The sequence below is a fragment of the Sphingomonas sp. BL-S-25 genome, assembly GCF_055521555.1.
Genome location: NZ_CM145486.1, coordinates 338,896 through 450,787, shown reverse-complemented (window position 1 = coordinate 450,787; position 111,892 = coordinate 338,896). Strand labels below are relative to the sequence as shown.

Sequence of the window (111,892 nt, the reverse complement as noted above, 5' to 3'; positions counted from 1 at the left end):
CGAGATCGGCGCCGCATCCGCGATCAAGATGATCCGCTCGGTCATGGCCAAGGGGATCGAGGCGCTCAGCGCCGAATGCATCCTCGCCGCCAATCGGGCGGGCGTGGCCGATGCGGTGCTCGCCTCGCTCGACGCCAGCTGGAAGCCACAGGGCTGGGAAGCGCGCATCGACTATAATCTCGACCGGATGCTGGCCCACGGCCTGCGACGCGCCGCCGAGATGGAAGAGGTGGTCAAGACGCTGGAGCAACTCGGCGTCGAGCCCGGAATGACCCGTTATACGGTCGTACAACAACGAAGGATCGGCAGCCTTGGCCTGACCCCGCCCGAGGGCCTCGCCGCCAAGCTGGATGCGATCGAGCGTGGAGCAGGAGAGCACGCAGCGTGACCATGATCATCGATTGCCACGGCCATTATACGGTCCTGCCCAAGGCGCATGACGCCTGGCGCGAGGAACAGAAGGCCGCGTTCAAGGCCGGCGTGCCCGCGCCGCGCTATCCCGAGATCAGCGACGACGAGATCCGCGAGACGATCGAGGCCAACCAGCTTCGCCTGATCCGCGAGCGCGGCGCCGATCTGACGATCTTCTCGCCGCGCGCCTCGGCAATGGCGCCGCATGTCGGCGACGATGCGATGGCGAAGGAATGGGCCTATCGCTGCAACAATCTGATCGCGCGCGTCGTCGGCCTGTTCCCGGAGACGTTCGTCGGGGTCTGTATGTTGCCCCAGTCGCCCAAGGCCGACATGACCAACTCGGTCGCCGAGCTTGAGCGCTGCGTGACCGAGCTCGGCTTTATCGGCTGCAACCTCAACCCCGACCCCGGCGGGGGCCATTTCGCCCATCCGCCGCTGACCGACCGCTATTGGTACCCCTTTTACGAGAAGATGGTCGAGTTGGACGTCCCGGCGATGATCCATGTCTCGGGCAGCTGCAATCCGGCGATGCACGCGACCGGCGGCTATTACATCGCCGCCGACACGATCGCCTTCATGCAGTTGCTGGAGGGCGATCTGTTCGCTGATTTCCCGACGTTGCGCTTCATCATCCCGCATGGCGGCGGTGCGGTGCCCTATCACTGGGGCCGCTATCGCGGGCTGGCCGACATGCTGAAGAAGCCGTCGCTCGACACGCATCTGATGAACAACATCTTCTTCGACACCTGCGTCTATCACCAGCCGGGCATCGACCTGCTGGCCGATGTGATCGAGACCAAGAACATCCTGTTCGGGTCGGAGATGGTCGGCGCGGTGCGCGGGATCGACCCGACCACCGGCCAGTATTTCGACGACACCAAACGCTATGTCGACGCGCTCAATATCGCCGATGCCGACCGCCACGCCATTTTCGAGGGCAATGCCCGCCGGGTCTTTCCGCGCCTCGATGCCAAGTTGAAGGAGCGCGGACGATGAGCAGCCCGCCCGATATCCACAGCTATCTCTCCGAGTTCGAGGATATTCCCGGCACCCGCGTGTTCACCGCATCGCGCGCGCGCCAGGGCTATCATCTCAACCAGTTCGCGATGAGCCTGATGAAGCCGGAGAACCGTGCTGCATGGAAGGCCGACGAGCGCGCCTATCTCGACGGCTGGCCGCTCACCGACGACCAGAAACAGGCGGTGCTCGACCGCGACTATAACCGGCTGCTCGACCTGGGCGGCAATATCTACTTCCTGGCCAAGGTGTTCTCGACCGACGGGCAGAGCTTCGTCCAGGCGGTCAGCACCATGACCGGCATGTCGGTCGAGGAGTATCAGGCGATGATGAATTCGGGCGGCCGATCGGCCGACGGGCATCGCTCGCTGCGCGACAATGCCCGCGCGATCACTGAAAGGGAGCAAGGCTGATGGCACGCATCACTGCAGGCGTGGCGTCCAGCCATGTGCCGCTGCTCGGCGTGGCTCACGACCAGGGCAAGGACCGCGACGCCTATTTCGGGCCGATCTTCGCCGGTTACGACTGGACCCGCGAATGGGAGAAGTCGGAAAAGCCCGACGTCGTGATCCTGGTCTATAACGACCATGCCTCGGCGTTCGACATGAAGATCATCCCGACCTTCGCGATCGGCTGCGGCGAGCGCTATGCGCCGGCGGACGAGGGATGGGGACCGCGCAAGGTGCCCGACGTCATCGGCCATCCCGACCTCGCCTGGCACATCGCCCAGTCGTTGATCCTCGACGAATTCGACATGACCATCATCAACGAGATGGACGTCGACCACGGCCTGACCGTGCCGCTGTCGATGATGTTCGGCGACGTCGATGCCTGGCCGGTCAAGGTGATCCCGCTGGCGGTCAACGTCGTCACCTATCCGCCGCCCTCGGGCAATCGCTGCTGGGCGCTGGGCGAGGCGATCCGCCGCGCGGTCGAAAGCTATGGCGAGGATCTGAACGTCCAGGTCTGGGGCACCGGCGGCATGAGCCACCAGCTTCAGGGGCCGCGCGCCGGGCTGATCAACCGCGAGTGGGACAATCGCTTCCTCGACGGGCTGATCGGCGAGAGCGATCATCTGCGCCGCATCCCGCACATCGAATATCTGCGCGAGACCGGATCCGAGGGGATCGAGATGGTCATGTGGTTGATCATGCGCGGCGCGCTCGGCACGCGAACGCGGGCGCTGCATCGCCATTACCACGTGCCATGCAGCAACACCGCGATCGGCCACCTCGTGCTGCGACCCGACAATGGCGAGGATCTCGACATGACCGGCAGCGATGTCGCGACCGGCATCGCCGCCGAATGATCTCATGCCCGGCCGCACCGGGCGACAGACTGGAGTACACCCATGAAAATCGCACTCGCGGGGGCAGGCGCCTTCGGTGAAAAGCATCTCGACGGCCTGAAGAATATCGACGGGGTCGAGGTGATCTCGGTCGTCGGCCGCCGGCTCGAGCCGACGCAGCAGGTCGCCGACAAATATGGCATACCGCACGCCACCACCGAATTGGCCGAGGCGCTGGAGCAGCCCGGGCTCGACGCGGTCATCCTGTGCACCCCGACCCAGATGCACGCCGCCCAGGCGATCCAGTGCATGGACGCCGGCAAGCATGTCCAGGTCGAGATCCCGCTGTGCGACAGCCTGGCGGACGGCGAGGCGGTGCTGAAGAAGCAGCAGGAAACCGGGCTGACCGCAATGGTTGGCCACACCCGCCGCTTCAACCCGTCGCACCAATATCTGCACGACCGGATCGCGGCCGGCGACCTGTCGATCCAGCAGATGGACGTCCAGACCTATTTCTTCCGCCGCAAGAACATGAACGCCAAGGGCGAGGCGCGGTCCTGGACCGACCATCTTCTGTGGCACCACGCCGCGCACACGGTCGACCTGTTCGCCTATCAGGCCGGCCCGATCGTCGCCGCCAATGCGCTTCAGGGGCCGATCCATCCCGAACTCGGCATCGCGATGGACATGTCGATCCAGCTCAAGGCCGAAAGCGGCGCGATCTGCACGCTCAGCCTGTCGTTCAACAATGACGGGCCGCTGGGGACTTTCTTCCGCTATATCTGCGACAACGGCACCTGGATCGCGCGTTACGACGATCTGGTCACCGGCCGTGAGGAGCCGGTCGACGTATCGCAGGTCGCGGTGTCGATGAACGGCATCGAGCTGCAGGACCGCGAATTCATCGCCGCGATCCGCGAGGGGCGCGAGCCCAATGCCAGCGTCGCGCAGGTCATGCCCTGCTACCGCGTGCTCGACTCGCTCGAAAAGCAGCTCGAGGCCGCCCGGTGAAGACTAGGGTCGCGATCGTCGGGGCGGGGCCGTCCGGGCTGCTGCTCGGCCACCTGCTGACCCAGGCGGGCATCGCCTGCGTCGTGGTCGAGCGCCAGTCGCGCGACTATGTGCTCGGGCGGATCCGCGCGGGCGTGCTCGAGACGGTCACGACCGACCTGATGCGCAAGCTGGGCATCGACGCCCGGATGAATGCGGAGGGGCTGATCGAGGAGGGGTTCAACCTCGCCACCGACGACCGGCTGATCCGCATCGACATCACCGCGCTGACTGGCCGGCACGTCATGGTCTATGGCCAGACCGAGCTGACCCGCGACCTGATGGACGCGGCCCCGGATCGCGGGCTGGAGGTCCTGTTCGAGGCGAAGGACGTCGCGCTCCACGACCTGGAGAGCGACGCGCCTTCGCTGACCTGCACCGTGGGCGGCGAGCCGCGGCGGATCGAGGCCGACTTCATCGCCGGATGCGACGGCTTTCACGGCCCCTCGCGCAAGGCGATCCCGGCATCTGCGGTGCGCGAATATGAGCGCGAATATCCGTTCGGCTGGCTCGGCATCCTGGCCGACGTGCCGCCCTGTCATGACGAGCTGATCTACGCCAATGGTGCGCGGGGTTTCGCGCTGGCGTCGATGCGCTCCGCGACGCGCAGCCGCTATTATATCCAGGTCCCGCTGACCGACCGGGTCGAGGACTGGAGCGAGGACCGGCTGTGGGACGAGCTGGAGGCGCGGTTCAACCCGCTCAGCCAGCATGGCGTGACTCGCGGCCCCGCGCTGGAAATGTCGATCGCGCCGCTACGCTCCTATGTGTTCGAGACGATGCGCCACGGCCGGCTGTTCCTGGCGGGCGATTCGGCACATATCGTGCCACCGACCGGCGCCAAAGGGCTGAACCTGGCCGCGTCCGATGTCGCCTATCTCGCCGACGCACTGATCGCGCATTTCAGGGACGGCGAGGACACCGCACTGGACGGCTACCAGGCACGCGCGCTCGCCCGCATCTGGAAGGCCGAGCGTTTCAGCTGGTATCTGACCAAGCTAATGCACCGCTTTCCCGAGGATGGGGACTTCGAACACCGGATGCAGGCCGCTGAACTCGACTATGTCGCGGGCTCGAAATCGATGCAGACCGCGATTGCGGAGAATTATGTCGGGCTGCCGCTGTAGCCGCCGGTCGCCGCGCCGGATCGTGGCACAGAGTGATCCATTACCCCATTGTCGTGCTGTTTTTCGCCGATAGTTGCCATCCCGATCACTTGTGCGTTCTTCTGGAAGCGGACACGCTCGCTGGCTTCCGGAGACGTTTTCTATGGCGGACGGCTCGATCTCGATCGACGAATTGAATCGTCGCCTGGCTGAGGCCGAAGACCGCGCCTCGAGGGCGGAGCGGGCGCTGGCCGCCAGCGAAGCCAAGTTGCGGCAGGCGCTCGAGGCCGGCGGCATGGAATATTGGGAATGGCGCCCCGATACCGATCGCGTGACCAGGGTCAATACGCTGGCGCTGTTCGGCGACCAGCCCGGCGCCCCGAAAACCCATTCGAGCCGGGATGGGTTCGTCCTCATTCATCCCGAGGATCGGGAGCGGCATCAAGCGATGGTACGCCGCGCCGCTCGATCGGGCGAGGGCTGGCACGCTGAGCTTCGGGTCGTCCGGCAGGACAGTGGCGAGATCGAATGGATCGAGGAACGCGCCTCGCCGACCACCGATCCGGTCACCGGTGAACGCAGCGTCATCGGTTTTATCTGGAACATCACCGAGCGCAAGCGCGCCGAGGCGTCCCTTCGCGAGAACGACGCGCGACATCGGCTGCTGATCGAAAGCTGGGCCCAAGCCGTGTGGGAGACGGACGGTGAGGGCGTCGTTGTCGCCGACAGTCCGAGCTGGCGCGCCTATACCGGCCAGACCCTGGACGAGTGGCTCGGCTATGGCTGGCTCGACGCCATCCATCCCGACGACCGCGCCTATGCCGAACGGCAATGGCGCGAAGCCGTCGCGGCGCGCGATCTCGTCAACGCCGAATTCCGACTTCGTGCCCCAGATGGCGGGTGGCGCTGGACCAATGTCCGCGCCGCGCCTGTGATCGATCACGCGGGAAATATCGAGAAATGGGCCGGGATCAACATCGACATCGATGCGCGCAAGCGGGCCGGGGAGGGGCTTCGCCAGAGTGAGGAGCAGAAGGCCTTCCTGCTCGACCTCAGCGACACGCTGAGTACGATGAGCGACAGTGCCGGGATGGAGCGCACCGCCGTGCGAATGCTCGGCGAGAAGCTTGGTGCGAGTCATGTTTTCTACGCCACCATGGATCCCGACGGGGATGCGTGGAGTATTCAGCAGGACTTTACCGATGGCGTCCCGAGCCTGGCGGGGCGTTATCCGCTCTCCGACTTCCAGCGAAAGCGGCTCCCCGGCTGGCAGGCCGGCCGGATGTCCAGCGTCGCCGACAGCGAAGCCGACGTGTCACTCGATGCCGAGGATCGGGCTGCCTATGCCGCGATCGGCGCGCGCGCGGCCATCGGCGTGCCCTTGGTCAAGGGCGGGCGTTTCAGTGCGCTTCTGGCCGTCAATCAGAACGAACCTCGCGCTTGGACTGATACCGAGCTGGAACTCGTCAAGGAGGTCGCCGATCGCACTTGGGCGGCGATCGAGCGTGCCCGAGCCGAGGCGGCGCTGCGCGAGCGTGAGGCCGATCTCGCGCGGGTTCAACGGATCGGCGAGGTCGGCGGGCTCGACATTGATGTTGCAGAGGGACTGCGCAGCGTTCGCTCGCCCGAATATCTCCGCCTTCACGGACTCCCCCTGGACGGCCGGGAAGAGAGCCACGCAGATTGGCTGGCGCGAGTCCATCCCGACGATCGCGACCATGCGGAGCATGCCCTGTTCGATGCGCTGGAGAGCGACGCGCGCAGCTATGACGCGGAATATCGTATCGTTCGACCGTCGGACGGCGAAGTGCGCTGGGTCCACGCCCGCGCCGATATCGAACGCGATGCGAGCGGCCGGGCGGTGCGGCTGGTGGGCGCGCATACGGATGTGACCGAACAGAAACAATCGACCGAGGCGCTGCGCCAGAGTGAAGCGCGGCTGCGCGGCGTGCTCGACGGCATGGCTGAAGCATTCGGAGTGATCGGACCCGACTTCACGATCCTGGAGCATAATCAAGAGGCCCTGCGAATGGACGGTCGGCCGCGTGACGAGATCGTCGGGCGTTCGCATTGGGAGGCCTTTCCGGGGACCGAGCATTCGGAGGTCGGACGGGTGCTGAAAAAGGCGATGGCAGACCGTCAGCCAATGATCCTGGAGCATCGATATGCCTGGGCGAGCGATCGGGCGCTGTGGCTGGAGATGCGCGTCTATCCGACCGCCGACGGCGCCTTGGCCGTCTTCTGGCGCGATATCACCGAACGCAAGGCAGCCGCCGATGCGTTGCGCGAGAGCGAGGAACGCTATCGCGCGCTGTTCGAGTCGATGGACGAAGCCTATGCCGTCGTCGATGTCCTGAAGGACGACAGCGGCGCCTGGACGGATTTCCGCTTCGTCGAGGTCAACCCGGCTTTTGTCGAGCATACCGGCATGCGCTGGCCGGTCGGCAAGACTGCCACCGAATTGCTGGGGAGACCCAATCCGCGCTGGACCCAGCTCTACGGGAGGGCGCTCGACACCGGCGAGGCGATCCGGGTGGAGGAAGCCGAGCCCAGGCTGAATCGGGTTTTCGATCTCAACATCTTCGCGCTTGACCGGAGCCTTAGCCGTGTCGCGGTGCTGTTCACCAACATCAGCGAGCGCAAGCGTGGCGAGGCCGCATTGCGGGAGAGCGAGGCGCGCTTTCAGCAGTTCGCCTCCGCCTCGGCCGCGGGCCTGTGGATCCGGGATGCCCGGACATTGGAGATGGAGTTTGTCAGCCCGGCGGCCGCGACGATCTACGGCGTCGATGCCAATGCCCTTCTGGGCGACGTGAAGCGCTGGGCGGCGATGATCGTGCCCGAGGACCGCGATGCGGCACTGGGGCATCTGGACCGGGCGTGCCAGGGCCAGGCAACGGTGCATGAGTTCCGCATCCAGCGGCGGTCCGATGGATCGTTCCGCTGGCTCAGAAACACCGACTTTCCCCTGGGGGGCGATGGCGGCGTGCCCCGGATCGGCGGGATCGTCGAGGATATTACCGAGGCGAAGCTGACCGCCGAGCATCAGGGCGTGCTGCTCGCCGAGCTCCAGCACCGGGTGCGCAATATCATGGCGATACTGCGGTCGATCGCGGCCCGGACGGCGATAAGCGCGACAAGCGTCGAGGACTATGCCGAACTGGTTGTCGGGCGGCTCAACACCTTTGCGCGCGTCCAGGCGCTGCTGACCCGCGCCGCCAATGCCGGCGTGGGCATCGCCACGATCGTCGGCGAGGAATTAAGTGCGCTGGCTGCGCATTCGGGCCAGTTCGACATTGGTGGCCCGGACGTCGAACTGTCGCCCAAGGCGGCCGAGACGATGACCCTCGCCGTCCATGAGCTTGCCACCAATGCGCTTAAATATGGCGCGCTTGCCGCTGCGGACGGTATGGTCCGGGTCCGCTGGCAGATTGTCGACCAACAGGACAGGCAGTGGTTGAGCTTCGACTGGAACGAGAGCGGCGCGCCGCCCGATCCTGCATCCGGTGAGCCCCGTCGAGTCGGTTTCGGCAGCGAGCTGATCGAGGGCAGGATACCCTATGAGCTGGGCGGGCGCGGGACGGTGCGGATCGAGGAGGGCGGTGCGCAATGCCACCTCGAATTTCCGTTGAAGGGCGGGGCCAGCATTCTCGACACCGGCGCGCCGCAACGCGCCACCGTGTTCGGAGGAACGATCGACATGACCGGACAAGCCGACCTGCCCGGACAACGCATCCTCGTTGTCGAAGACGATTATTATCTGGCATCGGACATGGCGCGTGTGTTGGGCGGCGCGGGTGCCGAGGTGCTGGGCCCGTGCGCAACCGAGGATGCGGCGCGGGCGGAGATCGGAAATGTCACGCCGACCGCGGCCATCCTGGACATCAACCTTGGCGGCGGCCGCTCCTTCGATCTCGCCGGCGATCTGAAGCGGGACGGCGTGCCGTTCATCTTCATCACCGGTTACGACCAGGAGGTGATCCCGGAGCGGTTCGAAGGCGTCGCCCGCCTGCAGAAGCCGGTGGAGTTTCGTCACGTCGTCGCTGCGCTTGCCGAGAGTCTGGGAATCCTGCCCTGATTGCTGCCTGTGCGCCCTGACGGCACGAGAAGGGCGCCGCCGGGATCTCGACCCCGGCAGCGCCCCTTAGTTCCTTCCACCGGGCGCGTAACGTCGCCCGTAGCCTTTGATCAGAACGACCCCGACACCTGCACGAACCAGTTGCGCGGGCGGGCGAAGATGCGCTCGGCATAGCCCAGCGTGGCAAGCGAGGCGTTGCCCTGGATCAGATAGCGCTCGTCGAAGACGTTGTTGACACCCGCGGTCAGCTCCAACCCATTGTCGAGCTTCAGCGACAGCGAGGCGTTGCCGGTGAAATAGCCATCCTCCTCGATCAGCGGGATGCTGCCGGTGATGAAGGTGATCTTCGACGTATAGCTGCCGTCGATCCGCGGCGTCAGCGTCGTGCCGCCGCCCAGTTCGATCGCGTAGGACAGGCCGAAATTGGCCTGCAGATCGGGGGTGAAGGGCAGGTCGTCGTTCGGCGTCACCGTCGCGGTCGCGCCGGGGATCGGGGTGATGCTCTTGATCTTGTCGTCGAGCACGCTGACGCTGCCGTCGAACATCAGGCCCCAGGGTGCGCGGTAGCTCGCTTCGGCTTCTAGCCCGCGGATGCGCGCCTCGCCGGCGTTGAACAGCAGCGGCACCACGCCCTGGCGGAAGATCAGCTGGATGTCGCTATATTGCGCCTCGAACGCCGCGAGGTTCAGGCGGAGCCGACCGATATTGGTCTTCACGCCGACTTCGTAGCTGGTCACGCTCTCTTCGCCGAACGGCACCGGCAGATTGTCCACGGTCGCGGCATTGTAGCGCGTGTTGAAGCCGCCCGACTTGAAGCTCTTCGCATAGGACGCATAGGTGCTGATCGCCGGCGTCCAGCGATATTGCACGCTGGCCGATCCGGTCAGCGCCGAGAAGCTCTGCTGGAACGGGCGGTTGAAGATGAACAGCGGTCCGCCCTGGGTCGTCGCCAGCGTCGGCAGCGGGTTCGGGTCGGGCAGGGTGGCGGGGAACAGGTTGAACACCGTCCCCTGATAGAATTTGCGATCCGAGGTGTAGCGCAGCCCGCCGCTCAGTTCGAGCCCGTCGACCGGCGCCCAGGTCGCCTCGCCGAACACCGCCAGCGAGTCGGTCTTGAGCCGCGACAGCTGAAGGTCGCGGCTGGTCGGTCCGCCGGCCAGGATCGACGAGATCACCGGGGGCGATGGCGGGAAGGCGAGGAACACCGTCGCACGCTCGTTGGTGGTCTCGTTGAAATAATAGCCGCCCAGGATGCCGCTGACCTTGCCGAAATCAAGCTGGAGCTGGATTTCCTGGCTGAACTGCTGCGACTTCGACCCGACATCGGTGGTGATCATCGTGAAGGGCGTGTTGTCCGCGTCGCGAATGCCGCGCGATTCGGTCTCGCGGTAAGCGGAGATCAGCTTGACCAGCGCCTGGTCGGTCAGGCGGATATTGGCCGTGCCGGCCACGCCCCAGACCTCGGACATGCTCATCACCGGCGCGGTGCCGCCGTTGACGAAGTCGCCGCGCGCCTGGAAGTCGTTGGCGCAGCGGCTGTCGTTGATCAGCGGCACGTTCGGCGCGCCGAAGCGCGGATTGCCGGGGGTGATCGGCGCGAAGGGGATGGTCGCGCCGGGGCAGCCCGCCGCGACGCTGACGATCGCGGCGACCGGCGCCTGTTCGTTGATCCCGGCGAAGACGAAGGGCGCGCCATGTTCGTCGCGCTTCGAATAATCGGCGCGCAGGAACAGGTCGAAATCGCTCGACGGCTCCCATTTCAGCGCGCCGTTGAACGAGTAACCATTCTCGTTACCGAGATCGAGGCCGTCGACCGCACGGATGACATAGCCGTCGCGCTTGCGGAACCCGCCCGAGACGCGCGCGGCCAGCGTGTCGCCGATCGGGATGTTGAGCGAGGCGAAGCCCTCGACCAGATTGTCGTTGCCGACACGCACGCGGCCGCGCGCGCCGAACTTGCCGAGTTCGGGCTGGCGAGTGCGGACCAGGATCGCGCCGCCGATCGTGTTGCGGCCGAACAGCGTGCCCTGCGGCCCGCGCAGCACCTCGACCCCGGCAATGTCGCCGAAATCGATCGCGCCGCCCACGGCGCGGCCGAGATAGACCTCATCCAGATAGATGCCGACGCCCGGATCGACCGCCGCGGTCGGATCGACCTGGCCGACGCCGCGGATGAACACGACCGACGAGGCGCTGTTGCCCGACAGCTGGCCGGCGGGTTTGAACTGGAGGCTGGGCGTGATGCGCTCCAGGTCCTGCGTCTGCAGGATCTGGCGCTGCTCGAGCATCTCGGAACTGAAGGCCGAGATCGCGACCGGTGTGTCCTGGAGGCTTTCCTCGCGCCGCCGGGCGGTGACGATGATCTCGGTCGGATCCGCCTCGCTCGCCTCGGCCGGGCTTTCCTGCACCGGGCTGTCCTGCGCCAATGCGGGCGTCGCGACGCCAGTGAGTGCAAATGCTGCCGCGGCTGCGCCATACATGAAAGCGGCGCGCGTCTTCGATCGAAGCCCGTTCATCGATACCTCCCCTGTCGTGCGGAGGTCTCTGCGCCCCCGATCAACAATGGTCCCGAGTTTAGATCGGCAACGGCTATTGTCAATAACTGTAATGCTACAAAACTAATTCATTCATTGGCCGGATGGCCGCCGATCGATAGTCAACAATGCTGAAATGTAGATGGTTGATACACTCGACTGATACCTCTGGTCGGACGGGAAGGGGTGGCTCCATAGGATTTATAAGATCAAGCTTGCCCCTGCGCGCGAGAAACTTCATCAGGGCCATGGTAGCGCTATCCCCGCCACGCGCGGGCGGTATGCGGACCAGCAAGACGATAAAGGGGAGACGATGATGAGCAGCACGCATGACCGGTCGATGACGGGCCGCAAGGGCAAGTCCTGGCTGCGCCTCGCGTCGATCGCCGCGGGTCTCGCCTTGTCCGCGGTCGCTGCGCTTCCGGCGGCGGCGCAGGAGGTGCCGCGCCTGGTGTCGAAGAATGGCCGTCACGCCCTGATCGTCGACGGCGCGCCGTTCCTGATGCTTGGGGCGCAGGCGAACAATTCGAGCAACTATCCCGACGCGCTGCCCAAGGTCTGGCCGGTAATCTCGGCGATGCATGCCAACACGCTGGAAATGCCGATCGCCTGGGAACAGGTCGAGCCGGAGGAGGGCAAGTTCGACTTCTCGTTCGTCGACACGCTGATCGCGCAGGCGCGCGAGCAAAAGGTGCGGCTGGTGCTGCTGTGGTTCGCGACGTGGAAGAACACCGGCAACAGCTATGTGCCCGAATGGGTCAAGCGCGATGCGAAGCGCTTCCCCCGGATGCGGACCGCAGACGGCAAGCCGCATCACGCGATGAGCCCGCACAGCCGCACCACGCTGGAGGCGGACAAGCGGGCGTTCGTCGCGCTGATGACGCATCTGGCCAAGGTGGACCGCGACAACACCGTCATCATGGTCCAGCCGGAGAATGAGGCGGGCAGCTACACGCTCAAGCGCGACCATGCGCCCGAGGCGGTCCGCCTGTTCAACGGGCCGGTGCCCGCCGAGTTGGTGCGGGCGCTGAAGGTCAAGTCGGGCAACTGGACCGACGTGTTCGGCAAGCGCGCCGAGCAGTTCTTCCATACCTGGTATCTCGCCCGATATATCGACGAGATCGCGGCGGCGGGGAAGGCGGTCAAGCCGCTGCCGATGTACGTCAATGCCGCGCTGGGCAACGCCTTTACCGACGAGAATGGCGATGTCGGACCCTCGGGCGGACCGAACTGGAACGTCATTCCGATCTGGAAGGTGGCGGCGCCGCATATCGATCTGGTGGCGCCCGACATCTATACCCGCGACGCGCCCGCGGTCGCCTCGTTCCTCGACAAATATGCGCGCCCCGACAATGCGCTGATGGTGCCCGAGATCGGCAATGCCAGCGAATATGCCCGCTTCTTCTGGCCGACTCTTGGCCATGGCGGGATCGGCTTCGCGCCGTTCGGCATGGATGCGACGGGCTTCTTCAACTATCCACTGGGCGCCAAGACGTTCGACGACGGCACGCTGGAGGCGTTCGCCGCGCCCTATCGCCTGCTGAAGCCGATGGCGTCCGACTGGGCGCGCATCGCGTTCGAGAATCCGGTCTGGGGCACCGCCAAGGGCTTTCCCGAGGCCGACCAGTCGAGGGTCATGGGCCGGTGGAAGATCAGCGCGCAATATGGCCTGTGGCAGATGGGCGAGCCCGAATGGAACTGGTTCAAGATCGACAAGCATCCCGAGGCGGACAAGGACACCGGCGGCATGGTCGTTGCGCAGATCGCGCCCGACAGCTTCCTGATCACCGGCACCCATGTCCGCATCCGCATCGGCCTTGCCAAGCCCGCGGCCGGCGAGCTGGCGCAGATCCTGCGCACCGAAGAGGGAAGCTTCGTCGACGGCAAATGGGTGGCGACGCGCCGCTGGAACGGCGACCAGACCGATTACGGATTCAACTTCACCGATCGGCCGGTGATGCTGAAGGTCACGATGGGCTCGGTCGGCAACTGAACGCGGGGCGCGGCCCGTTGCCGGTCGCGCCCGTTTTCAGATGGCTCAGGCGCCAGCCAGTGTCCGCCACATTGTGCGCGGCGCTCGGGGATCCGGAACTGAGAGATGGCAGGGGAGCTCGGACTCGAACCGAGGGCCTTCGGTTTTGGAGACCGACGCTCTAACCAACTGAGCTACACCCCTGTGCGGAACGCGGCTTTAGCGGGACCGGGGTGCGGGGGCAAGAGGATGTTGGTCGATTGCCCGCGCTTTCACGCCGGAGAGCAATCCGTCTGTTACGGAACGTTGCTGAGGAAAATTCCGGATTCCCGTTTGTCCCCGAAATGGGCACACAGAGACCTGATGACCTCGATGCCCCGATTCGTTCCGGCGAATGCCGAGGAGTTTCCTGCAATCCGGATCGTCACCCGTCTGCTCGCCGAGATGCAGACCGGAATCGTCGCCTCCGGTGTCCGGGCGCTGGACGGCGGGCTGGAGCGGTTCGCGATCTTCACGCTGATCGTGCGGCAGACCATGCCCGATCTCGAGGGGGACAGCGGTGCAAATATGGGCCGGACGATCTCGGTCTATTCGCTCGCATCGTCCATGTCACAGCCATATGAGACGATGCGCCGGCATGTGAACGCGCTGGTCGACATGGGCCTGTGCGTCCGGCTGGAAGGCGGGGTTGCGGCGACTCCCGACGGATTGCGACTGCCGCATTTCGCCGCGCTGATGATCGAGACGCACGACCGGTTCGTCCGGCTGATCGACGACATGGCTGCGCTCGATATCGCGATGCCGAGATCGCGACCGGGCGTGCCCTATGACCTGCGCGTCGGCGTGCAGATCGCGGTCGACATGATGCTGGCCGCGGCGGACACCAATCGCGGCACGCATGAGGATATCGTCGAACTCGCGCTATTCTCTTCCATCTTGTGCGGCAATCTGGCGCGGGTGGCGAAGGATCGCCCGCTGGCGCTCAAATATCGCGACCAGCGCGAACTGGTGCCCGACGAGTTGCTCGATGCGATGCGGATCAGCGTGCTGGCGCGCGTCATCGGGTTGCCGGACACCACCGTCCGGCGGCGGGTGGGGACGATGGTTTCCGAAGGGAAGTTGATCCGCAAGGGCAGCGGGGTCGTGATCTCGCAGGCGTGGATGAACGACGAGGCCTGCATGGCGACCAGCCTTGCCAGCTATCGCAACACGCGTCGGCTGCTCGAGCGGATGGCGACGACCGGCTTTCCCTTCGAAGCGCCGGCCAGCGCCTATGTGATGGGCCGGCCGGCGGACATGGTCTTCGCCTGACCGCTCAGGCGGCGGCCGCGGTGCCGTCGCTCGACAGGGTCAGGGCATGCGCTTCCGGCGCGGGCAGGGGGCGGCCGAAATAATAGCCCTGGACCTTGGTGCAGCCGAGCCGACGGACCATCAGATGCTCGTCCTCGGTCTCGACGCCTTCCGCGGTCGTCGCCATCCCCAGACTGTCGGCGAGCGCCACCACCGCGCGGATGATCGCGATCGCCTCCTTCGCGCCGCGCGACGCGGCCTGGACGAAGCTACGGTCGATCTTGATCGACGAGAAACGCGTACGGCTGAGATAGCCGAGCGAGGAATAGCCGGTGCCGAAATCGTCGAGACTGAGGCGGATGCCGAGGTCGAGCAGCTTCTCCAGCACCTGCACCGCGACCGTGCCGTGGCGCATGAAAACGCCTTCGGTCACCTCCAGTTCGAGCCGATCGGCTTCGAGGCCCGACTGGTTCAGCGCCTGGGCGACGACCGTGAAGAAATTGGGATTGTACAGTTGTTCGGGGCTGACATTGACCGCGACGCGGACCGGCGTTTCCCACCGCGCCGCCTCGGCGATGGCGGTGCGCAGCACCCATTCGCCGATCGGTCCGATCAGCCGCGCTTCCTCAGCCAGCGGCACGAACTTGGCGGGCGAGATCGGCCCGAGCTTGGGGTGGGTCCAGCGCAGCAGCGCCTCGAACCCGGTCAACCGCCCGGTCTCTGCATCGACCACCGGCTGGTAGTGGAGATGCATCTCGTCATTGGCCACCGCGCCGCGCAGCGCGATTTCCAGCACCCGCCGCTCCTCCGCTGCCAGATGCAACTGGGGCTCATAGGCGTGGAACAGACCGCCGCCGGCATCCTTCGACCGGTAGAGCGCCAGGTCGGCCGAGCGGATCAGCGTCTCCGCGGTCCGGCCGTCGCGCGGGCCGAAGGCAAGGCCGATCGAGGCGCCGATATAGAGGGTATGCTGGTCGACCTCATAGGGGCGGGTGAGCGTCTCGATGATCGTTTGCGCCAGCTGCTCGACGCCATCGCGGTCGGCGGCATCGAGAACCACCACCGCGAACTCATCGCCGCCCAGCCGTCCGATCATCTCGTTCTCGGTCATCAGCAGGCGAAGCCGGTCGGCGACCTTGCCGAGCAGTCGATCGCCGACCGGATGGCCGAGCGTATCGTTGATCGCCTTGAACCGGTCGAGGTCGAGCATCATGAAGGCGCAGCGCGATCCCCATTTCTCCGCCTCGGCCATCGCGCCGCTCAGCGTCTCGTGGATCAGCAGCCGGTTGGGCAGGCCGGTCAGCGTGTCGTAGCGCGCCATGCGGTTGATCCGGGCAGCCGAATGCTGCGCCTCGGTCACGTCGGAGCCGACGCCGCGAAAGCCGATAAAGCCGCCGCGCTCGTCGAAGCGCGGGGTGGCCGACATCTGCCACCAGCGCTGGTCGCTGCCCACCTGGACGGGCAGCAGCAGGTCGCGGAACGGCTCTCTGGCCTTGAGCCGGGTGGCCAGTTCGCGCAGCCCCGGCGCGAAGTCGCCGCTATCCCAGCTCGGGCCGGCTACCAGCTGGAGGAACGGCGTGCCGTTGATCGTCGCGGGGTCGGCTCCGATCGACAGGGCGAAGCCCGGATTCGCGCGGCTCACCCGGCGGTGGGCATCGATCTCCCACAGCCAGTCGGCGCTGGTGTCCTGTGACTCGCGCAGCAACAGGCTGACCGTTTCGTCGCGCTCGGCGATCGCGAGTTCATGGGCACGGATCACGACCAGCGAATGTCCGCGGCGGAAGACCGTCACGATGAGCAGCGTGGTGAAGATCAGCGTGGCGGCGGCCAGGTCCGCAGCGGCGACGAGACAGAGCATCGCCGTCATCGAAAGGCCCAGGATCGTGACGAAGGCGATCGTCGCCAGCGGCAGCGCCGCCATCGCGACCGCGCTGGCGGTCATCAGCAGCGAGAAGATGATCCACAGCGACAACGCCGTCTCGATGGTGCCCAGATGGCCGAAAGCGAGGGGCGGGATCGACCAGACGACCCCCAGTGCGATGCCGTCGAGCGCGGTGTCGCGGACATCGTTCAGCGAGGCGGTAAGACCGTGACGCGCGCGCGCGGCGAGGCGGCGGAAGGCGACACCGCAGCCGATTGCTCCGGTGAGCGCGCCCCATGATGCGAGCGCCCACAAGGGCGCGACGGGCGCGAGGACGAGCGTGACGAGCGCGGCCGCGACGAGATTGGCCGCGAACATGAAGATTGCGAGCTCGCTTCCGGCATTCAACTGGGCAGCGCGGATCGGGCCCCAGTCGGTGGCATCCTGCGGCTCGTGAAGCCCAAGAAGTGCGGGGGCGTCGATGCGCGGCATCGCGAACCGGGAGGTCGGCTGATCGGTCACCCCGCCAGACTAGCGCAAGGTGGTTAGCGAGAGGTTTAGGATCGCTTGCAGCTGCAACTATTTCAGCCGCCGACGAAGCTAGTTCCTGACGAAAAAGGCGCCCCGGCGGCAATGCCGGAGCGCCTTTGATCCTTCGATCGCCTGACCCTCAGGCGGCGAGCGCGTAGGGCTTGATCTCGCCGTTCAGATACAGGTTGCGCGCCTTGGCCCGGCTGAGCTTGCCCGAGCTGGTGCGCGGCAGGGTGCGCGGCGGGACCAGCTCGACGACGCAGTTCATGCCGGTGACCGAGCGAACGCGCTCGCGGATCTCGTCGCGCAGGCGGAGGCGCTCGATCTCGTCCGAGGTGCGGCACTGGACCAGCACCGCCGGCGTCTCTTCGCCGCCGGGGGTGGTGATCGCGAAGGCGGCGATGTCGCCCTGCTTGAAGCCGGGCAGCTGCTCGACCGCCCATTCGATGTCCTGCGGCCAGTGGTTCTTGCCGTTGACGATGATCATGTCCTTGGCGCGGCCGACGATGTAGATATAGCCTTCGCTGATATAGCCCATGTCGCCGGTATCGAGCCAGCCGTCGACCAGGCAGGCGGCGGTCGATTCGGGGTCGCGGAAATAGCCGACCATCACCGACGGACCGCGGCACCAGACCTTGCCGATCGCCTTTTCGGGAAGCGGCGTGCCGTCTTCCTCGCGGATCTGGATCTCCATGTCGCGCGCCGGCTTGCCGCAGTTGACGATGGCGCGGAAGCGCTGCGGCCGGTCGGCGCGGGCGACATCGCCGCCCGACAGCTGGGTTTCCTCGACCAGTTCGACGCGGATGCCTTCGCCCGGGGGCATGATCGAGACTGCCAGCGTAGCCTCGGCCAGGCCGTAGCTGGGCAGGAAGGCGGATGCCTTGAACCCGGCGTCGGCGAAGGCATCGACGAACTTCTGCATCACGTCGGGACGGATCATGTCCGCGCCATTGCCGGCGACGCGCCAGCGCGACAGGTCGAACCGGTCCGAGGCCTTGGTCTGCGACGACATGCGGCGCGCGCAGATGTCATAGCCGAAGGTCGGCGAATAGCTGAGCGTCGTGCCCTCGTTGCGGCTGATCAGGTCGAGCCAGGCGAGGGGGCGGCGGGCGAAATCCTCGGTCTTTAGATAGTCGGTCGATACCTGGTTGGCGACGACCGAGAGCAGGCAGCCGACCAGACCCATGTCGTGATACCAGGGCAGCCAGGACACGCAGCGATCGCCGTCGCCGACATGCATGCCATGGCTGTGCGCGGCGAGATTGTTCAGCAGGGCGTGGTGGGTGATCGCGACGCCGTGGGGGAAGCGGGTCGATCCGCTGGAATATTGCAGATAGGCGATGTCGTCGGTCGTCGCGACGGGCAGCGTTGTCTCGATCGCGGGGCGCTGGTCGAAATCGCTCCAGTCGATCCCCTCGACCCCGCGGGCGCGCGCCGCCTCGGCGCACATCGCACCGATTTCGGGGGGGTAGATCAGCATCGTCGGGTCGCAGCTGGTCAGCTGGACGGTGAGCTGGTCGATATAGGATTGGGCACCGCCGAACGAGGTCGGCAGCGGCAGCGGCACCGGCCAGGCACCGGCATAGATCACGCCGAAGAACAGCGAGGCGAACTCAGGGCCCGTCTCGGCGATCAGGGCGATGCGATCCTCGGGCTTCACACCGGCGGCGATCAGGCGATAGGCCTGCTCCAGCGCGTCGGCGCGCAGTTCCGAGAACGGATAGGGGCGGGCAAGATTGCCGCGCGCGTCGTGAAAATTCAGCCCGCGAACGCCCTGCGCGGCATAGTCCAGCGCCTCGCCAACCGTGGCGAAGTCGGCATAGCGCCGCACAAGCGTGTCGTCCGTCGGCGTCGGAGCCAGCGTTGCCGGCGAGGCCGAATTGTTTTCGGGCGATCCCGTAACGTCCAAAACCATTCCTGTCTCTTTACCCCTGTGTGGCAGCGAACCCAGTGCCCCCACACGCAGAAAATCTACGATCGGTTCTGCTGCGCACTGTCGTTCAAAATCGGTTGCCACTGTGGCACAATCATGGCGCATGACCCAGCAGCGCCGCGTCCTATCCCCTTTGAATCAAGCCGATCTGGAGCGTTTGGCGCTGCGTTACGTCGAGCGATATGCGACGACCCGAGGCCGCCTCGCGACCTATTTGCGCAGGAAAATCCGCGAACGGGGCTGGGATGGCGAGGCTGCGGCGGACCCGGTCGCGCTGGCCGAGCGGATGGCCGAGCTGCGCTATGTCGACGACCGGGCCTTTGCCGAGATGCGCGCCGGATCGATGGGGCGGCGCGGACTGGGCGCGCGACGGATCGAGCAGGCGCTGCGTTTCGACGGGATCGACGAGCAGGACCGCAGCGCCGTGTCGTCGATGCTGGAGGAGGACGCGACGACCAGCGCGCTTGCCTTTGCCCGGCGCAAGCGGATCGGCCCCTGGGCACGCGAGACGGCGGATCAGGCGCTGCGGCAGAAACAGGTGGCAGCGCTGGTCCGGGCGGGTCATGCGCCCGATCTGGCGCGACGAATCGTCCGCATCGAGCCGTCCGACGACCCGGACGAGGCGGTGGCGTTGGCGGGACTTTCCTGAACGCTTCGCAATCAACCTCTCGAACCGAGGGAAACCACCTGATACAAAGCAGTTTCCAGCGCAGAAAAAGATGATAGTGTCATCGACTGGGGGAAGAATGACATGCGTGCGAACCCGCAGCTTATGCAGCCCGGACCGGTCGCGGACGAGTTGCCTGTGACAGAGAGGATGGACGTCGAGGGTGGTCCGGAGGGGCTGCCCTGTTCCGGCGTCGTGAAATGGTTCGACGTGACGCGGGGCTTCGGCTTCGTGGTCGCCGACCAGCCCGAACTCGGCGACATCCTAGTTCATTTCAGCGTATTGCAGGATCATGGCCGGCGCAGCCTGCCCGAAGGCGCCCGCGTCGAATGTTTCGCGGTGAAGCGGCACCGCGGGTTCCAGGCGACGGCGATCACCTCGATCGACATGAGCGGCGCGGTCGAGCTTGTCCGGCCGAAAACGCCCGATCGGGCCGATCGGCTGAAGCTGATCGAATCTGCCGGCGACTGGGAACCCGTCACGGTCAAATGGTTCAACCGAATCAAGGGCTATGGCTTCCTGGTGCGCAACGGAGACAGCAGCGACATTTTCGTGCATATGGAGACGCTGCGGCGCGCCGGCATCGACGAGATCGAGCCCGGCCAGCCGCTGAGCGCCCGGATCGTCGACGGAGAGAAGGGGCCGCTGGCGGTAGCCGTCGAAGGGATTGGCTGAACCCCAATGGTGTACAAGCGTGCGTTGAAGGCGGCGATTGCCGCCGCGATCCTGTCCGGGTCGCAACTGTCGATTGTGGACGTGGCGGCAGCCCAGACCGTCAGGACCGCGGTGCCCATGATCGAGGTCGTGGTGACCAGCGCCTCGGGCAAGGCGCATCGTTTCCAGGTCGAGCATGCCAAGACGTCCGAGGCGCAGTCGCGCGGGCTGATGTACCGCACCGAGCTGCCGCGCGATGGCGGCATGTTGTTCGCGCCCTATCCCGGTGACGGCAGTCCGCCGCGCGAGGCGAGCTTCTGGATGCACAACACGCCCAGTGCGCTCGATATCCTGTTCATCCGGCCCGACGGGGTGATCGCGCGAATCGCGGCGAACGCAGTCCCGTTCGACGAGACGCGGATCCTCTCCGGCGAGCCGGTATCGGCAGTACTCGAACTGAACGGCGGCCGGGCCGCCGAACTGGGAATCTCGACCGGGGACAGGGTCGACTGGCCGGGCCGCAGGCGCGGCAGGGCAAAGTGATCGGTTCGGCGGCAGGAATCGAATTGCCTCCGCACCGGGCGTCGCGCTAAGGGCAGCCGCATGGGTATCCTCAAGAATATTTTCACCTGGTGGGAAGGCGCCACCTTCGGCACCTGGATGGGTCTGCGCGGCAAGACCCGCGTCGGCGAGGATTCGCTGGGCAATGTCTATTGGGAAGGCGGCAGCGACACCGCCGGCAACCCGCGCCGCTGGGTCATTTATTCGGGCCTGAACGACGCCAGCCGCGTCCCGCCCGAATGGTTCAGCTGGCTGCATCACCAGATCGAGGGGGCACCCGACCAGTCGCTTCCGGCGCCGCGCGTCTGGGAAAAGCCGCCCGAGCCCAACCGCACCGGCACGATCGAGGCATGGCGTCCCAAGGGTGCGCTCGAGGAGGGTGGCCGGCGTGTCGCCGCCACCGGCGATTATGAGGCCTGGACTCCCGGCGCATGACCTTGCGTCTCCGTACGGCGACCGCGGCGGCCCTGCTGCTCGGCCTTGGCGCCTGTGGCGGGGACAATGCCGTAAGCGCCGGCAATAATCAGAGCATCGACGACATCGTCACCACCGACGGCGGGGACGTGACCAATGTCGCGCCGTCCGCCGACGTCACCGAGGTGGCGCCCGACGGGACGGAGGCGGCCGCGGCGACGCCGATGAAGGACCGGGTTGCGACGATCGGCCTGCTCAACAAGCGCAACGGCCAGTCGCGCGAATTGAAGCTGAAGCCCGGCCAGTCCGTGCGCGTCGGCGACACGATCGTCCGGCTGCGCGCCTGCGAAAAGACCGCGCCCTGGGAGAATTTCCAGGACGAGGGCGCCTTCGTCCAGCTCGACGTGCGGCAGCCGGATCAGAGCTGGCGTCGCGTCTTCTCGGGCTGGCTCTATGCCGCGCGTCCTGCACTCAACGTCGTGCAGCACCCGATCTATGACGTCTGGGCCAAGAGCTGCACGATGACCTTCCGCGATTCGGGGCCCAATACGGTTTCCGCAGGAGACGCGACCAAGGGGTCGTCCGGCGCGAGCAAGGCGTCGAGCGCGCCGAAATCGCCCGCCGCCGAGCCCGAACCGGCTCCGGCAGCGTCGCCCAGCGCGGCGCCCAGCAACCCGACATAATCGTCGCGCGGAATCTCGATCGCGCCGAGCGATGCGAGATGATCGGTGATGAACTGGCAGTCGAGCAGGGTGAAGCCGCCGACGCGCAGTCGCGCGACCAGCCAGGCGAGAGCGACCTTCGACGCGTCGCGCGCGCGGCTAACCATCGACTCACCGAAAAAGGCACGGCCGAGCGCGAGGCCGTAAAGCCCGCCGACCAGCCGGTCCTCTTCCCAGACTTCGATCGAATGGGCGAAGCCGCGACGGTGCAGTTCGATGAACACCGTCTCGATCGGTCCGCTGATCCAGGTGTCGGGGCGGTCGTCGGCGCTTTCGGCGCACAGCCGGATGATCTCTTCGAAACGTGTGTCGGCGGTGACCCGGAACCGGTCCGACAGGATCGTCTTGCGCAGCGACTTCGACAGGTGGAAGCCGTCCAGAGGCAGGACGCCGCGCAATTTGGGCTCGACCCAATAGACGCTGGCAGCGTCGCGATCGTCGGCCATGGGGAACACGCCCATCGCATAGGCGCGCAGGATGAGATCGGGATCGAGGATTTGGGGGGTGTTCTGGCGGTGGCTCACCGCTTGCTTGTAAGGCGCCGCTCGATCGCTTGCCAGAGGCCGGAAAAAGCCTGGGCGGCGGGCGTCCGCGGGGCATAGTCGCCCAGCGGCGTGCGGCGCGTCGCCATCGCCTCGACGATGCTTGCCATGGGGATGACCGGCCAGTCGGGATGCGCCTGGATCGCCTCGGCATGGAGGCGCCGGCGACCGTCGACCATCGAATGGACCGGCATCAGCGGAACCTTGTTGCCCTTGGCAACCAGATGCGCGGCAACCTCGTCATAAGCGCGCATCGACAATGCCGAGGGGACGACCGGCACGACGATCAAGTCGGCGGCACGCATGACCTGCTCGCTGGTGTCGGTCAGGCCGGGCGGGCAATCGAGCAGGATCCGATCATAGTCGCTCGCGAGTTGCCCGAGCAGCTTGGCGAGCCTCTTCTTCTTGTCGAGCTGATGGAACAGCAGGTCGAGATCGCGCAGCGACGCGTCGGCACCGAGCAGGTCGAGCCGGTCGAACCGGGTGGGTCGGATCAGCCGATCGGCATCGAGATCCCTGGTGAACACCGCCTGGGCGCGGTCGCGCGCGCCAGGGCCATGCTCGAGCAGGAAGGTGGCGGCTGCCTGAGGATCGAGATCCCATAACAGGGTGCGCCGGGAAGACTGGATGGCGGAAGACCAGGCGAGATTGACCGCGAGCGTCGTTTTGCCGACACCGCCCTTCAGGCTGTAGACCGCTACCGTCGCCACCCGCGCATTCTCCGGAGATGCTGCCCGATTGGATCAGGGCATGAAAAAAGGCCGGCGGGAAGCCCGCCAGCCTTTTTCTTGCGAGAGAATGTTACGTTACGAAGACGAGACCGAAGCCTCGCGCTTCAGGTCAGGCCTTGCAGGTCTTGGTGCCTGCGCCCGGTGCTTCGATCGTCGCAGCCTTGGCATCGCCGGTGATCTTGTAGCCACCGTCGGCAACGAAGGGCTGGCCGGCTTCGGGTGCGCGCAGCGTGGTGCCGCCCATCGCGCCCTTTTCGGTCTTCAGGACGGCGATCTTGTCGCCTTTCATGAAGTCGACAAAGGCGAGCGTGTTGCCCGGCTGGCAGCGGAAGCTGACGCTGGACGCGATCGACGGCGGCAGTTCCACCGGCGGAGCGTTCTTCACCTTCTCGGCATTGGGGTCCGCCGGACGGGCGCCGATCACTTCGGGTTCGGGCTTGCAAGCGGACAGCGAAAGGATTGCGACCAGGGCTGTTGCGAGGATGGGGAGGGTTTTCATAGCGGATGCTCTGTTTGCCGATGGTTTCCAGCCCGTCAAGGCTTTCGTGATATAAAGTCACACAATTTTTGTGCGACGCAATGAAATTACGTTCACTCGTGAAATTCCTCGATCTCGGGAATCCGCCCAAAGGCGATCTTGCTTCCCACCGCGTCGAGTCGACCTCCGTTTAACGGTCCGACCGAGACTGCCGTGCGTCCGAAACGTTCATTGATCCGATCCATGGCACGGCTCAGCGCAAGCGTGCGCGTTTCGCGAGCCAGTGGGTTGTCCGGATCGAGCGACGCGAACAGCGAGTGCTGGTCGCCATCCGCCGCCTCGATCTCGCACAGCGTCACGCCGATCATCCGGAGTCGGAAGCCGCCAGGCCGCTTTCTTCCCGCATCCGCGAGCCGTGGAAACAGGTGATCAAGTGCGTGAAGAATCACGAAACTGTCCTGCGTCCGCGGCAATTTGATCGAGGCCCGCCAGTTGGACTTGTCGTCCTCGAACTTGCCGTGAAGCACGAGCAGCCGCGTCCGATAGCCCTTGCGGCGCAGGCGGCTGGCCGCCTTCAATGTGAGCCGGCGCGCGGTCAGCCGGGTCGGCTCCATCCCGCGCTTCGATGGCGAGAGGACATGGCTGTGCCCGATCGTGCGGCTCTGCCTCGGCTTGTCGGGCAGGTCGACGCCGTGAAGCAGAAACCACAGCCGGTCGCCGTTCAGGCTGCCCCAGGCTGTGCCTGCGTCGCGCGGGCGCCGCTCGCAATATTGGCGGATGTCGAGGATGCCGTCCTGCGCCAGCCGACGCTCCATCTTTGCCCCGATCCCGGCGATGTCGCGCAGCTTCAGGTCGTAGAGCCGCTCGGGCAATTCATGCTCCTGCAGCATCACGAGCCCGTCGGGCTTCTGCATGTCGCTAGCCAGTTTCGCGAGCAGGCGGTTGGGCGCGATCCCGACCGACGAGGTCAGGCATTCGCCGACATTGGCAAGGATCGCTGTCTTGATCCGGCGGGCAAGCGCGAGCGCCGCCTCGGGCGAATTCTCGTTATCGAGCAGGCGGCAGGCGACCTCGTCGATCGAGCAGACCATCGTGACCGGGATATGCTTCCAGATCTCGTCGACGATGCGGTGATGATATTCGACATATTTCTGGTGCTGCGCCGGGGCGATGACCAGGTCGCGGCACTTGCGCTTGGCCTCCCATACCGGCGTCAGCGTGGTGATGCCGTAGCGCTTCGCCTCGACCGAGGCGGCGATCGCGACGGTGGTGTCGCTGTCGACCGGGGCGACGATCAGCGGCCGCCCGCGCCACGCCGGATTCAGCTGTTGCTCGACGCTGGCGAAATAGGAGTTGAGGTCGAGGAACAGCCAGCGCAGCGGCCGCGGCGGAAAGGCGAGCACGGCCTCGGGCGCGGTGATGGGTTCGAGGCGAGTCGGTTGTGGCATCTGGTGCGGAACAATAGTGGAACATAGCCACCGCGCCAATCGAGGGATGGGGCGTCGCGGCCCGACCCGGCGGAGAGCCGGGCAGCGACGGGCCGGCGGCGTCCGGAGCGCCGCCGGCGATCGGGCGAGATCATACAGGCTCACTCCGCGCCCCGCAGCGCCCTATCGCTGCGCGGGGAAGCTGCCTCGGCACGATCGATCAGCCCGAGATATTCGCGGCGCCAGAGGCCGCTCTGGCTGCCGGCGAGCGTGCGCGCATCCTGCCAGCTCCAGCGCCCGAGCAGGGGATCGCCGCGCAGCAACTGGGCGAAGCCGGCGACCGACACGGCGAAGGCCAGGTCGCCTTGCGGTGCCGATGCCTGGGTCAGCAGCGATGCCGCGACGGGGCGCTGGATCAGCCGCGAGCTGCTGCCCTCGGGCAGCTTGTAGCGCAGCTTCACGAAGGCGAACTCGCCGCCGTCGCCGGTCCAGCCGGCAGCCGGGGTCTCGCCCCCACGGTCCGACCGGTTGGCGGCGTAGCGCCGTTCGCCGGTCCAGCCCTTTGCGCCGCGGGGGACGACTTCATAGAGTGCGGTGACCTGATGCCCGGCGCCGATATCGCCGGCATCGACCTTGTCATTGGCGAAATCCTGTTCGCGCAGCGCGCGGTTCTCATAGCCGATCAGCCGATATTCGCTGACTTGGGCCGGATTGAACTCGACCTGGACCTTCACGTCCTTGGCGATGGTGAACAGGGTAGAGCTCAGCTCCTCGTCGAGGACCTTTCGCGCCTCCATCGCGCTGTCGATATAGGCATAGTTGCCATTCCCCTTGTCGGCGATTCCCTCCATCATCGCGTCGTTGAGATTGCCCTGGCCGAAGCCGAGCGTGGTGAGGGTGATGCCGTCGTCGCGGTTGCGCTCGATCAGCTGTTCGAGCTGCGACGGATCGGTCATCCCGACGTTGAAATCGCCATCGGTCGCCAGGATGACGCGGTTGATGCCGTCGCGCCGCATGTTTGCGCGGGCGGTTTCATAGGCGAGTTCGATCCCTTCGCCGCCAGCGGTCGATCCGCCCGCGCTCAACCGGTCGAGCGCATCGCGGATCTCGTCGGGATCGCTGCTGGCGTCGAGGATCAGTCCGGCGGCGCCGGCATAGACGACGATCGAGACGCAATCCTGCGGGCGCAAATTGTCGGCCAGCATCGTCAGCGACTGTTTCACCAGCGGCAGCTTGTCCGTATCCTCCATCGATCCCGAGACATCAATGAGGAACACCAGATTGGCGGGCGGCCGCTGGCGATAGCTTAGGTCATAGCCGCGCAGGCCGATGCGCAGCAGCCGCGTATCCGGGTTCCACGGCGTGCGCGCGACATCGGTCGTCACGCTGAACGGCTCGCTGCGGTCGGCGGGCAGGGGGTAGTCATAGCGGAAATAGTTGACCAGTTCCTCGGTGCGGACCGCATCCTTCGGCACCGGCTGGCCGCTGGTGAGGAAGCGGCGGACGTTGGAATAGGCGGCGGTGTCGACATCGACCGCGAAGGTCGAGACCGGCGCCGTCGCGGTGCTTTGCACGGGCGAGATGTCGTTCGCCTTGTAGCGCTCGCGCATCTCGGGCGGCAGGGTGGAGACGTCGACGATCTCGGGGCTGACGCCGCCCTGATAGTCGGAGCCGCCTGGGCCGCCGCATCCCGAAAGCAGTGCCGCACAGATCGTCGTGGTCGCCAGATAGCTTAACCGCATTGCATCCCTCCTTGCCTTGATCTTGCCTTAAATGTGGCATGATTGTGGCGAGACAGGCAAGGGGATTTGCGTGGCATCCCATTGCGCGGAAATTGGCGTTTAATTCAAGCGAGATAGGAGGAGAGCGCCGACCAGTTCGGCAGCTTGGCATCAAGCCCGATGGTGTGCAGCGGGCTGCTCGAAGGCAGCGAAATCAAGGCAATCGAATCACATTTATGCCTTAATTGGGCGGTGCCGTGGCGCCATGCGGTCCCGCCGTTGAACGCGATCGCCCGCAGGTCCGGCAGTGACGCGGCGAGCGCGGCGATGTCGCGAACCTCCGGCTCGCGGATCGCGGCGTCGGTGCTTCCCTTGCGCTGCGCACTAGCGACGACGTCCCACAGGCCGACATGCGCGTCGAGCAAGGCGTCGAGGCGCGCGCCATAGTCGAGTGCGGTCAGGTCGCGACCGATGGCTGCCGACATCAGTCGCCAGAACTGATTCTGGGGATGGGCATAATAGCGCCCTGCCGCAAGCGACCGCTCGCCCGGCAGGCTGCCGAGCACGAGCAGACGGACGCGCGGATCGACGACGGGCGGAAAGGCGTGCTTGCGGGGGTCCATCAGGCCCGGACTAGCATGGCGGGTGGGGCGGAGGGGAGTGGGTCGATAGGTCGAGCGCCGCGACTGTCGGCTGCAGCGCGCCTTGCACCATCCCATCACATTGCCAGTGCCGGATCGCCTGCCTAAGCATTGGGGCATGTGCGGAAATGCTTCCTTTGCGACGGCGCCGATCGGGCGGCTGCGGCATGGCAGCAGGGAGCAACTCGCGCGGCATTGCCATGATATCGCCTTCGCCGCGCTGGTGCTGAGCGGCGAGTATCAGGAGGCGGGCGACGAGGGGCGGTCGCTGGTGCGTGCCGGCGACGTGCTGATCCACCATGCCTATGAATCGCATCTCGATCGCGTGTCCGCCGCGGGGGCGGAGGTGCTGGTGATGCCGGTGCCGGCGGCGCTGGCAGATGCCGAGCGGGTTCGGGGGCGGGTGGGCGATCCCGACCGGATCGTCCGCGCGGCCGAGTGCGATCCGCGGGTGGCGGCGGCGATGCTGGCCGATGCCTTTATGCCGGTCGAGGTGGCGGCACTGGACTGGCCCGACCTGCTGGCGGATGAGTTGCGCATCGCAGGCAGCATCGCGCTGGCGGAATGGGCGGATCGCCACCGGCTGCGGCCCGATACGGTCAGCCGCGGCTTTCGCCAGGCCTATGGCTGTGCCCCGCGCCAGTATCGCGCCGCCGTTCGTACCCGGCTGGCGCTGCGCGCGATCACCGGGACGCGCGAGCCGCTGGCGGAGATCGCGCTGAACACGGGATTTGCCGACCAGGCGCATATGACGCGGGCGATCGGCGCGATGACCGGCCGGACGCCGCGTGCGTGGCGCGCCGCCAACTGGGTTCAAGACGGTGTCGCTCGCGGCTGATAGACCCGTCGGCGGACAGAAGGAGTTTCAGGTTCATGCATATTCGACGCCGCGAGTTTCTTGCCTCGATTCCCCCGGTCGTGGCAGCCGCCACGCTGCCGGCGACGGCGCGCGCGCAGGCCGCGACCGCCGCTCCCGGCTCGGAAGCGGAGAAGCTGAACCAGGCGCTCGACTGGGCCTATGACGCGCTGATCCGCGAGGACCCCGAATTCGCCACCGCGCTGGGCCTGGACAAGGGTGACAATATCGCCGCCAAGTCGCGGCTCGCCGACCGGTCGCCCGCCGGGATCAAGCGCCAGCAGAGCCTGTACCGCGAGGGGCTGAAGAAGCTGAAGGCGATCGATGCCGACAAGCTGACGGGCATGGACCGGATCAATTACGACACGTTCCGCGGGCCGTGGGAAACCTATGTCCAGGCCTATGACCGGTTCAGCTATGGCACGCACAGCTGGCCCGAGCCGCATCCGGTGACGCAGCTGAGCGGGACCTATCGGTCGATCCCCGATTTCCTGATCAACCAGCATTCGATCGCCGGCCAGGCGGATGCCGATGCCTATATGGCGCGCTGCGCCGATTTCGCCGCGCAGATCGACAACGAGACCGGCCGGATGCAGGCCGATCATGCCGCCGGCGTGATCCCGCCCGATTTCGTGATCGACCGCACGCTGCAGCAATATGAGCGGATCGTGGCGCCGCGGCCCGAGGCCAACGGCCTGACGACCAACCTGGCCGAGAAGACGGCGAAGGCCGGCATCGCCGGCGACTGGACCGCGCGGGGCACGGCGGTAGTGCGCGACCGCATCTATCCGGCGATGCAGCGCCAGATCGCCGAACTGCGCAAGGTGCGTGCGCGGGCGACGCATGACGGCGGCGTGTGGCGGCTGCCCGACGGCGCGGCCTATTACGACTATGCGCTTGCCTATGCGACGACGACGACGATGTCGGCGGACGAGATCCACAAGCTGGGGCTGGAGCGCATCGCCGAGCTGACCGCGCGGGCCGATGCGATCTTCCGCGAACAGGGCATGACCAAGGGCACGGTCGCCCAGCGGCTGCTCGCGCTGGGCAAAGACCCGCGCTACATCTATCCCAATACCGATGCCGGCAAGGCGAAGCTGATCGCCGAGCTGAACCTGCAGATGATCGAGATGCAGAAGCGGCTGCCCGAGATGTTCGGGCGGCTGCCCAAGGCGATGGTCGAGATCCGCCGCGTGCCGCCGGAGATCGAGGCGGGCGCGACCGGCGGCTATTACCAGAGCCCGGCGCTGGATGGGTCGCGCCCCGGTGCCTATTACATTAACCTGCGCGACACAGCGGAGAATCCGCGCTGGTCGCTGCCGACGCTGACCTATCACGAGGCGACGCCGGGGCATCACCACCAGATCGCGCTCGCTCAGGAAGCGACCGGCATTCCGCCGCTGCGCCGCCTGCCGGCCTATTCGGTCTATACCGAGGGCTGGGGGCTCTATGCCGAGCAGCTGGCCGACGAGATGGGCGCCTATGCCAAGGATCCACTGGGGCGGCTGGGCTATCTCCAATCCTATCTGTTCCGCGCGGCGCGGCTGGTGGTCGATACCGGGCTGCACCATCAGCGCTGGAGTCGGGAAAAGGCGATCGCCTATATGAACGACACGCTGGGCACGCCCGAGCCGAGCAACGTCACCGAGGTCGAGCGCTATTGCGTGTGGCCGGGGCAGGCGACCAGCTACATGGTGGGGCAGACGCGCTGGGTTGCGCTGCGCGAAAAGGCGCGCGCGGCGCTGGGCGAGCGGTTCGACATTCGCGGCTTCCACGACACCGCGCTGGCTGCGGGCGCGATGCCGGTGTCGGTGCTGGAGACGGTGATCGACCGCTGGGTCGAGACGCGCAAACAGGCCTGACGCGCAGGGCGTTGATGCGGGCGCGGGCGCGCAATAGGATCACCGTCAATCAAGATTGACGAGAGGATGCCTGCCCATGTCCGCATCGCCGTCCGCGCCCATGCGCCGCTATGCCGAGTTCTGGCCGCATTATCTGCGCGAACATGCGCGGTCGGAAACGCGAGTGCTTCACTATGTCGGGACGGCGCTGACCCTGGTGTTCGCGGCGGTCGCGATCCGCTGGGGCGGGTGGTGGTGGGCGCTGGTCCCGGTCGCCGGCTATGGCTTTGCCTGGGCGGCGCATTTCGCGGTCGAGAGGAACCGGCCGGCGACCTTCAGCCACCCCCTATGGTCGCTGGTCAGCGACTATCGCATGTTCTTCCTGTGGATCAGCGGCCGGCTGGGGCCGCATCTCGATCGCGCCGGGGTGTCACGCTGATCTCCGGGATCGGGCGGTCGGCGTCCTCGATCGATACTTCGTCGACCGCTGCCCAGAAACAGTCGAGCGAGACCGGATTCGTCTCGCGCCGATCGGGGGCGAGGAGGAAGGGTGCGGGATCGCTGTCGCGGAACATTGCGGGCTCTTGCAGATTTTGATGTCGTGCCAGGCTGGCGTCCGTGAAATGAATCGCGGGCGGATTTTGTTGCACGGTTCGTCGCAAACGCGATCGATCGCGTGCGCCAAATCCCCGCTTTCGCCGCGATTACCAGCGCTTGCTTGCCGATCGCAGGGTGGCGACCCTATCTAGCGGCGATGCAAGTGATATCGGACACGCTCTCGCTGATCGGAAACACCCCGCTGGTCCGGCTGAAGGGGCCGAGCGAAGCCGCGGGCTGCGACATTTTCGGCAAGTGCGAATTCGCCAATCCCGGCGCATCGGTGAAGGACCGCGCGGCGCTGTTCATCGTGCGCGACGCCGAGGAGCGCGGGCTGATCCAGCCGGGCGGGACGATCGTCGAGGGAACCGCGGGCAACACCGGCATCGGCCTGGCGCTGGTCGCCAATGCCAAGGGGTACAAGACGATCATCGTCATGCCCGAGACGCAGAGCCGCGAGAAGATGGACACGCTGCGCGCTCTGGGCGCCGAGCTGGTGCTGGTGCCGGCCGCGCCCTATTCGAACCCCGGGCATTTCGTACACACCTCGCGCCGCATCGCGGAGGAGACGCCGAACGCGATCTGGGCGAACCAGTTCGACAATATCGCGAACCGCAAAGCGCATATCATCGGCACCGCCGAGGAGATCTGGGAGCAGATGGAGGGTCGGATCGACGGCTTCACCTGCGCCGCGGGCACCGGCGGGACGATCGCCGGCGTCGGGCTGGGGCTGAAGGCGCGCGACGAGAATGTGTGCATCGCGCTGAGCGATCCGCACGGGGCGGCGCTCTACAATTACTACGCCCATGGCGAGCTGAAGGCCGAGGGCAATTCGGTCGCCGAGGGGATCGGGCAGGGGCGTATCACCGCCAATCTGGAAGGTGCGCCGATCGACACCCAGTTCCGCATCTCCGACGCGGAGGGGATGGAATGGGTCCGCCGCCTGCTGGCGGAGGAGGGGCTGTGCCTGGGCCTGTCGTCGGGAATCAACGTGGCGGGGGCGGTGCAGCTCGGCCGTCAGCTGGGGCCGGGCAAGCGGATCGCGACGATCCTGTGCGATACCGGTTTTCGCTATCTGTCGACCCTGTATAACCGCGAGTGGCTGGAGGCGAAGGGCCTCCAGGTACCGGAGTGGCTGGCGACGACCTGAGCGATATCCTCGACAAGAGGATGTTCATGCGTTACATTTATGCCACAGCTATGATGAAATCGGGATCGCATCAGGACTCCGCCCAGGCGATGCAGCGCGTGCGCGTCGGGCTTACCGGGCTTGCCATGGTGCTCGTCCTGATCGGGCTGATGAGCGCGATCTTCAGCTCCGCCAGCCGCGACGGACCCGCGACCGCCGTCGGTGCGTCGAACGTGTCCGTGATCGCCAACATGACCGAGGGCAATGCCAGCGTCGCCGCCGCGACCGGCAAGGACGAGCCGCTGGCCGAACTGGGCGCGGCGCCAAGCACCGGGTCGAGCGAGCAGGCCAACAGCTCGGCCACCCGCAAGCTCATCGATCAGCCCCAGCAGTAACGCGGCACGATCAACCGCGCGCGCGTCCGGCCGTTCGGGCGGGATGGCACGGGAAAATCCGGGGACGGAGCCCCACTTGCCCGAATCCACCTTGCCCCCGATCTGCGGTGACTCGCAGCATTTATGCGATTCATGGAAGGCTTCGGTCTGTCGCACCCTGCCACGATCGGTTAAGCCAATCCTCGGTAATATCAGGGGAATTCGTCGCAGCATGCGTCGGTCCCGGTGCCATGTCGACGGCGAAAGGCCGCCGGATCCCGCAACCCAGGTTAATTTCGTGCCCCGAACAAAATTAGGAATACATAGATCGAACAAAGCCTGACTCTATCGTGAAACTCAGCTGAAATAGGGGCTAAGTGGGGCAAAATCCCGCTCCATCCCGTGTTTTCCCGTTGCCTCCCCGGCCGCTTCTTGGTAACCAGAATGCGGTTAAGGGTCGGGGCACGACCAGCTTCATCGTCGAAAGGATTTGGGCCGGGCCGCGGCGAATGCTGCGCGTCCGGAGATGGTGAAGTGCGTGCCCGAACTTTGGGAACTGGGTTTTGGCGGGACGCGAGCACTTCGAAGGCTTTGCGCTTCAGGCGGTGGACCTGAAGGGTCGCGTCGCGATTCCCGCAGACCTGCGCGGCGTCGTCGAGCGTAACTCCGACGTCCGCCAGATCGTGATCGGCCGCCACCCGATCGATCCTTGCCTCTCCGCCCATGATCTGTCCTGGTCGCGCGAGAAATACGAGCGGCTGGACCGTGCCGAGCAGAATGCGACCGATGCCGGCCGCCCCGCCGACCTGCGCGCCAAGCGCCGCGCCTTCGGCCTCGTCGAAAAAGTGCCCTTCGACGACAGTGGCCGCTTCGTGATCCCGCCCTTCTTCAAGGCGAAGGCGCAGATCAGCAGCTGGGCGTTCTTCAACGCCGCCGGCGAGAGCTTCGACATCTGGGCGCCCGAGGTGCTGCTGAAGTCGGAGGAGATCGACGAGGATCTTCGCGAGATCTGCGAATTCCTGTGCCAGCAGAAGGGGGTGAAGCTGTGAGCTCCGCCACCCAGCCGCATGTTTCCGTCCTGCTCGACGAAGTGATCGACGCGCTCGCCATCGTGCCCGGCGAGCGTCATGTCGACGCGACCTTCGGAGCGGGGGGGTATACCCAAGCCTTCCTCGAGCGGGGTGCCGAGGTGGCCGCTTTCGACCGCGATCCTACCGCGATCGAAAGCGGCCTACGGCGTTTCGCCGGCAATGACCGGCTGGTGCTGATCGAGGCGCCCTTCTCCGCGCTGGACGGCGAACTGGAGCGCCGCGACCTGGCGCCGGTGGACGGCGTCACGCTGGATATCGGCGTGTCGAGCATGCAGCTCGACCAGGCCGAGCGCGGCTTCTCGTTCCAGCAGGACGGGCCGCTCGACATGCGCATGTCGGGCGAGGGGATGAGCGCGGCCGACTTCCTCAACGAGGCGGACGAGGCCGAGATCGCCGATGTCCTGTATAATTATGGCGACGAGCCGCGGTCGCGCCGGGTGGCGCGCGCGATCGTCGCCGCGCGCCCGCTTTCGACCACCGGCGAGCTTGCCGCGATCGTGCGCAAGGCGCTGGGCTACAAGCCGCACGACAAGAAGGACCCGGCGACCCGGACCTTCCAGGCGGTGCGCATCCATGTAAACCGCGAGCTCGACGAGCTGGCGGAAGGACTTGCCGCAGCCGAGCGCGTTCTGAAGCCCGGCGGCCGGCTGGCCGTGGTCACCTTTCATTCCCTCGAAGACCGCCTGGTGAAGCGCTTCTTGCGCGAGCGGTCGGGCAGCGAGCCTGCGGGTTCGCGCCATCGTCCGGCGATGACCGCCAGGGCGGCACCCAGTTTCGATTCCCCGGCAAAGGCAGTGCGCCCGAGCGAGGCGGAAATCGCCCGTAATCCCCGAGCCCGTTCGGCGACGTTGCGCGTGGCGCACCGCACCGATGCGGCACCGTGGGGCGTGTAAGGAGTAATGTTATGGTTCAGGGCTTTGGAGCGATAGCGTGGTTGGCAGCCAGCGTTTCGGTTGCCGTGGGCGGATACATGACGACAACTTACGGGGCGGCCGAACGCGCACGCCTGAGGTCGGTCGAGACCCAGATCATCGACGCGAAGAGGGACATTCGTAGCCTCGAGACCGAGTTCAGCGCGCGGGCGAGCATGGCGCAGCTGCAGACCTGGAGCGCGAGCGGCGAGGCAGTCGCCTATGGCGCGCCCGACGCGGCGCGCTATCTGGCGAGCGAGACGCAGCTGGCCAGCCTGGACGTCCACGAGCAGGCGCCGGATGCGAAGATCCAGAACGCCTCGATCACCAGCCCGGCGGCGGTCGTCCAGCCGGCGGTGGTGCAGACCGCACAGGTCGATGTGCCGGCGCCGACGGTGAAGGCTGCGGCGGTGTCGACCGGTGTGGCGGCGGCGGCCAAGCCGCGGCTCCAGGCGGCGCCCGCAGTTGCGGCGGCAGTGGCCAAGGTCGATCGCGCACGCGTCGCCGCCGCTACAGGCCCGGCGCCGACCCCGCGCGTCACCCGGGTCGCGATGCTGAGCAGCGCAACGCTGGCGGATCTCGACCGCGGCGCCGTGTCCGAGAAGCGGGCACTGCGTTGACCGTCATCCTTGCGCCGTCCGCGCGTGCGCGCGGGTCGGGCGAGGCCCGGCAATCGGTCGTCGCGGTCGCCCAGGTGCGCCTGGTCATATTGGCGTTGATCTTCAGCGCGGCGGTGCTGTTCGTCGTCGGCCGGCTGGCATGGCTTGCCTTCGCCGCATCGCCGGCGATCGCCGCGAACACCGCCGACCGGCTGCTGCCCGCGCGCGGCGACATCGTCGATCGCAATGGCGAGCCGCTGGCGCGCACGATCGACGGCTGGTCGATCGCGATTCATCCCAATCAGGTGATCGGCAACAAGGCCGACCTGGCGAAGCAGCTTGCGACGCTGATCCCCGAGCGCAGCGAGGGACAATATTATGCGCTGCTGAATTCCGGCGGAAGCTTCGCCTGGCTGCGCCGCCGCGCGCGCCCGGAACTGGTGAAGACGGTGAACGCGCTGGGCGAGCCGGGCATCGAGATGATGCGCGAGCCCGATCGGCTGTATCCGCAGGGCCAGCTGGCGGCGCATGTGCTGGGCTATGTGAAGTCCGACGGCCATGGCGGCATCGGCATGGAGAAGACACTCGACGCCCGGCTGAACAGTCATGAGGGGCGCGCGGTGCCGACTGCGCTCGCGCTCGACCTGCGCGTGCAGGCGGCGCTGGAGAACGAGCTGGGCGCGGCGATGGTCAGCCTTCAGGCCAAGGGTGCCGCGGGCGTGATCATGGACGTCGATACCGGCGAGATCGTCGCGATGGTGTCGCTGCCCAGCTTCAACCCCAACGCCATCGGCACCGCCGCGCCGGCGAACAACGTCACCCAGAGCCGGTACGAGCTGGGGTCGGCGTTCAAGCCGATCGCGATGGCCGCGGCGATCGAGAGCGGGACCGTCACCTCGATGGCGCGCAGGTTCGATGCGACCGAACCCGTGCGGATCGGCCGGTTCAGCATTAAGGACGATCACCCTCAGCGCCGCTTCCTCAACATCCCCGAGACGCTGATCTATTCGTCGAACATCGCCACCGCGCGGATCGCCGACCTGATGGGCCGCGAGCCGCTGGAGAAGATTTTCCGCGACATGCAGTTCGACAAGCCGCTCGACATCGGCATCGAGCGCTGGGGCACGCTGTGGCCGCGCGACTGGGGGCGCTCGACCACGCTGACCACCGCGTTCGGCCACGGCATCGCGGTGACGCCGATGCATCTGGCCTGTGCCTATGCGACGCTGGTCAATGGCGGGGTCTGGCATGACCCGACCCTGATGAAGGTCGATCCTGCCAAGCGTGGCCCGGGCCGCCGCGTCATTTCCGAGGCGACGAGCAAGCAGATGCGCGAGTTGCTGCGCCTGATCGTCACCAACGGCACCGGGCGCAATGCCGACGCACCGGGCTTCCGCGTCGGCGGCAAGACCGGCACCGCCGAGAAGCCGGGTGCCTCGGGTTATTCGCGCAGCGAGAATGTGTCGACCTTCGCGGCGGCTTTCCCGATGGACAAGCCGCGCTATGTGGTGCTGACCATGCTCGACTCACCCATCGGAAATGCCCAGACCTTCGGGCAGCGAACCGCCGGCTTCACCGCTGCCCCCGTAGTCAAGCGCGTCGTCGCGCGCACCGGCGCGCTGCTGGGGGTCGCCCCCGACGCCAATCGTGACGTCGATCTGTCGCAGCTGGTGCCGCTGATCTGGAAGAACCCGAAGGAGCATGGCGGCCAATGAGGCTGGAACAGCTGATCGACGGGGGCGGTGAGACGGTCGTCACGGGGTTTGCCATCGATCATCGCAAGGTCGCGCCCGGCACCATCTTCGGCGCGTTCGAGGGTGCGCGGGTCAATGGCGAGTCGTTCATTCCCGCCGCGATCGAGGCAGGGGCGGCGGCGATCGTCGCCCGGCCGGGGCTGGACGTGACCGGCGCGGCCTATGTCGCCGACGACAATCCGCGCGAGCGCTTCGCCCGGCTGGCCGCATCCTTCTTCGCGCCGTTTCCGGCCACCGCGGTCGCGGTGACCGGCACCAACGGCAAAACCTCCACCGTCGAGATGACGCGTCAGCTGTGGCGGATGAGCGGCTATCATGCCGCGTCGATCGGGACGCTGGGCGTCACGACGGCCGACGACACGGTCACCACCGGGCTGACCACGCCCGACATCGTCACCTTCCTGTCGAACGTCGCCGGCCTGGCGCGCGAGGGCGTGAGCCATGTCGCCTTCGAGGCGAGCTCGCACGGCCTGTCGCAATATCGCACCGAGGGCCTGCCGGTCCGGGCCGCCGCCTTCACCAACCTCAGCCGCGACCATCTCGACTATCATGGCGACATGGCCGCCTATCTGTGCGCCAAACTGCGGCTGTTCGCCGACGTGCTCGATGCCGACGGGACCGCGGTGGTGTGGGTCGACGATCCGCATTCGGAGCGGGTGATCGACATTGCCCGGGTGCGTGGCAACCGCATGATCACGGTCGGCGAGCATGGCGACACGCTGCGCCTGGTCGGGCGCGATCCGACCTTGCTGGGGCAGGGGCTGACGATCGAGGCGGAGGGGCGCAGCTTCAGCGTGAACCTGCCGCTGATCGGTGCCTATCAGGCGGCGAATGCGCTGATGGCCGCGGGACTGGTTATCGCGACCGGCGGCGACGTCGCCGCGACGCTGTCGAACCTCGGCAGGCTGCAGCCGGTGCGCGGGCGGCTGGAGCGCGCGGTCATCACCCAGAAGGGCGCACCGGTCTATGTCGACTATGCGCACACCCCGGACGCGCTGGAGGCGGCGATCGCCGCGTTGAAGCCGCATACCAGCGGGCGGTTGATCCTCGTGTTCGGCGCCGGCGGCGACCGCGATCCCGGCAAGCGCGAGCTGATGGGCCGCGAGGCGGCCGCGGGGGCGGACGTGGTCATCGTCACCGACGACAATCCGCGCACCGAGGATCCGGCGGCGATCCGCCAGGAGATATTGAAGGGTGCGCCCGGCGCGATCGAGATCGGCGGCCGCCGCGAGGCGATCGCCGCGGCGATCGAGATGGCCGAGGCGGAGGATATCGTGCTGCTGGCCGGCAAAGGGCATGAGCAGGGCCAGATCGTCGGCGACCGCGTGCTGCCGTTCGACGACGTTACGGTGGCGCGGGAGTGCGCCGCGTGACCTTGTGGACCTCCGCGGAGGTCGCCGCCGCCACGGGGGGCACGGCAAGTGCGGCGTTCGAAGTCTCGGGAGTGACATTCGACTCGCGTGAAGTCGGCCCCGGCGACCTGTTCCTGGCGATGGTCGGCGAGACGACCGACGGCCACCGCTATCTCGATCAGGCCTTCGGGGCCGGTGCCGCGGGGGCGGTCGTGTCGGTCCCGACGCAGCACCCGCATGTGCTGGTGCCCGATACGATGAAGGCGCTGGAAGCGCTGGGTATCGCGGCGCGGGCGCGGATGCAGGGCAAGGTGATCGGCGTGACCGGATCGGTCGGCAAGACCGGCACCAAGGAAGCGCTGTTCGCGGCACTCGACCGGCTGGAGCCCGACCGCGCGCATCGGTCGGTGAAGTCGTACAACAATCATACCGGCGTGCCTTTGAGTCTGGCGCGTATGCCGCGCGACGCGCGCTTCGGCGTGTTCGAGATGGGCATGAACCATGCCGGCGAGCTCGCCGTGCTCACGCGGTTCGTCCGGCCGCATGTCGCGATGGTCACGACGATTGCGCCGGCGCATATGGGCTTCTTCGACAGCGAAGAGGGCATCGCCGATGCCAAGGGCGAGATTTTCCAGGGACTCGAACCCGGCGGCACCGCGGTCATCCCCTATGACAGCCCGCATCGCGATCGGCTGATCGAGGCGGCCACCGGCCATGCCGGGCGGATCGTCACCTTCGGCATGGGCGAGGGCGCCGATGTCCGCGCGATCGAGGCGATGCGCACGCGCACCGGCGGCACGTTCGTGACCGCGAAGCTCGACCGGCGAGAACTGAGCTTCACCGTTGCGCCGCCGGGCGCGCACTGGGTGTCGAACGCACTGGGCCTGCTCGCTGTGATCGACGCGCTGGGCGGCGATCTGGAGCGGGCGGGACTGGCGCTGGCCGAGCTGGGCGGACTGCCCGGGCGGGGGCAGCGGTTCCTGACCGCGGTCGATGGCGGCGAAGCATTGGTGATCGACGAAAGCTATAACGCCAATCCCGCGTCGATGCGCGCGACGCTGGAGGTGCTGAGTCAGGAAAAGGGCCGCAAGCTGGCCGTGCTCGGCGAAATGCGGGAACTTGGCGACCATTCGGACGCGTTCCACGCAGAGCTTGCCGAGCCGATAGCGGCAGCCGGTGTCGAATTTGCGATCCTTGTCGGCCCGCTGATGAAACCGCTCGCGAATGCCCTTGAGGGCCATATCGATTTCGTCCATGTGCCCGACGCGGCGTTTGCCCGCGATCGCCTGTTCGAAAGGCTCGCGGCGGATGACGCTGTTCTCGTAAAGGGGTCTAACGGCGTGCGGCTGTCGAGCGTGGTCGCAGCGCTGTCGGAAAGGCAAACATGCTCTATCTGATCGCGGAGTGGCTCGGGTTTCCGGGCATCCTCAACCTGTTCCGCTATCTGTCCTTCCGGACTGGCGGGTCGGTTGCGACTGCGCTGGTGCTGGGGCTGATCCTGGGGCCCAAGTTCATCGGCTGGCTGCGCGTGCGCCAGGGCAAGGGACAGCCAATCCGCGACGACGGTCCGCAGAGCCATCTGGCGAAGCGTGGCACGCCGACGATGGGCGGGCTGATGATCCTGACCAGCCTGATGCTGGCGATCCTGCTGTGGATGGACCTGCGCAATCCCTATGTCTGGGCCTGCATGTTCGTGACCTTCGGGTTCGGGATGATCGGGTTCCTCGACGATTACGACAAGGTTCGGAAGCAGAAGACGGCCGGCGTTTCGGGCAAGGTCCGCCTGCTGGGCGAGTTCCTGATCGCGGGCGTCGCCAGCTGGATCATCGTGTCGCTGAACGGGACGCAGCTCTATGTGCCGTTCTTCAGCTGGATCCACCCGGACCTGGGCTATTTCTACATCCTGTTCGCCGCCTTCACGATCGTCGCCTTCGGCAATGCCGTCAACCTGACCGACGGGCTGGACGGGCTGGCGACGATGCCGGTGGTGATCGCCAGCATGGCGTTCATGCTGATCGCCTATCTGGCAGGCAACAAGGTGTTCGCGACCTATCTGGGCATTCCCCACGTTCCCGGCGCGGGCGACCTGGCGCTGTTCTGTGGCGCGATGGTCGGGGCGGGGCTGGCATTCCTGTGGTTCAATGCGCCGCCGGCCGCGGTGTTCATGGGCGATACCGGCAGCCTGGCGCTGGGCGGCGCGATCGGCACGATCGCGGTGGTCACGCACCATGAGCTGGTGCTGGGCATCATCGGCGGCCTGTTCGTTATGGAGGCGCTGAGCGTCATCATCCAGGTCTTCTTCTTCAAGCGGACCGGCAAGCGGATCTTCCGCATGGCGCCGATTCATCATCATTTCGAGCAACTCGGCTGGTCGGAGCCGACCGTGGTGATCCGTTTCTGGATCATCTCGTTCGTGCTCGCACTGGCGGGACTCGCGACGCTGAAGCTGCGGTGATCACGAGCCCGTTCTTTCGCGGAAAGCGGTATGCGGTGCTCGGCCTGGCGCGATCCGGTGTCGCGACCGTCGATGCGCTGCGCGCGAGCGGCGCCGAGGTGGTCGCCTGGGACTCGAACGAGGCGGCGCGCGGCGCACTGAGCGGCGTCGCGCTCGCCGATCCGCTGGAGATCGACCTGGTGGGGTTCGACGCGGTCGTGGTGTCGCCCGGCATTCCGCTGAACCGCCATCCGATCGCCGATCGCGCGCGTGCCGCGGGCGTGCCGGTGATCGGCGATATCGAACTGTTTGCCCAGGCGCGTACCGCGCTGCCCGCGCACCGGGTCGTCGGCATCACCGGCACCAACGGCAAGTCGACCACGACCGCGCTGATCGACCATATCTGTCGCACCGCCGGGCTGCCGTCGCTGGCGGGCGGCAATATCGGCATTCCGATCCTGGCGCAGGAGCCGCTGGCGGAAGGCGGCGTCTATGTGCTGGAGCTGTCCAGCTATCAGATCGACCTGACCGTCACGCTCGATTGCGATGTCGCGCTGTTGCTGAACATCACCCCGGACCATCTCGACCGCTATAACGGTTTCGCGGGCTATGCCGCATCCAAGGCGCGGCTGTTCGCGATGCAGTCGCCCGGCCATCCCGCGGTGATCGGCAGCGATGCCGCGTCGACGGCGATCGCTGCGGGCCTGGGTGAGGATCGGGCAGGGGACGTGATCGCGCTTCCTGCGCGGCCGGAGATCGACCAGTCGGACTGGCCGGCGCTGCAGGGGCCGCACAATGCGCAGAATGCGCTGGCGGCGATCGCGGCGTGCGAGGCGCTGGGCATCGACCGCGCCGCGATCGACCGCGGACTGGCGAGCTTCCCCGGCCTGCCGCACCGCATGGAGCGGGTGGCGACGCGCGACGGCGTGCTGTTCGTGAACGACAGCAAGGCGACCAACCCGGAGTCGACCGCGCCTGCGCTGGCTGCCTATCCGCGGATCCACTGGATCCTGGGCGGCAAGGCGAAGACCGACGATCTAGACGCGTGCCGGCCGGGCTTCGGCCATGTCGTGCGCGCCTATACGATCGGCGACGCCGCGACGATGTTCGCCGACCTTCTGTCCGGCGAGATGCCCGTCGAAGTCGCTGGCACGCTGGACGTCGCGGTGCGCAGCGCCGCGGCGCATGCGCAGCCGGGCGATACGGTGCTGCTGTCGCCGGCCTGCGCCTCGTTCGACCAGTTCCGCGATTATGAGGCGCGCGGGCAGGCGTTTCGCGACGCGGTGGAGTCACTGGCGTGAGCGAGGACAGGGTCGAGGTTCCCGAGGCACCGCGCGTCCGCCGCCGGGTCGGCACCCAACTGGGCCGCGCCAGCCAGACGCGGGCGGGCATGTGGTTCTGGGAAGTCGACCGGGTGCTGATGCTGCTGGTCTTCCTGCTGATCGCGATCGGGCTGGTCGCGGTCGCCGCCGCCTCGCCGGCGACGGCGCGGCGCTATTCGGACGGCGCGCATGTCGTCGCGCCGATGTTCTATTTCTGGCGGCAGCTGATCTGGGTCGCGCTGTCGGTGCCGGTGATGATCCTGGTGTCGATGGTGCCGCTGACGCTTGCCAGGCGCGGGGCGCTGATCGGCGCGGCCATCTGCATCGTGCTGCTGGCGCTGCTGCCGTTCGTCGGCAGCGAGGTGAACGGTGCGCGGCGCTGGATCAGCCTGGGCTTTTCCGACTTGCAGCCATCCGAATTCCTGAAGCCCCTGTTCATCGTGTCGACGGCATGGATCCTGTCGCTGCGCGCGCGTGACAGCGAATTGCCGATGACGCTGATGCTGGGCATTACCGGCGCGCTGACCGCGGTGGTTGCCGTCCTGTTGATGATCCAGCCCGATTTCGGACAGACGATGGTGTTCGGCATCGTCTGGATCATCCTGCTGACCGTCGCCGGCATCTCGCCCGCGATCATCGCCGCGCTGGGCGGGCTGGCGCTGGCCGGGGTGGTCTCCGCCTATTTCTTCTATTCGACCGCCCGCATTCGCATCGACAGCTTCCTGTGGCCGACCAAGGAAAAGGCGCTGGCCGAGCATTACCAGACCAACATGGCCGAGCAGACGCTGACCTCGGGCGGGCTGTTCGGGACCGGTCCGGGCAGCGGCCAGGTAAAGTTCAAGTTGCCCGAGGCGCATACCGACTATATCTTTTCGGTCATCGGCGAGGAATTCGGCCTGCTGGCATGCGGGGCGATCGCGATCCTCTATGTGGCGATCATCCTGCGCGTGCTGCTGAAGCTGATCGACGAGGAGGATGCGTTCAAGCTGCTGGCGGCGACCGGGCTGGTCGCGCAGTTCGGGGTGCAGGCGTTCATCAACATGGCGGTCAATACCGGGCTGGCGCCGTCCAAGGGCATGACGCTGCCGTTCATCAGCTATGGCGGCTCGTCGATGGTGGCGCTTTCCATCGGCATGGGGCTTCTGCTCGCTTTCACGCGGCGGAACCCGTATCTGAAGCGCTCTCCTTATACTGTCCGGTGGAGCGGCACATGACGAAGACGCGTACCTATGTTCTGGCGGCGGGCGGCACCGGGGGGCACATGGTGCCCGCGGCAGCGCTTGCGGCCGAACTGATGGGGCGCGGTCACCGGGTCGCGCTGATCAGCGACGATCGCGGCGTGCGCTTTCCGGGGCTGTTCGAGGAAGTCGAGACGCATGTCCTGCCGGCCGGTCGGCTGGGCGGCGGACCGCTGGGCTGGTTCAAGGCCGCCGGCAAGATGATGGCCGGGCGGGCGATGGCGAAGAAGCTGTACCGCGACCTGTCACCCAGCTGCGTGATCGGCTTTGGCGGCTATCCCGCGCTGCCGGCGCTGCTGGCCGCCTTTTCGCGGCGCGTGCCGACGATCGTCCATGAACAGAATGCGGTGCTGGGTCGGGTCAACCGGCTGGTCGCCGGCCGGGTGAGCGCGATCGCCACCAGCTATGGCGAGGTCGAACGGCTCAAACAGGGGTGGCAGGCCAAGACTCACCTGACGGGCAATCCGGTGCGCGAGGAGGTGCTGGCGCTGCGCGACCGGCCCTATCCGCCGCTGGAGGCGCAGGACAGCTTTCGCGTGCTCGTCACCGGGGGCAGCCAGGGCGCGTCGGTGCTGAGCAAGGTCGTACCCGATGGACTTGCGCTGCTCGCGTCGGAGATTCGCGGCCGGATGCAGGTGACGCACCAGGCGCGGCTCGAAGACGTCGACGCGGTGCGCGCCAGCTATCAGTCGCATGGGATCCCGGCGCAGATTGCGACCTATCTGCCCGATTTGCCCGAACACCTGGCGCGGGCGCATCTCGTGATCGCCCGCGCCGGCGCGTCGACCATCGCCGAACTGACCGCCGCCGGGCGTCCGGCGATCCTGGTCCCGCTGCCCAGCGCGACCGACGATCACCAGACGGTCAATGCGCGCGAGATCACCAATGCCGGCGGCGCGCGCACCATCGCGCAGCCCAGCTTCACCGCGGTCGAACTGGCCAGGCAGATCCAGGCGCTTGGCCTGGACCCCGCTGCGCTACAGGGCGCTGCGGCCGGCGCCAGGAGCTGCGGTCGACCGACCGCGGCGCGCGACCTGGCCGACCTGGTCGAATCGATCGGCGCACCCGCGGCCGGCGCACGCACCGCATCCACCCAGACAGAGGCCGAGACGGCCAGCAAGGAATTCGCCGCATGAAGGGCGTTGCCACCGATATCGGCACCATCCATTTCGTCGGGATCGGCGGTATCGGCATGTCGGGCATTGCCGAGGTGATGCACAATCTCGGCTATCAGGTTCAGGGTTCGGATGTGTCCGAAGGCTATGTGATCGAGGGGCTGCGCAAGCGCGGCATCGCGATCGCGATCGGCCATGCGGCCGAGAATCTGGGCGAGGCGGCGGTCGTCGTCACCTCGACCGCGATCAAGCGCGGCAATCCCGAGGTCGAGGCCGCCTATGAGCGTCGCATCCCGGTGGTGCGCCGGGCGGAGATGCTGGCCGAGCTGATGCGGCTGAAGTCGACCGTCGCGGTCGCCGGCACGCACGGCAAGACCACGACCACCTCGATGGTCGCGGCGCTGCTGGATGCGGGCGGCGTCGACCCGACCGTCATCAATGGCGGCATCATCAACCAGTACGGCTCGAACGCGCGACTGGGCGACAGCGACTGGATGGTGGTCGAGGCCGACGAGAGTGACGGCAGCTTCCTGCGTCTCGACGGGACGATCGCGGTCGTCACCAACATCGATCCCGAGCATCTGGATCACTATGGCTCGTTCGACAAGGTGAAGGACTGTTTCGTCGAGTTCGTCGAGAATGTCCCTTTCTATGGCGCGGCGTTGCTGTGCCTCGACCATCCCGAGGTCCAGGCGATCATCCCGCGCGTGCGCGACCGCCGCATCGTCACCTATGGCTTTGCCGCCAGCGCCGATGTGCGCGGGGTGAACGTCACGCCGCATGCGGGCGGCAACCGGTTCGAGGCGATCATCCGCCACCGCGACGGCACGACCCGTTCGATCGAGGGGATCGATCTGCCGATGCCCGGCCGCCACAATGTCCAGAACGCGCTGGCCGCGATCGGCGTGGCGCTGGAGCTCGGCATTCCCGACGCGACGATCCAGAAAGGGTTTGCTCGGTTCGACGGGGTCAAGCGGCGCTTTACCAAGGTCGGCGAGACCGGCGGGGCGACGATCATCGACGATTACGGCCATCACCCGGTCGAGATCCGCGCCGTGCTGGCCGCGGCCCGCGAGAGTGCGCAGGGCAGGGTGATCGCGGTGATGCAGCCGCATCGCTTCTCGCGGCTCGGCAATCTGATGGACGAGTTCGCCCAGGCGTTCAACGATGCCGACATGGTCTATGTCACCCCGGTCTATGCCGCGGGCGAGCAGCCTGTCGAGGGTGTCGATGCCGAGGCATTGGTCGAGGGCGTCAAGCGCCGCGGCCACCGCGCCGCATCGACCGTCGCCGACCTGCCGGCACTGGCCGAGGCGCTGGCGGAGGTGATCCAGCCCGGCGACATGGTCGTGTGCCTGGGCGCGGGCGACATCACGAAATGGGCGGCCAGCCTGGCCGGCGCGATCGAGACGGCAAAGGTGGCAGCATGAGCGACTTTTTCACGACCGCAATCGAGATGCAGCGCGAGATGCTGCGCGCACAGCATGCCCAGATGGACGTCGCTCAGAAGTTCCTCGATGCCGGGCGCCAGATGACGGCGTTCCAGGAGGCCGGGCAGAAGGCTGCCGAGGCGAACATGGCGGCGTGGAAGCAATGGGCCGGGCTGTGGGGGATGAAGTGACGCAGACCGTCGATCTTCCCCAGGTTCGCGGCAGGCTGACGCGCAACGCGCCGCTGGCGCCGCTCGTCTGGTTCAAGAGCGGCGGTGCGGCGGAGTGGCTGTTCGAGCCGGCCGATGTCGAGGATCTGCGCGCGTTTCTGCGTGACCTGGACCCGGCAGTCGAGGTGTGGCCGCTGGGGCTGGGCTCCAATCTGATCGTGCGGGACGGCGGCAAGCCGGGCGTCACCATCCGGCTGGGCAAGGCGTTCGCCCAGATCGGCGTACGCGACAACGGCATCCGCGCCGGCGCCGGCGCGCCCGGCATCTCGGTCGCGAGCAAGGCGCGCGATCATGCGCTGGCCGGGCTCGAGTTCCTGCGCGGCATTCCCGGCACCGTGGGCGGCGCGGTGCGCATGAACGCAGGCGCCTATGGCCGCGAGGTGGCTGATGTGCTGTCGATGTTCGAGGTGGTGGACCGCCAGGGCGAGCTGCGCACCCTGCCGGCAAGCGCGCTGAACTTCAGCTATCGCCATTCCGAGCTGCCGGCGGATTCGGTGATCGTCGCGGCGCATTTCATCGGGACCCATGGCGACGCCGAGGCGATCGCGGCGGAGATGGACCGGATCGCTGCCGCGCGGGAGGAGTCTCAGCCGCTTCGGTCGCGCACCGGTGGGTCGACCTTCAAGAATCCCGAAGGTCACAAAGCCTGGGCGCTGGTCGATGCCGCGGGGTGCCGCGGGCTGCGGCGCGGGGACGCGCAAGTCAGCGAGAAACATTGCAATTTCCTGCTCAATCTGGGCGAAGCGACCAGTGCGGACATCGAGGCGCTGGGCGAGGAGGTTCGCGACCGGGTGAAGGCGCAATCGGGCGTCGAGCTCGAATGGGAAATCCAGCGGGTCGGCAAGCGCGCCGACGAGAACAGTGAGAGGGTCGGTTCTTGAGCAAGCTCCATGTCGCAGTGTTGATGGGCGGCTGGTCGAACGAGCGCGAGGTGTCGCTGATGTCGGGCAACGGCGTGGCCGATGCCCTGGAGTCGCTCGGTCATGAGGTGAGCCGGGTCGACATGGATCGCGACGTCGCGCTGAAGCTGGCGGAGCTGAAGCCCGATGTGGTGTTCAACGCGCTGCACGGCACGCCGGGCGAGGACGGCACGGTACAGGGCATGCTCGACCTGATGGGGCTGACCTATACCCATTCGGGGCTGGTCACCTCGGTCATCGCGATCGACAAGCAGCTGACCAAGCAGGCGCTGGTGCCGCATGGCATCCCGATGCCCGGCGGGCGGATGGTGCGCACCGAGGAGCTGCACCAGCGCGATCCGCTGCCGCGCCCCTACGTCCTGAAGCCGGTGAACGAGGGTTCGTCGGTCGGCGTGGCGATCGTGACCGAGGAAAGCAATTACTCGAATCCGATCAGCGCCGATGCGCGGGGGCCGTGGCAGGAGTTCGACGAGCTGCTGGCCGAGCCCTTCATTCGCGGACGCGAGCTGACCTGCGCGGTGCTGGGCGATCGCGCGCTGGGGGTGACCGAGCTGAAGCCGCGGAGCGGTTTCTACGATTATGACGCGAAGTACACCGACGGGCTGACCGAGCACGTCTTCCCGGCGCAGATCCCCGACGAGATCACCGATGCGTGCATGCGGTTGTCGGTCGAGGCGCACCGGCTGCTCGGCTGCAGGGGCGCGTCTCGGTCGGACTTCCGATGGGACGACAGCCAGGGCGCGGACGGGCTGTTCCTGCTGGAGGTGAACACCCAGCCGGGCATGACCCCGCTCAGCCTGGTGCCCGAACAGGCGCGCCACTGCGGCATCAGCTATCCCGAGCTGGTCCAGTGGATCGTCGACGAGGCGCTGGCGTCGGAGGGCGCCCGGGCGTGACGAAGCGGACGGTCCGCCGTTCCTCTTCCCGCCCACCGGCGAAGAAACGCGCGCAGATTGCCAAGAAGAAGGGGCCCGGTCTGATCGATCAGACCATGGCCGCGTTGCCGGTCAGCCATGACACGCTGCAGAAGGTGGCGACCTGGGGCATCGTCGGCGTGACAGCCGCGGTGGCGCTTGCCGTCGCGAGCTTCTTCGGCGTGCCGGGGATGATCGGGGTCGCTGCGTCCGAGGTCGTCGGCGAGGCCGGGCTGCGCGTCGAGCAGGTCGATATCAACGGCATGCGCCGGATGGACCGCGACACGATCCTGACCCAGGCGCTCGACCAACGATCGCGTGCGATGCCGCTGGTCGACCTGGAGCTGGTCCGCGAGCGGCTGCTGCAATATCCCTGGATCGAGGATGCGCGCGTGTCGCGCCGGCTGCCCAACACGCTGGTGGTCAATGTCGTCGAGCGCGAGCCGGCGGCGGTGTGGCAGCACAAGGGCGTGCTGATGCTGGTCGACGAGAAGGGCGTGTCGCTGGAATCGGTCTCTCGCGACGCGATCCCCGACCTGCCGCTGCTCGTGGGTGAGGGCGCCAACGGCCAGGAACTGGCGCGGCGCAAGCTGATGGACGCGGCGCCGGCGCTGAAGCCGCTGGTCAAGGCGTCGACCTGGGTCGGCAATCGCCGCTGGGACCTGACCTTCGACACGGGCGAGCGGTTGCTGCTGCCCGAAGGGGAAAAGGAATCCGTGGACGCGCTGAAGCGTTTCGCGGCAATGGACAGGACTCAGCGGCTGCTGGGTCGGGGCTTTGTCCGGTTCGACATGCGCGTGGGCGACACGATGTATGTCCAGCGACGCGAGGCGCCGCCCAAGGCGATTCCGACGCCGTCGCTGGAACCGCAGGCGGTCACGCCGGTTCAGACTGACGAGGGGGAGTGACAGGGGATGGCAAAGACGACACCTGAGGGGTTGATCACTGCGCTCGACGTCGGCACGTCGAAGGTCTCTGCGCTGATCGCCCAGCGGACCGACGACGGCCAGATGGTCGTGCTCGGCACCGGCCAGCGCGAGAGCCGCGGCGTGACCCGCGGCTATGTCGCCGACATGCATGCGACCGAGCTGGCGATCCGCGAGGCGGTGGAGCAGGCGGAGCGCATCGCCGGCACCAATATCGAGGATGTCTGGGTCAGCTTCTCCGCGGGCGGCCTGATCTCCGACATCGTCAAGCTGGAGGCGGATCTGGGCGGCCACCGGGTCGAGCAATCGGATATCGACGAACTGCTGAAGGCCGGGCGCGAGGCGATCAACCCGCATGGCAAGATGGTGCTGCACGCTCAGCCGACGCGCTATTCGGTCGATGGCCTCGCGGGCGTGAAGCGGCCGATCGGGTTGCATGCCGACCGGCTGGGCGTCGACATCCATGTCGTCGCGACCGAAGGCTCGCCGGTGCGCAATCTCGATCTGTGCGTGCGCTCTGCGCATCTCGAAGTGCGCTCGATCATCGCGGCACCGGTCGCGACCGGGCTTGCCTGCCTGACCGATGAGGAGCGCGAGCTGGGCGTCGCGTTGGTCGAGATCGGTGCCGGCGTGACCAATGTGTCGGTATTCCAGGGCGGCGTGCTGTCCGGGCTGGCGTCGATCGGCATGGGCTCGGCGGACATTACCGACGATATCGCCACCGCCTTCGGCACCGCGCGCGCCTGGGCCGAGCGGACCAAGTGCTTCTACGGCTCGGCGAATATCAGCCCGCGCGACAATCACGACATGATCGACGTCGTTCATGCCAACCCGACCGAGGGCGCGGAGACGACGCGCATCACCAAGGCGCAGTTGATCGCGGTGATCCGCCAGCGGCTCGAACGGCTGGTGCCGCTGATCCAGGCCGAGCTGACCAAGCTGGGCATGGGGGATCCGGTCGGCCGCCAGGTGGTGCTGACCGGTGGCGGCGCCGAGCTGCCCGGGATCGCCGATTACATGCAGCAGGTGCTGGGCAGCATGGTGCGCGTGGGCCGGGCCAAGGGTCTGGTCGCGCTGCCCGAGGCGCATAGCGGTCCGGCCTTCGCGACGCTGGCAGGGCTTGCCTGTTTCGCCGCCGCCGATCCGCTGGACCTGCGCACCCTGGAGCCCAAGCACCAGCTGGTCACCCGGGCCAGTCCGCGCGCCGTGTTTTCGCGCCTGTTGGCCGCGTTCCGCGCCAACTATTAAAGAAATGCGAACAGGGTAGCGCGATTCCGCTAGAGTCGTCGCGACGAGTGGTGCATCAAAGTTACAGAATTAATCGCGCAGGCCCGAACGGTCGGGAGCGCGAAGGGAGATCAAGGCGATGAGTATCGAATTCCTGCCGCCCGATGAAGATGAACTGACGCCGAAGATCACCGTCATCGGTGTCGGCGGGGCGGGCGGCAACGCGATCGCAAACATGATCCGCGCCGACGTCCAGGGGGTCGAGTTCCTCGTCGCCAATACCGACGCGCAGGCGCTGAAGACCTCGGCCGCCGGGCATCGCATCCAGCTGGGCGCGAAGATCACCCAGGGTCTGGGCGCAGGCTCGCGTCCCGAGATCGGCCGCGCGGCCGCCGAAGAGACGATCGACGTCGTGCAAAAGGCGCTGCAGGGATCGCATATGTGCTTCCTGGCGGCCGGCATGGGCGGCGGCACCGGCACAGGTGCGGCTCCGGTCATCGCCAAGGCGGCGCGCGACATGGGCATCCTGACCGTCGGTGTCGTGACGAAGCCGTTCGCCTTCGAGGGCAAGCGCCGTGCGGCTTCGGCCGAGGCGGGCATCGAGGAGCTTCAGAAGTACGTCGACACGCTGATCGTCATTCCGAACCAGAATCTCTTCCTGATCGCCAACGCGAACACGACCTTCAAGGAAGCGTTCGAGATGGCCGACGAGGTGCTGCAGCAGGGTGTGCGCGGCATCACCGACCTGATGGTCATGCCGGGCCTCATCAACCTCGACTTTGCCGACGTGCGTTCGGTGATGCAGGAGATGGGCAAGGCGATGATGGGCACGGGTGAAGCCGATGGCGACGACCGCGCACTGGTCGCCGCGCAGAAGGCGATCGCCAATCCGCTGCTCGACGGCGTCAGCATGAACGGCGCCAAGGGCGTGATCGTGTCGATCACCGGCGGCGAGGACATGCGCCTGCTCGAGGTGGACGAGGCCGCGAACCATATCCGCGAGCTGGTCGATCCCGACGCGAACATCATCTGGGGTTCGGCGTTCAACCCCGACTTGGAAGGCCGCATCCGCGTCTCAGTCGTCGCGACCGGCATCGAGGCCGACGCCCAGGCGGCGGCACGTCCGGCGGCACCGGCAGTCGAGCAGCCGCGCGTGTTCAGCTTCGCCGCACCGCGCCGTCCGGCAATGGACGCAGCGCCGACCGCACCGGCAGCCGCACCCGAGCCCGAACCGGTCGCAGCGCCCGTCGTCGAGCCGGTCGCACAGACCAGCGAGCCCAAGCCCGCGCCGCTGACCTTTGGCGACGAGCCCGACTTCCCGGCAGCGGCTCCGACCGCTCCGGCCGGCTTCGAGCCCGCCGCCCCGGCAGCGGCGCAGCCCGTGGCAGCCGATGACGGCGACGAACTGCTGCTAGGCTCCGAGAGCGCGGTTGGCGGCTTCGACAGCCGCAGCGACTTCGCGGCGGCGCCTGCGCCGGCCGCGCAGCCCGCGTCGGACTTTGGCAGCCGTCGCCGCTGGCTGACCTCGGAAGAGGATGACGCGGCGGCAGCGGCGCCTGCGCCCCGTACGGAGCGTCGCTCGGGCGGCACGCTGTTCGAGCGCATGGCGTCGGCAGCACGTGGCGGCAACAAGCCGGCCGACGACGATGACAAGGATCCGCTGGACATTCCGCGCTTCCTGCGCGGCCAGAACAACCAGTAATCAGATATTGGTCGCCCCCGCGGCTCGCTTCGGCGAACCGCGGGGGCGTCGTTATTCTTGGTTCAGCGATAAGGGCTTAGGGTGGGGGACCCATGAACCGGATTCGCATCACATCGGTGTCTGCACTTGCACTTGCCCTGGCGGCGGGGTGTTCATGCGCGCCGGCCTTCGCCCAGAACGAGATCGTCGCAAGACCCAATCCCGACGCCGATCTGCTGGCGTCGGAGATGCGGGTGCTGGCGCAGAACCCGCGCGACCTGCGCGCGCTGCTCTCCGCCGCGGCGATCAGCACGCGGTTGAACGACACGTCCGCCGCGCTGGCTTTCTATGCGCGCGCCGAGCAGGTCGAGCCCGACAATCCGCGGATTTCCGCGGGGCGCGCCGCTGTGCTCGTCAGGATGGAGCGGCCGGGCGAGGCATTGCGCCTGTTCGATACTGCCGAGCGGCTGGGCCTGCCGATGGCCGAATATGCTGCCGATCGCGGGCTAGCCTATGATCTGATGGGGGCGCCGCACCTCGCCCAGCGCGAATATCAGCAGGCGCTTCGCCGCGAGAAGGATGACGAGACGGTGCGGCGCTATGCGCTGTCGCTCGGAATCACAGGCAAGAGCGACGAGGCGATGCGGCTGCTCGAGCCGTTGCTGCGTCGCAGCGATCGAGCGGCGTGGCGCGCGCGCGCCTTCATCCTGGCGATGAACGGCGACGTGCCCGCCGCCGACCGTATCGCGCAGAGCATGATGCCCGCGAACATGGGCGCCGCGCTGGCGCCGTCCTTCCGGCGGCTGCAGGGCATGTCGCCCGGCGATCGTGCCTTCGCGGTCCATTATGGCCAGATGGGGCGGACCACGGCGCGTCTGGCGGACGCTCAGATGGCGCCGCGCCTGACACCCTATGTTCCCGATCAGCGACCGGTGCAGATGGCATCGGTCGCTACGCCTGCACCATCCGCAACTCAGCCGGTACGTACAGCGCGGCGTGAGGCGGAGCAGCCCAGCTCGGTCGAGGCGGTGCGGCCGGCGCGGGGGCGCGAGCGCGTGTCACGGCGCGGTCGCGCCCAGCGCGATGTCGCGGTGGCCCCGCTGACGCCTGCTCCCGCCCCCGTTCAGGTGGCGGCGGCGGAGCCGCCGCTTCCGGCACCGCCGCGCTATGTCGAGCCTGTAGAGATCGTCCAGCCGATCCCGACGCCGACACCGTCTCCTGCTCCGGTGGCAGTCGCCTCTCGGCCTTCGCATCGCGCGCCGGGCTGGTCCGCCGGCCGCGAGGTGGTTCAGCCGACGCAATCCGCAGGCCGCGAGCCGGTGCGGCTGGCGTCCTCGACGATAGTGCCGACCCCCGCTCCGGGTCGGAGCACCTCCGCGGCACCGGTGCGACGCGTCGGGTCGGAGGACAATCTGCTGGCCAACATCGTCGACGGCATCGCCATTCCGGAGAATGAGCGCGCCGCAATCGACCTGCCCGCGCCGGCGCCGACACGGACGACGGCTCCCGCACCCGCCGCATCGAGGTCGAAGCCTGCGGCTCCGGCGGTTACGCCCAAACCCAAGCCTGCTGAGACCAAGGGAAAGCCTGGGGCGCGGTCAGCCGAGCCGACGGATGAACCTGCGACGACCGCCAAGGGCCGCAAGAAGGAACCGGTCAAGCCGAAGCCTAAGGTCGAACCCGAGCCGAAGCGGATCTGGGTCCAGGTCGCGGGCGGCGCCAATGAGGACATGCTGCCGGGTGCGTGGCGGCAACTTGCCAAGAAAGCACCGGCGGCGTTTCGCGGGCGCAGCGCCTGGTCGGCGCCGCTGCGTGCGACCAATCGCCTGCTGGCGGGACCGTTCAAGACCGCCTCCGAGGCGCAGTCCTTCGTCAATCAGCTGAAGAAGGAAGGCATGTCCGCCTTCGTCTTCACCAGCGAGGCGGGGCAGAAGATCACGAAGCTCGCCCTCTAGTGACCGAACGGGCCCCCTGGGCATGCACCCCCGATCGTAGCCGCGGTCGCCTTCATCCCGAAGGCGACGCCAGGGACGTGCGCGGTCCGCGCGACGCGTTCCAGCGCGACCGGGACCGTATCATCCACTCGATCAGCTTTCGCAGGCTGCGCCACAAGACCCAGGTCTTCATGGCGCCCGACGGCGATCATTTTCGCGTCCGCCTGACGCACAGCCTGGAAGTCGCGCAGATCGGCCGGACGATCGCGCGGACGCTGGGCCTGAACGAGGACCTGACCGAGGCGCTGTGCCTGGCGCATGATATCGGCCACCCGCCGTTCGGCCATGCCGGGGAGGATGCGCTGGAGCATGCGCTGGCCGCGCATGGCGGGTTCGATCATAACGGCAATACGCTGCGGCTGCTGACCGAGCTGGAGCGTCCCTATCCCGCGTGGAACGGCCTCAACCTCACTTGGGACACGCTGGAGGGGCTGGCCAAGCACAACGGGCCGATTATCGAACTGCAATGGGCGCTGGCCCAGGCCGATGCCGACTTCGACCTGGAACTGAACAGCTGGCCCTCGCTGGAGGCGCAGGTCGCCGCGCTGGCTGACGACATAGCCTATGACAATCACGACATCGACGACGGGCTTCGGTCGGGCCTGCTGAGCTTCGACCAGCTGCTGGCCGTGCCGATGATCGAGGCGGGATGGCGCCGGGTCGAGGCGCGCTTCCCGGGTGTGTCGCCCAAGCGGCTGGTCGGCGAGCTGATTCGTTCGCAGATTGGCGAGATGGTCAACGACCTGATCGCATCGACGCGCGACAGGGTGGCCGCGTCGGGCGTCGAGACGGTCGATGATGTGCGCGCGGCAGGGCGAGCGCTTGGCCAGTTTTCCGACGAGATGCGGGACGCCGAGCGCGGGTTGAAGCGCTTCATGTACGCCAACCTCTATCATCACCCCAGCCAGATTGCGGCGGGGGAGGCGGCGCATGCGGTCGTCGCGGGGCTGTTCGAGGCTTATGCCGCGGATCCCCGCCTGATGCCGGCGGAGTGGCGTGATGCGCTCCCGGCCGACGAGCCCGATCGCAGCCGGCACATCGCCGACTTCATCGCCGGCATGACCGATCGATATGCCATTCGCCGCTTCAAGGAGATCGGCGGTACGGTGGATCTGCCGGACGCCTTCTGAGTGCAGCCATCGGGCCGGTCGGCTCGTCGATGACAGGATGGCGACCGCCATCGACGAGCCTGGGGTAAAATCAGCGTGCGGCGAGTTGGCCGTTTCCGCCCTTGCGTGCCGGCACGTCGAACGCGACGCGCGTGCTGTTGATGACGCCCTTCACGCGATTGCCGCGGACTTCGAGATAGATGCGGCCGCCCGGGGCGCTGGTGCCCTCGATCACGGTCAGGTCGCCGACCTTCTTGGTCGAATAGGTGTAGCTGACGCCGTCGTTGACGAAGGTGACGGGATCGCTGGAAGCAAGCGCCGGGCTGGCGAAAGCGAGCGTGGCAGCGGCAGCGGCGAACAGGAACTTGGTCATGATCTTCTCCCTCTTTTCGATGAGAGCCAGACCTGCATCCTCTTCTGCTCCGGATATTGTTGCGGTGCAGCATTTGCGACAATCGCAAAGCGCGTGGCGAGCAGATGCAGTTTTTGCAATCGGCGGGACGAGGCAGGTCCGCGCCGGAACGCGGGCTCGGCATACTTTCGCGACAATCTTGCTGTACGCTGTGACCATAGCGAGGAAATGGCCATGTCCGACGCCAGTATCGCCTTGAACCGGTTTGGCCTCGGGGGCCGCGGCGGCGACGCGCCACCTGAGGAACCGAAGCCTTGGCTGCTCGACCAGCTATCGTCGTTCGATCCCAACCCGCCCGCAATCGCAGCCTTGCCGTCGACGCGTGAAATTGCGTCGAGGATGATCGAATACCAGGCGGAGCTTCGCGACGCTCGTCAGGCGCAAAGGGCGGCGACCCCGACCCCGCCAGAGGCCGCTGCTCCGCCCGTTGCCAGCCGCTCGGCAGGCTACACACCGCCCGGACCCGACACGATGATGGCCGCTGGCCGCTCAGTGCAACAGCAGGTCGCCAACGCGGCGGATCCGGTCCGGGAGGTCCGCGACCGCGGCCTCAAACAGGCGAGAGAAACGCTGATCGGCGCCGTGGGGGCCAGGTGCGCCGCCGCGCTGGACACGCCGTCCCCCTTTGTCGAGCGGATGGTTCATTTCTGGGCCAATCACTTCGCGGTTTCGGCGGAAGGCTATGAGGGGATCTCCCTGTCGGGTCAGCTCGAGTTCGATGCGATCCGTCCCCATGTGCTCGGCAAGTTTCGCGACATGCTGTTCGCGGTCGAGCGGCATCCGGCGATGCTGCTCTATCTCGACCAGGCGCAGTCGATCGGTCCCAACTCCCCCGCGGCGCAGCGCGCGGCGGGTCGGGGCAATGGCCGTCGGTCTGGACTGAACGAGAATCTCGCCCGCGAGATCATGGAACTGCACACGCTGGGCGTGCGCACCATCTATACCCAGGCCGATGTGACCGAGTTCGCTCGCGCAATGACCGGGTGGACTGTGGTTGGGCTGGGCCGCGCGCGTGACGTCGACGGCGTCGGCGCGCCGGGTGACTTCCGGTTCCTGCCGCGGTTTCACGAGCCGGGGACGCGCACGCTCCTGCGCCTACAATGGCCGCAGCAGGGGGAGGATCAGGCGGCGGCAATCCTGGATTTCCTGGCGACGCATCCGGCGACCGCGAAACATGTCGCGACCAAGGTGGCACGGCATTTCGCCGGGGACGACCCGCCCGCCAGCCTGGTTGCCAAGCTGGAACGCAGCTTCCTGACGAGCGGCGGCGACCTGCCGCACCTCTATCGCACGTTGATCGAGGCGCCGGAGGCCTGGACGCCCCGACCGGTGAAGTTCCGCACCCCGTGGGAATGGTCGATCTCGGCCTGGCGGGCATTGGGCATGTCGCAGGTCCCGCCGCAGCAGGTGCAGAATATGCTGACCCAACTGGGTCAGCCGGTCTGGAAGCCCGGTTCGCCTGCGGGCTGGGACGATATCGCGGCAAGCTGGGAGGCGCCAGATGCGGTCATGCGGCGCGTCGAGGCGGCGGAACGGTTCGCGCAGCGCACGCGCGATACGCTCGACGCACGGAGCCGCGTCGCCGAGCTGTTTCCCGATGCGGTCAGTCCGACCACGGCGCAGGCGATCGCGCGTGCCGAGAGCCCGGCGCAGGGTGTCGCGCTGATGCTCGTGTCGCCCGAATTCATGCGGAGATGACCATGACCGCCCTGTTGAATCGTCGCAGTTTCGTCACCGCCGCGGGAACCCTGGTTCTGGCGTCGGGCATGGGCGGGACGATGGCCTTTGCCCAGGCGCCGACCGAGCGGCGCTTCGTCTTCATCATCCAGCGCGGCGCGGCGGACGGCCTCGGCACGCTTGCGCCGGTCGGGGATCCGGCCTTCGTCCCGCAGCGCGGGGTGCTGGCGCAGGATTTCGCCGATGCGCCGAAGCTGGACGGCATGTTCGCGCTGCATCCGGCGATGACGCAGGTCGCCGGGCTATACGCGGCGAAGGAAGCGCTGTTCCTCCACGCGATCGCCTCGCCCTATCGCGACCGATCGCATTTCGATGGGCAGAATATCCTCGAGACCGGCGGCGCCAGTGCCTATCAATTCAAGGATGGCTGGCTGAACCGGATGCTGTCGCTGATCCCGCGTGACGAGGCGAGAGCGATCGCGCTGGCGGCTACGGTCCCGATGGCATTGAGAGGCGCCGTCGAAGTGGCCAGCTATGCACCCAGCTCGCTGCCCGACGCGTCCGATGACCTGATGGGGCGAGTGTCGGCCATGTATCAGGGCGATCCGAAGCTGCACGAGATCTGGGAACAGGCCATCGCCACCCGGATGCTGACGGGCGACACGAGCGGCGACAAGGGCCGCAACGCGATCGCGACCGGGACGCTGGCGGCGAAGATGCTCATGTCCGACACCGGATCGCGGGTGGCCATGATCGAGACCGGCGGGTGGGATACCCATGCCGGGCAGCGCGGCCGGCTGACCAGCCAGCTGAAAGGCCTGGACGGGATGATCGGCGCACTGAAGGCGGGGCTGGGATCGCAATGGGCGAACACCATGGTGGTGGTCGCCACCGAGTTCGGCCGGACGGTGAAGGTTAATGGTACCCAGGGGACCGATCACGGTACCGGATCTGTCGCGATGCTGCTGGGCGGGGCGGTCAATGGCGGGCGGATCGTCGCCGACTGGCCCGGCCTGTCCGACGCGGCACTGTACGAGGGCCGCGACCTGAAGCCGACGATGGACCTGGACCGGGTGATCGCCAGCGCGATCGCCGGCCATTACCGGATCGACGGCGCGAAGGCTGCGACGACGCTGTTTCCAGAGATGCAGCGCGTGGCGCTGATCGAGGGGCTGGCCCGGGCATAGGGCGATCGGCATGGCGGGGTGACGCGGTGGCGAGGTTGGGCTAAGGGCGCGACTTCCTTCCGACCACTGGATCCGCAATGACGCTTTATACCCGTTTCGCTGCCCATCTCGACGCTGCCCTCGATGCGCTGGTCGCATCGGGCGACCTGCCGGCGGGACTGGAGCGACGCAGCGTCACCGTGGAGCCGCCGCGGGACGCCAGCCATGGCGATCTCGCGACCAACGCCGCGATGGTGCTGGCCAAGCCGGCGGGCACCAATCCGCGCGCGCTGGCGGAGAAGATCGTCGCTGAGCTGAACAGGATCGACGAGGTGACCGCGGTCTCGGTGGCCGGGCCCGGCTTCATCAACCTGACGCTGGCCGAGGACGCCTGGCGCGGCGAGCTGGAAGCGATCACCGCGCTGGGCGACGGCTATGGCCGTTCGGACGCCGGCAAGGGCGTGACGGTCAATGTCGAATATGTCTCGGCCAACCCGACCGGCCCGATGCATATGGGCCATTGCCGCGGCGCGGTGGTGGGCGATGCGCTGGCCAGCCTGCTCGAGTTCATCGGGCATGAGGTTGTGCGCGAATATTATGTCAACGACGCGGGCGGGCAGGTCGACGTCCTCGCCCGTTCGGCGCACCTGCGCTACCGCGAGGCGCTGGGCGAGGCGATCGGCGACATTCCCGAGGGCCTGTATCCCGGCGACTATCTGAAGCCCGTCGGCGAGGCGCTCGCCGCGCGCTATGGCGACAAATATGTCGGCCAGCCCGAGAGCGAGTGGCTGGTGCTGTTCCGCGAGGAAGCGGTCGCGGCGATGATGGAGCTGATCAAGGCCGATCTCGCGCTGCTGGGCATCCACCACAATCTGTTCTCGTCGGAGGCCGAGCTTCAGGCCGCGGGCAAGCCCGAGGCGGCGGAAACCTGGCTGCGCGAGCAGGGGCTGGTCTATGACGGCGTGCTGGAAGCGCCCAAGGGCGAGACGCCGGAGGATTGGGAGCCGGTGCAGCTGCCGCTGTTCCGCGCGACGCAGTTCGGCGACGACCAGGATCGCCCGATCAAGAAGTCGAACGGCAGCTGGACCTATTTCGGTGCCGATCTCGCCTATCATTTCCAGAAGGCGCAGTCGGCCGACCAGCTGATCGACATCTGGGGCGCCGACCATGCCGGCACGGTCAAGCGGATCGTCGCCGCGGTTCAGGCGATGACCGGCGGCAAGACCCGGTTCGACGTGAAGCTGGTCCAGATGGTCCGCCTGCTGCGCGCCGGCGAGCCTGTGAAGATGTCGAAGCGGGCGGGCAATTTCGTCACGCTGGCCGATGTCGTGCGCGAGGTGGGCAAGGACGTGGTCCGCTTTACCATGCTGACGCGCAAGGCCGATGCGCAGATGGATTTCGACTTCGCCAAGGTGCTGGAAACCTCGAAGGAAAATCCGGTCTTCTACGTCCAGTACGCGAATGCCCGCGTCCATTCGATGCATCGCAAGGCGGCGGAGGCAGGCATCACCTGCGCCGATGCCGACCTGTCGCTGCTCGACACGCGCGAGCTGCAGGTCGCCAAGCTGGCCGCGCAGTTCCCGCGCGTGGTCGAGGGTGCGGCGAGCGCGCGCGAACCGCATCGCATCGCCTTCTACCTCTATGACCTCGCGGCCGAGTTCCACTCGCTCTACAATCTTGGCAACGACAATCCCGAGCGGCGCTTCGTCCTGGCGGATCAGCCGGATCTGACCTGCGCGCGGCTTTATCTGGCGCGCGCGATCGGGCAGATCATTCAGAACGGACTTGGCGTCATGGGCGTCGAAGCCGTCGAGGAAATGTAAGGGAGACACGCGATGCGCTCGGAGGCCGGGGTCCGCGACGACAACCGTCTTCCCTGGCTGGAAACGGTCGAGGAAGAGTATCGCGAGAAGCCCGCCTTCGGACGGGTCCTCCTGCTCGCCCTGATGGGCATCGCCGTGATCGGCGCGGTCATCGGCGCGGTGTGGTGGATCCAGAATAGCGGCGGACAGCAGGGCGACGGCCAGCTGATCGAGGCGCCCCCCGGCGATTACAAGGTCAAGCCCGACGATGCCGGCGGGATGAAGGTCGACGGGGAGGGCGGGACCGCCTTTGCCACCGGCGAGGGCGCGATCGTCAACGCCAGCATCGATCCCGGTCGCGCCCCGGAGGCGCCGATCGAGGTGCAGAAGGCACAGGCGCCCAAGGCCGGCCCTGCGCCCGAGGCGCGCAAGGCCACCGTCGCTGTCCCCGCCGATGCCGCCGAGCTGAAGGCGCGCGCGCCCGGGGTTCGTGCGGCGCCCGTGGCGACCGCCTCCAGCGGCAGTTCGGTGGTGCAGCTTGGCGCCTTCCCCGACGCGCAGGGTGCGGAGACGGCGTGGAAAACACTGTCGGGCAAATTCCCGATGCTCGCGAAGCTGGGCAAGTCGGTCGAGCGCGCTGAAAAGGACGGCAAGCCGATCTTCCGGCTTCGCGTCAATGGCGGCAGCAATACGCAGGCGCGTGAGATCTGCGCGAAGCTGCAGGCCGCCCAGACCAGCTGTTATGTGGTGAATTGAGCGTCAGGCCGCGACGCAACGCCTCCCCCTGACGCCGAGGATTTGATAGAGCCCGGTCATGAAGCCCGTCATTTTCGGCGTTTCCGGCCTGGCGCTTACGGCCGACGAACGCGATTTCTTCCGTGATGCCGACCCGCTCGGTTACATCCTGTTCAAGCGGAACTGCGGCGATCGCGCGCAGATGAAGGCGCTGACGGACAGCCTGCGCGACCTGTCCGGCCGCGACGACGTGCCGATCCTGATCGACCAGGAGGGGGGACGGGTCAGCCGGATGGTGCCGCCCGAATGGCCCGATTTCCCCGCCGGCGAGATTTTCGGCCGGCTTTATGACGTCGCGCCGATCTCGGCGATCGAGGCGGCGCGCGCCAATTACCATGCGCTGGGCCTGATGCTGGCCGAGGTCGGGGTGAATGTCGACTGCGCGCCGTTGCTCGACGTGGTCCAGCCCGAGGTGACGAAGGCAATCGGCGACCGAGCGTTCGGCGGCGAGCCGATGCGGGTCGCGGCGCTCGGCCAGGCGACCGTCGAGGGGCTGCGCCGCGGCGGCGTGGTCGGCGTGGTCAAGCATATGCCGGGTCATGGCCGGGCACTGGTCGACAGCCATCTCGAACTGCCGCGCGTCAGGGCGGATGCGAGCGCACTGGAGAGCGACATCGAGCCGTTCGCGCGGGTCAATGGCGCGCCGATGGGCATGACCTGCCATGTCGTGTTCGACGCCTGGGATGCGGAGCGCCCGGCAACCCTGTCACCCAAGGTCATCGCCGAGATCATCCGCGGCCGGATCGGATTCGACGGGCTGCTGATGACCGACGATATCGACATGAAGGCGCTCTCCGGAACGCCGGGGGAGAAGGCCGGTCAGGCATTGGCCGCAGGATGCGACGTCGTGCTCGATTGCTGGGCGCGGATGAACGAGATGATCGAGATCGCCGGCCTGCTGCCCGATGCGAGCGCGGCGTGCCTGACGCGGCTGGAGCGGGCGATGGCCACGGTTGCTGGGCCGCGCGACCCGGCGGAATTTGCCGAGCTGATCGCTAAGCGGGACGCGCTGCTGGCGCTTGCCTGACGGACCTGCTTAACAGGGACGATGACAGGGGAAGCGTCGGACACGCTCAAGATCGATATCGACGGCTGGGAAGGGCCGCTCGACCTGTTGCTGACGCTGGCGCGTAACCAGAAGGTCGATCTGCGCCAGATCTCGATCCTCGACCTGGTCGAACAATATCTGAGCTTCGTGAACGAGGCGCGGGCGCTGAAGCTGGAACTGGCCGCCGACTATCTCGTGATGGCGGCGTGGCTGGCCTATCTCAAATCGGCGCTGCTGCTGCCGCGCAATCCCGAGGAAACGCCGAGTCCGGAGGAACTGGCGCTGCGCCTGCAATTGCGGCTGGAGCGGCTGAACGCGATGCGCGAGGCGGGCGCGCGGCTGGTGGCGCGCGATCGCACCGGGCGCGACGTGTTCCTGCGCGGCGCGCCGGAGGGACTGCGAGTGCTGCGCAAGGCGCGCTGGGAGGTCGAGATCTTCGACCTGATTGCAGCCTATGGCCGGATCAGCGCGCGGACCCGCCCCGTGATGCACATCGTCGCGCAGCGCGACGTGATGACGCTGGACGAGGCGATCGAGCGGGTCGGGCGGCTGGTGGGCAGCCGGATCGACTGGAGCAGCATCGAGACGTTCCTGCCGGAGGGGGCAAGCGGCACCTATCGCAAGTCGGCGCTGGCATCGTCCTTCGTCGCGGCACTCGAGCTGGCGCGGCAGGGAAAGCTCGAATTGCGCCAGAAATCGCCCTTTGCGCCGCTGTATCTGAGGGGGCGTGAGGCATGACGCCGCCCGATGACCTCGTCCGCGCCGTCGAGGCGGTGCTGTTCGCCTCCGAGCATCCGATGACGCTGGACGAAATTCGCGCGCATGTCGGCGCGGAGGCCGATGTCCGCCGCGGGGTGAGCGAGGTCGAGCGGCTCTATGCCGGGCGCGGGATCGAGCTGGTCCGCCGCGGCGATCGCTGGCATTTCCAGACCGCGGCCGACCTGGCGCATCTGCTGCGCCGCAATCGTGAGGAAAATCGCAAGCTGAGCCGCGCCGGCATCGAGACGCTGGCGATCATCGCCTATCACGAGCCGGTGACGCGGGCGGAAATCGAATCGATCCGCGGCGTCCAGATCTCGAAGGGCACGATCGACGTGCTGATGGAGTCGGGATGGGTGCGTCCGGCCGGCCGCCGCGAAGTGCCCGGGCGGCCGCTGACCTATGCCACGACCTCGGGTTTCCTCACGCATTTCGGGCTGACGAGCCGCCGCGACCTGCCGGGAATCGACGACCTGCGGGCCGCCGGCCTGCTGGATCCGGTCGACCTGGCATTCGAATCGCTGGACCTTGCAGAAGGCGACCAGAACGAGTCCGAAAGCGAAATTGTAACAGAGGACGAATAGGGCCCGCCCGTTCCGGGGGCGGTGCGCAATCATACCGCCATTGCTGGATCGGGGGCAGGGGCCTAAATAGGCCTTGAATCGAGGAGAATTCCCATGGGCAGTATGAGCCTCATGCACTGGTTGATCGTTGGCGTCCTCGTGATCCTGCTGTTCGGCGGATCGCGTTTCTCCAACATGATGGGTGACGTCGCCAAGGGCATCAAGCAGTTCAAGAAGGGCATGGCCGAGGACGACGACAAGCCGGTCGCGCCGACCCAGATCGAAGGCAAGGCTGCTCCGGCACCGGGTGTCGAGCAGGAATCCGTGCGGACTGCCGAGAAGCAGTAAGCGTTTTCCGCCGAGCGGGGCATGACCGGCGCGGCGTTGTTTTTCAGTTGATCGGATAGCAGCCCTCGATGTTGGACGTCGCGCCTACCGAATTGCTGTTGGTGGCCGTCGTGGCGCTCGTGGTGATTGGCCCCAAGGATCTTCCAAAGGCGATGCGTGTCGCCGGCAAGTGGATCGGTCGCGCGCGCGGCGTCGCGCGCCAGTTCCGCAGCGGCATCGACACGATGATCCGCGAATCGGAGCTGGAAGAGCTGCAGAAGCAATGGGCAGCCGAGAATGAGCGGATCATGCGCGAGCATCCGCCCGAACCCGCGCTGCCGCAGCCCTATCTCGCACCCGAGCAGCAGGCGCTGAACGATCAGTCGGCCGAGCCGGTGCTGGTCGAACAGCCCGAGTTCAGGGACGAGCCCGCGCCGACGGCGGAGCCCAAGGCGATCGTCGCGGCGCCCGAGCCTGAACCGGCGCCTGCGCCGATCGCGCTCGACAAGGGTGTGTCGCTGGAGGACAGCATTCCGCACAACGTCCTCGACACCGCGCAATCCGAAGCCGATCCGGATGCACCCAAGGCAAAGGCGCAGTCGTGAAGGAACTCGACGATACCCAGGCGCCGCTGCTCGATCATCTGATCGAACTGCGCCGCCGGTTGCTCTGGTCGGTCGCGGCGATCGTGATCGCTTTTGCCGGCTGCCTGTATTTCGCGCGCGGGATCCTGAGCGTGCTCGTTGCTCCGCTGAAGGCGGCGGGGCAGCTGACGATCATCAATACCGAGGTGTTCGGTGGCTTCCTCGTCGAGATCAAGGTGGCGTTCTTCGCCGCGCTGATGATCGCCTTTCCGGTCATTGCCAACCAGTTGTGGCAGTTCGTCGCGCCGGGCCTTTACCGCAAGGAAAAGCGGGCGCTGTTCCCGTTCCTGCTTGCGACGCCGGTGCTGTTCATCGGGGGCGCGTCGATGGCCTATTTCATCGCCATTCCGGTGGCGCTGAAGTTCCTGCTGGCGTTCCAGGGCGACCTGGGCGGCGTGACGCAGCAGGCGCTGCCCGATGTGAACAGCTATCTGAAGTTCGTGATGCAGTTCATCTTCGGCTTCGGGCTGTCGTTCCTGCTGCCGGTGCTGCTGATGCTGCTCGAGAGGGCCGGGATCGTGACCTATGAGCAGCTGAAGGGCGCTTGGCGCTATGCCGTGGTGGGTGCCTTCGCGCTGTCCGCGGTGCTGACCCCGCCCGATGTCGGCTCGCAACTGCTGCTCGCCGTGCCGCTGTGCGCGCTGTATTTCCTGGCGCTGTTCGCGATCTGGTTCACGCGGCGGCGCGAGGCGAAGCAGGCCGAGAAGGAAGCGGCCCAGTCCTGACATGAAAAACCCCTCCGTCGCCGGAGGGGTTTCTGTTTTCATCGATGGCGACTGCCTTACTTGGCGTCTGCCGCAGTGTTGGCGACCGTGTCGCCCGCCGACGAGACATCGCGGCCGACGCCTTCGATGGTGTTGCAGGCCGAGATCGCGAGCGCGCAGCCGAGCGCGGCGAGGGTGAGGATCTTGCGCATTTCCAGTCTCCATTGAGCCGTACCGAAACGGTCCTCGGAAAAAAGCCCGGCACGCGGAATCGTTCCGCAGCCGATCGTAATCCAGATGGCTCGTCGATGTTGTGGGGGTCTGAAAAAGTGTAGGCCCGGAAGCGCCACCGGGGGGGGGAGGGTTGACGCTTCCGGGCCCATGTCTTGGATAGCGAGAGCGGGGGGGCAAAAGGTCGCTATCCGAAGATCAAAACGGGCAAACCGGATCGGGGTTCCAAGGCTGGCGAAGAATCTTCAAAAATTATCGAGCATCCCGACGCTGGGAAAATCACGGCTTCCCAGTCACGGCGATGCTGGTCTCATATGCGCCCGATAGCGGATCATGGTGAAGCTGGGTCCGCAGCTGTCGGGCGAGGCCGGTCATGACGCGCGAGTAGCGGTTTTCGAGCAGCAGCGCGAGCTCGGGGCTGTCGACGAGCGCGGGTGACACGACACGCAGCGTCGCGCGATTGCCCTCGGGCAGGCCTTTCATCGAGATGCGGATCTGGGCGGCGGGATTGCAGCTCATCGCCAGTTCGATCAATTCGGTCAGCAGGAAGGACACCGCGACGGCGGTGTCCTGGGTCACCAGGAACGGCTCAACCTCGAGAGTGATGCCGAGCGGCGCCGTCCGGTCGGGCGCAGTCGCGCGAATGTTCGACGCGAGTTCGCCGATCACCGACCGCAGTTCCAGCCCGCGTGTTTCCTCCATCTCGGCATAATGGTGGCGGTGGACCACGGCCAGCGCGTCAACCCGGCGCTGGATCGACGCATAGGCCTGGGTCGCCTCGACGCTCTTGGCCCCGCGGGCGTGGAAGTTGATCAGGCTGGCGATCACCTGGAGGTTGTTCTTCACCCGGTGGTGCACTTCGCGGGTCAGGCGGGTCTGGCGGACCAGCCCCTCTGCCAGGTCGGCCTCGTGCGCCTGGACGGTGCGGCTGATGTCGCGGAAGGTGTCGCCCAGTTCGCGGATTTCCGCGGCCGGGAACTGGCCGTAGATGGTCGGGTCGATCACCTCGCCCGGCTGATAGTCGCGAACGATGCGGCGCAGCCGGCGGAGCGGGCGGATCAGCAGCCGATCGACGACGAACCAGCCGATCGCGGCGGCGGCCAGCCACATCATGATCAGGAGCGCGGTCGCGACGAGCAGGGGGACGGTGATCGGCGCGCCTGGCATCGTCATCTGAAGGTACAGGCCCTCGATGCCGAGTTCGGTGCGCGCAGTCTCGTGGCGCACCACCCGGTTGTCCTTGGACAGAGCGCGCAGCGTGAGCCGCTCCCCGTCTTCCAGGACCAGCGCAGAGCCATAATCGGGGACGAAGCCGCTGGGCTGCGCCAGCTGCGCAAGCGCTACTGCGGGATAGAAGACCGTTGCGTTTGTCCCGGATGCGCCGCCGACGCGCAGCGCCAGACCGTCGCCGGTGACCGTCGGACGGACTTCGCCTGGGCGAGGCTGGGCGAACGAGCCGAGATTCAGCCGTCGTCCGCACAGGACGGTGCCGGTCGCATCGACGATGGAAAAGCGGGTCCCGGTCTCGGAATAGGCGGCAAGCGCACCGGCGACGCGGGTGCAACTCGGCGCGTCATTCGGGTTGCGCTCTAGCGCGCCAAGTCCCTCGCGAAGTTCGACGACATGGTTGGCCAGTGTCGTCGCGAGCGCGCTGGAGCTCTCCTGGGCGGCGGCGCCGAGCCTGGCCTGTGCCTCGGCATCGGCGAACCGGGTGGTGCGCAGGTTGGTGAGCATCGCGATCACCGCAAGCGGCAGGAGCGATGCGACCAGGATCAGGAAAACCTTGGCCCCGGTCGGAAATCTGGAGAGGAGTTGAGGTTGCGAAGGCGCGTCCGCCGGCGCGGTGCCCAGCGGCTTCTGATCGGCGCCTGTCATTGGTCGATGCTAGTCGAGCTGCTTGAGCAGTTCCAGCATTTCGGCCGGGATCGCCTCGCCGATCGCTTCGTCATAGGCTTCGCGCAGCGCATCGCCGACCACCTTGCCGGTACGATTGCCGTCCGCTCCGCCTTTTTTTCCGTCTGGCGTCTTCGTCATTGGATCATTTGCGGAACGCACCATTCCCCCGGACAAAATTTGTTCGACCACCGCACTCAGGCGGGCGGAAAATATAAATAATGCCGCAGGAAGCAAGAGCCCTGCGGTTGCGACGCCGCACATTGCGGTACTGCCCATGAAACCAAAGAGCGGTTCGTTTGTTCCACAGGCGATGCGATTTCCGGGGGGCAGGATCTTTCGGCGCGCAGGAACCATTGCAAAAGCGGGACGCCGGCGCGAAATACCGGAACGTTCCGAGGGAGAAACGATCGATTATGTCGCTTGGTCAGCAACTCGCGCCGCACCTTCCATTCCTTCGCCGCTATGCGCGCGCACTCACGGGCAGCCAGGTCGAGGGCGATCGTTATGTTCGGGCGTCGCTCGAGGCGATCGTCGCCGCCCCCGATCAATTCCCGCGCGATATCGAACCGCGTCTGGGCCTCTACCGCACGTTCCAGGCGATCTGGCAGACCACCCATCTCGAAGAACAGGATTCGGGCAGCGAGAGCCCGACCGAGCCCGAGGCGATCGCGCGCAAGCGTCTCGCCCGGCTGGCGCCGCTGTCGCGTCAGGCGCTGTTGCTGACCGCGATGGAGGGGTTCAGCATCGAGGATACCGGATTCCTGATCGGTACCGATGCCGGCGATGTGAACGGCCTGGTCGCCGACGCGATTGCGGAGATCGAGTCGCAGACGCGCACCCGCGTACTGGTGATCGAGGACGAGCCGCTGATCGCGATGGACCTGGAGACCATCGTTCGCGACATGGGTCATGAGGTTACCGGCGTCGCCGTGACCCGCGATGAAGCCGTCGCGCTGGCGATGGAAGAGCGTCCGGGCCTGGTGCTGGCGGACATCCAGCTTGCCGACGACAGTTCGGGTATCGATGCGGTCAAGGACATCCTGGCGGAATTCTCGGTGCCGGTGATCTTCATCACTGCCTTCCCCGAGCGTCTGCTGACCGGCGAGCGTCCTGAGCCGACCTTCCTGATCACCAAGCCGTTCCAGCGCGAGACGGTGAAGACGACCATAGCCCAGGCGCTGTTCTTCGATCAGGCAACCGTGCCGGTAAACGGCTGAGCGTAGACCCCACGAAAAATCGAGGCGGGTTCCATATGGTACGGACCCAAAACGGTTTTCGTGGGTTTACCGTGCATGGCTGAGAACGAAAAACCGATCCATGTAGAGACCGACGAAGCCCGGGCAGGGGCCACCCCGCACGTGACACGTTACGTGCTGGGCATCGGTCTGTTGCTGGTCATCATCGCCTACATCATCATCCTTTACGTCTGAATCAGGGCAGGGGGGACTGATCGATGCAATTGGCAAGCGCGGCACCGCGCCCTATCTTTACCGATGACCGCATTCCGGTACGCACAACTGAACGGGAACGAATGACCGAAACTGACAGCCCGGACGATTCGGGCGAGAACACGCTTCCGGTCGAGCATGTCTCGCTCTCGGATCCCGAGTTCAAGAAGCAGCTGGCGGTCGTCATCCCCCATCTGCGCGCGTTCGGACGTTCCTTGTCCGGCAATCGCGATACTGCCGACGATCTGGTGCAGGAAACGCTGCTGAAGGCATGGGCGGCGCGCAAGCGCTTCCAGGCCGGAACAAACATGCGCGCCTGGACCTTCATCATCCTTCGCAACCTGTATCTCTCACAGATGCGCCGCGCGCGCTTCAAGGGTGAGTGGGACGACCTGGTCGCCGACAAGATCCTGGCGGCACCCGCCAGCCAGGACCGGCACGTCGAGCTTTCCGACATGCAGCGCGCCTTGCTGCACCTGCCGCAGCCGCAGCGCGAGGCGCTGATCCTGGTTGGCGCAGGCGGGTTCGCCTATGAGGAAGCTGCCGAGATTTGCGGCGTGGCGGTCGGCACGATCAAGAGCCGGGTTGCCCGTGGACGCGTGGCGCTGGAGCAGTTGCTGAGCGAAGGCCAGCTTCCCTCGCGGGCGGCGCATCCGGCCAATCCGCAGGGGAAGAGCGCGCTCGACACGATCATGGGCGAAGTCGACGACCTCAGCCGCGAGCGCTAAGCTCCCGTTCCTGGATATGAAAATGCCCCGGTGATCGCCGGGGCATTTTTCGTTTGGGATGCTCTTCGTCGAAGGTGGCCGCGAATACGACCGATAGCGTCACTGCAGCGTGGTCGCTCCATTCAGCCGCATCAGCAGTCGAGCCATATCGTCGGGCAGCACATTGTCCCGATCATACAGGTTGCGCAGCGCCTTGCCGATGGCATCGCCCTCACGCGGTGCCTCGACCCGGTAGACGGGCAGCGATTCTTCGCGGTTGGACGGGTGCTGTGTCATGCAGCTAAAAACGGGTGATGTTCGCTTTTGTTTCTCGGGCAATGTTAAATCGGAGTAACGCGTTGGACAGGATCGATCGGCCGGAGGCGACGTCGCTGGAGGACGCGATCCAACGCGCGCGCGATCATGCGCCGTTCCTGGCGCATCTGATCGACCGCGAGCCCGAACTGGTTTCCGGGCTGGAGCGCGCGCTGGCCGACCCTGTCGCTGCCGCGCGCGTCGACGGCGATCTGCCCATGGGGAAGATGCTGCGCCTGGAACGCCGCCGGCTCGCGCTGCTGGTCGCGCTGGGAGATCTGTCCGGGCGCTACGACCTGACCCGGGTGACTCGGTTGCTTACCGACTTCGCGGACGAGGCGGTCGATCGGGCGATCCGCACTGCGATCGCCGAGCGGACGCCCGATGCAGAGCCGCGCGGTTTCGCGGCAATTGCGCTCGGCAAACAGGGCAGCCGCGAACTCAACTATTCGTCCGACATCGATCCTATCCTGATCTTCGATCCCGCGACCCTGCCGATTCGTCCGCGCGAGGAGCCGGGGGAGGCGGCAGTGCGGATCGGCCGACGTGTGGTCGAACTGCTTCAAGCGCGTGACGCCGATGGTTATGTGCTGCGCGTCGATCTGCGACTGCGGCCCTCGCCCGAAGTCACGCCGATCGTGCTGCCGGTCGAGGCTGCAATCTCCTATTATGAATCGCAGGCGCTGCCCTGGGAACGCGCGGCGTTCATTCGCGCCCGCGCCGCGAGCGGCGACCTTTCGCTGGGCCGCGAGTTTCTGGCAGCGATCCGCCCTTTCGTGTGGCGCCGGGCGCTCGATTTCGGGACGATCCGCGAGATTCGCGACATTTCCCGCCGCATCCGCGACCATCATGCGCAAGGACAGCAATTCGGCCCCGGCTATGACCTGAAACGCGGTCGCGGCGGGATCCGCGAGGTCGAGTTCTTCGCCCAGATTCATCAGCTGATTCATGGTGGCCGCGACGCCGCCTTGCGCGCGCCAGCGACCCGCGACGCGCTGACCGCCCTGTCCGACGCCGGCTGGATCGCGGACGACGAGGCGGAGGCGCTCGGCGGCGCCTATTGCCTGCTGCGCACCGTCGAGCACCGGTTGCAGATGGTCGACGATCGGCAGACGCACAGCCTGCCCTCGGACGGTGATGCGCTGGCCAACGTCGCCGCGCTGCACGGCCTGGAAAATGCCCAGGCGCTGATCGACCTGCTGCAGCCGCAGGTGGAGCGGGTCGGGCGGATCTATGACGGGCTGGCCGACGAGGGGGGCGAGCGGCTGTCGGGCGATACCGATACGCTCGAGGCGAAACTGAGCGGTGCGGGGTTTCACGATCCGGCCAATGCCATGCGCCTGATCGAAGGCTGGCGCAGCGGCAACTATCCGGCGTTGCGGACGACCGCTGCGCGCGAAGCGCTGGAGGCAGTGCTGCCTGGACTGGTCGCCGCGTTCGGAGAGGCGCCGGATCCCGCGCATGCGATTGCGCGGTTCGACGCGATGCTGGCGCGGCTGCCCAGCGCGATCAACTTCTTCCGCCTGCTCGAAGCGCAGCCGGCGCTGGCGCGATTGCTCGGTTCGATCCTGTGCCATGCGCCCGCACTGGCGGATCAGCTCGGCCGCCGCGCGGAGCTGCTCGATGGTCTGATCGATGCGACCGCGCTCAAGCCGGTCGCTGGCATCGCCGAGCTTGCCTTCGACATGGAAGCACGCGAGCGGGGCGGCGATTATCAGTGGCAGCTCGATCATGTTCGGCGACTGGTCAACGAGAAACGTTTCGCACTGGGAACGCAGATCATTGCGGGCACCAGCGATCCGCTGGTGGTGTCGGCCGGTTATGCGCGCGTGGCGGAAGCGGCAATCGACGTGCTGGCGCGTGCCGCGATCGCCGAGTTTCGGGCAGCGCACGGCGTGGTTCCGCAGAGCGAGCTGGTCATTCTGGCGCTCGGCCGGCTGGGTGGCGAGGCGCTGACGCATGCCTCCGACCTCGACCTCATCTATCTGTTTACCGGCGACTATATGGCCGAAAGCGACGGGCCGAAGCCGCTCGGCGCGGTGACCTATTACAACCGGCTGAGCCAGCGCGTCACGGCGGCGCTATCGGTCCCGACCGCCTCCGGCCCGCTCTACGATGTCGATACCCGGCTGCGGCCGTCGGGGGCGCAAGGGCCATTGTCGGTCTCGCTCGAGGCGTTCCGGCGATACCAGCAGGAAGACGCCTGGACCTGGGAGCATATGGCGCTGACCCGTGCCCGGCCGGTGTTCGGATCGCCCGAGGCGCGATCCGCGGTCGAGGCCGTCATCGCCGACGTGCTTGGCGGGCGCCGTCCGCAACGCGACGTGATCGCAGATGCCGCGGGCATGCGCGCCGAGATGGCGTCGCACAAGCCCGCCAAGGGGCCGCTCGATGCGAAGCTGCTCGATGGTGGCCTGGTCGATCTGGAATTTGCGGTGCACGCCCTTCAGCTTGCCCATCGTCGTGGGTTCGACACGCAGCTGCGGCGGGCGATCGACGCGCTGGTCGGGGAGGGGTTGTTGCCTGCGCCGATGGGCGAGGCGCATGACTTTCTCTCGCGCCTGCTGGTCACGCTGCGCCTGGTCGCGCCCGACAGTCAGCCACCGGCGCCGGCGACACGACCGTTGGTCGCGCGGGCGGTGGGCGTGGCGGACTGGGACGCGGTTATTGCGGAACTCGATCGCGTGCGGCAGGAGGTCGGCGCATGCTGGAGCGCGATCCGCGCGCGTGAAAAGGGTTAGACATGGCGATTGAGGAAGGCGACCGGATTCCGGCAGTCACGCTGCAGGACAGCGAGGGCGGGACGATCGCGCTTGCCGATTATGTCGGGCGCCCGCTCGTGCTGTATTTCTATCCCAAGGACGATACGAGCGGCTGCACCCGCGAGGCACAGGATTTCTCGGCGCTGATGCCCGAATTCGCGGCGCTCGACGCGCGGGTGCTCGGCGTGTCGAAGGATTCGCCGGCGCGGCACCAGAAGTTCATCGCCAAGTACGAACTGGCTGTGCCGCTGGCGACCGATATTGACGATCAGGCGTTGGCCGCGTTCGGCGTCTGGGTCGAGAAGCAGTTGTACGGCAAGCGCTATATGGGGATCGACCGGTCGACCTTCCTGTTCGACGCGTCGGGCGTGCTGGTCCGTGCATGGCGCAAGGTGCGTGTCCCCGGTCATGCCGAAGCCGTGCTGGAGGCTGCGCGCGCGCTTCCGGCGGCGTGAGGCAGGGCGTCGCTTGACCAGTCTGGCCGAAGCCTGTCGAACGGTCTTGTTGACGGCCGAGCCTCGCGAGAAGGTCAAGGCCGCGCGCGCTGCGGCGCGCGACTGGCGGCTGGGACGCCTCGAACACCGGTTCGACGTGGCGATGCCCGATCGTCCGGCGCGACCAGACGTACCCGAGCTCCTGCCGCCGAACCGCATGCCGCGGCGCGGGAAGGGCGGGTCCGAGCGCGGCAGGATCGCGCTGATCCATGCACTGGCGCATATCGAGTTTGCCGCCATCGACCTGGCATTCGATCTGGCGGGGCGGTTCGGAGCCGGCTTCCCACGCGCGTTTGCCGATGACTGGGTGCGCGTCGGCGGGGACGAGGCGATCCATTTCGCGCTGCTCGACCGGCGATTGCGGCAGTTCGGGACGCGGTACGGCGACCTTCCCGCGCATGACGGATTGTGGGACGCTGCGGCCGCGACGCGGGAGGATGTATTGGGCCGGCTGGCCGTGGTCCCGATGGTACTGGAGGCGCGCGGGCTGGATGTGACACCGGTCACTATCGAGCGGTTCTCGGCCGTCGGCGATGCCGCAACGGCGAGCATCCTGACCCGAATCCTGAACGACGAAATCCACCATGTGCGGGCCGGAACACGCTGGTTCGAATCAGCGTGCAAGTCCGCGAATCTGCACCCAAAATCTACGTGGAAAGCCCTAGTCGGCCGCTACTTCGCCGGTGCCATTAAGCCGCCGTTCAACGACTCAGCGCGCGACTCTGCCGGTTTGACGCGGGATTACTATCTCAGCCTTGCGGACGGATGACCGAATAAAGCACATGATCGTCGTCGCGAGGCGGTGGGGCTGCAGCGAGACGATGAACTAGAGGTCGAGCGTCGGATTTCCTGTCCGGCGAAACGCCTTTTCGGGTTGCCGGGGAATCATTTTGAACGCTTCTATCATCAAGAACGCGACGCTGGGTTCCCGGTTCCGCAGCTTCTTCACGACCAGGGACTTCATCTTTCACGACGGCCGCGACCTTCGTCGCTTCTCGATCGCAGGCCGGACCCAGGCCATGCTGGCTGGCGCTGCCGGTGTCGCGCTGATCTTCTCCTCTTACGGCGTAGCCCAGGCGATGGTCGGCGTCGCGTCGATGAGCGGCATCGGGGCCGAAGCGGGCTCCGCCGAGGCGCAGGTCGAGCAGATGCGCCTGAAGGTCGAGGCGATGCAGGCCGATGTGGAAGCGGCAAAGCAGGCCGCCAAGGCCTATGCTGCCCGGGTCGAGCAGCGTCAGGAAATGATCAAGGCGGTCGCCACCGGAACGGCCGATCGCAACAAGCTGTCCCAGGCGGTTGCGCCGTTCAGCTTCAAGACCAGCGCGCTGACCGAGGAAGTGCTCGCGCCGCTGCGCGAACTCGAGGCGCGCCAGGTCGCGCTGGCAGTCCAGGCCCGCGCCATGGGTGAAGCCCGCTACGCCAAGACCGCCGCGCAGATGGAGCGCCTCGGCCTCGACCCCGATCGCTATACCGTCAAGCTGGTCCCCGGCGGCATGGGTGGTCCGCTGGAGGCCTCGGACGGTGACGAAGCCAGTGTTTCGGCCGAAGCCGACGCCCAGTTCCGCGCGCTGTTCCAGACCTGGCGCCGTCTCGACTCGCTCGAGCAGACGGTGATCTCGATCCCGTCGATGCAGCCGGTCGAGAATGTCCAGTTCACCAGCACCTTCGGCGTCCGCTCCGATCCGTTCGTCGGTACCGCAAAGATGCATGCCGGCGTCGACATTCCGGGCGCCGTGGGAACGCCGATCTATGCGACTGCCGATGGCGTCATCGGCCGCTCGGGTCGCTATGGTGGCTATGGCAATCTGGTCGAGGTCAATCACGGTCGCGGCATCCAGACCCGCTACGGCCACCTGTCGAAGATCCTGGTCGAGCCGAACACGCGCGTCCGTCGTGGCCAGATGATCGGCCTGATGGGCTCGACCGGTCGTTCGACCGGCAGCCACCTTCATTACGAAGTCCGCGTGGACGGCAAGGCGGTCAACCCGATCCCCTTCCTCCAGAATGGCGAGTATCTGATGGCGATCCAGGATCGTCGGACCGCCGGTGCCATGGGCGGTCCGTCCGGCGCCAAGTAACCGCTTCCGCTTGCGGAGAGGATAGAAGGGGCCGCCCACCGAGGCGGCCCCTTTTATTTTGGCCTCCATGGACGATGGTCCACGCGGCATCGCTCCATTGCCTCGGCGGGCTTGCCCCACTATCTCGGCGGCATGACGACGATCGACCAGTCCGAGATCGGGCTTACCCCGGCCGCCGCGGCGCGGGTCGCGGCCATTTCGGCACGAGCCGGCAAGCCTGCGATCCTTCGGCTTTCCGTCGAGGGCGGCGGCTGTTCCGGATTTCAATACAAGTTCGGTCTCGCGGACGGCATCGAGGGTGACGACAGCGTGGTGGAGACCGATGGCGTGAAACTCGTCGTCGACTCGATCAGCCTCGACCTGGTGCGAGGTGCCAGTGTCGACTTCATCGACAATCTGGGCGGCGCGCATTTCGCGGTGCAGAACCCCAACGCAGCCTCGGGTTGCGGGTGCGGCACCAGTTTCTCGATCTGAAGGAACCGCCTTGCCTCGCATCGTCACCTACAATGTCAACGGCATCAAGGCGCGTCTCGAGCGTCTGGTGGAATATCTGAACGAAGAAAAGCCTGACATTGTCTGCCTTCAGGAGCTGAAGAGCTCGGACGAGACGCTGCCGATCAAGGAGATCGAAGCGGCGGGCTATCGCGGTGTCTGGCACGGCCAGAAGGGGTTCAATGGCGTCGCCGTGCTCTCGCGCGGCGAGCCTCCGGTCGAGCGCCAGCGCGGCCTTGCCGGCGACCCGGAAGACGCGCACAGCCGTTATATCGAGGTGGAGATCGGCGATCTGGTGGTCGCGTCCATCTACCTGCCCAACGGCAATCCGCAGCCGGGGCCCAAGTTCGATTACAAGCTGAAATGGATGGAGCGGCTGGCCGAGCGCGCGGGTGCGCTGCTGGCCGAAGAGCGTCCGGTGGTGTTGGCCGGCGATTACAACGTCATCCCCAATGACGACGACACCTTCTCCGTTCGTGCGATGATCGAGGATGCGCTGATGCAGCCCGAATCCCGTCAACGCTATCGGACGTTGCTGGCGGAGGGATGGACCGACAGCCTGCGGACCCGCTTCCCTGCCGGCGGCGTCTGGACCTTCTGGGATTATCAGGCGGGCGCATGGCAGCGTGACGCGGGCTTCCGCATCGATCATCTGCTGCTGAGCCCGATCGCGGCCGACCGGATGACGGGAGCGGGCGTCGACAAGGCATATCGCGGTCGTGAGAAGGCAAGCGATCACGCACCGACCTGGGTCGTGCTGCGCTGAATTTCGTCGCGTGACGGCGCGCAAAATCGACCAGTGTCCGCTTCCGCTCGACCTGAATGCCCGATGAAAGGTGACTCGCGCCATCTTGTGGCGTGATTTACTGTGTTATGGCGATAGTACTGTTTCGCTACCGATCTTAACTCCCTGAAATCATTGATGAACCGATTTTGGCACGGCTGATGCAACGCAGATTGTACAGGCCAAGACGGTCTGCCGAGGTTCAAAACGTAGGGAGTATGTCATGAGCAAAGGCCATCTGATCGGGCGGGTTTCCTTCGTTGGCGCCGCCGCCGCACTCATGCTGGGTTCGGTCGCGCCGGTTGCAGCGCAAGAGACCGGTCGCAGCTACAACAAGCAGGCGGTCGAGAAAAAGGAGACGCGTTACTGCGTCATGTCCGAGCTGACCGGCTCGCGGATCCGCTCGAAGCTCTGCAAGACCCGTGAGGCGTGGATCAAGGAAGATGGGTTCGACCCGGTCACCGACGAACAGCAGCAGCGCTGAGATTTCGCCTGACGCCGCAGCCCATGAACATGGGTTGCGGCGTCTTGTGAAAGGCGGTGCCGGACCTTCGTGCCCCGAGGGCCGGCACCGTTACTTTCACCGAGGGTCACCGCGCGTCACAGCGGCTTGCGATAGATCACATATTCCTTGTTGACGTGACTATCGATTGCGTCGGCAATCGCGACCATGCCCTGATTATCTTCCAGCACCCAGCCGATCTCGCCCCGACTTGCGCCGTAATTGGCGACGGCGGCGCGGCGGATATATTCGATCATCATGAAGGCCAGCTGGCTCGCCATGCGCGAGCTTTGCAGGCGCTTCACCACGCCCATCAGCGGCACGCGCGCGGTGCGCGCCTTGGGCTTGCGAAGCCATAGCAGCAGTTTGGCCCAGCCGAACGGGAACAGTGACCCGTTCAGCGGCTTCAGCGGCTCGTTCAGGTCTGGCAGGGTGACCATGAAGGCAACCGGCTCTCCATCCAGCTCGGCGATGCGGATCAGATCCCCGAACACCAGCGGCTTCAGCTTCTTGCCGACATCGTCGACTTCGGGCTGGGTCAGGGGGACGAAGCCCCAATTGTCCGACCAGGCATCGTTCAGGATTGCCAGGATGACTTCCGCTTCCTCGTCGAAGCGCGACTTGTCGACCTCGCGGATGCGGATCCGCGGGTTCTTCTCGCCCGACGCGACGATGCGCTGGATCAGCGGCGGGAACTGGCGGGTGACGTCGAGCTCGTAGGTGAGCAGCGACTTGGCCTTTGCGTAGCCCAAACCCTCGATCCAACCCTGATAATGGGCGGGGTGGTGGCCCATCAGCACCGCCGGCGGATGGTCGTGCCCGCGCACCAGCAGTCCCGGCTCTTCCCAGATCGACAGGCTGACCGGGCCGAGCGCCTGGGTCATGCCCTTGCCGCGCAGCCAAGTTTCGGCGGTCTCGATCAGCGCCTTGGCGATGGTCTCGTCCTCGGCGTCGAACATGCCCCAGAAGCCGGTGCCCGGCCCGAAACCCTGTTCCGCCGGCATTTCCAGCGCGAGTTGGTCGATATGCGCGGAGATCCGCCCGACGACGTGACCGTTGCGGCGCGCAATAAACAACTGTGCCTCGGCATGGCTGAACCAGCCATTCTTCTTCGGATCGATCGTGCCGGCGACATCGCTGCGCAGCGGCGGGACCCAGTTGGGATCCTTGGCGTGGAGCCGATAGGGGAGTTCGATAAAGGCCTTGCGATCGGCCTTGGCGGTTACCGGGATGATGGAGAGCGACGTGTCGGCCATGAGGGTGACCCTGAAGGAGGAGGGCGTGAAGTCGATCCTGGGCCGGTTGCTGTCAAGCGGTTTGATCCGGAACAATGCGGACCCGGGCCCCCCTGTTATCGCCACGCTCTAGCCACTATCTCGGGTCAATGAGCATTGTCATGAACCAATCGATCGCTCTCGACCGGCGAAGCGCCGGGGTTGCACCTGCAAAGGCAGCGACGTCGCGCATCGCCGACGATCGGACGCTGCTGCGTACCGCAGCAGAGATCAGCCGCGACCTCAATACGCCGCGGCCTGCCATCTACTGGACCGACCTGCTGTTGTCCGCCGCAATCGGCTATGGCGCGCTGTTCGCGGCGATGACGCTGCCGTCGGTCGGCCTGGCGGTGCTGGCCGGCGTGATCTCGGCGCTGGCACTCTATCGCGCCGGTAGCTTCATCCATGAGCTGACCCATGTGAAGTCCTCGGCGCTGCCCGGCTTTCGCGTCGCGTGGAATGCGCTGATCGGCGTGCCGCTGATGGTGCCGAGCTTCATGTATGAAGGCGTGCACAATCTCCACCATGCCCGTACCCGCTATGGGACGGTCGACGACCCCGAATATCTGCCGCTGGCGTTGATGAAGCCCTGGACGCTGCCGGTGTTCGTGATCGTGTCGATCCTGGCGCCGGTCGCGCTGCTGTTCCGCTATGCGGTTCTGGCGCCGCTGTCGGTCGTCATCCCGTCGCTGCGCAAGAAGGTGGTTGAGGAATATTCGGGGCTGGTCATCAATCCCGCCTTCCGCCGCCGCCATCCCGAAGGCGCATTCCGCCGCGAATGGCATGTGATGGAAGCGGCGACGAGCGTGTGGGCGATCACGCTGCTGACGCTGGTCGCGACCGGAATCATCCCGCTCAAGGCATTCCTGATCTTCCTGGCGGTTGCCGCGGGCACGACGCTGATCAACCAGGTCCGCACGCTGGTCGCGCATCTGTGGGAAAATGACGGGGAGGCGATGACGGTGACCGCCCAGTATCTGGACTCGGTCAACGTGCCGCCGCCGGCGCTGCTGCCGATGCTGTGGGCACCGGTGGGCCTGCGCTATCACGCGCTGCACCATCTGCTGCCGGGTGTGCCCTATCATGGCCTGGCCGAGGCACATCGCCGCCTGGTCAAGACGCTCGATGCGGACTCGCCCTATCACAAGGGCAATTATCCGGGGCTGCCGGGGCTGGTCGGCAAGATCGTCCGCAGCACGATGATCGACCGCCGCTGATCCACATCGACGTCATCGCAACTTCGGACGGGGCTGCACCGCTGTCGGTGCGGCCCCTTCTGTCATGGGAGGCGTCCCGTTAGGCGGTACCTGTTCGTCTGCAGCCAGAACCGCCTGCGCAGCCCGACGGCCGAGCAGATCTTCTCGCTGCGCGACGATATCGAGGTCATGTCGGCCGGCACGAACCAGGGCGCCGATTATCCTGTCACGCCCGAGGATCTCGAATGGGCGGACATGATCGTGGTGATGGAGCGCCAGCACCGGCGCAAACTCCAGCGGGCATTCGGGCGTCACCTGCGGGGAAAGCACCTGGTCTGCCTCGACATCCCGGACGACTATGACTTCATGGATCCGGCGCTGATCGACCTGCTCCACGCGCGAATGGCGCGGCACCTTCCATCGCTTCCGCCGGCGGCGGAGGCTGCGGACCCTATTCCTCTGTCCTGAGCAGCACCGCTTCGCCGATCGCCAGGAACAGGAAGAATGGTGCCCAGGCTGCCAGGAACGGCGGATAGGCGCCGAGATTGCCCATCGCCAGCGCGAAATTGTCCGAGACGAAGTAGAGGAAGCCGAGCGCCATCCCCATCACCGCGCGGACGAACAGCTTGCCCGACCGTGCAATGCCGAACGCGGCGACTGCGCCGAGCAGCGGCATCAGCACCGCCGAGAGCGGGCCGGACAGCTTGTGCCACAGCGAGCCTTCCAGCGACGCGGTCGGGCGGCCGGCCTCCTTCAGATCGTCGATCGCCGCCGAAAGGGCGGAGAAGGACAGGCCGTCGGCATTGACGCTCGACAGGGTGAACTGATCGGTGCGAACCCCGCGGCCGACAATCGTCGTGCCGATATCGGTAAACTTGCCCGTCGCGATGTCGAACCGACGGGCATTGTCGATGCGCCAGCCATCGCCGTCGCGTACGCCGTGCGTGCCGGTAGTGATTCCGATCAGCCGCTGCTTGTCGTCGCGCTCATGGACCGTGACGCCGGTAAGCTTGGCCGCATCGCCACGTCCGCGGATATCGTCGACCTCGATCAGGCTGTCGCCGGAGCGGACCCAGACATTCTGACGATCGCCGCGATCGACGGGCAGGGGGCCGTACTCCACCCGCTTCCAGGCGTCGAGCGTGGCCGTGGCTGGCGCAACGATCCGGTCGTTGAAGGTGAAGGACAGGGCGGCGACGCCAAGGCCTGCCAGGATCAGCGGTGCCAGCACCTGATGCGCCGAGAGGCCGGCCGCCTTCATCGCGATGACTTCGCTGTTCTGGTTGAGCTGCGACAGGGTGAGGATCGTGCCCAGCAGGACCGAGAAGGGGAGGAAGGTGGAGATGATCTGCGGCGCGCGCAGCCCGACATACCACCAGACTTCGGAGTCGGTATTGCCCGGCACTGCGAGGATCTTGCCGGATTCGCTCAGCAGATCGAGCGACTGGAGGATCAGCACCAGCCCTGCCATGATCGCGAACGTCCGGATGACGAACATCTTTCCCATGTAGAGCGACAGGGTGCGCGACGGGAAAAAGTTGAACAGGTTGGTCATGCCGATGCCTCACCCGGCTTGCGACGGCGGATCGGAATGATCTTCGCAACCAGCTTGATCAGCTTGGCGAACATCTTCTCCAGCGCGCCGATCGGTTGCCCGCCGGGCACATAGGCAAGCTGATAATAGAGCCAGAACACGAGTCCCGCGAAGATCGCGAACGGCCCCCACAGCGCGATGATCGGATCGATCCGGCCTAAGCTGCCGAATGCCTGGGCATATTCGCTGACCTTGAAATAGGTCACGATCATCACGATCGACAGGAACACGCCGAGCGCCGAGGTCGAGCGCTTGGGCGGGATGCCGAGCGCGGCCGCGAGGAAGGGCAGCAGGAACATCGACAGCACTTCGGTGACGCGGAAATGGAATGCCGAGCGGCTGGAGTCGCGCAGGGGCTCCGCCGCCGAACGGTCGCTGCCGATGCGCGCAAGCTCGGGCAGGGTGAGTTCCAGGTTGCGCTCGCCACGCTGTCGGAACGCCTCATATTTGGGAAGCGCGATCGGAAGATTGTGCGTGGTGAAGGTCAGGACGCGCGGGACCGGCGAATCCTTCGTCTTCTGGACCAGCGTCCCATTGGTCAGCTGAAACACGATCTCGTCCGGATTGTCGGTGCGCAGGAACTTGCCGCGTTCGGCCGAGACCGAATACCAGCCATTATCCTTGGTCTTCATGTGGACGAAGATGCCCGACAGGTCGCGCCCTTCGTTCTTGCTGTCCTCGATCCGCAGCGTCATCCGGCTGCCGAAATTGGTGAACTCGCCGACCTTGATCGAGGCGCCCAGCGCGCCGGTGCGAAGCTCGAAGCGCAGCCCCTCGTAATTATAGCGCGCGACGGGCTGGATATAGCCGATGATCGTCAGGTTCAGCGCGGCCAGCGCGAAGGCATACATGAACGGGACACGGAGCATCCGGTTGTAGCTGATGCCGACCGCGCGCAGCACGTCGAGCTCCGATGAAGTCGCGAGGCGCCGGAAGGCCAGCAGGATGCCGAGCAGCAACCCGATCGGGATGCCCAGGCCGAGATATTCGGGCAGCAGGTTGGCGAGCATGCGCCAGACCACGCTCACCGGACCGCCCTCGGTCGCGACGAAGTCGAACAGCCTCAGCATGCGGTCGAGGACCAGCAGCATCGCCGCGATGATCAGCGTCGAGATCAGCGGCACCGCGATCAGCCGCGCCATATAGCGATCGATCAAACTCATGCGCTTGGGCGGGGGCCTTTAATCGGGTTGCAGCCGGCGGAGCAGCCGACGGGTGTAAGCGCAAAGGCTATACCCACGGTTCCATTGGGCGTCAGCACGAAAGTTGCGCTGCCGTTCAGATGCGTTGGACCGCGGCGACCACCGCCTTTGCCAGGGCTGCCATGGTAAAGGGTTTGCGCAGTACCGAATGGCCGCCAAAGGCTTCGCCGTCCGCTTCGCCGGCAAAGCCCGTCACGTACAGCACGGCAATCCCGTCGACGCGCGAGCTCAGCGCGGCGATCATTTCCGGACCGGTGCGGCCGGGCATCAGCACGTCGGTCAGGATCAGGTCGACATGATGCATGCGGTCGAGGCAGGCTTCCGCCTCCAGCGGGTCCTCGCACGCGACCGGCCGATGACCAAGCGCGGTGAGCGCGCTCATCGTCGCGGACAGGACGCGGGGATCATCCTCCACGACCATGATGTCGAGCGCGATGTCGACCTCTTCGGCATCGACCGTCTCGGTCTCTTGCGTCTCCTGGACTACCTCGCCCTCGTGGCGCGGCAGGTAAAGCGTGACGGTGGTGCCTTCGCCGAGTGTCGTGTCGATTGCGATCTCGCCGCCCGACTGGCGCACGAACCCGAAGATCTGGCTGAGACCCAGGCCGGTACCCTTGCCGACTGGCTTGGTGGTGAAGAAGGGCTCGAAGACACGTTCCAGCACCTGGGGAGTCATGCCGCCGCCGGTGTCGGTGACCGAGATGCTGGCATAGTCGCCCGCCGCACACTCGCCCACCTCATTCTCCGCTAGCCGGCGACCATCGGTGTGAAAGCGAAGCGCGCCGCGGCCATTCATCGCATCCCTTGCATTGACCGCAAGGTTGAGCAGGGCGTTTTCAAGCTGGTGCTTGTCGACGAAGATCCGCCAGCCGCGTCCCGAGTCGCTGGTCGTCACCTCGATCGCGTCCCCCAGCGTCCGGTCGAGCAGTTCGGACATGCCGGCGATCACCACCTTGGGTTCGATCGCGGCTGGCAGAAGCACTTCCTCGCGGGAGAAGGCGAGCAGCCGGCGCGTCAGTGCCGCGGCACGGTTGGCACCCTCCATCGCATTCTCGATATGCTTGTTGGCGTCGTTGCCGCCGGTGTGCAGGTGGCGCTTGGCGAGTTCCAGCCCACCCAGCACGACCGCCAGCATATTGTTGAAATCATGGGCGATGCCGCCCGTCAGCTGGCCAACCGCTTCCATCTTCTGTGCCTGGCGAAGCTGAGCCTCGGTCTGCTCGCGCTCCCGCATTTCCTGACGGAGCTGCGCCGTCGCCTCATCCACCGCCTGTTGCAGCTCGGCGGCGCGAATACGCTCGGCATCGGCATCGGTCTCCGCCTCGTCGCGTCCGGCGGCCGCCTGCACCGTCAGCCATCCGAGCAGGATCGCCCCCGCCACGACCAACAGGCCGAACAGGCCGAGGATATTGGTGGCCAGGTGTGAGCGCGCGAGCAGCGCCGCCGATTGGTCCTTGCGCGCGAGCAACCGCTGGCGTTCGGTCGTGACGATTTCGTCGAGCAGCCGCTCGATGCTGGCGCGCGCTTGGGTTGCGCTGAACTGGTAATAGCTGCCCAGCGCGTCGCGGCCGCGATCATGCACGATATAGCCGACCGTCTGGGCAAGCTCGTTGCTGCGCGCTTGAAACGCGGTTCTGAGGCGCGCGGCGCGGGCAGCCTGTTCGGGCTCGTCGCGAAGCTGAGCCTCCAGCCGGCTCAGCCGGTCGCTCGCTCGCGACCACCGATCCGAGAATTGCCGCCCGACCGATGCCTCGCCACTGGTCACGTAGCGGCCGAGCAGTGCCTCCGCCTCGGCCGAGGCGATCGAGACCTGGCCGGCCCGGATGATCACCTCATAGGTGTGCGCCTGGCGATCCAGCGCTGCGTCGCGCTCCCGATCGGTGGTGGTCTGGAGGTTGAGCAAAAGCACCAGCAGGCCCATGCCGGCCAGCGCCATGACGGCAAGCAGCACCATGCGCCAGTCGGTCTTCTGGACCACTGCCTCAGGAACTGCACTGACATCGCTCATCCTGTCGATCCGGCCGGACGACCTGTCCGTTCTAGGAGATCACGCCCACTGCCTGGCCGGCCGCCTTGAACATGCCGAGCACGCGCTGGATTTGCTCCGACGTGTGCTCGGCACACAGCGAACAGCGCAGCAGATAGGTCCCGGCCGGGGTCGCCGGCGGGCGCGCCATATTGACGTACAGACCGTTTTCGAGAAGTCCCTGCCACATGCGAACCGCCTGTTCCTGATCCTCCAGGATCACCGCGATGATCGCGCTGTCGGGGGTCTCGGTGCCGAGCTTGAACCCCATGTCCTTGAGGCCAGCGTGCAGCGTGCGGGCATTTTCCCACAGATGCGCGCGCTTGTTGTGGGCGTGCATCAGCTTGCGGATCGAGGTCGCTGCAGTCGCGACCACCGAGGGCGGCAGCGAGGCAGTGAAGATATAGGGGCGGCAGGCGAGGCGGATCGCCTCGAACTTCGGGTGGTTCGACACGCAAAACCCACCGACGGTGCCGACCGATTTCGAGAAGGTGCCGACGATGAAGTCGACATCGCCCTCGCAGCCCTGAGCCTCGTACACGCCGCGGCCATTGGGGCCGAAAAAGCCCATCGAATGCGCTTCGTCGGACAGGACCATCGCGCCATGTTTCTTGGCGACCGCGACCATCTCGTTCAGCGGGGCGATATCGCCCAGCATCGAATAGACACCCTCCAGGACGACGAGCTTCCCCGCCTCGGCGGGCAGGCGCCCCAACCGCTTGTCGAGATCCTCGACCGAGTTGTGGCGGAAGCGGACGATCTCGGCATAGCCCTGCTTGCAGCCGTCATAGATCGAGGCGTGGCTGTCGGCGTCGAGGATGACATAGTCGCCCTTGCCGGCCAGGGTCGAGATCATTCCCAGATTGGCCATATAGCCGGTCGAGAACACGATCGCGCCGGTCGTGCCGTAGAATTCGCGCAGCGCCTGTTCGACGTCCATATGGTCGCGGAAGGTGCCGTTCAGCATCCGGCTGCCATTGGTGCCCGATCCGAAGGTGTCGAGCGCGTCCTTGCCTGCCTGCACCACGTCCGGATCGAACGTCATGCCCATATAATTATAGGTGCCGAGCAGGATCGTGTCACGGCCCTTGATCACCGCCTCGGTCGGCGACTTGACCTGCTCCATCACGATCGCGAACGGATCGATAACGCCACTGTCGAGCAGTGCCTGGCGCTCGGCGATCAGGCCGTCGAACTTGCTCATCAGGTCCGGCTTGGCACCCGTCAGCGGGGCGGGGGCGTCGGGCGTCTGGATGCTCTCGCTCATGACGTGGCTCAGCCCTTCAGCTTGGCGACCGCGTCGACCAGCTGACCGATATTCTCGATCTCGGCCTGCATGTTCATCGTGATGATGATATCGAACTCGTCCTCGATCGCCGCGACGAAATCCATCACCGTCAGGCTGTCCCATTCGAGATCGCCGGCGAACGTAGTAGTCTCGGTCAGCGCCACGCCCTTCTTGTTGAACGGCTCGATCTGGGCGGCGACGGTATCGAAGATTTCGGAGCGATCGGTCACGGGTTCGTCCCTGTTGTTCTTGGGTGCAGCGGCCGCCCTGCCAAGCAAATGCGGCGTCTTATGGGCGCGTCTATAGCAGCCCTTGCGCGCGATACCATGCCGCGGTCGCGGCAAGACCATCGGGCGTCGGTACCTGGGGGCGCCACAGATCGGCGGGGGGGCGGCGGGTCGAGTCGATCACCCAGTCCTGATGGCAGAAATAGGCGACGCGGTCCGGGGTCAGCTTGGCGCCCTTGCCGCGGACCAGCCGGTCGAGATGCGCGCCCGCCATCAGCAGCACGCGGGGCAGCGCGAGCGCCGCGACCCGCTTGCCCAATGCCGTCCCGATGGCGAGGCCGAATGCCTTGTGGCTCCAGCCGCCTTCCGTCCCGTCATCGGCGTCGAGGCTCAATCCCGGCGCATCGGTCACGGCGAGCGCCAGCAACAGCCGGGCAAGGTCGCCGACCTCGATCACCGACAGCCGCCCGCCGGGCGGGAGCAGTGCGAGACCGTGCTTCGCCAGCTTGAACAGCTCGAGCATTTCCATGTCGCCCGCACCGTAGATTGCTGGCGGGCGCACGACGCTCCAGTCGAGCGACGACGCCTCGACCAGCTTCTCGCCCTCCGCCTTGGACCAGCCATAGGTGGACAGCTCAGGCTCGCGTGCCGCGAGCGACGAGACATGGACGAAGCGTCCGGCGCCTGTCTGACCGGCTGCGTCGAGCATGTTGCGGGTGCCGTCGATATTGCCCGCGGCGAAGCCGGCCTTGTCCGGCGCATTGACCACGCCGGCGACGTGAATGACCGCAGCGGCGCCCTCGCACAGCCGCGCGAGCGCCGGAAGGTCGTGCAGGTCGCCCTTGACCCAGATCACGCCGTCGCGCTCGGCCTGCGCGCGCCGCGTGAGGGCGCGGACCTGGTGCCCGGCCGCCAGCGCCTCGGCGATCAGGCGCGACCCGACGAAGCCGGTTCCCCCGGTGATGGCCAGCACGCTCACCTGGATCCCTCCGTCACAGCAGCGCCATATGGCTGCGATGGACCAGTGCCGATCGCGGCGCATAGCCAAGGATGGTCCCCAGTTCCTCGCTGCGTCGCCCGGTTATGCGATGTGCGTCGACATGATCATATTCGGCAAGGCCGCGGGCCAGCTGTGTTCCGTCCGGTCCGGCGATCACGACCAGGTCGCCGCGCGCGAACCGCCCCTCGACGCGAGTCGCGCCTGCGGACAAGAGGCTGCGGCCCTGGCGCAGCGCCTCGACCGCGCCCGCATCGATATGAATCGTGCCCTTGGCGGTCAGGCCGCCGCGAAGCCAGGCCTTGCGCGCGCGGGCGCCCTGGCTGGCGACGAAGATCGTACCGTGGCCGCTCTCGGCAAGCGCCTCCAGCGGATGGTCGATTCGTCCCGTCGCGATGGCCAGATGGGCGCCGGCGCTCGTCGCGATTCTGGCCGCCTCGATCTTCGAGACCATGCCACCCGAGCCCATGCCGGATGCCGATCCGCGATCGGCCATCGATTCGATCCGCGCGTCCAGCTTCTCCACGACCGGGATCATCGTGGCGTGGGGGTTGGTCGTCGGGTTGCGGTCATACAGCCCGTCGACATCGGACAGCAGGATGACGCCATCGGCGCCCGCCGCGCTCGCGACGCGTGCGGCCAGCCGGTCATTGTCGCCGAACCGGATTTCCTCGGTCGCAACCGAGTCATTCTCGTTGATCACCGGCAGCACGCCCAGCTTCAGCAGCCGGTCGAGCGTCGCGGAGACGTTGAGGTAGCGGCGGCGATCCTCCAGATCGTCGAGCGTCACCAGGATCTGTGCCGCGGTCAGACCTTCGCCATGCAGCAACTCGGCCCACACACCGGACAGCGCGATCTGCCCCGTCGCGGCCGCCGCCTGCGCATCCTCCAGGCTGGCGCGTCCGCCCTTGGGCAGCTTGAGCCGGCGGGCGCCCAGCGCGATTGCGCCCGAGGAAACCACCGCGACCTGCTGTCCGGCGCGGACGCGTTCGGCAATGTCCGATACCAGGCCGGTCAGCCAGTCGCGGCGGACCTGCCCGACCGGGTCGACCAGCAAGGCCGAGCCGACCTTCACGATCAGGCGTGCACAACGACCGGGCGCGAACGCGGTCATGTCGGCAGGGGCGAGGCGGGCGCTCATGGCGTCGCTCTTAGCGGGCAGGGAGAACGGACCCAAGCCCTAGACGAGCGACTCCCTCTTGAGGCTTGTATAGGGCTGCTTGGCCAGCCCCTCCGCCAGTGTCACGCGCGTGGTCTGGTCGCCGGCACGGACCTCGCCCAGTTCGGCCGCGGTCAGCAGGACGATGGGCACGATCCGGACCGGCGCGATCGGCATGTCCTCGATCACGGTCGGGAAGTCCGGCGAAGGCCCCCCGATCAGCACGCCCAGCGCGTCGTCTCCGGTGAAGAAGCGGGCAGGCACCTGCGACGCGATCGGGTGCGATTGCGACACCCCCGGCAGTTCCATCGACAGCAGGCCGTCATATCGGTCGAGCATCGGCACGATGCCGCCATTCCGGGCGACGATCCCCGCAATATGGCTGAGAAGCGCGAACATCCATCCGCCCCTGAGCGCGGCGATATCGCCAGGTCCGCCCGCCTGTTCGGGCGGCAGATCGGCGCACTGGATGAAGATCTCCATGCCATAGCCATTGGTGTCGGCGCTCTCGCCATCGAAGGGGTCGGAGAGGCCATCGGTTGCCAGCAGGACGGTCCCGTCAGGCCGGCGAACGACACGATAGGCCTGTCGCGTGGTCGGCCAGGCGGGGCCGCCCATGAACTGCGGGCTGATCAGATGGGTGATGACGTCCGATTCGACGGTGCCGACGCGCGACCAATAGCGGGTCCGCGCGTCGAACGAGGCGTCGAGCGCGGCATCCTCTGGCGCGTCGGCCGCCGATGGCGGGGGCGGGGCGGGGGCTTCGTCCTGTGAGGACATGCCGAACCATCGTCGCAACTGCTCTCCCAACCCCATCGGCGTTTCCTTTCCGCGAATCGCTGTTCAGGGAGTCAGGGTCGCCGCGAAATGCTTCAAATCGGCGACCATTCGAGCGTATCTTCGCCCTGATCCCCTTCGGGCACCTCGATCGTGCTGACCGCAGGGCCGATCTTGTCGAGCAACTCGTCAAGAACCCAGTCGATGCCGGTGCCTGCCGCGCCCGAGATCGGGATCACCTTGGCGCCGCTGGCATCCTCGAGCTCGGCCGACAGGGCGGCGATCAACTCGTCGTCCAGCGTATCGATCTTGTTGAGCGCGATGACGACTTCCTTGTCGTCAAGGCCGGCACCATAGGCCGCGAGTTCGTCGCGAACGATGCGATAGCTTTCGGCGACATCGACGTCATTGGCATCGACCAGATGCAGCAGCACCCGGCAGCGTTCGATATGACCGAGGAACCGGTCTCCCACGCCGGCGCCTTCGGCTGCGCCCGCGATCAGGCCGGGGATGTCCGCGACCACGAATTCGCGCTGCCTGTGACGTACCACGCCCAGCTGGGGACGGGTGGTCGTGAACGCGTAGGCGCCGACCTTCGCCTGGGCATTGGTGACCGCGTTGATGAAGGTCGACTTGCCGGCATTGGGCAGTCCGACAAGCCCGGCATCGGCGAGCAGCTTCAGCCGGAGCCACACCCAGGCCTCTTCACTCGGCCATCCGGTACCGTGCTGGCGGGGGGCGCGATTGGTCGAGGTCTTGTAGCTGGCATTCCCGCGTCCGCCATCGCCACCGCGCAGGAAGACCACCCGCTGCCCGACCCTGGTCAGATCGACGAGCAGGCTGCGCTCTTCGTCGTCGGCCAGCACCTGGGTGCCCACCGGAACCTTGATCACGAGATCGTCACCGCCCGCACCGGTGCGGTTCGATCCCGATCCGCCATGCCCGCGAGGTGCCCGGAAATGCTGGGTATAGCGAAAATCGATCAGCGTATTGAGGCCCGCAACGGCTTCGAAGATGATGTCGCCACCCTTGCCGCCATTGCCGCCGTCCGGGCCGCCATATTCGATATATTTCTCACGCCGGAAGCTGACGGCTCCCGGACCGCCCGCGCCGGAGCGGACGAAAATCTTTGCCTGGTCGAGAAAATGCATCCCGCGCCCTTAGAGCAAGCGCGCCGGAAAGAGAACCTGCCGGCTTATGCGAAGATGCGCGGGATTCAGGCTTCCGAATGAAGATGCGCGGTCATCATCGCCTTCGTTGCCAGATCTCGCGCGGTTTCCCGGGGCAGACCCAGCGCCTTGGCCATCGGCGCGCCGAGCAGGGCGTCGCCCATCGCGGTCAGGACCAGTTGCAGCGTCTCTTCCTGCAACGACAGGCCCTCGTGACCATGATCCTTGGCGATCATGTCGACCAGCTTCTGGATTGCCTCGAGAATCGGGTCGAGCACGTCCTGGTTGCCGTTGAGGATCATCCAGCTTGCCAGTGCGCCGGCTCCGCCCTTGTCGAACGCGTCGAAGGTCAGATCGACGACCTCGCGGGGATTATGGTCGGCACCCCGCGCGCGCAGGATCGCCTCGCCGATCCGCGCCGTCACGCCTTCGGCCAGTCGCGCCACCAGCGCCTTTTGCAATCCCGCTGCCGATCCGAAATGATGCAGTAGATTGGCATGGGTACGGCCGATCTTCGCGGCGACCGCCTTCAGCGTCACGGCCTGGGGCCCGTCGTCGAGCAGGATCTGGCGCGCGGCATCGAGCGCGGCGTCGCGGGACTCCTCGGGGGACAGGCGGCGGCGTGGCGTTATTGACATTGTTGTAAGTAAAATCTAGGCCCCAGTGTCATACGGACTTACTGGAGATTTCCCGTGGGGAAAGCAAAAACGCCAGCGGACCTGTCCATCACGCCACGCGACCGTCGTTTCGGACGCCAGTCGAGGCAGAACCGCTGGTGGCTGGGCGGCGACCCGATCGCCACCGCCTTCTACAATGCCCTGTCGGTCACCTTTCCCAAGGGCGAGGCCTTCTTCATCGACTCGGTGAAGGCGTTTCGCGACGGCACGCCGGAGCGCCTGAGCCGTGAGATCCGCGCCTTCACCCAGCAGGAGGTGATGCACAGCCGTGAGCATGTCGCTTTCAACCGTCGGGTCGTCGATGCGGGCTATGACGTGTCGCGGCTTGAGGCTCGGGTCGATCAGGTGCTGGCGCTGGCCGCGGCACGCCCGCCGATCGTCAGCCTGGCGGCGACGATGGCGCTGGAACATTATACCGCGATCTTCGCGGGCGAGATCCTGCGCGATCCGCGCCAGCTGAAGGGAGCGGATGCCGAGAGCGCCGCAATGTGGCGCTGGCACGCGATCGAGGAAATCGAGCACAAGGGCGTCGCCTATGACACCTGGATGCATGCGACGCGGAACTGGTCGCGGTGGAAGCGGTGGAAGGTCAAGTCGCTGCTGATGCTGGTGATCACCGGCGATTTCTGGAAGCATCGGATCGAAGGGGCGCTCGACCTGCTGGCGCAGGACGGCATCCGCGGGCCGAGGGCGTGGGCGGCGCTGTTCTGGTATCTGACCGTGCAGCCGGGCCTGTTGCGCAGGATCGTCCCAGGCTGGATCGCCTATTTCCTGCCGGGATTTCATCCCTGGAATCACGACCAGCGCGCGCTGATCGACAAGGCGGAAAGCGACTATGAGGCCGCCCGTCTGGCGACGGCGGCATGAGCCGATGACGTGATACGATCCTCACGCCCCGTGGAGAGACGGGACGTGAGGATCTATTGCGACTCAGGCCGCCATTCGCGGTCGCGGGTCGCCGTCGGCCGCGTCGCCGCACAGGTCCAGCTCGAACAGCGCGCAGGCGGTCTTCGCGCCGCGCGCCCGCGAGTCGCGCTGGACAATTCGGCCGGTGGGACGGAAGCCCAGCTTGCGCAGCACCCGGCCCGATGCGGGGTTGTCGAGGAAGTGGCCGGACACGAGTCGCTTCATCCGCAACGTGTCGCGCGCGAGGCTGACCACGCCCTGCGCCGCCTCGGTCGCATAGCCCCGGCCCCAGGCATCCGGGGTCAGCCAATAGCCGAGCTCGGTCTCGCCATCCTCGTCGGTGCCGAGCCCGACGCCGCCGACCAGCCGGGTTGCCCCGCGATCATGCGCGAAGATCAGGAAGATGGCATCGGCCTGGTCGCGCGGCATGCCGAGGAACTCCTCGGCATCCAGCTCCGAATAGGGCCAGGGGGCGGTGGCGAGCTTCGAGCACACCTCCCAGTGATTGATCGCGCGCGCCAGCTCGGGCGCGTCTTCGATCCAGCCGGGGCGTAACGTCAGTCTTTCCGTACGCGCGAACATGACCACTCTCCTCAATTCGGTGCCCATGCCGCGATCACATGACGCGGTTGAGACACGCAGGGGAGGGAGCACGAAAAAAGGGAGCCGGGGCGACCCGTCTCCCTTGTTCGTCTGGTCCGCATCGGACCCGGGTCACCCTGGTGGGCAACCCGGCTGGTTACCCGATGTTATTCGGCAGCTTCCGCAATCATGTCTACCGAGCAGAACTTGCGACCAAGCTTGCCCTGCTTGAACGACACGCGGCCGTCGGTAAGCGCGAAGAGGGTATGGTCCTTGCCCATGCCCACGTTCACGCCCGGATACACCTTGGTACCGCGCTGACGGACGATGATGTTGCCTGCGACGACGGCTTCGCCGCCGAACTTCTTGACGCCGAGGCGGCGGCCTGCGGAGTCGCGGCCGTTGCGCGAAGAGCCGCCTGCTTTCTTATGTGCCATTGCCTATGCTCCTCGTATCTCGATTACGCTTCCGCAGCCGGGGTCGTGCCCTCGGCGGCAGCGGCCTTCGCCTTCGGCGCGGCCTTCTTCTTCTCTTCCCGAGCGCCGATCGCGGTGATCTTCAGGATGGTGTGCTGCTGGCGATGGCCGTTGCGGCGGCGATAGTTATGCCGGCGGCGCTTCTTGAAGACGATGACCTTCTCGCCCTTCGCCTGCGCGATGATCTCGGCCGATACCGTCAGACCATCGGTCGGCTTCAGGTCCGAACCTTCGCCAGCGAGCAGCACGTCGCCCAGAGTGACCGTCGAACCGGCCTCTCCGTCGAGCTTCTCGACAACAATCTTGTCTCCCGCGGCAACGCGATACTGCTTGCCGCCCGTGCGCACGATAGCGAACATGGCTCTCTTCTCTAACCAAATGCATGTGCCCGCCAGGAACTTGTCCCGGCAGGAGGAAGGGCGCAGCTATGCCAAGCCCCCGGCGAAGTCAACTAAAAGGTGAACGTTTCACGCATAAATCGAAGCGATGAAGCCGTTGGCGGTTCCGGGGCACGGCCTTAGTGGCGATGCCCCGGTTTCAGGCGATAGCGACCCTGTTCATAGGCATCGAACATGCCGTCGATCGCGGGATGGTCGATCGGCTCCTCGCTGTCGTCCGCCTCCAGATTCTGCTGGCTGACATAGGCGACGTAGCTCGAGTCGTCATTCTCGGCGAGCAGGTGATAGAAGGGCTGGTCCTTGCGCGGACGGATGTCCTCGGGAATCGCCTCGTACCATTCGTCGCTGTTGGCAAAGACCGGATCGACATCGAAGATGACGCCCCGGAAATCGAAATGCCGGTGGCGCACCACATCGCCCAGCGCGAAACGTGCGACGGCGACCTGGGGCATCACGACCCCGACATCGACGGGGCTCTGGGGGATTGCGCGTGTGTTCATGACCTCAATCTAGGAAGTCGGCAGCAACGCGCAAGGAGGGGCTTGCGGCCGCCGAACGACTCGTCTAGAGGCCGCCCCTCACAGCGACCGGTGCGCTGCTCCAACCAGGTTGGAACAGGGTGCTGCGCCTCAGCGGAGAGGTGCCGGAGTGGTCGATCGGGGCGGTTTCGAAAACCGTTGTGGGTGCAAGCTCACCGTGGGTTCGAATCCCACCCTCTCCGCCAAGTTCCATTGATTTTGTTGATATTTTTTCGATTCATCGGCCCAGTTCCCATAACCGCTCCCCGATAGAGCGGGCGCTAGGCGCTTAGGCTCACAATGCCGCCGGAACGGGTTTGCAGATCGGGCAGGCCAGATCAGGGTAATTTCCCGGCTGGTGCAGGTGCAGTTTGATACACACCCTACGCGACAAATCGCGGCTGGAAATGGCGGGGATCCGCGCCTTTGCGGCAATGGCAGTTTCCCCGTCAAAAATGACTGACAACGTGCAATCGACCGAAAGCGCCGAAATGCGCGGGAGGCGAGCCAATCAGATTCAGGTCATGGCGTATCGCGCACCAGCCGGGCAATTTCCCTCACGTAGCGGGCCGCTGCCTTTGCCTTGGCAGAATAGCCGCCATGCTTTCGGGCGTTGCGGTTGCCCCTAGGTGCGCCGGGATTCGTGCCGCCGTGCATCCGGCAGCGGCGCTTGCCCTTCACCGCCGGGGACTGGCACTCCGTTCCCAAACGGGTCCGGGCTAGGCAGCGCGGCGATTGCCCCAGCCGGGCCGGTTGCATCGGATTGTTTGACTGATTTTCCATTTTCCCGGTCCCCCGTATGCTGGTGGAAGTGATCGGCAACCACGGCCTGCCCGCCTTCATTCACATGCACATGCTTGACGGTTTGCTCGCGCGGCTGGTGGAGCCTTGCCAAAGCCTCCAGCGTGGAACGGCAGGCAGCTTGGGCCTTGAGCGCCAGCCGCATGTATCTGTCCGCCGCGTCGGGATAGTGACCCATGTTGTTACCTGAGCGCCGGGCCATGTCGGTAAAGAGCGCGTCCAGCGAGATCGCTTGCGATGTGAATATGCGACTGGCCAGCGACAGGTCGCCCTTCATGGCCCGCTGAATTTTCTCAGCCAGCACGGCGCTGCTTTCGGCAATATCGGGCTTGAGCTGATCGCCAAACATTTGCGAGCCGAACGACATTGCCAGATTGGCATTGCGGGTTTGCGGGTCCAGCGTGATCCGGGCCAGCGTCCGCCCGATTTTTTCGTCTGTCCGCTTTTCGACTTCGAGCTTGCCGGTTTCGCCCGGCGCCACCAGTCCATCGGCGGGATTGGGCTTCGCCTTTTTCGCCATTGTCAGTCCTTTGCGTTTCGCGCCTTCGCGCCGATGTTTTGAGAGGTGCCGCAACGCTTGCCGATCACTCGCCCGCCCGGTTCCAGCCGCTCCAGGCCGAATTGTGACGCGGCCTCAGGGCTTGCCCCTTTCAGGACATAGGCAAGCGCCGCCTCCAGATTGACGGCGTGGAGATCGGGATTACCTGCCTCCAGCCCCAGCCGCCCGCCAATCGGCTTGCTGTGGATCACGCGCGCCCGGTAATGCTGCCCGGTGATGCGGCGAAGCCAGCCCCGTTGCAGCGCCGTAACAACGGGCACCAGATCGGCAGGCACATGGGCGAGCAAGTGACAGTGCCCGCCCTTGTCATGGCCGTTGCCGGGGACGTTTTCATGCGTCCAGAGCCATGCCGTGCCGCTGCCATGCCGCGCCAGCGCCTTTGTCAGCAGGTCGGTAAAGCGATAGGTCGCCTTCGCCATGCCCGCCAATGGCACTCCAGCCGCCTGCCAGTGAATCGAGATCATGCGGGTAAAGGGCAGCCCGATTTTTTCGGCATGGCTCTCAGCGGCCTTGAGACTGCAAATCTGAGCGGCTGTCAGTGCATGGCTCTCCCGGTCGGCACGGTTGCGCGCGCCGCCCCTGCCGGTGCCTCCAGCGGAAAGGGCTGCCACACCAGAGGTAAGGTAATTAATCGCAAGCGCCGTGCCAGTTGGGGCAATCGGCGGATTTGCGGGCGATTGCGACAGGAGCGGTGCAATTGAAACTCCACCGAAACCGCAATCCCGGTGGAGTTTCAAAGCGCCACCATGCCGGGCGCTAATGTGCGGCTTGCGCATGGCGGCAGCGATCATGCGGCAATCCAGACAATGGCCAGCTTGCCGGTGCTATTCGGCCTGCGCTGCCCGCTGTCACGGATAAGCCCCTTGCGCTTCAATTCGCTGGTGCGCGGCTGGATTGACCAGCGGTCCAAATCAAGCTGCGCCGCCAGTTCATCGGCAGTCAGGCCATGCGCTCCAGCATCGCGGATTGCGCCCTCTGCCATGCGCTGGAGCCGCCCCAGCTTGGGCGCAAGGGCATCGGCAGCGGCAATCGAGGTTTCCACGTTCCGGTGCCCCGGTGCATCGGGATAGGTGCCCATTATGCGCCTCCCCCTGCCATCGGCGGCAAGCCCGCGCGGTCCAGTAGCTTCGCCAGCCAATCGGCCTGCGCTTCGCTCATGGGCGTGGAATCGACGGCAAGCTGGCCAAGGAATTGCCCGGCCTTGCGGCTGAGCCGGTGATTGCCGTTAAGTAGGGCAAGCGCCGCTGCCCGGTGATCGGTAAAAGGCCGCTCAGTCATTGCAGCCCTCCCCAAAGCAGAGCCGCGCCATATCCCGCGCCATCCAAGGCGACAGGCAGAAACGGGAGGAAAGCGTTTGAGCCTGCCAGTCCGATGCGGTAGAGGGGGAATGCAACCAGCCGCGAAGTTGATTGCGTGAGACGCCGGGCTGCACCCCGGCGTTTCGCATATGTGCTGCCATCGCTCATGCTCCCGCCTGATAGGTCGGGAGGCTGGCCAGATAGGCTTCGAGATCGGCAAACGAGATCAACGTGCGCCGCCCGGCCTTGCGGGCGGTGATCTTGTTTTGCTGGAGCAGTTCATAAAGCCGCGTGCGCGACATGCCCGTGAATTGCTGAGCTTCGGGCAAAGTGCCGTATGCTTTCATGGTGAAGTATCCCGCAAGTCCGTGCGGGATTGCCCGAACGTTGCGGGACACCATCTATTTGCTGAGGGGGTTGCCCCTCTAGGAAGCTACTCGCTGGAATTTTCGGGGAGAGTAGCTTCCTGCCCGTCCAGCCATTGCTTCATCGCCTCCACGTGCGGCAGTTGACGCGCCGCCTCTTGCAGCACTTCGGGAAGATTTAGCCGCTCTTCGCCGGGAAACAGCTCGACATAGATGCGTTGGTAAAATTCGGGCCACGGGTGTTTGTCGCCATATTCCGCGCCCCAATTGTTCGCACGCGCTGGCGTGTCGAATGCGCTCTGGAATACCGGGATTAGGGCAATGGCGAATCCTATCCGCCGCTCTTGGCGGTGCTTTTCCTGCCAGCGGGGCGCTTGCTTTGGTCGCGTGCCAGTCTGCGAGGCAGCACGCGCAAGAATGTTGGCAATCGTCTCCAGCGGCTGGAGCATCAAGGGTTTGTAATCGTCGTCATAGTCAATTCGGTCGGCATTGTGGCTCTCCCCCAAATGCCGGAATGCTTCCCAAAACGCGGCAATCGCGGCGGTTTTGCCCATGCGAGAGATTGCCCGGTGCAGTGCCTTCGCTTTATCTGCCAACTTTGCCAGTTCCGCTATCGCGTCGGCATCGCTTTGCGGTGGATCGCCCCGCGCGACATTTGCCGTATCTTGAATCGACCTGGCCAGTCGCGCCAAATCCCATCCCGCAGCCAGCGGCAACGGAAACTCCTTTAACGCGGTTGCGATACGCTCGGGCGTGATCGCAGCAATCCAAGGGTCGGTGCGGTGAAGCTCGCTTAGGAAGTCGTCGCCGTCGCTCATTCCCGCCCCCGAAACGGAATGATTGTTGCGGTGCGGCTGGCACCCGCCTCGGCCACAAGGCGTCTGGAAATTGCGAACCTGAGCGTTGCGTAAACCGCGCGCCGGGCAGCAGCGTAAGCCGTCGTCCCGTCATTGGCAGCCTCCAGTAAAATCCGAACGGTATCGTCCAGTTCAGCCAATTCCAGCGGGCTGTAAGCTGCCAATTCTAGTTCTAGCGGAGAAAGCGCCTCACTCATGCCGCCGCTCCCCGGATTGGCGAAACCTTGGCACCAGCCGCGCCGCCGCTGGCGCAATAGGTTGCCCAATCGGCCATGAGCCGCCGTCGCTTGTCGAATAGATCGCCGCGCCGGTAAGCCGCTTCGGACTTGTTGCCGATCACATGGGCCAGCGCCATTTCGCAAACTTCATGGGCATAGCCGGTGCATTCGGCAGCCCAATCGCGGAAGCCAGAGCGGAAGCCATGAACGGTGCAATCCAGCTTCATGCGGCGCAGCAGCATCGACATTGCCATAGTGGACAGCTTGCCGCCCTTGTCGGCTGGAAACAGGCTCGCCTTGCCCAGCGGCTTCACGGCCTCCAGAATCTCGACAGCGCGCGGGGACAGGGGAATGCGATGTTCCTTGCCCGCCTTCATGCGGGACGCTGGCACGGTCCAGATTGCCTTGTCCAAATCGACTTCGGCCCAAGTTGCCCCCAGCACTTCGCTGGTGCGCGTAGCCGTGAGAATGACAAACTCCAGCGCCAGCGCCGCCATTGCGTCACGTTCCCGCAGCTTGGCCATAAACGCCGGGATTGCCTCATAAGGCATCGCCTTGTGGTGCCCGCGCGTGAGCCGGGAACGGGCAGGCAGGATTTGCGCGATATGGCCGCGCCAACGGGCAGGGTTTTCGCCCTCCCGATACCCGCGCGCCTTGGCGGCATCGAGCACGGTTTCAATCCGGCCACGGATGCGGCTGGCGGTTTCGGGCTTGTCCTGCCAGATCGGTTCAAGGATTTTCAGCACATGCGCCGTGGCAATGTCGGCAACCGGCAATTCGCCCATGACGGGATAGACATAGCCGGCCAGCGTATTGCGCCATTGCTGCCGGTGCTTGTCATTGCGCCAGCTTGCCTCATTCGCGCCGATATAAGCCTCTGCCACGGCCTTGAACGTCATTCCGGCAATGGCAGCCGCCTGAGCCGCCGCAAGCGCCTCTGTGGCCTCTCGCTGGCGTTCCTCCAGTGGATCAATCCCGGCTTTCACCTTGAGCCGCAGAGCATCGCGCGCCGTGCGAGCATCGGCAAGGGAAATGCCGCCTTGTCCAGCCGCGCCCAAGCCAATGTCACGCGACTTGCCCTTGAGCATGAAGCGATAGACCCATGACCGCGCGCCGGTTTCCTTCACCAGCAAATGCAGCCCGCCCCCGTCCGCGTGGCGTCCGGGCCTCGCGTTCTTGACCGCCAAGGGCGTTAGGGCGTTGCTGAGCTTGCGGGGCATGGCTGGCGTCTCCGTTCCCAAATCCGTTCCCCGATAATAGGCCGGTTTTATGGGAACGCAACCGGATAGAACGGGACGGGAACGGAGTTGGTTTGGCCAGAATATCGCCTATTTTACTCGACTATTTTAATGCTGGCGGATGCATCGGGACGCTAGTTTCGGGGACACCCTCTCCGCCAGCGGCCTTTGATGCCGTGCTCCATTTCGAGCCAAACTTCCCGTGGATTTCTCCAGTCCCGGCTGCACGGTGCGCGAGCCTTTCGCCTCACATTGAGCGCAATCGGAACGGTCCCCGTTCAGCAAGGCGAGAGTTTCTCGACGCGATGGCGATCAGCAGCGGTTGAGCGTCATCCCGGCGACTCACGTGCCGCCTGGCTGCCAATCATTGTCCCGTCCGGGGCTAGTGGCCGCTATGGTGGTCTAGCATGGCCTTGGCGGCGGACGCGAAGGCGGTGCAATCATCGCGGGCGGACGGGATCGCCTGGCGGAACGTGATGAAGCCGTGAATCATGCCATTGGCTTGCAACTGACTGACCGGGATGTGCTTCGCTCGGACACGGTCCGCATAGGCGCTGGCCGCGTCACGCAGGGGATCCCGCCCCGCGATATGGATCAGCAGGGGGACGGGCGGGATCGAGCCGTACAGACAATCATGCCGCGGATCGCCCGCCGGCGCGCGATACTGGGCATCGAACCAGGCCATCTCCTCCGTGCCGAGAAAATATCCGGTGCCGAAGGTGCGATAGGAGGGCCAGTCGGTGCCGCCGCCGACATAGGGGTAGAGGGCCCAGCAGGCCTGAACGGGGATTGGTGCCGGCCGCTGCGCGAGCTGCTGCGTGGTGACGATTGCCAGATTGCCGCCCGCGCTGTCGCCGCAGGGGATCAGGCCGGTCACGCGAAAGCCGAAGGCGTCCGGCGCTTGGGCGACCCAGCGTGCGGCAGCCTCGGCGTCGTCGGGCGCGGCCGGGAAAGGGTGTTCGGGCGCACGCCTGTAATCGACGGCGAGCAGCGGCAGGTCGAGCGTATCGGCCAGCCAGGTGCAGAAGCTGTGATGCGTTTCCAGGTCGCCGATCACGAAACCACCACCGTGAAAGAACAGGATCAGCGGGCTCTCGCTGCGATCGGTGCGGCGATCATAGAGGCGCGCGGGAAGTGCGCCGGCTGGGCCGGGGACGACAATATCCTCGATCCGCGCGAGCGGGACCGGCGGCGCATCGGCAAGCGTGCAGTTTGCCCGCATCACCAGCCGCGCGGCTTCGATCGACAGTGCCGAAATCGGCGGCGCTGCGCTTTCCGCCAGATAGGCAAGGAACGCGGCAACATCCTCGCGCACGGTGGCTTCGCTCATATATCCTGGTCTATCAGCAGCACCGGCTTGATCACGTCACCGCTTTCGGAGTCATGAACCGCCTGGTCGATCGCGGCAAAGGGATAGGTGCGCACCAGCTTCTCCATCGGCAGCCGCCCCGCGCGATAATGGTCGATCAGGTCGGGGACGAAGCGCTGCGGATCTATGCCGCCCTCCACCACGCCGACGATGCGGCGCCCCATGCTCATGATCGCCGACGCGTCGATCGACAGCCTTGGGTCGGATGGATAGGCACCGACCAGCGCCAACGTCCCGCGTGCGCCTAGCAGGTCGACCGCCGCACCGAGCAAGGTGGGCACCCCGGTCGTATCGACGATATGGTCGAACGGTCCGATCAGCATGTCCGGACCTGTTGCGCTTTCGGTCGCTCCAAGCTCGCGCCCGAGGTCGAGCCTGTGCTGGTGTCGATCGAGCAAAGCGATGCGCCCTGCGCCGGCGATGACCGCAGCCATCACCGCCGCCAGGCCGACGGCGCCGGCACCCAGGATCGCGATCGACTGGCCGGCCTCCAGCTTGAGCGTTTCCAGCACGGTCCCGGCGCCGGTCTGTATCCCGCAACCGAGCGGCGCGAGCAGCTCGAGCGGCAGGTCGGGATCGACCTTTATGACGTTGCGCGGATGCGCCAGCGCATGGGTGGCGAAGGACGACTGGCCAAAGATATTGCTGCCGATCCGCTGATCGCCGCGCCGCAGGCCGCCCTGGTGTGGTTGCAACATGCCGAGAAAATTGCGCGGGAAGAATTCGGGGCAGTAGCCGGGCTGGTGATCATGGCAGGCCGAGCACTGGCCACAGCTGTCGAAACTGAGCAGCACATGATCGCCGGGAGAGAGGCCGGTGACGCCGGGCCCGACCATCTCGACGATGCCCGCACCTTCATGCCCGAACACCGCGGGGAAGGGCACCGGCAGCGCCCCGTCGCGCATCACCATGTCGGTATGGCAGACGCCGCAGGCGACGATCCGCACCAGTACTTGGTCGGGGCCAGGCGCTTCGATCGTCAGTTGCTCGATCCGGAAGGCGCCCCCTGCCGTCTCGGTGACGGCTGCTTGAATCTCCATGTAGCGCCGTCCTAGAATTTGAAGCCGAAGCGCGCATACCATTCGCGCGGGCGGCTATAGGTGCCGAAGAAGGTCCCATCGGCGATGTTCGAGCCGCCGGAGGTGAGGTAGCGGTCATTGGTCAGGTTGGTCGCGCCGACCCCCAGCGTCCAGTGACCGCCCGGTTCCTGATAGGAAATGCTGGCATTGACCAGATCGACGGGGTCGCGCCGCAGGATATAAGTGCGCTGCGTGTCGTTCCACACGCTGCTGGCGTGACTCCAGTCGGCGAGGAAGATGAGCGATCCGCCATTGCCGATCCGCGTTTCATAACGGGGCGAGACGTTGATCTTCCAGTTGGGGGTCTTTGGCAGCGGCGCGCCGACAATAGTCCCGGCCTGAAACGCATTGGGGCCGCCGACCGCCGCCGCCGCGGCCGAGACACTGGTATAGGTCGCGTCGATGTAGCCGAGCGAGGCGTTGACGGTCAGCCCGCGTACCGGCGCCACGATCGCTTCCAGTTCGAAACCGCGGATCCGCGCGTCGCCCGCATTGGCGATCGTGGGCGAGGTGCCGATCTGGATATTGAGCTGAATGTCCTGATAGTCGGTGGTGAACGCCGCCGCGTTCAGCTGCAGCTTGCGGTCGAGCAGCGTCGACTTGACGCCGACCTCGATCGTGGTCGCCTGCTCCTCGTTGAAATCGGGTGCGACATTGCCCTGCGGGTTGGTCAGGCGCGTGGTCCAGCCGCCGGTCTTGTAGCCGCGCGACCAACTGCCATAGACCATCACCGCATCGGTCGGATGGAGCTGGATGCCGAATTTGGGGGAGAAATTGCTGAAGCTCTTGCGGTTCGTGCCCGGCACATAGACGCGCACCGGATTGCTCGGATCGGGATAGCTGAGCCCGGTCTGGCAGGTCACCGGCGCGAGCGGGAAGGGGCCGTTGGGGGTGATGTTGCCGTTCGCGTCGGAACAGCCGAACAGCTTGTAGTTGAACCCGTTCAGTTCCTGCTGGCCGCCCTCGAACCGCTTCTTCTCGTTGGTATAACGGCCGCCGACCGTCAGGCCGAGCCACTCGGTCGGGCGATAGTCGATCTGGCCGAACGCGGCATAGTTGGCGGTCTCCAGCCGGTTCGGACCATCGACCTGCACCTGGCCTTCGGCGAAGGTCACATAGTCGTGGAGGTTGCCAGCTTCCTTGAAATAATAGCCGCCCAGCACATAGTTCAGCTTGTTGTCGAGCGCCTTGCCGAGCAGCTGCACTTCCTGGCTGAACTGCCACTGGTTCATGGTGAAGCTGAGCTGGAGGAAATTGAGCGGCGAGCCGTCGGCGTCGAGGCCCGCCGCCCAGTCGAGCTGGCGGTAGGCGGTGATCGACTTGAGCGACACCGCGTCGCTCAGGTCGAAATCGACCACGCCCGAAAAGCCCCAGTTTTTGAGGTCGGAGAAGCTGTTGCCGGTGGCATAGCTCCGGTCCGGATCAGCAATCAGATAGCGGCTGTCCCAGGGCAGGCGGTCATTGGCTGGATTGCCGTCGACATTGACGCCGGCATAGCTCGGAATCTGGAAACGCGGATTAAACTGCGTCCCGGACGTCCCGCACAGCGCCTGGGCATTGCGCGCGGCGATCTGGCCCGGGGTCGCGCCGATGCAGAAATTATAGAGGCCGGCGAAATTGAACCCGGTGGTGCCCGTGGGATCGAACGCCGTGCCGGGAAGGTTGGCGGTGCCGGCGAAATTGCCCGGAACGGTTTCCGCCGTGCCCAGCAGCTTGTTGGCGCTGGTCCCCTTGTCGCGGCTATAGTCGCCGGAGAGGGTCAGGCTGACCGGACCTCCGTTGGACCATTTCAGCTTGCCGCGCAGGTTCCAGTTGTCGTTGCCGCCTTCGCGGTCGCCATTGCCATAGCCGGCTGAGGAGAAAGCGGTGTAGGACGGTGTATTGTTGGCGCGCTGGTCGGGATAGGGCACGCGCTTCAGATAGCCGTCGCGCGACTTGACGCCGAAGCTCAGGATCGCGCCCAGGCCGTCGGTGATCGGAATGTCGACCGATCCGCGTGCGCTCAGCAGATTATAGCTGCCCGTCGTCACGTCGCCCTGAAAGCCGAACTCCTTGCCCGGATCGCGCGTGACGATCGAGATCGCGCCGCCGATCGTATTGCGGCCGAACAGCGTTCCCTGCGGCCCCTTCAGCACTTCGACGCGCGCGACGTCCATCAGGTCCTGGTTCGCGCCGACCGTGCGGGCGAGGTAGACGCCGTCCAGATACAGGCCGACGCCGGGATCGATGTTGAAGGCGAAATCGTCCGAACCGATTGCGCGGATATAGGCCGACAGGACGGCCGGTGATCCCGAAAAGGGCGTGCCGGCATCCAGATTGACGTTGGGTGCGATCGCCGAAAGCTGGGCGACGCTGTTGACCGCGCGCTCCTGAAGCGTGACCGATTCGAAGGCGGAGATGGCGATCGGGACGTTCTGGACATTCTCCGCGCGCTTCTGTGCGGTGACGACGATCTCGGCGATGCCGCTGTCCTGCTTGCTATCCGCCTGAGCGTCAGGCTGGGCAGGCGGTTCGGCGGTCTGGGCCCAGGCTGGGGCGACCCATGCCGCCGACGCGAGCAGGGCCGTGGCGAGACCAATGCGCATTCTTCCTCTCCCGATGACACGCCCATCCTGGCGTTTGTCAACAGAGGCTAGCGCGCACCGTCCGACCCGTCTTGGACGGGTGCGCACCGCGATCAGGACGGACGCGCACCCGAAATCCGCCAGTCGCGCGGCGTGGTCCCGAAGCGGCGACGGAAGCAGCGGCTGAAGAAAGCCGCGTCGTTGAAACCGAGCGAAAAGGCGATGTCGGTCACGCTGCGGCCGGACTCCGCCACCAGCAGTTCCGCGGCGCGGGTCAGGCGACGCTCGGTCACGAAGGCGGTGGGCGTCAGGCCGGTTTCGCGCAGGAATGCCTTTTGCACCGCGCGCGGGCTCAGGCCGGTGGCGGCGCACAGGCTCGCAGTTCCCAGCTCGGGATCGTTCAGATGGCGCAGCGCATATGCGACCGGAGTCTCTGCCCCAGCCGCTACGAAGCCGGCGCGTGAGCGCTGGCGGCAGACCAGCCGCGTCGCATCGACCAGCAACTCGCCCACGCCCTCGTCAACATCGCCCAGCACCGCGCGCTGATCCCATAGGCCGAGCAGCATGTGATTGAGGAAGGCGACATGCGGATCCTGTCCGGGCAGCAGCCGGCCGTGCAGCGTGCCCAGCCCGATATCATCGCCCAGCAACGACGCCGGCACCTGGAGGATCAGGCACTCGTTCGCGTCGGATATGTCGATCGCATAGGGCCGGCTATCATCCGCGATCAGGATGTCGCCCATGCCGCCAGACACCGCCAGATCGCCGTGCAGCATCGTCAGGCGGCCGCGCCGCTGCAGGTGGAGCAGCAGATTATGCCCGTCGCGATTGCCCTCGCGCCGGACCTGCGCCCGGGCGCTGCGGGCGCGGGCAAGGCCGACCGATCCGATGCGCCAGCGGGCCAGCTCGGCGCGGATCCCCTCGGGTGCGATCGCGGTCATGCCGGGGAACGCCTGGGCGACGACCTCGCGCCAGAACAGGTGCCGCCGCGGGGGCGGCACCGCCTGGGTGGTGAAATGTTCGACCGTGCTCAGGCAGCCGGCTCCAGTTCCACGGCGTTGACGATATGCGCCTGGGTATATTCATGCAGGCCCGACTGGCCCAGCTCGCCGCCAAGACCCGATTGTTTCGATCCACGGAAGGGGATGGTCGGATCGATGGCGAGATGCTGGTTCACCCATACCGTGCCGGAGTCGATCTTCATCGCCACCTCGGTCGCGCGCGCAACGTCGCGGCCCCAGATCGTCCCGCCCAGGCCATAGGCGGAGTCGTTGGCACGGGCGATCACCTCGTCGATGTCGCGATATTTGAGCACCGGCAGCACCGGACCGAACTGCTCCTCGCGCACCAGCGGCGCGTCGTCGTCCAGGTCGCGGACGATCGTCGGCGGGATGAAATAGCCGGGCCGATCGAGCGGCGCCCCGCCGGCCAGAACCTTGCCGCGCTGCCCGGCATCCTCGATCAGCGCCTTCACCTTCTCGAACTGCATCGCATTCTGGACCGGGCCGACCTTCGCGCCCTGCTTGGCGCCGTCGTCGACCACCGTCTCGCGGGCAAGCCGGGCGATCTCCTCGCAGAACTCCTCGTACATCCCCTCGGGCACATAAGCGCGCTTCACCGCGACGCAGATCTGTCCCGCATTGTACATCGCGCCCTGGAAGACCTTCTGCGCGGCCAGCGCCGGCTCGACATCGTCCAGCACGATCGCCGCGTCGTTGCCGCCCAGCTCCAGCGTGACGCGCTTCACGCCATCTGCAGCGCTCGCCATCACTTTCCTGCCGGTCGCGGTCGATCCGGTGAATGCGACCTTGGCGACATCGGGGTGTGCGGTGAGCAGCGGCCCGAGATCGTTCTGATCGCAGATAATGTTGACCACGCCCGGCGGCAGCAACTCGGCGAAGATCTCGCCCATCAGCAAGGTGGTCAGCGGTGTGGTGGGCGCCGGCTTCAGCACCATGGTGTTGCCGGCGACTAGCGCCGGGCCAATCTTGTTCGCCGCCAGGATCATCGGGAAGTTCCACGGCGTGATCGCCGCCACCACGCCCAGCGGGGTGCGGTGCTCGACCACGCGATTGCCGCCATCGTCGCGCAACACCTTGGTCTGCGGACGCATCTGGGCGAAGGCGCGCAGCGTGAAGACGGTTCCCATCACTTCGCCCGCCGCCTGATCGAGTGGCTTGCCCTGTTCGCTGGTCAACAGGCTGGCGAACTCGCTCATCCGCTCCTGCAGCCGCGCCGCGACAGCATCAACCAGCGCCGCGCGTTCATCGACGGGCGTCGCGGCCCAGGCGGGGAAGGCTGCCTTGGCTGCGGCGACGGCGAGGTTCAACTGACCCGCATCGGCCTTGGGACAGCGGGCAAAGGGTTGGGCGGTGGCGGGGTTGATGACGTCGAACTCCGACGCTCCGCTTACAGCTTCACCATCGATCAATAGCGTAAAAGTCCGTTCCAAGGCCACTCTCCCAACCCCGCCGCGACTCATCACGACGGATTATTCTTGTTCGGGAAAATGTATCCCAAGGATACCGAATCGGCAAGATGGGCTAAGTCATTCTACGGGCTGGATATGCGGATTGCCGCCATCCTTCTGCATCGCGCATTCGGACTGGTGGCATCGGCATCCCACCCTGCTAAGGCACGCGACGAAACACGGTCATGCGAGGGGCGTCGCGATGATGAAGGAAGGTCAGGATCTGCTCGAGATCGTCGGGTACCAGATCCAGCGCGCCGAATTGCTGATGGACCGCGACGCGCGTGCGACGCTGTCCCCCTATGACATCACGCCGACCAAGATGACGGCGCTGATCCTGATCCGCGACAATCCGGGCAGCGACCAGTCGGCACTTGGCAAGGCGTTGCGGGTCAATCGGTCGAGCGCGATGAAACTGGTCAACCTGCTGGTCGATCGCGGATTGATCGAACGGCGGCCCGGCCGCGACCTGCGCACCAACGCGCTGCACCTCACCGCCGAAGGGGAAGAGCAGGTGGCAGCGATGCTTTCGGAACTCCGCGCCTCCGATGCGCGGATGACCGCATCGCTGACGGGCGAGGAGATCAAGACGCTGGTTCGACTGCTCCGCAAGCTGGGCCGTCCGGCGCCGAAGCCCCGCGCGCGCAACTGAGCGGCCATGATCCCGCTTGCGTGAATGTATCCTTGGGATACACTGTCTGCGTTCAACGGCAGCGCAGGAGCAGGAACAAATGGCGGAAGAAGCGGTGATCGAGACCCGGACCGCGCTGCCAAGGACGCCGAGCGATCCGCCGGCGCTCGACGCTCTGCTCAACCCGTCGTCGATCACAATCATCGGTGCGTCGGACAAGCCGGGCTCGCTCGGCGCGTCGGTGCTCGCCAATCTGGACCGGCAAGGATTCGGCGGCGCGATCCACCTGGTCAACCCGAAGCGGGCGCACATCGGAGCGCGAGCGTGCGTGCCGACGGTCGACGATCTCCCCGAGGGTGTCGACGCTGCGGTGCTCGCAATTCCGCGCGACGGAGTCATCGCCGCCCTTCGCGGCCTCGCGCGCCGCAAGGTGCGCGCGGTCGTCATCTATGCCGCCGGCTTCGCCGAGGATGGTCCGCACGGGAAAGCCGATCAGGAGGAAATCGCCCGGATCGCCGCGGAAAGCGGGATGGTGATCGAGGGACCGAATTGCCTGGGCCATGTCAATTTTCGCGACAGGGTGTCGCTGACCTTCATCGACACGCCCGACGCGACCGCCGAGGGCCCGCGCCGGGTGGGGATCGTCTCGCAATCGGGTGCGATGGCGGCGGTGCTGGCGACGACGATGATCCACCGGGCGGTTCCGCTCGACGGCTACATTTCGACCGGCAACGAGGCCGCGACCGGGATCGAGGACTATCTGGCGCATCTGGTCGATAGGCCCGGCGTCGCGGTGATCGCGCTGATCGCCGAGCATATCCGCAGCCCGTCGCGGTTCCTCGCCGCCGCGCGTGCCGCCCGGGCAGCCGGCAAGCATATCGTGCTGCTCCATCCCGGGCGTAGCGCCGCGGGCGCGGCCAGTGCGGCCACCCACACCGGCGCGATGGCCGGCGAGCACGCGGTCATGGCGGTGCATGTCCGGCAGGCGGGGGTGGTGCTGGTCGACACGCTGGAGGAACTGGGCGATGTGGTCGAGATCCTCGTTCGCTGTCCGGATCTGGCATCGGGGGGTGTCGGCGTCATTGCAGAATCGGGTGCCTTCAAGGCGATGATGCTGGACCTGTCGGAAGACGTCGCGCTCGACCTGCCGCAGCTTCACGACGATGACAGCCCGGCGCTCCGCGCTGCATTGCCCGCCTTCGTGCCGGTGACCAATCCGATCGACATCACCGCGCAGGGGCTGGTCGATCCCGGCCTGTACGGACGGGTGCTTGGCGCATTGAACGGCGAAGACCGGATCGCGACGATCCTGCTGACCTTGATCCAGACCGAGACGCGGACGTCGCACGTCAAGATCGCCGCGGTTCTGGAGGCGCTTTCGCGTGGCCAGAGCAAGCCGGTGATCATCGGCGGCGTCGATGAGGGCGGCGGCGTCGCGCCGGAAGATGTTGCGCAGTTGCGGCGCATCGGCGTGACCTATCTGCCAACGGCCGAACGCGCCCTGCGGGCGATCGCGCGCCTCGCCGATGCGCTGGGGCGCGACCGGCAAACGGAAATGTTGGACGACATGCACCGCGTCGATCTGGGGGCAGGCGGCAGCGTCATCCCCGAATATCGTTCCAAGGCGATCATGGCCGCGTATGGCGCTAGCTTCCCCGAGTTCGAGCTGGTGCAGACCCTGGACGCGGCAGTCGTGGCGGCCGAGCGGCTGGGCTATCCGGTGGTGCTCAAGGCGCAGTCGCCGCAGCTGCCGCACAAGAGTGACGCAGGCGGCGTGATCGTGGGGCTGGGTGACCAGGATGCGCTTATGGCCGGCTGGCATCGGCTCAGCGCCAATCTGGCCGCATCCTGCCCCGGGCTGGAGCTTGATGGCGTCTTGGTCGAACGCATGGCCGACAAGGGCGTCGAGCTGATCGTTGGCGCGCGCAACGATCCGCAATGGGGCGCGACATTGCTGGTCGGTTTCGGCGGCGTGGCGGCCGAATTGCTCCGCGACGTGCGGCTGCTTCCGCCCGATCTGTCCCGTGAAGCGATCATGGCGGAGATCCAGAAATTGCGCATGGCGCCGCTGCTCGACGGCTTTCGCGGGGCATCCAGGGCCGATATTGCCGCGGTCGCAACGCTGGTCCAGCAACTGGGGCGGATGATGATCGCCAATCCGGCGATCCGGGAAGTCGATCTCAATCCGGTCGTAGTCGCGCCTGTGGGACAGGGCGCCGTCGCGCTGGACGCCTTGATCACGCTCTAGCGGCGGAACCCGATCTTACTGGTCGTCGCGCGTCACCTCGACGGTGACGCCGGCGACCCCGCGGGTAAGCGCGAACGGCTTTTCGATGCTGACCTGCGCCCGCCGTACCGACGGAAACGCCAGGCAACATTCGCCAAGACGTCGGGCGAAGGTCTCGATCAGCGGAATATGGACCAGCGCCAGATCCTCCGCCGCCTGCGCGACCCGGCGATAATCGACGGTATCGCCGATTGCGTCGATCGGTCCCGCTGCCAATGTCAGCTCCACCGACACCACCAGCGGCTGACGGCGGCCAATCTCGTCGGGATTGATCCCGATATCGGCGAGCAACGGCAGGTCGCGGACGCGGACCCGGGTCGAAGTGCGCAGCTCAGCCACCGCGCGCGCGTTCCGCTGCGGTCACCGTGTTCTCCAGCAGGCAGGCGATCGTCATCGGCCCGACCCCGCCCGGAACCGGCGTGACGGCGCGGGCGTGGCCCAGCTCTTGCGTGGCGCAATCGCCGATCAGACGGGTCGTGCCATCCTCGCCGGTCATCCGGGTGATACCGACATCGATGACCACCGCGCCGGGCTTCACCCAGCTGCCGCGCACCAGATGCGGCGCGCCTGCCGCCGCGACGATGATGTCCGCCTTGCGCGCAAGGTCGGGCAGCGCGCGGGTTTCGATATGAGTGACGGTTACCGTCGCCTCCCGCTCGAGTAACAGCATGGCGACCGGCTTGCCGACGATGTTCGACTTGCCGATCACCACCACGTCGAGGCCGCGATAATCGTCGATCACGCTGTCCAACAGCTTCATCACACCCAGCGGTGTGCACGGTACGAGCCCGCCCGTTCCGGTCGACAGGCGTCCGACATTGACGGGATGAAAGCCGTCCACATCCTTGGCCGGGTCGATCCGGTCGAGGACCCGGCCGGCATCGATATGGCCGGGCAGGGGCAGCTGGATCAGGATGCCATTGACGCCGTCGTCGCGGTTCATCGTGTCGATCAGTGCCAGCAATGCCGCGTCGGTCGTGTCGTCGGGCAGGCGATGCTCGATCGAGACGATCTGGGCCTTTTGGCATTCGGCGACCTTGCGCCGGACATAGATGTCGCTCGCCGGATCACTACCGACGAGCACCACCGCCAGCGCGGGCGGACGGCCGGTCCGGGCCTGCAGTGCCGCAACGCGAACGGCGACATCGGCGCTGAGCGTGCGGGCCATGGCGCGCCCGTCGATGAGATGCACCGCGGCGTCAGGCCTTGAAGACGACAGTGCGCGCGCCATTCAGGAAGACCCGGCCCTGGAGATGATGTTGCACGGCGGTCGCGAGCACGCGCCGTTCGATGTCGCGGCCCTTGCGGACCAAGTCGTCGGGCGTGTCGGCGTGATTGATCGCCTCGACGTCCTGATGGATGATCGGCCCCTCGTCGAGATCCGCTGTCACATAATGCGCGGTCGCGCCGATCATCTTGACCCCGCGCTCATGCGCCTGGTGATAGGGTTTCGCGCCCTTGAAGCCCGGCAGGAAGCTGTGGTGGATGTTGATGCAGCGGCCGGACAGGAAGGCGGCAAGATCGTCCGACAGGATCTGCATGTACCTCGCCAGCACGACCAGGTCCGCGCCGGTCTGCTCGACCAGTGCCTTGATCTGCGCTTCCTGCTGCGGCTTGGTGTCCCGGGTGATCGGCAGATGGTGATAGGGCAGGGTGCCGATCAGCGATGTGGTCAGAACCTCCCGGGGGTGATTGCCGATGATGCCGACGACATCCATTCGCAGCTCGCCCAGCCGCCAGCGATAGAGCAGGTCACCCAGGCAGTGGTCGAACTTGCTGACCAGCAGCAGGACCTTCTGCCGCTCGCTATGGCGACGGAGCTTCCAGCCCATGGCGTGCGTCGACGCCAGCGGCGCGAAGGCCGCCTCGAAACCGTAGACACCTTCCGCCGCGATCTCGAATTCGACCCGCATGAAGAAGCGGTTGTTGAGCTGATCGTTGAACTGCTGCGCGTCGACGATGTTGCCACCCTGGCGCGACAGCAAGGTCGCCACGTCCGCGACCAGTCCCGGGCGGTCCTCGCATTGCAGGGTCAGCGTGCACAATTCGGTCACCGGACTTCTCTCCCCAGTCGCCGGGCTCAATGCCGCGCGCTATAGTCGTTGATCCATCCGACAGTGGCTTCGAGGCCGCCGAACGGATAGAAATGCAGCCGCACCTTGCCGTGCTGCGACCCCAGGCCACGCGCGAGCGCGTCGACCAGCTTGTCGGGCCCGGCGCTGCCGATCAGCTTGCCGATCGAAATGCCATATTTGCCCAGCACCGATGCCGATGCCCCGACGCCGCATCGGGCGGCGAAGCGCATCAACGTCTTGATGCCCGCGGGCCCCGGAACGCCGATCCGCACGGGCGCATCGATGCCGCGCGCGCGCAGTTCGGCCAGCCAGCTCAGGATCGGAGCGGCGTCGAAACCGAACTGGGTCACGACCAGCGGCGCCATCCCGCGCCGTGCGATCTCGTCGCATTTGGCAACGAGGACCCCGAACGTCTCCTCAGCGGTCATGTTCGGATGCCCTTCCGGGTGTCCGCCGACACCGATCGCCTTGATCCCGGCCCGCTCGAACGCGCCCGACCGGATCAGCGCCATGCTGTCTTCATAAGGGCCGGCCGCCTCAGGCGGATCGCCTGCGATCACGAAGCAGCGACGGACGCCGGCTTCCGCCACGACTGAAGCAAGATAGCGCTCGAAATCGCTATCCGAGGTCAGGCGCCGTGCGGAGAAATGCGGCATCGGTTCGAACCCGAGCGCGCGTACCTGCTTGGCGGCGGCGATGCGCGATTCGAGCGACTCGCCGGGCAGGAAGGTGATGGCGACCGGCGTTTCCGGCGCGATGTCGGGTGCCGCTCGGGTCAGCGCGTCGATGTCCTTCGCAGTCATCTCGAGCGAATAACCGTCGGTCATGCGCTCGAACGGCAGGTCCCAGTTCGGGTGGATCGACGGCAGGCTCATCGCGCTCTCTCCAGCCTTGGCGCCGCCGTCGCCATTTCGATCGATGGCGACCGTGATCGAGCGGCGCCGATCATCTCACCTTTTGTCTCTAGCCCCGTTAAGAAGATTCGTATAGATGAAATTTCATGGATACGAAATTCGTCATCCCTGATCAGAGCTCGCTCGCTGTCCTTCCGGGTCTGCTGTGCGACTCGCGCATGTTCGACCTGGCGAGTTTTCCGAACGCTCAGGTCATCGACGGCTTCTACGGACGCGCGGACCGGATCGAGGCGATGGCGGACCATGCGCTGGCTCGTCTTCCTGCCTCGTTCGCGCTGGTCGGCCATTCGATGGGCGCACGTGTCGCGCTGGAGATCTGGCGCAAGGCGCCCGAGCGTGTCGCGCGGCTGGCGCTGGTTGACACCGGCGTCCACCCGGTGCGCGACGGGGAACGTGAAGGCCGTTATCGGCTGCGCGATCTG

At 66.3% G+C, this 111,892-nt stretch carries 110 protein-coding genes, 2 tRNA genes and 1 pseudogene (2 of these 113 running past the window's edge); 65 read left to right on the top strand and 48 right to left on the bottom strand.

Annotated features, from left to right (window positions below; translation table 11 throughout):
* From ACZ1H8_RS02240 to ACZ1H8_RS02210, 7 genes are all read left to right on the top strand, one after another.
* On the top strand, nucleotides 1-388 hold the 3' end of the coding sequence (locus ACZ1H8_RS02240; RefSeq protein ID WP_465179792.1) for a DUF1932 domain-containing protein. It extends 476 nt beyond the left edge of the window; 388 of the gene's 864 nt are visible here — the last part of the coding sequence; its start codon lies off the left edge, out of view; the stop codon is at nucleotides 386-388.
* Nucleotides 385-1,410 carry an amidohydrolase family protein gene (locus tag ACZ1H8_RS02235; RefSeq protein WP_465179791.1) on the top strand — a complete coding sequence of 342 codons (1,026 nt, stop codon included), beginning with the start codon at nucleotides 385-387 and terminating at the stop codon, nucleotides 1,408-1,410. Before ACZ1H8_RS02240 ends, ACZ1H8_RS02235 begins: the two co-directional genes overlap by 4 nt.
* The gene (gene ligA / locus ACZ1H8_RS02230) at nucleotides 1,407-1,844 is read left to right on the top strand and encodes a protocatechuate 4,5-dioxygenase subunit alpha (RefSeq protein WP_465179790.1); all 438 of its coding nucleotides are present in this window, start codon (nucleotides 1,407-1,409) and stop codon (nucleotides 1,842-1,844) included. Before ACZ1H8_RS02235 ends, ligA begins: the two co-directional genes overlap by 4 nt.
* Nucleotides 1,844-2,740, top strand: coding sequence for a class III extradiol dioxygenase subunit beta (locus ACZ1H8_RS02225; RefSeq protein ID WP_465179789.1), 897 nt, complete (start codon nucleotides 1,844-1,846; stop codon nucleotides 2,738-2,740). Before ligA ends, ACZ1H8_RS02225 begins: the two co-directional genes overlap by 1 nt.
* 42 nt (nucleotides 2,741-2,782) lie before the next feature.
* Entirely contained in the window at nucleotides 2,783-3,730 is a 948-nt protein-coding gene (locus ACZ1H8_RS02220; RefSeq protein WP_465179788.1) for a Gfo/Idh/MocA family oxidoreductase, read from the top strand.
* Complete coding sequence (gene pobA / locus ACZ1H8_RS02215; RefSeq protein WP_465179787.1) at nucleotides 3,727-4,896, top strand: 4-hydroxybenzoate 3-monooxygenase; 1,170 nt, start codon at nucleotides 3,727-3,729, stop codon at nucleotides 4,894-4,896. The genes ACZ1H8_RS02220 and pobA overlap by 4 nt, the downstream gene beginning before the upstream one ends.
* 142 nt (nucleotides 4,897-5,038) lie before the next feature.
* Nucleotides 5,039-8,950: a PAS domain S-box protein gene (locus ACZ1H8_RS02210; RefSeq protein WP_465179786.1), complete on the top strand. Its 3,912-nt coding sequence runs from the start codon at nucleotides 5,039-5,041 to the stop codon at nucleotides 8,948-8,950.
* Between the two features lie 110 nt (nucleotides 8,951-9,060).
* Here the strand turns inward: ACZ1H8_RS02210 and ACZ1H8_RS02205 are convergent, their stop codons facing one another.
* Complete coding sequence (locus ACZ1H8_RS02205) at nucleotides 9,061-11,466, bottom strand: TonB-dependent receptor (protein ID WP_465179785.1); 2,406 nt, start codon at nucleotides 11,464-11,466, stop codon at nucleotides 9,061-9,063.
* Between the two features lie 331 nt (nucleotides 11,467-11,797).
* Between ACZ1H8_RS02205 and ACZ1H8_RS02200 the strand changes: the two genes are divergently transcribed.
* On the top strand, nucleotides 11,798-13,477 hold the full coding sequence (locus ACZ1H8_RS02200) for a DUF5597 domain-containing protein (RefSeq protein ID WP_465179784.1): 1,680 nt from the start codon (nucleotides 11,798-11,800) through the stop codon (nucleotides 13,475-13,477).
* Between the two features lie 106 nt (nucleotides 13,478-13,583).
* Here the strand turns inward: ACZ1H8_RS02200 and ACZ1H8_RS02195 are convergent.
* Nucleotides 13,584-13,660: transfer RNA gene (locus tag ACZ1H8_RS02195), tRNA-Trp, on the bottom strand.
* 159 nt (nucleotides 13,661-13,819) lie between these two features.
* Between ACZ1H8_RS02195 and ACZ1H8_RS02190 the strand changes: the two genes are divergently transcribed.
* A complete protein-coding gene (locus tag ACZ1H8_RS02190; RefSeq protein WP_465179783.1) occupies nucleotides 13,820-14,767 on the top strand; it encodes a hypothetical protein in 948 nt (315 codons plus the stop codon).
* Nucleotides 14,768-14,771: 4 nt separating this feature from the next.
* Here ACZ1H8_RS02190 and ACZ1H8_RS02185 read toward each other — a convergent pair whose 3' ends face one another.
* Complete coding sequence (locus tag ACZ1H8_RS02185; protein ID WP_465181320.1) at nucleotides 14,772-17,099, bottom strand: putative bifunctional diguanylate cyclase/phosphodiesterase; 2,328 nt, start codon at nucleotides 17,097-17,099, stop codon at nucleotides 14,772-14,774.
* A 178-nt stretch (nucleotides 17,100-17,277) separates the two neighbouring features.
* Nucleotides 17,278-19,053: a fatty acyl-AMP ligase gene (locus tag ACZ1H8_RS02180; protein ID WP_465179782.1), complete on the bottom strand. Its 1,776-nt coding sequence runs from the start codon at nucleotides 19,051-19,053 to the stop codon at nucleotides 17,278-17,280.
* 121 nt (nucleotides 19,054-19,174) lie between these two features.
* Between ACZ1H8_RS02180 and ACZ1H8_RS02175 the strand changes: the two genes are divergently transcribed.
* From ACZ1H8_RS02175 to ACZ1H8_RS02155, 5 genes and pseudogenes are all read left to right on the top strand, one after another.
* Complete coding sequence (locus ACZ1H8_RS02175) at nucleotides 19,175-19,720, top strand: regulatory protein RecX (protein WP_465179781.1); 546 nt, start codon at nucleotides 19,175-19,177, stop codon at nucleotides 19,718-19,720.
* A gap of 168 nt (nucleotides 19,721-19,888) precedes the next feature.
* Nucleotides 19,889-20,413: a cold-shock protein gene (locus tag ACZ1H8_RS02170; RefSeq protein ID WP_465181319.1), complete on the top strand. Its 525-nt coding sequence runs from the start codon at nucleotides 19,889-19,891 to the stop codon at nucleotides 20,411-20,413.
* Between the two features lie 6 nt (nucleotides 20,414-20,419).
* On the top strand, nucleotides 20,420-20,935 hold the full coding sequence (locus ACZ1H8_RS02165) for a DUF192 domain-containing protein (protein WP_465179780.1): 516 nt from the start codon (nucleotides 20,420-20,422) through the stop codon (nucleotides 20,933-20,935).
* 60 nt (nucleotides 20,936-20,995) lie between these two features.
* Entirely contained in the window at nucleotides 20,996-21,388 is a 393-nt protein-coding gene (locus tag ACZ1H8_RS02160; protein WP_465179779.1) for an NADH:ubiquinone oxidoreductase subunit NDUFA12, read from the top strand.
* Nucleotides 21,385-21,825: pseudogene (locus ACZ1H8_RS02155) on the top strand (DUF2155 domain-containing protein); the annotation flags it as partial. The gene ACZ1H8_RS02160 and the pseudogene ACZ1H8_RS02155, both read left to right, overlap by 4 nt.
* Nucleotides 21,826-21,860: 35 nt before the next feature.
* Here ACZ1H8_RS02155 and aat read toward each other — a convergent pair.
* The 6 genes from aat to ACZ1H8_RS02125 form a co-directional block, all read right to left on the bottom strand.
* A complete protein-coding gene (gene aat / locus ACZ1H8_RS02150) occupies nucleotides 21,861-22,550 on the bottom strand; it encodes a leucyl/phenylalanyl-tRNA--protein transferase (RefSeq protein WP_465181318.1) in 690 nt (229 codons plus the stop codon).
* A gap of 59 nt (nucleotides 22,551-22,609) precedes the next feature.
* Nucleotides 22,610-23,341 (bottom strand): ParA family protein, encoded by a 732-nt coding sequence (locus tag ACZ1H8_RS02145; protein ID WP_465179778.1) that lies wholly within the window; start codon nucleotides 23,339-23,341, stop codon nucleotides 22,610-22,612.
* Nucleotides 23,342-23,471: 130 nt separating this feature from the next.
* A complete protein-coding gene (locus tag ACZ1H8_RS02140) occupies nucleotides 23,472-23,861 on the bottom strand; it encodes a hypothetical protein (RefSeq protein ID WP_465179777.1) in 390 nt (129 codons plus the stop codon).
* Between the two features lie 92 nt (nucleotides 23,862-23,953).
* Entirely contained in the window at nucleotides 23,954-25,288 is a 1,335-nt protein-coding gene (locus tag ACZ1H8_RS02135; RefSeq protein ID WP_465179776.1) for a DNA polymerase Y family protein, read from the bottom strand.
* Nucleotides 25,289-25,428: 140 nt separating this feature from the next.
* Nucleotides 25,429-27,009 carry a vWA domain-containing protein gene (locus ACZ1H8_RS02130; RefSeq protein WP_465179775.1) on the bottom strand — a complete coding sequence of 527 codons (1,581 nt, stop codon included), beginning with the start codon at nucleotides 27,007-27,009 and terminating at the stop codon, nucleotides 25,429-25,431.
* 104 nt (nucleotides 27,010-27,113) lie between these two features.
* The gene (locus tag ACZ1H8_RS02125) at nucleotides 27,114-27,611 is read right to left on the bottom strand and encodes a DNA-deoxyinosine glycosylase (protein WP_465179774.1); all 498 of its coding nucleotides are present in this window, start codon (nucleotides 27,609-27,611) and stop codon (nucleotides 27,114-27,116) included.
* Between the two features lie 136 nt (nucleotides 27,612-27,747).
* Between ACZ1H8_RS02125 and ACZ1H8_RS02120 the strand changes: the two genes are divergently transcribed.
* From ACZ1H8_RS02120 to ACZ1H8_RS02005, 24 genes are all read left to right on the top strand, one after another.
* Nucleotides 27,748-28,467 (top strand): helix-turn-helix domain-containing protein, encoded by a 720-nt coding sequence (locus ACZ1H8_RS02120; RefSeq protein ID WP_465179773.1) that lies wholly within the window; start codon nucleotides 27,748-27,750, stop codon nucleotides 28,465-28,467.
* A 35-nt stretch (nucleotides 28,468-28,502) separates the two neighbouring features.
* Nucleotides 28,503-30,347 (top strand): DUF885 domain-containing protein, encoded by a 1,845-nt coding sequence (locus ACZ1H8_RS02115; protein ID WP_465179772.1) that lies wholly within the window; start codon nucleotides 28,503-28,505, stop codon nucleotides 30,345-30,347.
* 76 nt (nucleotides 30,348-30,423) lie between these two features.
* Nucleotides 30,424-30,765, top strand: coding sequence for an Mpo1-like protein (locus ACZ1H8_RS02110; RefSeq protein ID WP_465179771.1), 342 nt, complete (start codon nucleotides 30,424-30,426; stop codon nucleotides 30,763-30,765).
* A gap of 315 nt (nucleotides 30,766-31,080) precedes the next feature.
* On the top strand, nucleotides 31,081-32,073 hold the full coding sequence (locus tag ACZ1H8_RS02105) for a cysteine synthase A (protein ID WP_465179770.1): 993 nt from the start codon (nucleotides 31,081-31,083) through the stop codon (nucleotides 32,071-32,073).
* A gap of 50 nt (nucleotides 32,074-32,123) precedes the next feature.
* Nucleotides 32,124-32,447, top strand: coding sequence for a hypothetical protein (locus ACZ1H8_RS02100; RefSeq protein ID WP_465179769.1), 324 nt, complete (start codon nucleotides 32,124-32,126; stop codon nucleotides 32,445-32,447).
* A 542-nt stretch (nucleotides 32,448-32,989) separates the two neighbouring features.
* Nucleotides 32,990-33,475, top strand: coding sequence for a division/cell wall cluster transcriptional repressor MraZ (locus tag ACZ1H8_RS02095; RefSeq protein WP_465179768.1), 486 nt, complete (start codon nucleotides 32,990-32,992; stop codon nucleotides 33,473-33,475).
* A complete protein-coding gene (rsmH, locus tag ACZ1H8_RS02090; RefSeq protein WP_465179767.1) occupies nucleotides 33,472-34,410 on the top strand; it encodes a 16S rRNA (cytosine(1402)-N(4))-methyltransferase RsmH in 939 nt (312 codons plus the stop codon). Before ACZ1H8_RS02095 ends, rsmH begins: the two co-directional genes overlap by 4 nt.
* 77 nt (nucleotides 34,411-34,487) lie before the next feature.
* A complete protein-coding gene (locus ACZ1H8_RS02085; RefSeq protein WP_465179766.1) occupies nucleotides 34,488-35,048 on the top strand; it encodes a hypothetical protein in 561 nt (186 codons plus the stop codon).
* Nucleotides 35,045-36,742 carry a peptidoglycan D,D-transpeptidase FtsI family protein gene (locus ACZ1H8_RS02080; protein ID WP_465179765.1) on the top strand — a complete coding sequence of 566 codons (1,698 nt, stop codon included), beginning with the start codon at nucleotides 35,045-35,047 and terminating at the stop codon, nucleotides 36,740-36,742. Before ACZ1H8_RS02085 ends, ACZ1H8_RS02080 begins: the two co-directional genes overlap by 4 nt.
* On the top strand, nucleotides 36,739-38,154 hold the full coding sequence (locus ACZ1H8_RS02075) for a UDP-N-acetylmuramoyl-L-alanyl-D-glutamate--2,6-diaminopimelate ligase (RefSeq protein WP_465179764.1): 1,416 nt from the start codon (nucleotides 36,739-36,741) through the stop codon (nucleotides 38,152-38,154). Before ACZ1H8_RS02080 ends, ACZ1H8_RS02075 begins: the two co-directional genes overlap by 4 nt.
* Nucleotides 38,151-39,530 carry a UDP-N-acetylmuramoyl-tripeptide--D-alanyl-D-alanine ligase gene (locus ACZ1H8_RS02070; protein ID WP_465179763.1) on the top strand — a complete coding sequence of 460 codons (1,380 nt, stop codon included), beginning with the start codon at nucleotides 38,151-38,153 and terminating at the stop codon, nucleotides 39,528-39,530. Before ACZ1H8_RS02075 ends, ACZ1H8_RS02070 begins: the two co-directional genes overlap by 4 nt.
* Entirely contained in the window at nucleotides 39,518-40,588 is a 1,071-nt protein-coding gene (gene mraY, locus ACZ1H8_RS02065) for a phospho-N-acetylmuramoyl-pentapeptide-transferase (protein WP_465179762.1), read from the top strand. The genes ACZ1H8_RS02070 and mraY overlap by 13 nt, the downstream gene beginning before the upstream one ends.
* Nucleotides 40,585-41,868: a UDP-N-acetylmuramoyl-L-alanine--D-glutamate ligase gene (murD, locus tag ACZ1H8_RS02060; RefSeq protein ID WP_465179761.1), complete on the top strand. Its 1,284-nt coding sequence runs from the start codon at nucleotides 40,585-40,587 to the stop codon at nucleotides 41,866-41,868. The genes mraY and murD overlap by 4 nt, the downstream gene beginning before the upstream one ends.
* Nucleotides 41,865-43,103, top strand: coding sequence for a putative lipid II flippase FtsW (gene ftsW / locus ACZ1H8_RS02055; protein ID WP_219998179.1), 1,239 nt, complete (start codon nucleotides 41,865-41,867; stop codon nucleotides 43,101-43,103). The genes murD and ftsW overlap by 4 nt, the downstream gene beginning before the upstream one ends.
* Nucleotides 43,100-44,263 carry an undecaprenyldiphospho-muramoylpentapeptide beta-N-acetylglucosaminyltransferase gene (murG, locus tag ACZ1H8_RS02050; protein WP_465179760.1) on the top strand — a complete coding sequence of 388 codons (1,164 nt, stop codon included), beginning with the start codon at nucleotides 43,100-43,102 and terminating at the stop codon, nucleotides 44,261-44,263. Before ftsW ends, murG begins: the two co-directional genes overlap by 4 nt.
* The gene (gene murC / locus ACZ1H8_RS02045; protein ID WP_465179759.1) at nucleotides 44,260-45,672 is read left to right on the top strand and encodes a UDP-N-acetylmuramate--L-alanine ligase; all 1,413 of its coding nucleotides are present in this window, start codon (nucleotides 44,260-44,262) and stop codon (nucleotides 45,670-45,672) included. The genes murG and murC overlap by 4 nt, the downstream gene beginning before the upstream one ends.
* The gene (locus ACZ1H8_RS02040) at nucleotides 45,669-45,863 is read left to right on the top strand and encodes a hypothetical protein (protein ID WP_110154360.1); all 195 of its coding nucleotides are present in this window, start codon (nucleotides 45,669-45,671) and stop codon (nucleotides 45,861-45,863) included. Before murC ends, ACZ1H8_RS02040 begins: the two co-directional genes overlap by 4 nt.
* Nucleotides 45,836-46,783 carry a UDP-N-acetylmuramate dehydrogenase gene (gene murB / locus ACZ1H8_RS02035; protein WP_465179758.1) on the top strand — a complete coding sequence of 316 codons (948 nt, stop codon included), beginning with the start codon at nucleotides 45,836-45,838 and terminating at the stop codon, nucleotides 46,781-46,783. The genes ACZ1H8_RS02040 and murB overlap by 28 nt, the downstream gene beginning before the upstream one ends.
* Before the next feature lie 23 nt (nucleotides 46,784-46,806).
* Nucleotides 46,807-47,718 carry a D-alanine--D-alanine ligase gene (locus tag ACZ1H8_RS02030; protein ID WP_465181317.1) on the top strand — a complete coding sequence of 304 codons (912 nt, stop codon included), beginning with the start codon at nucleotides 46,807-46,809 and terminating at the stop codon, nucleotides 47,716-47,718.
* Complete coding sequence (locus ACZ1H8_RS02025) at nucleotides 47,715-48,644, top strand: cell division protein FtsQ/DivIB (RefSeq protein WP_465179757.1); 930 nt, start codon at nucleotides 47,715-47,717, stop codon at nucleotides 48,642-48,644. The genes ACZ1H8_RS02030 and ACZ1H8_RS02025 overlap by 4 nt, the downstream gene beginning before the upstream one ends.
* Before the next feature lie 6 nt (nucleotides 48,645-48,650).
* The gene (gene ftsA, locus ACZ1H8_RS02020; RefSeq protein ID WP_465179756.1) at nucleotides 48,651-49,910 is read left to right on the top strand and encodes a cell division protein FtsA; all 1,260 of its coding nucleotides are present in this window, start codon (nucleotides 48,651-48,653) and stop codon (nucleotides 49,908-49,910) included.
* 118 nt (nucleotides 49,911-50,028) lie between these two features.
* Nucleotides 50,029-51,591, top strand: a complete 1,563-nt coding sequence (ftsZ, locus tag ACZ1H8_RS02015; protein WP_465179755.1) for a cell division protein FtsZ — start codon at nucleotides 50,029-50,031, stop codon at nucleotides 51,589-51,591.
* Between the two features lie 92 nt (nucleotides 51,592-51,683).
* Nucleotides 51,684-53,525, top strand: a complete 1,842-nt coding sequence (locus tag ACZ1H8_RS02010; RefSeq protein ID WP_465179754.1) for an SPOR domain-containing protein — start codon at nucleotides 51,684-51,686, stop codon at nucleotides 53,523-53,525.
* Nucleotides 53,525-54,694: a deoxyguanosinetriphosphate triphosphohydrolase gene (locus ACZ1H8_RS02005; protein WP_465179753.1), complete on the top strand. Its 1,170-nt coding sequence runs from the start codon at nucleotides 53,525-53,527 to the stop codon at nucleotides 54,692-54,694. Before ACZ1H8_RS02010 ends, ACZ1H8_RS02005 begins: the two co-directional genes overlap by 1 nt.
* 70 nt (nucleotides 54,695-54,764) lie before the next feature.
* On the opposite strand, the gene ACZ1H8_RS02000 is transcribed toward ACZ1H8_RS02005, so the two are convergent.
* Complete coding sequence (locus ACZ1H8_RS02000) at nucleotides 54,765-55,046, bottom strand: hypothetical protein (RefSeq protein WP_465179752.1); 282 nt, start codon at nucleotides 55,044-55,046, stop codon at nucleotides 54,765-54,767.
* 207 nt (nucleotides 55,047-55,253) lie between these two features.
* Here ACZ1H8_RS02000 and ACZ1H8_RS01995 point away from each other — a divergent pair, with 207 nt between their 5' ends.
* From ACZ1H8_RS01995 to tatC, 10 genes are all read left to right on the top strand, one after another.
* Nucleotides 55,254-56,783 carry a DUF1800 domain-containing protein gene (locus ACZ1H8_RS01995; protein ID WP_465179751.1) on the top strand — a complete coding sequence of 510 codons (1,530 nt, stop codon included), beginning with the start codon at nucleotides 55,254-55,256 and terminating at the stop codon, nucleotides 56,781-56,783.
* A 2-nt stretch (nucleotides 56,784-56,785) separates the two neighbouring features.
* Nucleotides 56,786-57,949 carry a DUF1501 domain-containing protein gene (locus ACZ1H8_RS01990; protein ID WP_465179750.1) on the top strand — a complete coding sequence of 388 codons (1,164 nt, stop codon included), beginning with the start codon at nucleotides 56,786-56,788 and terminating at the stop codon, nucleotides 57,947-57,949.
* A 77-nt stretch (nucleotides 57,950-58,026) separates the two neighbouring features.
* Nucleotides 58,027-59,751 carry an arginine--tRNA ligase gene (gene argS, locus ACZ1H8_RS01985; protein WP_465179749.1) on the top strand — a complete coding sequence of 575 codons (1,725 nt, stop codon included), beginning with the start codon at nucleotides 58,027-58,029 and terminating at the stop codon, nucleotides 59,749-59,751.
* A 12-nt stretch (nucleotides 59,752-59,763) separates the two neighbouring features.
* Nucleotides 59,764-60,486: an SPOR domain-containing protein gene (locus ACZ1H8_RS01980; protein ID WP_465179748.1), complete on the top strand. Its 723-nt coding sequence runs from the start codon at nucleotides 59,764-59,766 to the stop codon at nucleotides 60,484-60,486.
* A gap of 58 nt (nucleotides 60,487-60,544) precedes the next feature.
* Entirely contained in the window at nucleotides 60,545-61,552 is a 1,008-nt protein-coding gene (nagZ, locus tag ACZ1H8_RS01975) for a beta-N-acetylhexosaminidase (RefSeq protein ID WP_465179747.1), read from the top strand.
* Nucleotides 61,553-61,573: 21 nt separating this feature from the next.
* Nucleotides 61,574-62,311 (top strand): segregation and condensation protein A, encoded by a 738-nt coding sequence (locus ACZ1H8_RS01970; RefSeq protein WP_465179746.1) that lies wholly within the window; start codon nucleotides 61,574-61,576, stop codon nucleotides 62,309-62,311.
* Nucleotides 62,308-62,916: an SMC-Scp complex subunit ScpB gene (scpB, locus tag ACZ1H8_RS01965; protein ID WP_465179745.1), complete on the top strand. Its 609-nt coding sequence runs from the start codon at nucleotides 62,308-62,310 to the stop codon at nucleotides 62,914-62,916. Before ACZ1H8_RS01970 ends, scpB begins: the two co-directional genes overlap by 4 nt.
* A gap of 93 nt (nucleotides 62,917-63,009) precedes the next feature.
* On the top strand, nucleotides 63,010-63,243 hold the full coding sequence (locus tag ACZ1H8_RS01960; RefSeq protein ID WP_346245160.1) for a twin-arginine translocase TatA/TatE family subunit: 234 nt from the start codon (nucleotides 63,010-63,012) through the stop codon (nucleotides 63,241-63,243).
* Nucleotides 63,244-63,311: 68 nt separating this feature from the next.
* Complete coding sequence (tatB, locus tag ACZ1H8_RS01955; protein ID WP_465179744.1) at nucleotides 63,312-63,827, top strand: Sec-independent protein translocase protein TatB; 516 nt, start codon at nucleotides 63,312-63,314, stop codon at nucleotides 63,825-63,827.
* Complete coding sequence (gene tatC / locus ACZ1H8_RS01950) at nucleotides 63,824-64,591, top strand: twin-arginine translocase subunit TatC (protein ID WP_110154376.1); 768 nt, start codon at nucleotides 63,824-63,826, stop codon at nucleotides 64,589-64,591. Before tatB ends, tatC begins: the two co-directional genes overlap by 4 nt.
* Nucleotides 64,592-64,647: 56 nt before the next feature.
* Here tatC and ACZ1H8_RS01945 read toward each other — a convergent pair whose 3' ends face one another.
* The 3 genes from ACZ1H8_RS01945 to ACZ1H8_RS01935 all read right to left on the bottom strand — a co-directional run bounded on the left by ACZ1H8_RS01945 (nucleotide 64,648) and on the right by ACZ1H8_RS01935 (nucleotide 66,835).
* Nucleotides 64,648-64,782, bottom strand: a complete 135-nt coding sequence (locus tag ACZ1H8_RS01945; protein ID WP_465179742.1) for an entericidin A/B family lipoprotein — start codon at nucleotides 64,780-64,782, stop codon at nucleotides 64,648-64,650.
* 298 nt (nucleotides 64,783-65,080) lie between these two features.
* Nucleotides 65,081-66,676, bottom strand: coding sequence for a sensor histidine kinase (locus ACZ1H8_RS01940; protein WP_465179740.1), 1,596 nt, complete (start codon nucleotides 66,674-66,676; stop codon nucleotides 65,081-65,083).
* A gap of 9 nt (nucleotides 66,677-66,685) precedes the next feature.
* Entirely contained in the window at nucleotides 66,686-66,835 is a 150-nt protein-coding gene (locus ACZ1H8_RS01935; RefSeq protein ID WP_219994587.1) for a NepR family anti-sigma factor, read from the bottom strand.
* Nucleotides 66,836-67,110: 275 nt separating this feature from the next.
* On the opposite strand from ACZ1H8_RS01935, the gene ACZ1H8_RS01930 reads away from it, so the two are divergent.
* The 3 genes from ACZ1H8_RS01930 to ACZ1H8_RS01920 all read left to right on the top strand — a co-directional run bounded on the left by ACZ1H8_RS01930 (nucleotide 67,111) and on the right by ACZ1H8_RS01920 (nucleotide 68,873).
* Nucleotides 67,111-67,914 carry a response regulator gene (locus tag ACZ1H8_RS01930; RefSeq protein WP_465179738.1) on the top strand — a complete coding sequence of 268 codons (804 nt, stop codon included), beginning with the start codon at nucleotides 67,111-67,113 and terminating at the stop codon, nucleotides 67,912-67,914.
* A 75-nt stretch (nucleotides 67,915-67,989) separates the two neighbouring features.
* Nucleotides 67,990-68,127, top strand: a complete 138-nt coding sequence (locus tag ACZ1H8_RS01925) for a hypothetical protein (protein WP_181401947.1) — start codon at nucleotides 67,990-67,992, stop codon at nucleotides 68,125-68,127.
* 101 nt (nucleotides 68,128-68,228) lie between these two features.
* The gene (locus ACZ1H8_RS01920; RefSeq protein ID WP_465179736.1) at nucleotides 68,229-68,873 is read left to right on the top strand and encodes a sigma-70 family RNA polymerase sigma factor; all 645 of its coding nucleotides are present in this window, start codon (nucleotides 68,229-68,231) and stop codon (nucleotides 68,871-68,873) included.
* Between the two features lie 99 nt (nucleotides 68,874-68,972).
* On the opposite strand, the gene ACZ1H8_RS01915 is transcribed toward ACZ1H8_RS01920, so the two are convergent.
* Nucleotides 68,973-69,149, bottom strand: coding sequence for a hypothetical protein (locus tag ACZ1H8_RS01915; protein ID WP_181401946.1), 177 nt, complete (start codon nucleotides 69,147-69,149; stop codon nucleotides 68,973-68,975).
* Nucleotides 69,150-69,190: 41 nt separating this feature from the next.
* Here ACZ1H8_RS01915 and ACZ1H8_RS01910 point away from each other — a divergent pair, with 41 nt between their 5' ends.
* From ACZ1H8_RS01910 to ACZ1H8_RS01880, 7 genes are all read left to right on the top strand, one after another.
* Entirely contained in the window at nucleotides 69,191-71,908 is a 2,718-nt protein-coding gene (locus ACZ1H8_RS01910; RefSeq protein ID WP_465181316.1) for a bifunctional [glutamine synthetase] adenylyltransferase/[glutamine synthetase]-adenylyl-L-tyrosine phosphorylase, read from the top strand.
* Nucleotides 71,909-71,910: 2 nt separating this feature from the next.
* On the top strand, nucleotides 71,911-72,384 hold the full coding sequence (locus ACZ1H8_RS01905) for a peroxiredoxin (RefSeq protein WP_465179734.1): 474 nt from the start codon (nucleotides 71,911-71,913) through the stop codon (nucleotides 72,382-72,384).
* A gap of 13 nt (nucleotides 72,385-72,397) precedes the next feature.
* The gene (locus ACZ1H8_RS01900) at nucleotides 72,398-73,192 is read left to right on the top strand and encodes a ferritin-like domain-containing protein (protein WP_465179732.1); all 795 of its coding nucleotides are present in this window, start codon (nucleotides 72,398-72,400) and stop codon (nucleotides 73,190-73,192) included.
* A 121-nt stretch (nucleotides 73,193-73,313) separates the two neighbouring features.
* Nucleotides 73,314-74,501 (top strand): M23 family metallopeptidase, encoded by a 1,188-nt coding sequence (locus ACZ1H8_RS01895; protein WP_465179730.1) that lies wholly within the window; start codon nucleotides 73,314-73,316, stop codon nucleotides 74,499-74,501.
* Nucleotides 74,502-74,633: 132 nt separating this feature from the next.
* Nucleotides 74,634-74,975, top strand: a complete 342-nt coding sequence (gene erpA / locus ACZ1H8_RS01890; protein ID WP_465179728.1) for an iron-sulfur cluster insertion protein ErpA — start codon at nucleotides 74,634-74,636, stop codon at nucleotides 74,973-74,975.
* A 10-nt stretch (nucleotides 74,976-74,985) separates the two neighbouring features.
* A complete protein-coding gene (xth, locus tag ACZ1H8_RS01885) occupies nucleotides 74,986-75,759 on the top strand; it encodes an exodeoxyribonuclease III (protein WP_465179726.1) in 774 nt (257 codons plus the stop codon).
* Between the two features lie 241 nt (nucleotides 75,760-76,000).
* Nucleotides 76,001-76,261, top strand: coding sequence for a hypothetical protein (locus ACZ1H8_RS01880; protein WP_465179724.1), 261 nt, complete (start codon nucleotides 76,001-76,003; stop codon nucleotides 76,259-76,261).
* Between the two features lie 116 nt (nucleotides 76,262-76,377).
* Here ACZ1H8_RS01880 and ACZ1H8_RS01875 read toward each other — a convergent pair whose 3' ends face one another.
* Nucleotides 76,378-77,535, bottom strand: coding sequence for a GNAT family protein (locus ACZ1H8_RS01875; RefSeq protein WP_465179722.1), 1,158 nt, complete (start codon nucleotides 77,533-77,535; stop codon nucleotides 76,378-76,380).
* Between the two features lie 140 nt (nucleotides 77,536-77,675).
* On the opposite strand from ACZ1H8_RS01875, the gene ACZ1H8_RS01870 reads away from it, so the two are divergent.
* Together ACZ1H8_RS01870 and ACZ1H8_RS01865 are read left to right on the top strand one after the other, a co-directional pair.
* Nucleotides 77,676-78,770 (top strand): fatty acid desaturase family protein, encoded by a 1,095-nt coding sequence (locus tag ACZ1H8_RS01870; RefSeq protein ID WP_465179720.1) that lies wholly within the window; start codon nucleotides 77,676-77,678, stop codon nucleotides 78,768-78,770.
* Nucleotides 78,771-78,938: 168 nt separating this feature from the next.
* Nucleotides 78,939-79,217, top strand: coding sequence for a phosphotyrosine protein phosphatase (locus tag ACZ1H8_RS01865; protein WP_465179718.1), 279 nt, complete (start codon nucleotides 78,939-78,941; stop codon nucleotides 79,215-79,217).
* Here ACZ1H8_RS01865 and lptG read toward each other — a convergent pair.
* The 10 genes from lptG to ACZ1H8_RS01815 form a co-directional block, all read right to left on the bottom strand.
* Nucleotides 79,201-80,304, bottom strand: a complete 1,104-nt coding sequence (gene lptG / locus ACZ1H8_RS01860) for an LPS export ABC transporter permease LptG (protein WP_465179716.1) — start codon at nucleotides 80,302-80,304, stop codon at nucleotides 79,201-79,203. The genes ACZ1H8_RS01865 and lptG overlap by 17 nt on opposite strands.
* On the bottom strand, nucleotides 80,301-81,506 hold the full coding sequence (gene lptF / locus ACZ1H8_RS01855) for an LPS export ABC transporter permease LptF (RefSeq protein WP_465179714.1): 1,206 nt from the start codon (nucleotides 81,504-81,506) through the stop codon (nucleotides 80,301-80,303). Before lptF ends, lptG begins: the two co-directional genes overlap by 4 nt.
* A 115-nt stretch (nucleotides 81,507-81,621) precedes the next feature.
* Complete coding sequence (locus tag ACZ1H8_RS01850; RefSeq protein ID WP_465179712.1) at nucleotides 81,622-83,553, bottom strand: ATP-binding protein; 1,932 nt, start codon at nucleotides 83,551-83,553, stop codon at nucleotides 81,622-81,624.
* Nucleotides 83,554-83,584: 31 nt separating this feature from the next.
* Nucleotides 83,585-84,838 carry a serine palmitoyltransferase gene (spt, locus tag ACZ1H8_RS01845; protein WP_465179710.1) on the bottom strand — a complete coding sequence of 418 codons (1,254 nt, stop codon included), beginning with the start codon at nucleotides 84,836-84,838 and terminating at the stop codon, nucleotides 83,585-83,587.
* Between the two features lie 8 nt (nucleotides 84,839-84,846).
* On the bottom strand, nucleotides 84,847-85,089 hold the full coding sequence (locus ACZ1H8_RS01840) for an acyl carrier protein (RefSeq protein ID WP_110151229.1): 243 nt from the start codon (nucleotides 85,087-85,089) through the stop codon (nucleotides 84,847-84,849).
* Between the two features lie 70 nt (nucleotides 85,090-85,159).
* The gene (locus tag ACZ1H8_RS01835) at nucleotides 85,160-86,065 is read right to left on the bottom strand and encodes an NAD-dependent epimerase/dehydratase family protein (protein ID WP_465179708.1); all 906 of its coding nucleotides are present in this window, start codon (nucleotides 86,063-86,065) and stop codon (nucleotides 85,160-85,162) included.
* Nucleotides 86,066-86,078: 13 nt separating this feature from the next.
* Entirely contained in the window at nucleotides 86,079-87,224 is a 1,146-nt protein-coding gene (gene proB, locus ACZ1H8_RS01830; protein WP_465179706.1) for a glutamate 5-kinase, read from the bottom strand.
* Nucleotides 87,225-87,263: 39 nt separating this feature from the next.
* Nucleotides 87,264-88,040: a hypothetical protein gene (locus ACZ1H8_RS01825; protein WP_465179704.1), complete on the bottom strand. Its 777-nt coding sequence runs from the start codon at nucleotides 88,038-88,040 to the stop codon at nucleotides 87,264-87,266.
* Between the two features lie 74 nt (nucleotides 88,041-88,114).
* A complete protein-coding gene (gene obgE, locus ACZ1H8_RS01820) occupies nucleotides 88,115-89,170 on the bottom strand; it encodes a GTPase ObgE (RefSeq protein WP_465179702.1) in 1,056 nt (351 codons plus the stop codon).
* 65 nt (nucleotides 89,171-89,235) lie between these two features.
* Nucleotides 89,236-89,826 (bottom strand): TetR/AcrR family transcriptional regulator, encoded by a 591-nt coding sequence (locus ACZ1H8_RS01815; RefSeq protein ID WP_465179700.1) that lies wholly within the window; start codon nucleotides 89,824-89,826, stop codon nucleotides 89,236-89,238.
* Nucleotides 89,827-89,880: 54 nt separating this feature from the next.
* On the opposite strand from ACZ1H8_RS01815, the gene ACZ1H8_RS01810 reads away from it, so the two are divergent.
* Nucleotides 89,881-90,732, top strand: coding sequence for a metal-dependent hydrolase (locus ACZ1H8_RS01810; protein ID WP_465179699.1), 852 nt, complete (start codon nucleotides 89,881-89,883; stop codon nucleotides 90,730-90,732).
* Between the two features lie 63 nt (nucleotides 90,733-90,795).
* Here the strand turns inward: ACZ1H8_RS01810 and ACZ1H8_RS01805 are convergent, their stop codons facing one another.
* From ACZ1H8_RS01805 to hspQ, 4 genes are all read right to left on the bottom strand, one after another.
* Complete coding sequence (locus ACZ1H8_RS01805) at nucleotides 90,796-91,353, bottom strand: GNAT family N-acetyltransferase (protein ID WP_465179698.1); 558 nt, start codon at nucleotides 91,351-91,353, stop codon at nucleotides 90,796-90,798.
* Between the two features lie 167 nt (nucleotides 91,354-91,520).
* Entirely contained in the window at nucleotides 91,521-91,790 is a 270-nt protein-coding gene (gene rpmA, locus ACZ1H8_RS01800) for a 50S ribosomal protein L27 (RefSeq protein ID WP_110151222.1), read from the bottom strand.
* Between the two features lie 23 nt (nucleotides 91,791-91,813).
* Entirely contained in the window at nucleotides 91,814-92,188 is a 375-nt protein-coding gene (rplU, locus tag ACZ1H8_RS01795) for a 50S ribosomal protein L21 (RefSeq protein WP_465179697.1), read from the bottom strand.
* A 158-nt stretch (nucleotides 92,189-92,346) separates the two neighbouring features.
* The gene (hspQ, locus tag ACZ1H8_RS01790) at nucleotides 92,347-92,727 is read right to left on the bottom strand and encodes a heat shock protein HspQ (protein ID WP_465179696.1); all 381 of its coding nucleotides are present in this window, start codon (nucleotides 92,725-92,727) and stop codon (nucleotides 92,347-92,349) included.
* A 134-nt stretch (nucleotides 92,728-92,861) separates the two neighbouring features.
* Between hspQ and ACZ1H8_RS01785 the strand changes: the two genes are divergently transcribed.
* Nucleotides 92,862-92,951 (top strand) — tRNA-Ser (locus ACZ1H8_RS01785).
* Between the two features lie 316 nt (nucleotides 92,952-93,267).
* Here ACZ1H8_RS01785 and ACZ1H8_RS01780 read toward each other — a convergent pair.
* From ACZ1H8_RS01780 to ACZ1H8_RS01715, 14 genes are all read right to left on the bottom strand, one after another.
* Nucleotides 93,268-93,426, bottom strand: coding sequence for a hypothetical protein (locus ACZ1H8_RS01780; RefSeq protein WP_465179695.1), 159 nt, complete (start codon nucleotides 93,424-93,426; stop codon nucleotides 93,268-93,270).
* A complete protein-coding gene (locus ACZ1H8_RS01775; RefSeq protein ID WP_465179694.1) occupies nucleotides 93,371-94,066 on the bottom strand; it encodes a hypothetical protein in 696 nt (231 codons plus the stop codon). The genes ACZ1H8_RS01780 and ACZ1H8_RS01775 overlap by 56 nt, the downstream gene beginning before the upstream one ends.
* A 2-nt stretch (nucleotides 94,067-94,068) precedes the next feature.
* A complete protein-coding gene (locus tag ACZ1H8_RS01770; protein WP_465179692.1) occupies nucleotides 94,069-94,896 on the bottom strand; it encodes a hypothetical protein in 828 nt (275 codons plus the stop codon).
* Entirely contained in the window at nucleotides 94,893-95,183 is a 291-nt protein-coding gene (locus ACZ1H8_RS01765; RefSeq protein ID WP_465179691.1) for a hypothetical protein, read from the bottom strand. The genes ACZ1H8_RS01770 and ACZ1H8_RS01765 overlap by 4 nt, the downstream gene beginning before the upstream one ends.
* On the bottom strand, nucleotides 95,183-95,383 hold the full coding sequence (locus ACZ1H8_RS01760) for a hypothetical protein (protein WP_465179690.1): 201 nt from the start codon (nucleotides 95,381-95,383) through the stop codon (nucleotides 95,183-95,185). The genes ACZ1H8_RS01765 and ACZ1H8_RS01760 overlap by 1 nt, the downstream gene beginning before the upstream one ends.
* Nucleotides 95,384-95,567: 184 nt before the next feature.
* The gene (locus ACZ1H8_RS01755) at nucleotides 95,568-95,804 is read right to left on the bottom strand and encodes a helix-turn-helix domain-containing protein (RefSeq protein ID WP_465179688.1); all 237 of its coding nucleotides are present in this window, start codon (nucleotides 95,802-95,804) and stop codon (nucleotides 95,568-95,570) included.
* A 32-nt stretch (nucleotides 95,805-95,836) separates the two neighbouring features.
* On the bottom strand, nucleotides 95,837-96,586 hold the full coding sequence (locus ACZ1H8_RS01750) for a hypothetical protein (protein WP_465179687.1): 750 nt from the start codon (nucleotides 96,584-96,586) through the stop codon (nucleotides 95,837-95,839).
* On the bottom strand, nucleotides 96,583-96,822 hold the full coding sequence (locus tag ACZ1H8_RS01745) for a hypothetical protein (protein ID WP_465179686.1): 240 nt from the start codon (nucleotides 96,820-96,822) through the stop codon (nucleotides 96,583-96,585). The genes ACZ1H8_RS01750 and ACZ1H8_RS01745 overlap by 4 nt, the downstream gene beginning before the upstream one ends.
* On the bottom strand, nucleotides 96,819-98,063 hold the full coding sequence (locus ACZ1H8_RS01740) for a tyrosine-type recombinase/integrase (RefSeq protein ID WP_465179685.1): 1,245 nt from the start codon (nucleotides 98,061-98,063) through the stop codon (nucleotides 96,819-96,821). Before ACZ1H8_RS01740 ends, ACZ1H8_RS01745 begins: the two co-directional genes overlap by 4 nt.
* A gap of 400 nt (nucleotides 98,064-98,463) precedes the next feature.
* A complete protein-coding gene (locus tag ACZ1H8_RS01735; RefSeq protein WP_465179684.1) occupies nucleotides 98,464-99,411 on the bottom strand; it encodes an alpha/beta hydrolase in 948 nt (315 codons plus the stop codon).
* Complete coding sequence (locus ACZ1H8_RS01730) at nucleotides 99,408-100,490, bottom strand: NAD(P)-dependent alcohol dehydrogenase (protein WP_465179683.1); 1,083 nt, start codon at nucleotides 100,488-100,490, stop codon at nucleotides 99,408-99,410. Before ACZ1H8_RS01730 ends, ACZ1H8_RS01735 begins: the two co-directional genes overlap by 4 nt.
* Nucleotides 100,491-100,501: 11 nt before the next feature.
* Nucleotides 100,502-103,114: a TonB-dependent receptor gene (locus tag ACZ1H8_RS01725; protein WP_465179682.1), complete on the bottom strand. Its 2,613-nt coding sequence runs from the start codon at nucleotides 103,112-103,114 to the stop codon at nucleotides 100,502-100,504.
* 92 nt (nucleotides 103,115-103,206) lie between these two features.
* Complete coding sequence (locus tag ACZ1H8_RS01720; protein ID WP_465179681.1) at nucleotides 103,207-104,094, bottom strand: AraC family transcriptional regulator; 888 nt, start codon at nucleotides 104,092-104,094, stop codon at nucleotides 103,207-103,209.
* 29 nt (nucleotides 104,095-104,123) lie between these two features.
* A complete protein-coding gene (locus tag ACZ1H8_RS01715) occupies nucleotides 104,124-105,545 on the bottom strand; it encodes an aldehyde dehydrogenase family protein (RefSeq protein ID WP_465179680.1) in 1,422 nt (473 codons plus the stop codon).
* A gap of 220 nt (nucleotides 105,546-105,765) precedes the next feature.
* Here ACZ1H8_RS01715 and ACZ1H8_RS01710 point away from each other — a divergent pair, with 220 nt between their 5' ends.
* Both ACZ1H8_RS01710 and ACZ1H8_RS01705 read left to right on the top strand, forming a co-directional pair.
* Complete coding sequence (locus tag ACZ1H8_RS01710; RefSeq protein WP_465179679.1) at nucleotides 105,766-106,215, top strand: MarR family winged helix-turn-helix transcriptional regulator; 450 nt, start codon at nucleotides 105,766-105,768, stop codon at nucleotides 106,213-106,215.
* Nucleotides 106,216-106,294: 79 nt separating this feature from the next.
* Complete coding sequence (locus ACZ1H8_RS01705) at nucleotides 106,295-108,442, top strand: acetate--CoA ligase family protein (RefSeq protein WP_465179678.1); 2,148 nt, start codon at nucleotides 106,295-106,297, stop codon at nucleotides 108,440-108,442.
* A 15-nt stretch (nucleotides 108,443-108,457) separates the two neighbouring features.
* Here ACZ1H8_RS01705 and ACZ1H8_RS01700 read toward each other — a convergent pair whose 3' ends face one another.
* Genes ACZ1H8_RS01700 through ACZ1H8_RS01685 form a run of 4 tightly spaced genes read right to left on the bottom strand, consistent with a single transcriptional unit; the run spans nucleotide 108,458 to nucleotide 111,431 of the window.
* Entirely contained in the window at nucleotides 108,458-108,820 is a 363-nt protein-coding gene (locus tag ACZ1H8_RS01700; protein WP_465179677.1) for a dihydroneopterin aldolase, read from the bottom strand.
* Complete coding sequence (locus ACZ1H8_RS01695) at nucleotides 108,813-109,712, bottom strand: bifunctional 5,10-methylenetetrahydrofolate dehydrogenase/5,10-methenyltetrahydrofolate cyclohydrolase (protein WP_465179676.1); 900 nt, start codon at nucleotides 109,710-109,712, stop codon at nucleotides 108,813-108,815. Before ACZ1H8_RS01695 ends, ACZ1H8_RS01700 begins: the two co-directional genes overlap by 8 nt.
* On the bottom strand, nucleotides 109,681-110,535 hold the full coding sequence (purU, locus tag ACZ1H8_RS01690; RefSeq protein ID WP_465179675.1) for a formyltetrahydrofolate deformylase: 855 nt from the start codon (nucleotides 110,533-110,535) through the stop codon (nucleotides 109,681-109,683). Before purU ends, ACZ1H8_RS01695 begins: the two co-directional genes overlap by 32 nt.
* 26 nt (nucleotides 110,536-110,561) lie before the next feature.
* Nucleotides 110,562-111,431, bottom strand: coding sequence for a methylenetetrahydrofolate reductase (locus tag ACZ1H8_RS01685; RefSeq protein ID WP_465179674.1), 870 nt, complete (start codon nucleotides 111,429-111,431; stop codon nucleotides 110,562-110,564).
* Between the two features lie 197 nt (nucleotides 111,432-111,628).
* On the opposite strand from ACZ1H8_RS01685, the gene ACZ1H8_RS01680 reads away from it, so the two are divergent.
* Nucleotides 111,629-111,892 carry the 5' portion of an alpha/beta fold hydrolase gene (locus ACZ1H8_RS01680; protein ID WP_465179672.1) on the top strand. Its footprint extends 387 nt past the window's final position, so 264 of the gene's 651 nt are visible here — the first part of the coding sequence; it begins with the start codon at nucleotides 111,629-111,631; the stop codon falls past the right edge of the window.

Excerpts from the sequence above, each read along its gene's own strand:
- ACZ1H8_RS01960 (WP_346245160.1), top strand. The coding sequence starts at position 63,010 with ATGGGCAGTATGAGCCTCATGCACTGGTTGATCGTTGGCGTCCTCGTG.
- ACZ1H8_RS02210 (WP_465179786.1), top strand. The coding sequence starts at position 5,039 with ATGGCGGACGGCTCGATCTCGATCGACGAATTGAATCGTCGCCTGGCT.
- ACZ1H8_RS01850 (WP_465179712.1), bottom strand. The coding sequence starts at position 83,553 with ATGAGCGATGTCAGTGCAGTTCCTGAGGCAGTGGTCCAGAAGACCGAC.
- ACZ1H8_RS02040 (WP_110154360.1), top strand. The coding sequence starts at position 45,669 with ATGAGCGACTTTTTCACGACCGCAATCGAGATGCAGCGCGAGATGCTG.
- ACZ1H8_RS02190 (WP_465179783.1), top strand. The coding sequence starts at position 13,820 with ATGACCTCGATGCCCCGATTCGTTCCGGCGAATGCCGAGGAGTTTCCT.
- ACZ1H8_RS01880 (WP_465179724.1), top strand. The coding sequence starts at position 76,001 with ATGAGCAAAGGCCATCTGATCGGGCGGGTTTCCTTCGTTGGCGCCGCC.
- ACZ1H8_RS02130 (WP_465179775.1), bottom strand. The coding sequence starts at position 27,009 with ATGCGGTTAAGCTATCTGGCGACCACGACGATCTGTGCGGCACTGCTT.
- ACZ1H8_RS02160 (WP_465179779.1), top strand. The coding sequence starts at position 20,996 with ATGGGTATCCTCAAGAATATTTTCACCTGGTGGGAAGGCGCCACCTTC.
- ACZ1H8_RS01905 (WP_465179734.1), top strand. The coding sequence starts at position 71,911 with ATGGCGATTGAGGAAGGCGACCGGATTCCGGCAGTCACGCTGCAGGAC.
- ACZ1H8_RS02010 (WP_465179754.1), top strand. The coding sequence starts at position 51,684 with ATGAACCGGATTCGCATCACATCGGTGTCTGCACTTGCACTTGCCCTG.
- ACZ1H8_RS01925 (WP_181401947.1), top strand. The coding sequence starts at position 67,990 with ATGGCTGAGAACGAAAAACCGATCCATGTAGAGACCGACGAAGCCCGG.
- ACZ1H8_RS02225 (WP_465179789.1), top strand. The coding sequence starts at position 1,844 with ATGGCACGCATCACTGCAGGCGTGGCGTCCAGCCATGTGCCGCTGCTC.
- ACZ1H8_RS02100 (WP_465179769.1), top strand. The coding sequence starts at position 32,124 with ATGATGAAATCGGGATCGCATCAGGACTCCGCCCAGGCGATGCAGCGC.
- ACZ1H8_RS02200 (WP_465179784.1), top strand. The coding sequence starts at position 11,798 with ATGATGAGCAGCACGCATGACCGGTCGATGACGGGCCGCAAGGGCAAG.
- ACZ1H8_RS02135 (WP_465179776.1), bottom strand. The coding sequence starts at position 25,288 with ATGCCACAACCGACTCGCCTCGAACCCATCACCGCGCCCGAGGCCGTG.
- ftsZ (WP_465179755.1), top strand. The coding sequence starts at position 50,029 with ATGAGTATCGAATTCCTGCCGCCCGATGAAGATGAACTGACGCCGAAG.
- ACZ1H8_RS01945 (WP_465179742.1), bottom strand. The coding sequence starts at position 64,782 with ATGCGCAAGATCCTCACCCTCGCCGCGCTCGGCTGCGCGCTCGCGATC.
- ACZ1H8_RS01875 (WP_465179722.1), bottom strand. The coding sequence starts at position 77,535 with ATGGCCGACACGTCGCTCTCCATCATCCCGGTAACCGCCAAGGCCGAT.
- ACZ1H8_RS02185 (WP_465181320.1), bottom strand. The coding sequence starts at position 17,099 with ATGCCGCGCATCGACGCCCCCGCACTTCTTGGGCTTCACGAGCCGCAG.
- ACZ1H8_RS01740 (WP_465179685.1), bottom strand. The coding sequence starts at position 98,063 with ATGCCCCGCAAGCTCAGCAACGCCCTAACGCCCTTGGCGGTCAAGAAC.
- ACZ1H8_RS02115 (WP_465179772.1), top strand. The coding sequence starts at position 28,503 with ATGCATATTCGACGCCGCGAGTTTCTTGCCTCGATTCCCCCGGTCGTG.
- lptG (WP_465179716.1), bottom strand. The coding sequence starts at position 80,304 with ATGACCAACCTGTTCAACTTTTTCCCGTCGCGCACCCTGTCGCTCTAC.
- murG (WP_465179760.1), top strand. The coding sequence starts at position 43,100 with ATGACGAAGACGCGTACCTATGTTCTGGCGGCGGGCGGCACCGGGGGG.
- aat (WP_465181318.1), bottom strand. The coding sequence starts at position 22,550 with ATGGGCGTGTTCCCCATGGCCGACGATCGCGACGCTGCCAGCGTCTAT.
- ACZ1H8_RS01805 (WP_465179698.1), bottom strand. The coding sequence starts at position 91,353 with ATGTTCGCGCGTACGGAAAGACTGACGTTACGCCCCGGCTGGATCGAA.
- argS (WP_465179749.1), top strand. The coding sequence starts at position 58,027 with ATGACGCTTTATACCCGTTTCGCTGCCCATCTCGACGCTGCCCTCGAT.
- ACZ1H8_RS01750 (WP_465179687.1), bottom strand. The coding sequence starts at position 96,586 with ATGAGCGACGGCGACGACTTCCTAAGCGAGCTTCACCGCACCGACCCT.
- ACZ1H8_RS01725 (WP_465179682.1), bottom strand. The coding sequence starts at position 103,114 with ATGCGCATTGGTCTCGCCACGGCCCTGCTCGCGTCGGCGGCATGGGTC.
- ACZ1H8_RS02205 (WP_465179785.1), bottom strand. The coding sequence starts at position 11,466 with ATGAACGGGCTTCGATCGAAGACGCGCGCCGCTTTCATGTATGGCGCA.
- ACZ1H8_RS01995 (WP_465179751.1), top strand. The coding sequence starts at position 55,254 with ATGGCCATGTCCGACGCCAGTATCGCCTTGAACCGGTTTGGCCTCGGG.
- ACZ1H8_RS01765 (WP_465179691.1), bottom strand. The coding sequence starts at position 95,183 with ATGGGCACCTATCCCGATGCACCGGGGCACCGGAACGTGGAAACCTCG.
- ACZ1H8_RS02125 (WP_465179774.1), bottom strand. The coding sequence starts at position 27,611 with ATGGACCCCCGCAAGCACGCCTTTCCGCCCGTCGTCGATCCGCGCGTC.
- ACZ1H8_RS01920 (WP_465179736.1), top strand. The coding sequence starts at position 68,229 with ATGACCGAAACTGACAGCCCGGACGATTCGGGCGAGAACACGCTTCCG.
- ACZ1H8_RS01695 (WP_465179676.1), bottom strand. The coding sequence starts at position 109,712 with ATGGCGCGCGCACTGTCGTCTTCAAGGCCTGACGCCGCGGTGCATCTC.
- ACZ1H8_RS02000 (WP_465179752.1), bottom strand. The coding sequence starts at position 55,046 with ATGACCAAGTTCCTGTTCGCCGCTGCCGCTGCCACGCTCGCTTTCGCC.
- ACZ1H8_RS01970 (WP_465179746.1), top strand. The coding sequence starts at position 61,574 with ATGACAGGGGAAGCGTCGGACACGCTCAAGATCGATATCGACGGCTGG.
- nagZ (WP_465179747.1), top strand. The coding sequence starts at position 60,545 with ATGAAGCCCGTCATTTTCGGCGTTTCCGGCCTGGCGCTTACGGCCGAC.
- ACZ1H8_RS01735 (WP_465179684.1), bottom strand. The coding sequence starts at position 99,411 with ATGAGCGAAGCCACCGTGCGCGAGGATGTTGCCGCGTTCCTTGCCTAT.
- ACZ1H8_RS01980 (WP_465179748.1), top strand. The coding sequence starts at position 59,764 with ATGCGCTCGGAGGCCGGGGTCCGCGACGACAACCGTCTTCCCTGGCTG.
- ACZ1H8_RS01990 (WP_465179750.1), top strand. The coding sequence starts at position 56,786 with ATGACCGCCCTGTTGAATCGTCGCAGTTTCGTCACCGCCGCGGGAACC.
- ACZ1H8_RS01770 (WP_465179692.1), bottom strand. The coding sequence starts at position 94,896 with ATGATCGCTGCCGCCATGCGCAAGCCGCACATTAGCGCCCGGCATGGT.
- rpmA (WP_110151222.1), bottom strand. The coding sequence starts at position 91,790 with ATGGCACATAAGAAAGCAGGCGGCTCTTCGCGCAACGGCCGCGACTCC.
- spt (WP_465179710.1), bottom strand. The coding sequence starts at position 84,838 with ATGAGCGAGAGCATCCAGACGCCCGACGCCCCCGCCCCGCTGACGGGT.
- hspQ (WP_465179696.1), bottom strand. The coding sequence starts at position 92,727 with ATGAACACACGCGCAATCCCCCAGAGCCCCGTCGATGTCGGGGTCGTG.
- ACZ1H8_RS01745 (WP_465179686.1), bottom strand. The coding sequence starts at position 96,822 with ATGAGTGAGGCGCTTTCTCCGCTAGAACTAGAATTGGCAGCTTACAGC.
- ACZ1H8_RS01940 (WP_465179740.1), bottom strand. The coding sequence starts at position 66,676 with ATGACAGGCGCCGATCAGAAGCCGCTGGGCACCGCGCCGGCGGACGCG.
- ACZ1H8_RS01930 (WP_465179738.1), top strand. The coding sequence starts at position 67,111 with ATGTCGCTTGGTCAGCAACTCGCGCCGCACCTTCCATTCCTTCGCCGC.
- ACZ1H8_RS02170 (WP_465181319.1), top strand. The coding sequence starts at position 19,889 with ATGGACGTCGAGGGTGGTCCGGAGGGGCTGCCCTGTTCCGGCGTCGTG.
- ACZ1H8_RS02030 (WP_465181317.1), top strand. The coding sequence starts at position 46,807 with ATGGGCGGCTGGTCGAACGAGCGCGAGGTGTCGCTGATGTCGGGCAAC.
- ACZ1H8_RS02075 (WP_465179764.1), top strand. The coding sequence starts at position 36,739 with ATGAGGCTGGAACAGCTGATCGACGGGGGCGGTGAGACGGTCGTCACG.
- ACZ1H8_RS01755 (WP_465179688.1), bottom strand. The coding sequence starts at position 95,804 with ATGGTGTCCCGCAACGTTCGGGCAATCCCGCACGGACTTGCGGGATAC.
- rplU (WP_465179697.1), bottom strand. The coding sequence starts at position 92,188 with ATGTTCGCTATCGTGCGCACGGGCGGCAAGCAGTATCGCGTTGCCGCG.
- ACZ1H8_RS02165 (WP_465179780.1), top strand. The coding sequence starts at position 20,420 with ATGGTGTACAAGCGTGCGTTGAAGGCGGCGATTGCCGCCGCGATCCTG.
- ACZ1H8_RS01865 (WP_465179718.1), top strand. The coding sequence starts at position 78,939 with ATGTCGGCCGGCACGAACCAGGGCGCCGATTATCCTGTCACGCCCGAG.
- ACZ1H8_RS01710 (WP_465179679.1), top strand. The coding sequence starts at position 105,766 with ATGATGAAGGAAGGTCAGGATCTGCTCGAGATCGTCGGGTACCAGATC.
- ACZ1H8_RS01935 (WP_219994587.1), bottom strand. The coding sequence starts at position 66,835 with ATGACGAAGACGCCAGACGGAAAAAAAGGCGGAGCGGACGGCAATCGT.
- murB (WP_465179758.1), top strand. The coding sequence starts at position 45,836 with ATGGGCCGGGCTGTGGGGGATGAAGTGACGCAGACCGTCGATCTTCCC.
- ACZ1H8_RS01915 (WP_181401946.1), bottom strand. The coding sequence starts at position 69,149 with ATGACACAGCACCCGTCCAACCGCGAAGAATCGCTGCCCGTCTACCGG.
- tatB (WP_465179744.1), top strand. The coding sequence starts at position 63,312 with ATGTTGGACGTCGCGCCTACCGAATTGCTGTTGGTGGCCGTCGTGGCG.
- ACZ1H8_RS02105 (WP_465179770.1), top strand. The coding sequence starts at position 31,081 with ATGCAAGTGATATCGGACACGCTCTCGCTGATCGGAAACACCCCGCTG.
- ACZ1H8_RS02220 (WP_465179788.1), top strand. The coding sequence starts at position 2,783 with ATGAAAATCGCACTCGCGGGGGCAGGCGCCTTCGGTGAAAAGCATCTC.
- ACZ1H8_RS01730 (WP_465179683.1), bottom strand. The coding sequence starts at position 100,490 with ATGGAGATTCAAGCAGCCGTCACCGAGACGGCAGGGGGCGCCTTCCGG.
- ACZ1H8_RS01815 (WP_465179700.1), bottom strand. The coding sequence starts at position 89,826 with ATGTCAATAACGCCACGCCGCCGCCTGTCCCCCGAGGAGTCCCGCGAC.
- obgE (WP_465179702.1), bottom strand. The coding sequence starts at position 89,170 with ATGCATTTTCTCGACCAGGCAAAGATTTTCGTCCGCTCCGGCGCGGGC.
- ftsA (WP_465179756.1), top strand. The coding sequence starts at position 48,651 with ATGGCAAAGACGACACCTGAGGGGTTGATCACTGCGCTCGACGTCGGC.
- ACZ1H8_RS02140 (WP_465179777.1), bottom strand. The coding sequence starts at position 23,861 with ATGAAAACCCTCCCCATCCTCGCAACAGCCCTGGTCGCAATCCTTTCG.
- ACZ1H8_RS01910 (WP_465181316.1), top strand. The coding sequence starts at position 69,191 with ATGTTAAATCGGAGTAACGCGTTGGACAGGATCGATCGGCCGGAGGCG.
- scpB (WP_465179745.1), top strand. The coding sequence starts at position 62,308 with ATGACGCCGCCCGATGACCTCGTCCGCGCCGTCGAGGCGGTGCTGTTC.
- ACZ1H8_RS01775 (WP_465179694.1), bottom strand. The coding sequence starts at position 94,066 with ATGGCGAAAAAGGCGAAGCCCAATCCCGCCGATGGACTGGTGGCGCCG.
- murC (WP_465179759.1), top strand. The coding sequence starts at position 44,260 with ATGAAGGGCGTTGCCACCGATATCGGCACCATCCATTTCGTCGGGATC.
- ACZ1H8_RS01870 (WP_465179720.1), top strand. The coding sequence starts at position 77,676 with ATGAACCAATCGATCGCTCTCGACCGGCGAAGCGCCGGGGTTGCACCT.
- mraY (WP_465179762.1), top strand. The coding sequence starts at position 39,518 with ATGCTCTATCTGATCGCGGAGTGGCTCGGGTTTCCGGGCATCCTCAAC.
- ACZ1H8_RS02120 (WP_465179773.1), top strand. The coding sequence starts at position 27,748 with ATGTGCGGAAATGCTTCCTTTGCGACGGCGCCGATCGGGCGGCTGCGG.
- proB (WP_465179706.1), bottom strand. The coding sequence starts at position 87,224 with ATGAGCGCCCGCCTCGCCCCTGCCGACATGACCGCGTTCGCGCCCGGT.
- ACZ1H8_RS02085 (WP_465179766.1), top strand. The coding sequence starts at position 34,488 with ATGACGACAACTTACGGGGCGGCCGAACGCGCACGCCTGAGGTCGGTC.
- ACZ1H8_RS02110 (WP_465179771.1), top strand. The coding sequence starts at position 30,424 with ATGTCCGCATCGCCGTCCGCGCCCATGCGCCGCTATGCCGAGTTCTGG.
- erpA (WP_465179728.1), top strand. The coding sequence starts at position 74,634 with ATGACGACGATCGACCAGTCCGAGATCGGGCTTACCCCGGCCGCCGCG.
- ligA (WP_465179790.1), top strand. The coding sequence starts at position 1,407 with ATGAGCAGCCCGCCCGATATCCACAGCTATCTCTCCGAGTTCGAGGAT.
- ACZ1H8_RS01685 (WP_465179674.1), bottom strand. The coding sequence starts at position 111,431 with ATGAGCCTGCCGTCGATCCACCCGAACTGGGACCTGCCGTTCGAGCGC.
- ACZ1H8_RS01760 (WP_465179690.1), bottom strand. The coding sequence starts at position 95,383 with ATGACTGAGCGGCCTTTTACCGATCACCGGGCAGCGGCGCTTGCCCTA.
- ACZ1H8_RS02180 (WP_465179782.1), bottom strand. The coding sequence starts at position 19,053 with ATGGTTTTGGACGTTACGGGATCGCCCGAAAACAATTCGGCCTCGCCG.
- lptF (WP_465179714.1), bottom strand. The coding sequence starts at position 81,506 with ATGAGTTTGATCGATCGCTATATGGCGCGGCTGATCGCGGTGCCGCTG.
- ACZ1H8_RS02175 (WP_465179781.1), top strand. The coding sequence starts at position 19,175 with ATGACCCAGCAGCGCCGCGTCCTATCCCCTTTGAATCAAGCCGATCTG.
- ACZ1H8_RS01705 (WP_465179678.1), top strand. The coding sequence starts at position 106,295 with ATGGCGGAAGAAGCGGTGATCGAGACCCGGACCGCGCTGCCAAGGACG.